General features: G+C 40.8%; 103 protein-coding genes, 5 tRNA genes and 1 riboswitch (2 of these 109 cut by a window edge). Of the genes, 73 read left to right on the top strand and 35 right to left on the bottom strand.

Annotated elements, in window-relative coordinates:
- The 3 genes from DS737_RS14945 to DS737_RS14935 form a co-directional block, all read left to right on the top strand.
- Window positions 1-817, top strand: partial view of a GIY-YIG nuclease family protein gene (locus DS737_RS14945; protein WP_008942405.1) — the 3' portion only. The gene continues 17 nt to the left of window position 1, outside the view; only the last 817 of its 834 coding nucleotides appear in the window; its start codon lies beyond the left edge, outside the window; it ends in the stop codon at window positions 815-817.
- 177 nt (window positions 818-994) lie between these two features.
- Entirely contained in the window at window positions 995-3,214 is a 2,220-nt protein-coding gene (gene parC / locus DS737_RS14940; RefSeq protein WP_005087876.1) for a DNA topoisomerase IV subunit A, read from the top strand.
- A 157-nt stretch (window positions 3,215-3,371) separates the two neighbouring features.
- Entirely contained in the window at window positions 3,372-5,051 is a 1,680-nt protein-coding gene (locus DS737_RS14935) for an AMP-binding protein (RefSeq protein WP_004637539.1), read from the top strand.
- Window positions 5,052-5,118: 67 nt separating this feature from the next.
- Here DS737_RS14935 and DS737_RS14930 read toward each other — a convergent pair whose 3' ends face one another.
- Window positions 5,119-5,505 carry a hypothetical protein gene (locus DS737_RS14930; RefSeq protein ID WP_005087879.1) on the bottom strand — a complete coding sequence of 129 codons (387 nt, stop codon included), beginning with the start codon at window positions 5,503-5,505 and terminating at the stop codon, window positions 5,119-5,121.
- Window positions 5,506-5,654: 149 nt separating this feature from the next.
- Here DS737_RS14930 and DS737_RS14925 point away from each other — a divergent pair, with 149 nt between their 5' ends.
- The gene (locus DS737_RS14925; RefSeq protein WP_005087881.1) at window positions 5,655-6,053 is read left to right on the top strand and encodes an MAPEG family protein; all 399 of its coding nucleotides are present in this window, start codon (window positions 5,655-5,657) and stop codon (window positions 6,051-6,053) included.
- A gap of 118 nt (window positions 6,054-6,171) precedes the next feature.
- A complete protein-coding gene (ppa, locus tag DS737_RS14920; RefSeq protein WP_004637542.1) occupies window positions 6,172-6,699 on the top strand; it encodes an inorganic diphosphatase in 528 nt (175 codons plus the stop codon).
- Between the two features lie 97 nt (window positions 6,700-6,796).
- On the opposite strand, the gene DS737_RS14915 is transcribed toward ppa, so the two are convergent.
- Window positions 6,797-8,143: an OprD family outer membrane porin gene (locus tag DS737_RS14915; protein WP_017396613.1), complete on the bottom strand. Its 1,347-nt coding sequence runs from the start codon at window positions 8,141-8,143 to the stop codon at window positions 6,797-6,799.
- 740 nt (window positions 8,144-8,883) lie between these two features.
- Between DS737_RS14915 and DS737_RS14910 the strand changes: the two genes are divergently transcribed.
- Window positions 8,884-9,696 carry a TorF family putative porin gene (locus DS737_RS14910; RefSeq protein WP_017396796.1) on the top strand — a complete coding sequence of 271 codons (813 nt, stop codon included), beginning with the start codon at window positions 8,884-8,886 and terminating at the stop codon, window positions 9,694-9,696.
- Window positions 9,697-9,993: 297 nt separating this feature from the next.
- Complete coding sequence (locus tag DS737_RS14905) at window positions 9,994-10,782, top strand: TorF family putative porin (protein ID WP_026056365.1); 789 nt, start codon at window positions 9,994-9,996, stop codon at window positions 10,780-10,782.
- Between the two features lie 46 nt (window positions 10,783-10,828).
- Here the strand turns inward: DS737_RS14905 and DS737_RS14900 are convergent, their stop codons facing one another.
- Window positions 10,829-12,316 (bottom strand): YifB family Mg chelatase-like AAA ATPase, encoded by a 1,488-nt coding sequence (locus tag DS737_RS14900; RefSeq protein ID WP_113998006.1) that lies wholly within the window; start codon window positions 12,314-12,316, stop codon window positions 10,829-10,831.
- Between the two features lie 69 nt (window positions 12,317-12,385).
- Window positions 12,386-12,613 carry an accessory factor UbiK family protein gene (locus tag DS737_RS14895; RefSeq protein ID WP_004637578.1) on the bottom strand — a complete coding sequence of 76 codons (228 nt, stop codon included), beginning with the start codon at window positions 12,611-12,613 and terminating at the stop codon, window positions 12,386-12,388.
- Window positions 12,614-12,885: 272 nt separating this feature from the next.
- On the opposite strand from DS737_RS14895, the gene glnK reads away from it, so the two are divergent.
- The 7 genes from glnK to DS737_RS14855 all read left to right on the top strand — a co-directional run bounded on the left by glnK (window position 12,886) and on the right by DS737_RS14855 (window position 19,746).
- On the top strand, window positions 12,886-13,224 hold the full coding sequence (gene glnK, locus DS737_RS14890; protein WP_000780326.1) for a P-II family nitrogen regulator: 339 nt from the start codon (window positions 12,886-12,888) through the stop codon (window positions 13,222-13,224).
- Window positions 13,225-13,292: 68 nt separating this feature from the next.
- A complete protein-coding gene (gene amt, locus DS737_RS14885; RefSeq protein WP_005087891.1) occupies window positions 13,293-14,684 on the top strand; it encodes an ammonium transporter in 1,392 nt (463 codons plus the stop codon).
- Between the two features lie 135 nt (window positions 14,685-14,819).
- Window positions 14,820-15,284 carry a transcriptional regulator NrdR gene (nrdR, locus tag DS737_RS14880; protein ID WP_004637581.1) on the top strand — a complete coding sequence of 155 codons (465 nt, stop codon included), beginning with the start codon at window positions 14,820-14,822 and terminating at the stop codon, window positions 15,282-15,284.
- 12 nt (window positions 15,285-15,296) lie between these two features.
- Entirely contained in the window at window positions 15,297-16,397 is a 1,101-nt protein-coding gene (ribD, locus tag DS737_RS14875) for a bifunctional diaminohydroxyphosphoribosylaminopyrimidine deaminase/5-amino-6-(5-phosphoribosylamino)uracil reductase RibD (protein ID WP_113997847.1), read from the top strand.
- Window positions 16,394-17,686, top strand: a complete 1,293-nt coding sequence (locus DS737_RS14870) for a DNA adenine methylase (RefSeq protein WP_017395278.1) — start codon at window positions 16,394-16,396, stop codon at window positions 17,684-17,686. Before ribD ends, DS737_RS14870 begins: the two co-directional genes overlap by 4 nt.
- A gap of 398 nt (window positions 17,687-18,084) precedes the next feature.
- Window positions 18,085-18,924, top strand: coding sequence for an MIP/aquaporin family protein (locus tag DS737_RS14865; RefSeq protein ID WP_005087895.1), 840 nt, complete (start codon window positions 18,085-18,087; stop codon window positions 18,922-18,924).
- Window positions 18,925-19,086: 162 nt separating this feature from the next.
- Window positions 19,087-19,746, top strand: a complete 660-nt coding sequence (locus DS737_RS14855; RefSeq protein WP_005083982.1) for a riboflavin synthase — start codon at window positions 19,087-19,089, stop codon at window positions 19,744-19,746.
- A gap of 47 nt (window positions 19,747-19,793) precedes the next feature.
- Here DS737_RS14855 and blhA read toward each other — a convergent pair whose 3' ends face one another.
- From blhA to DS737_RS14840, 3 genes are read right to left on the bottom strand one after another with little or no spacing between them, the layout of a single operon-like run.
- Window positions 19,794-20,420 (bottom strand): cell division protein BlhA, encoded by a 627-nt coding sequence (gene blhA / locus DS737_RS14850; protein WP_017395276.1) that lies wholly within the window; start codon window positions 20,418-20,420, stop codon window positions 19,794-19,796.
- 35 nt (window positions 20,421-20,455) lie between these two features.
- Window positions 20,456-20,863 carry a DNA polymerase III subunit chi gene (locus DS737_RS14845; protein WP_113997845.1) on the bottom strand — a complete coding sequence of 136 codons (408 nt, stop codon included), beginning with the start codon at window positions 20,861-20,863 and terminating at the stop codon, window positions 20,456-20,458.
- A 3-nt stretch (window positions 20,864-20,866) separates the two neighbouring features.
- Window positions 20,867-22,315, bottom strand: coding sequence for a leucyl aminopeptidase (locus DS737_RS14840; RefSeq protein WP_113998005.1), 1,449 nt, complete (start codon window positions 22,313-22,315; stop codon window positions 20,867-20,869).
- 155 nt (window positions 22,316-22,470) lie between these two features.
- Between DS737_RS14840 and lptF the strand changes: the two genes are divergently transcribed.
- The 4 genes from lptF (at window position 22,471) to DS737_RS14820 (ending at window position 27,486) form a co-directional block, all read left to right on the top strand.
- Window positions 22,471-23,571: an LPS export ABC transporter permease LptF gene (gene lptF / locus DS737_RS14835; RefSeq protein WP_004637590.1), complete on the top strand. Its 1,101-nt coding sequence runs from the start codon at window positions 22,471-22,473 to the stop codon at window positions 23,569-23,571.
- Window positions 23,571-24,641 (top strand): LPS export ABC transporter permease LptG, encoded by a 1,071-nt coding sequence (gene lptG / locus DS737_RS14830; protein WP_113997844.1) that lies wholly within the window; start codon window positions 23,571-23,573, stop codon window positions 24,639-24,641. Before lptF ends, lptG begins: the two co-directional genes overlap by 1 nt.
- Window positions 24,642-24,765: 124 nt before the next feature.
- Window positions 24,766-26,310 carry a 2,3-bisphosphoglycerate-independent phosphoglycerate mutase gene (gene gpmI, locus DS737_RS14825; RefSeq protein WP_008942248.1) on the top strand — a complete coding sequence of 515 codons (1,545 nt, stop codon included), beginning with the start codon at window positions 24,766-24,768 and terminating at the stop codon, window positions 26,308-26,310.
- A gap of 9 nt (window positions 26,311-26,319) precedes the next feature.
- A complete protein-coding gene (locus tag DS737_RS14820; protein WP_113997843.1) occupies window positions 26,320-27,486 on the top strand; it encodes a S41 family peptidase in 1,167 nt (388 codons plus the stop codon).
- A 40-nt stretch (window positions 27,487-27,526) separates the two neighbouring features.
- Here the strand turns inward: DS737_RS14820 and DS737_RS14815 are convergent, their stop codons facing one another.
- From DS737_RS14815 to gacA, 3 genes are read right to left on the bottom strand one after another with little or no spacing between them, the layout of a single operon-like run.
- On the bottom strand, window positions 27,527-28,957 hold the full coding sequence (locus DS737_RS14815) for a sigma-54-dependent transcriptional regulator (RefSeq protein WP_113997842.1): 1,431 nt from the start codon (window positions 28,955-28,957) through the stop codon (window positions 27,527-27,529).
- A 22-nt stretch (window positions 28,958-28,979) separates the two neighbouring features.
- The gene (locus DS737_RS14810; protein WP_113997841.1) at window positions 28,980-30,545 is read right to left on the bottom strand and encodes a sensor histidine kinase; all 1,566 of its coding nucleotides are present in this window, start codon (window positions 30,543-30,545) and stop codon (window positions 28,980-28,982) included.
- Window positions 30,546-30,563: 18 nt separating this feature from the next.
- On the bottom strand, window positions 30,564-31,199 hold the full coding sequence (gacA, locus tag DS737_RS14805; RefSeq protein ID WP_005083960.1) for a response regulator transcription factor GacA: 636 nt from the start codon (window positions 31,197-31,199) through the stop codon (window positions 30,564-30,566).
- Between the two features lie 210 nt (window positions 31,200-31,409).
- Between gacA and pbpG the strand changes: the two genes are divergently transcribed.
- The gene (gene pbpG, locus DS737_RS14800; protein WP_004637598.1) at window positions 31,410-32,474 is read left to right on the top strand and encodes a D-alanyl-D-alanine endopeptidase PBP7/8; all 1,065 of its coding nucleotides are present in this window, start codon (window positions 31,410-31,412) and stop codon (window positions 32,472-32,474) included.
- Between the two features lie 59 nt (window positions 32,475-32,533).
- Here the strand turns inward: pbpG and thrC are convergent, their stop codons facing one another.
- The 4 genes from thrC to xerD all read right to left on the bottom strand — a co-directional run bounded on the left by thrC (window position 32,534) and on the right by xerD (window position 37,033).
- The gene (gene thrC, locus DS737_RS14795) at window positions 32,534-33,673 is read right to left on the bottom strand and encodes a threonine synthase (protein WP_004637599.1); all 1,140 of its coding nucleotides are present in this window, start codon (window positions 33,671-33,673) and stop codon (window positions 32,534-32,536) included.
- Between the two features lie 58 nt (window positions 33,674-33,731).
- The gene (locus DS737_RS14790) at window positions 33,732-35,033 is read right to left on the bottom strand and encodes a homoserine dehydrogenase (RefSeq protein WP_026056262.1); all 1,302 of its coding nucleotides are present in this window, start codon (window positions 35,031-35,033) and stop codon (window positions 33,732-33,734) included.
- A 131-nt stretch (window positions 35,034-35,164) separates the two neighbouring features.
- Entirely contained in the window at window positions 35,165-35,980 is an 816-nt protein-coding gene (locus DS737_RS14785) for a DsbC family protein (RefSeq protein ID WP_026057273.1), read from the bottom strand.
- Window positions 35,981-36,112: 132 nt separating this feature from the next.
- Window positions 36,113-37,033, bottom strand: coding sequence for a site-specific tyrosine recombinase XerD (gene xerD, locus DS737_RS14780; RefSeq protein WP_008942252.1), 921 nt, complete (start codon window positions 37,031-37,033; stop codon window positions 36,113-36,115).
- 150 nt (window positions 37,034-37,183) lie between these two features.
- Between xerD and DS737_RS14775 the strand changes: the two genes are divergently transcribed.
- From DS737_RS14775 to ftsW, 5 genes are all read left to right on the top strand, one after another.
- On the top strand, window positions 37,184-37,444 hold the full coding sequence (locus tag DS737_RS14775; protein WP_017394530.1) for a FeoA family protein: 261 nt from the start codon (window positions 37,184-37,186) through the stop codon (window positions 37,442-37,444).
- On the top strand, window positions 37,441-39,294 hold the full coding sequence (gene feoB, locus DS737_RS14770) for a ferrous iron transporter B (RefSeq protein ID WP_004637604.1): 1,854 nt from the start codon (window positions 37,441-37,443) through the stop codon (window positions 39,292-39,294). The genes DS737_RS14775 and feoB overlap by 4 nt, the downstream gene beginning before the upstream one ends.
- Before the next feature lie 12 nt (window positions 39,295-39,306).
- A complete protein-coding gene (locus DS737_RS14765; RefSeq protein ID WP_004637605.1) occupies window positions 39,307-39,558 on the top strand; it encodes a DUF6587 family protein in 252 nt (83 codons plus the stop codon).
- A 174-nt stretch (window positions 39,559-39,732) separates the two neighbouring features.
- Window positions 39,733-41,091 carry a UDP-N-acetylmuramoyl-L-alanine--D-glutamate ligase gene (gene murD / locus DS737_RS14760; RefSeq protein ID WP_113997840.1) on the top strand — a complete coding sequence of 453 codons (1,359 nt, stop codon included), beginning with the start codon at window positions 39,733-39,735 and terminating at the stop codon, window positions 41,089-41,091.
- Window positions 41,092-41,101: 10 nt separating this feature from the next.
- Window positions 41,102-42,295, top strand: a complete 1,194-nt coding sequence (ftsW, locus tag DS737_RS14755; protein ID WP_005087921.1) for a putative lipid II flippase FtsW — start codon at window positions 41,102-41,104, stop codon at window positions 42,293-42,295.
- Window positions 42,296-42,356: 61 nt separating this feature from the next.
- On the opposite strand, the gene gluQRS is transcribed toward ftsW, so the two are convergent.
- The 5 genes from gluQRS to thiC form a co-directional block, all read right to left on the bottom strand.
- Window positions 42,357-43,289 carry a tRNA glutamyl-Q(34) synthetase GluQRS gene (gluQRS, locus tag DS737_RS14750; protein WP_113997839.1) on the bottom strand — a complete coding sequence of 311 codons (933 nt, stop codon included), beginning with the start codon at window positions 43,287-43,289 and terminating at the stop codon, window positions 42,357-42,359.
- A gap of 2 nt (window positions 43,290-43,291) precedes the next feature.
- Window positions 43,292-43,825: an RNA polymerase-binding protein DksA gene (gene dksA / locus DS737_RS14745; RefSeq protein ID WP_005083939.1), complete on the bottom strand. Its 534-nt coding sequence runs from the start codon at window positions 43,823-43,825 to the stop codon at window positions 43,292-43,294.
- Between the two features lie 203 nt (window positions 43,826-44,028).
- Window positions 44,029-44,844, bottom strand: a complete 816-nt coding sequence (gene cpdA / locus DS737_RS14740; RefSeq protein WP_005083937.1) for a 3',5'-cyclic-AMP phosphodiesterase — start codon at window positions 44,842-44,844, stop codon at window positions 44,029-44,031.
- Between the two features lie 22 nt (window positions 44,845-44,866).
- Window positions 44,867-45,478, bottom strand: a complete 612-nt coding sequence (locus tag DS737_RS14735) for an NUDIX domain-containing protein (RefSeq protein WP_113997838.1) — start codon at window positions 45,476-45,478, stop codon at window positions 44,867-44,869.
- Between the two features lie 75 nt (window positions 45,479-45,553).
- Window positions 45,554-47,449: a phosphomethylpyrimidine synthase ThiC gene (thiC, locus tag DS737_RS14730; RefSeq protein WP_005087925.1), complete on the bottom strand. Its 1,896-nt coding sequence runs from the start codon at window positions 47,447-47,449 to the stop codon at window positions 45,554-45,556.
- Between the two features lie 92 nt (window positions 47,450-47,541).
- Window positions 47,542-47,662, bottom strand: a riboswitch (TPP riboswitch).
- A 189-nt stretch (window positions 47,663-47,851) separates the two neighbouring features.
- Here thiC and phoU point away from each other — a divergent pair.
- Both phoU and DS737_RS16305 read left to right on the top strand, forming a co-directional pair.
- Window positions 47,852-48,574: a phosphate signaling complex protein PhoU gene (gene phoU / locus DS737_RS14725; protein ID WP_004637615.1), complete on the top strand. Its 723-nt coding sequence runs from the start codon at window positions 47,852-47,854 to the stop codon at window positions 48,572-48,574.
- Window positions 48,575-48,737: 163 nt separating this feature from the next.
- Window positions 48,738-48,854: a hypothetical protein gene (locus DS737_RS16305; protein WP_100222740.1), complete on the top strand. Its 117-nt coding sequence runs from the start codon at window positions 48,738-48,740 to the stop codon at window positions 48,852-48,854.
- A 367-nt stretch (window positions 48,855-49,221) separates the two neighbouring features.
- On the opposite strand, the gene DS737_RS14720 is transcribed toward DS737_RS16305, so the two are convergent.
- Window positions 49,222-49,497 (bottom strand): oxidative damage protection protein, encoded by a 276-nt coding sequence (locus DS737_RS14720; protein WP_005083932.1) that lies wholly within the window; start codon window positions 49,495-49,497, stop codon window positions 49,222-49,224.
- 10 nt (window positions 49,498-49,507) lie between these two features.
- Entirely contained in the window at window positions 49,508-50,941 is a 1,434-nt protein-coding gene (gene argH, locus DS737_RS14715; RefSeq protein ID WP_004637617.1) for an argininosuccinate lyase, read from the bottom strand.
- Here argH and DS737_RS14710 point away from each other — a divergent pair.
- From DS737_RS14710 to DS737_RS14565, 30 genes are all read left to right on the top strand, one after another.
- Window positions 50,932-52,074 (top strand): sensor histidine kinase, encoded by a 1,143-nt coding sequence (locus DS737_RS14710; RefSeq protein ID WP_005083929.1) that lies wholly within the window; start codon window positions 50,932-50,934, stop codon window positions 52,072-52,074. The two genes, argH and DS737_RS14710, sit on opposite strands and share 10 nt — an antisense overlap.
- A gap of 57 nt (window positions 52,075-52,131) precedes the next feature.
- A complete protein-coding gene (locus DS737_RS14705; RefSeq protein ID WP_017395052.1) occupies window positions 52,132-52,869 on the top strand; it encodes a LytR/AlgR family response regulator transcription factor in 738 nt (245 codons plus the stop codon).
- Between the two features lie 108 nt (window positions 52,870-52,977).
- Window positions 52,978-53,895 carry a hydroxymethylbilane synthase gene (gene hemC / locus DS737_RS14700; RefSeq protein WP_004637620.1) on the top strand — a complete coding sequence of 306 codons (918 nt, stop codon included), beginning with the start codon at window positions 52,978-52,980 and terminating at the stop codon, window positions 53,893-53,895.
- Window positions 53,895-54,671 (top strand): uroporphyrinogen-III synthase, encoded by a 777-nt coding sequence (locus tag DS737_RS14695; protein ID WP_004637621.1) that lies wholly within the window; start codon window positions 53,895-53,897, stop codon window positions 54,669-54,671. Before hemC ends, DS737_RS14695 begins: the two co-directional genes overlap by 1 nt.
- Entirely contained in the window at window positions 54,668-55,495 is an 828-nt protein-coding gene (locus tag DS737_RS14690; RefSeq protein WP_017395054.1) for a hypothetical protein, read from the top strand. The genes DS737_RS14695 and DS737_RS14690 overlap by 4 nt, the downstream gene beginning before the upstream one ends.
- A gap of 5 nt (window positions 55,496-55,500) precedes the next feature.
- A complete protein-coding gene (locus DS737_RS14685; protein ID WP_113997837.1) occupies window positions 55,501-56,694 on the top strand; it encodes a heme biosynthesis protein HemY in 1,194 nt (397 codons plus the stop codon).
- An 8-nt stretch (window positions 56,695-56,702) separates the two neighbouring features.
- Window positions 56,703-57,134 (top strand): acyl-CoA thioesterase, encoded by a 432-nt coding sequence (locus DS737_RS14680; RefSeq protein WP_005083921.1) that lies wholly within the window; start codon window positions 56,703-56,705, stop codon window positions 57,132-57,134.
- Between the two features lie 431 nt (window positions 57,135-57,565).
- Window positions 57,566-57,892: an H-NS histone family protein gene (locus DS737_RS14675; protein ID WP_113997836.1), complete on the top strand. Its 327-nt coding sequence runs from the start codon at window positions 57,566-57,568 to the stop codon at window positions 57,890-57,892.
- A gap of 174 nt (window positions 57,893-58,066) precedes the next feature.
- Window positions 58,067-58,810 carry a type II secretion system protein N gene (gene gspN / locus DS737_RS14670; protein WP_026056326.1) on the top strand — a complete coding sequence of 248 codons (744 nt, stop codon included), beginning with the start codon at window positions 58,067-58,069 and terminating at the stop codon, window positions 58,808-58,810.
- Entirely contained in the window at window positions 58,810-59,646 is an 837-nt protein-coding gene (locus DS737_RS14665) for a type II secretion system protein N (RefSeq protein ID WP_113997835.1), read from the top strand. The genes gspN and DS737_RS14665 overlap by 1 nt, the downstream gene beginning before the upstream one ends.
- 41 nt (window positions 59,647-59,687) lie before the next feature.
- Window positions 59,688-61,898 carry a type II secretion system secretin GspD gene (gspD, locus tag DS737_RS14660; protein WP_113997834.1) on the top strand — a complete coding sequence of 737 codons (2,211 nt, stop codon included), beginning with the start codon at window positions 59,688-59,690 and terminating at the stop codon, window positions 61,896-61,898.
- Window positions 61,899-61,976: 78 nt separating this feature from the next.
- Window positions 61,977-62,585 carry an FHA domain-containing protein gene (locus DS737_RS14655; protein WP_026070334.1) on the top strand — a complete coding sequence of 203 codons (609 nt, stop codon included), beginning with the start codon at window positions 61,977-61,979 and terminating at the stop codon, window positions 62,583-62,585.
- A gap of 112 nt (window positions 62,586-62,697) precedes the next feature.
- Window positions 62,698-63,390 (top strand): phosphoglycolate phosphatase, encoded by a 693-nt coding sequence (locus DS737_RS14650; RefSeq protein ID WP_017395056.1) that lies wholly within the window; start codon window positions 62,698-62,700, stop codon window positions 63,388-63,390.
- Between the two features lie 82 nt (window positions 63,391-63,472).
- Window positions 63,473-64,966, top strand: coding sequence for an anthranilate synthase component I (gene trpE, locus DS737_RS14645; RefSeq protein ID WP_113997833.1), 1,494 nt, complete (start codon window positions 63,473-63,475; stop codon window positions 64,964-64,966).
- Between the two features lie 98 nt (window positions 64,967-65,064).
- Window positions 65,065-65,140, top strand: a tRNA-Thr gene (locus DS737_RS14640).
- Between the two features lie 52 nt (window positions 65,141-65,192).
- Window positions 65,193-65,276, top strand: a tRNA-Tyr gene (locus DS737_RS14635).
- A gap of 34 nt (window positions 65,277-65,310) precedes the next feature.
- Window positions 65,311-65,386 (top strand) — tRNA-Gly (locus DS737_RS14630).
- A gap of 11 nt (window positions 65,387-65,397) precedes the next feature.
- Window positions 65,398-65,472 (top strand) — tRNA-Thr (locus DS737_RS14625).
- A gap of 164 nt (window positions 65,473-65,636) precedes the next feature.
- On the top strand, window positions 65,637-66,827 hold the full coding sequence (gene tuf / locus DS737_RS14620; protein WP_005081540.1) for an elongation factor Tu: 1,191 nt from the start codon (window positions 65,637-65,639) through the stop codon (window positions 66,825-66,827).
- 48 nt (window positions 66,828-66,875) lie between these two features.
- Window positions 66,876-66,951, top strand: a tRNA-Trp gene (locus DS737_RS14615).
- A 76-nt stretch (window positions 66,952-67,027) separates the two neighbouring features.
- Window positions 67,028-67,468, top strand: coding sequence for a preprotein translocase subunit SecE (gene secE / locus DS737_RS14610; RefSeq protein ID WP_004637637.1), 441 nt, complete (start codon window positions 67,028-67,030; stop codon window positions 67,466-67,468).
- A gap of 6 nt (window positions 67,469-67,474) precedes the next feature.
- Window positions 67,475-68,008 carry a transcription termination/antitermination protein NusG gene (gene nusG, locus DS737_RS14605; RefSeq protein WP_004637638.1) on the top strand — a complete coding sequence of 178 codons (534 nt, stop codon included), beginning with the start codon at window positions 67,475-67,477 and terminating at the stop codon, window positions 68,006-68,008.
- A gap of 111 nt (window positions 68,009-68,119) precedes the next feature.
- Complete coding sequence (gene rplK, locus DS737_RS14600; RefSeq protein WP_004637639.1) at window positions 68,120-68,548, top strand: 50S ribosomal protein L11; 429 nt, start codon at window positions 68,120-68,122, stop codon at window positions 68,546-68,548.
- A gap of 3 nt (window positions 68,549-68,551) precedes the next feature.
- Complete coding sequence (gene rplA, locus DS737_RS14595; protein WP_004637640.1) at window positions 68,552-69,247, top strand: 50S ribosomal protein L1; 696 nt, start codon at window positions 68,552-68,554, stop codon at window positions 69,245-69,247.
- A 249-nt stretch (window positions 69,248-69,496) separates the two neighbouring features.
- Window positions 69,497-70,003, top strand: a complete 507-nt coding sequence (gene rplJ, locus DS737_RS14590) for a 50S ribosomal protein L10 (RefSeq protein ID WP_004876417.1) — start codon at window positions 69,497-69,499, stop codon at window positions 70,001-70,003.
- 42 nt (window positions 70,004-70,045) lie between these two features.
- Entirely contained in the window at window positions 70,046-70,417 is a 372-nt protein-coding gene (gene rplL, locus DS737_RS14585; RefSeq protein ID WP_004637642.1) for a 50S ribosomal protein L7/L12, read from the top strand.
- Between the two features lie 308 nt (window positions 70,418-70,725).
- The gene (gene rpoB / locus DS737_RS14580; protein ID WP_113997832.1) at window positions 70,726-74,814 is read left to right on the top strand and encodes a DNA-directed RNA polymerase subunit beta; all 4,089 of its coding nucleotides are present in this window, start codon (window positions 70,726-70,728) and stop codon (window positions 74,812-74,814) included.
- Between the two features lie 172 nt (window positions 74,815-74,986).
- Complete coding sequence (gene rpoC, locus DS737_RS14575) at window positions 74,987-79,180, top strand: DNA-directed RNA polymerase subunit beta' (protein WP_004637644.1); 4,194 nt, start codon at window positions 74,987-74,989, stop codon at window positions 79,178-79,180.
- Between the two features lie 166 nt (window positions 79,181-79,346).
- Complete coding sequence (locus DS737_RS14570) at window positions 79,347-79,712, top strand: hypothetical protein (RefSeq protein WP_004637645.1); 366 nt, start codon at window positions 79,347-79,349, stop codon at window positions 79,710-79,712.
- Window positions 79,713-79,916: 204 nt separating this feature from the next.
- Entirely contained in the window at window positions 79,917-80,273 is a 357-nt protein-coding gene (locus DS737_RS14565; RefSeq protein WP_004637646.1) for a YMGG-like glycine zipper-containing protein, read from the top strand.
- Window positions 80,274-80,349: 76 nt separating this feature from the next.
- Here DS737_RS14565 and DS737_RS14560 read toward each other — a convergent pair whose 3' ends face one another.
- On the bottom strand, window positions 80,350-80,865 hold the full coding sequence (locus DS737_RS14560; RefSeq protein ID WP_171265869.1) for a DUF4442 domain-containing protein: 516 nt from the start codon (window positions 80,863-80,865) through the stop codon (window positions 80,350-80,352).
- Window positions 80,866-80,959: 94 nt separating this feature from the next.
- Between DS737_RS14560 and DS737_RS14555 the strand changes: the two genes are divergently transcribed.
- From DS737_RS14555 to htpG, 4 genes are all read left to right on the top strand, one after another.
- Entirely contained in the window at window positions 80,960-81,832 is an 873-nt protein-coding gene (locus tag DS737_RS14555; RefSeq protein ID WP_005087961.1) for an alpha/beta fold hydrolase, read from the top strand.
- Between the two features lie 76 nt (window positions 81,833-81,908).
- Entirely contained in the window at window positions 81,909-83,273 is a 1,365-nt protein-coding gene (locus DS737_RS14550) for a Na+/H+ antiporter family protein (protein WP_004637649.1), read from the top strand.
- A 482-nt stretch (window positions 83,274-83,755) separates the two neighbouring features.
- A complete protein-coding gene (locus DS737_RS14545; RefSeq protein ID WP_004637650.1) occupies window positions 83,756-84,358 on the top strand; it encodes an OmpW/AlkL family protein in 603 nt (200 codons plus the stop codon).
- Between the two features lie 169 nt (window positions 84,359-84,527).
- On the top strand, window positions 84,528-86,447 hold the full coding sequence (gene htpG, locus DS737_RS14540; RefSeq protein ID WP_113997831.1) for a molecular chaperone HtpG: 1,920 nt from the start codon (window positions 84,528-84,530) through the stop codon (window positions 86,445-86,447).
- A gap of 99 nt (window positions 86,448-86,546) precedes the next feature.
- On the opposite strand, the gene DS737_RS14535 is transcribed toward htpG, so the two are convergent.
- The 3 genes from DS737_RS14535 to DS737_RS14525 form a co-directional block, all read right to left on the bottom strand.
- Window positions 86,547-87,683 (bottom strand): hypothetical protein, encoded by a 1,137-nt coding sequence (locus DS737_RS14535; RefSeq protein ID WP_113997830.1) that lies wholly within the window; start codon window positions 87,681-87,683, stop codon window positions 86,547-86,549.
- A gap of 211 nt (window positions 87,684-87,894) precedes the next feature.
- Window positions 87,895-89,307 (bottom strand): hypothetical protein, encoded by a 1,413-nt coding sequence (locus tag DS737_RS14530; protein WP_005083897.1) that lies wholly within the window; start codon window positions 89,305-89,307, stop codon window positions 87,895-87,897.
- 556 nt (window positions 89,308-89,863) lie between these two features.
- Window positions 89,864-90,559 carry a DsbA family oxidoreductase gene (locus tag DS737_RS14525; protein ID WP_113997829.1) on the bottom strand — a complete coding sequence of 232 codons (696 nt, stop codon included), beginning with the start codon at window positions 90,557-90,559 and terminating at the stop codon, window positions 89,864-89,866.
- 176 nt (window positions 90,560-90,735) lie between these two features.
- On the opposite strand from DS737_RS14525, the gene DS737_RS14520 reads away from it, so the two are divergent.
- Both DS737_RS14520 and DS737_RS14515 read left to right on the top strand, forming a co-directional pair.
- Window positions 90,736-91,485: a hypothetical protein gene (locus tag DS737_RS14520; protein WP_113997828.1), complete on the top strand. Its 750-nt coding sequence runs from the start codon at window positions 90,736-90,738 to the stop codon at window positions 91,483-91,485.
- 115 nt (window positions 91,486-91,600) lie between these two features.
- Entirely contained in the window at window positions 91,601-93,406 is a 1,806-nt protein-coding gene (locus tag DS737_RS14515) for an ABC transporter ATP-binding protein (RefSeq protein WP_113997827.1), read from the top strand.
- 78 nt (window positions 93,407-93,484) lie between these two features.
- Here the strand turns inward: DS737_RS14515 and DS737_RS14510 are convergent, their stop codons facing one another.
- A complete protein-coding gene (locus tag DS737_RS14510) occupies window positions 93,485-94,186 on the bottom strand; it encodes a YidX family protein (protein ID WP_113997826.1) in 702 nt (233 codons plus the stop codon).
- 301 nt (window positions 94,187-94,487) lie between these two features.
- Here DS737_RS14510 and DS737_RS14505 point away from each other — a divergent pair, with 301 nt between their 5' ends.
- Window positions 94,488-95,000, top strand: a complete 513-nt coding sequence (locus DS737_RS14505; RefSeq protein ID WP_113997825.1) for a hypothetical protein — start codon at window positions 94,488-94,490, stop codon at window positions 94,998-95,000.
- 69 nt (window positions 95,001-95,069) lie between these two features.
- Here DS737_RS14505 and fadA read toward each other — a convergent pair whose 3' ends face one another.
- Window positions 95,070-96,242, bottom strand: a complete 1,173-nt coding sequence (gene fadA, locus DS737_RS14500) for an acetyl-CoA C-acyltransferase FadA (RefSeq protein WP_004876444.1) — start codon at window positions 96,240-96,242, stop codon at window positions 95,070-95,072.
- 12 nt (window positions 96,243-96,254) lie between these two features.
- A complete protein-coding gene (gene fadB / locus DS737_RS14495; RefSeq protein ID WP_017395829.1) occupies window positions 96,255-98,408 on the bottom strand; it encodes a fatty acid oxidation complex subunit alpha FadB in 2,154 nt (717 codons plus the stop codon).
- A 395-nt stretch (window positions 98,409-98,803) separates the two neighbouring features.
- On the opposite strand from fadB, the gene lpxO reads away from it, so the two are divergent.
- From lpxO to pgsA, 4 genes are all read left to right on the top strand, one after another.
- The gene (gene lpxO / locus DS737_RS14490) at window positions 98,804-99,718 is read left to right on the top strand and encodes a lipid A hydroxylase LpxO (protein WP_004637663.1); all 915 of its coding nucleotides are present in this window, start codon (window positions 98,804-98,806) and stop codon (window positions 99,716-99,718) included.
- Between the two features lie 160 nt (window positions 99,719-99,878).
- Window positions 99,879-101,678 carry an excinuclease ABC subunit UvrC gene (gene uvrC / locus DS737_RS14485; RefSeq protein ID WP_113997824.1) on the top strand — a complete coding sequence of 600 codons (1,800 nt, stop codon included), beginning with the start codon at window positions 99,879-99,881 and terminating at the stop codon, window positions 101,676-101,678.
- A 105-nt stretch (window positions 101,679-101,783) separates the two neighbouring features.
- Window positions 101,784-102,581, top strand: a complete 798-nt coding sequence (locus DS737_RS14480; RefSeq protein ID WP_005087992.1) for a thioesterase family protein — start codon at window positions 101,784-101,786, stop codon at window positions 102,579-102,581.
- A gap of 105 nt (window positions 102,582-102,686) precedes the next feature.
- Entirely contained in the window at window positions 102,687-103,271 is a 585-nt protein-coding gene (pgsA, locus tag DS737_RS14475; protein WP_005087994.1) for a CDP-diacylglycerol--glycerol-3-phosphate 3-phosphatidyltransferase, read from the top strand.
- Window positions 103,272-103,508: 237 nt separating this feature from the next.
- On the opposite strand, the gene DS737_RS14470 is transcribed toward pgsA, so the two are convergent.
- Window positions 103,509-104,276 carry an IclR family transcriptional regulator gene (locus tag DS737_RS14470; RefSeq protein ID WP_017395823.1) on the bottom strand — a complete coding sequence of 256 codons (768 nt, stop codon included), beginning with the start codon at window positions 104,274-104,276 and terminating at the stop codon, window positions 103,509-103,511.
- 434 nt (window positions 104,277-104,710) lie between these two features.
- On the opposite strand from DS737_RS14470, the gene DS737_RS14465 reads away from it, so the two are divergent.
- The 3 genes from DS737_RS14465 (at window position 104,711) to DS737_RS14455 (ending at window position 108,071) form a co-directional block, all read left to right on the top strand.
- Complete coding sequence (locus DS737_RS14465; protein ID WP_113997823.1) at window positions 104,711-106,804, top strand: FUSC family protein; 2,094 nt, start codon at window positions 104,711-104,713, stop codon at window positions 106,802-106,804.
- Window positions 106,797-107,003, top strand: a complete 207-nt coding sequence (locus DS737_RS14460) for a DUF1656 domain-containing protein (RefSeq protein ID WP_004637672.1) — start codon at window positions 106,797-106,799, stop codon at window positions 107,001-107,003. Before DS737_RS14465 ends, DS737_RS14460 begins: the two co-directional genes overlap by 8 nt.
- A gap of 66 nt (window positions 107,004-107,069) precedes the next feature.
- Window positions 107,070-108,071, top strand: a complete 1,002-nt coding sequence (locus DS737_RS14455) for an HlyD family secretion protein (RefSeq protein WP_113997822.1) — start codon at window positions 107,070-107,072, stop codon at window positions 108,069-108,071.
- A gap of 1 nt (window position 108,072) precedes the next feature.
- On the opposite strand, the gene ruvX is transcribed toward DS737_RS14455, so the two are convergent.
- The 3 genes from ruvX to recN form a co-directional block, all read right to left on the bottom strand.
- A complete protein-coding gene (gene ruvX, locus DS737_RS14450) occupies window positions 108,073-108,516 on the bottom strand; it encodes a Holliday junction resolvase RuvX (RefSeq protein WP_005083865.1) in 444 nt (147 codons plus the stop codon).
- Entirely contained in the window at window positions 108,509-109,063 is a 555-nt protein-coding gene (locus tag DS737_RS14445) for a YqgE/AlgH family protein (RefSeq protein WP_004637675.1), read from the bottom strand. The genes ruvX and DS737_RS14445 overlap by 8 nt, the downstream gene beginning before the upstream one ends.
- Before the next feature lie 114 nt (window positions 109,064-109,177).
- A complete protein-coding gene (gene recN, locus DS737_RS14440) occupies window positions 109,178-110,839 on the bottom strand; it encodes a DNA repair protein RecN (protein ID WP_113997821.1) in 1,662 nt (553 codons plus the stop codon).
- A 333-nt stretch (window positions 110,840-111,172) separates the two neighbouring features.
- Here recN and ppnP point away from each other — a divergent pair, with 333 nt between their 5' ends.
- The 3 genes from ppnP to DS737_RS14420 all read left to right on the top strand — a co-directional run bounded on the left by ppnP (window position 111,173) and on the right by DS737_RS14420 (window position 113,304).
- Window positions 111,173-111,499 (top strand): pyrimidine/purine nucleoside phosphorylase, encoded by a 327-nt coding sequence (ppnP, locus tag DS737_RS14435; protein ID WP_004637677.1) that lies wholly within the window; start codon window positions 111,173-111,175, stop codon window positions 111,497-111,499.
- A 107-nt stretch (window positions 111,500-111,606) separates the two neighbouring features.
- Window positions 111,607-112,353, top strand: a complete 747-nt coding sequence (rlmB, locus tag DS737_RS14430) for a 23S rRNA (guanosine(2251)-2'-O)-methyltransferase RlmB (protein WP_004637678.1) — start codon at window positions 111,607-111,609, stop codon at window positions 112,351-112,353.
- 39 nt (window positions 112,354-112,392) lie between these two features.
- A complete protein-coding gene (locus DS737_RS14420) occupies window positions 112,393-113,304 on the top strand; it encodes a DMT family transporter (protein ID WP_113997820.1) in 912 nt (303 codons plus the stop codon).
- Here DS737_RS14420 and coaE read toward each other — a convergent pair.
- The 3 genes in view from coaE to DS737_RS14405 are tightly spaced (at most 1 nt apart) and all read right to left on the bottom strand, a layout consistent with a single transcriptional unit that may run on beyond the window.
- Window positions 113,301-113,906, bottom strand: a complete 606-nt coding sequence (gene coaE, locus DS737_RS14415; protein ID WP_113997819.1) for a dephospho-CoA kinase — start codon at window positions 113,904-113,906, stop codon at window positions 113,301-113,303. The two genes, DS737_RS14420 and coaE, sit on opposite strands and share 4 nt — an antisense overlap.
- Window position 113,907: 1 nt before the next feature.
- On the bottom strand, window positions 113,908-114,768 hold the full coding sequence (locus DS737_RS16335; protein ID WP_113997818.1) for a prepilin peptidase: 861 nt from the start codon (window positions 114,766-114,768) through the stop codon (window positions 113,908-113,910).
- Window positions 114,768-115,343 carry the 3' end of a type II secretion system F family protein gene (locus tag DS737_RS14405; RefSeq protein WP_113997817.1) on the bottom strand. 651 nt of this gene lie beyond the right edge of the window, so only the last 576 of its 1,227 coding nucleotides appear in the window; its start codon lies off the right edge, out of view — the gene reads right to left on this strand; it ends in the stop codon at window positions 114,768-114,770. Before DS737_RS14405 ends, DS737_RS16335 begins: the two co-directional genes overlap by 1 nt.

Raw genomic sequence — 115,343 nt, 5'->3', positions numbered from 1 at the left:
AGTGAACCATTTGACTTTTAAAAATTTAATGAAATTAATTGAAAATAATCCTTTAGATGAGAATAGTAGAGTGAAGTATGTTCGCCATAGGGATAAGAAACGATTTTTAGGGCTTTCTGAACATCTCGTTCCTAATATTTCAGAGTTAGAGTATTATCAAAGTGAACAGAGTAAAGATGTATTTAAAAATTTAGATTACATTATTTCTTTTATTGGTTTTGATGGTCGAAAGTCCTTATTTTGGGGAGTGTTTAAGGTCCACAGTAAGAGATATAACTCAGAGAAAGATCAGTATGAGTATGATCTTGAAGAAATGCCTCAATTTAATGCGCTAAAATTTAGATTAGTTATTGATTGGGGCGATGCAGAAAGATCATGGCATCAACATTATCATTATACAGATAAAAAAGTAATAGAGTTATATTCTGATCAACCTATGGAAAAGTTTCCAGGATATGAACATATCCATTTGTCATGGAATCAGTTGAAATATGTCATTGATAAAGAATCATGGAAAGTCGCTTTACAAAATCAAAAAGCCGTTTATCTCATTACCGATACTTCTAATGGAAAAATGTATGTAGGGTCAGCATATGGTGAAAATATGCTTTTAAATAGATGGCAGAATTATATTAAAAGTGGACATGGTGGAAATATTCAGTTAGCAAAACTGGGTCAGGAATATATTGAAAAGCACTTTAAATTTTCTATTTTAGACATTTTTAAATCAACAACTGATGATCAAGTCATATTAAATAGAGAAAGTTGGTGGAAGAATACACTCCTTACGAGAACATTTGGTTATAACGCTAATTAATTATCAGAATGGTGAGTATCAAAGTGATACTTATTATAGAAAATGATGGATCAAGTTATCGTTTATAGAATGACACCATTTGACGTTTAAACAACAACAAGGGCTTGTCACAACGCCTTCATCCACATAGCATACAAAATATTGACGATAACAAATAATTTTGGATGAATCGCTGAAATGACCAGCCTTGCACATCATGCAACCGAAAACCGTTCCGTAGCTGAATTCACAGAACAAGCTTACCTTAACTATGCCATGTACGTGATTATGGATCGTGCATTGCCGCATATCAGTGATGGTCTAAAACCTGTACAGCGTCGTATCGTTTATGCGATGAGTGAGCTCGGTTTAAAATCGACAGGTAAACCGAAGAAATCGGCACGTACCGTCGGTGATGTACTCGGTAAATATCACCCACACGGTGACTCTGCTTGTTATGAAGCAATGGTGTTGATGGCACAGCCATTCAGCTATCGCTATCCATTGGTTGAGGGGCAAGGCAACTGGGGTTCACCTGATGATCCAAAATCATTTGCAGCAATGCGTTATACCGAAGCTAAACTCTCGGCTTATAGTGAATTATTACTGAGTGAACTGGGCCAAGGAACAAGTGAATGGCAAGATAACTTTGATGGTTCAATGAAAGAACCAATCACGCTGCCTGCTCGCATTCCGAATATTTTACTTAACGGCACAACGGGTATTGCGGTCGGGATGGCAACCGATATTCCACCCCATAATCTACGTGAAGTGGTGAAAGGAACGATTGCGCTGATTCGTAATCCTGAAACTACAGATGAGAAATTGGCTGAATATATTCCCGCACCGGATCTGCCAACCAAAGCAGAAATTATTACCCCACCTGAAGAATTGTTAAAAATTCAAACCACAGGTCGTGGTAGTTACCGTATGCGTTCGATTTATACGGTAGAGAAAAATGAGATTGTGATTACTGAACTGCCTTATCAAGTTTCAGGGTCAAAAGTGATTACTCAGATCGCAGATCAAATGATTGCGAAAAAGTTACCTTTGGTCGCAGATATTCGCGATGAGTCGGATCATAAAAATCCAACGCGCTTGGTCATCGTCCTCCGTTCTAATCGTGTCGATGCTGAAACGGTAATGAGTCATTTATTTGCAACCACGGATTTAGAATCAAGCTATCGTGTCAATCTCAACATGATCGGTGCTGATGGTCGCCCACAGGTAAAATCTATTCGCCGTATTTTGTTGGAATGGATTGAGATTCGTAAGCAAACCGTGACACGTCGCTTGCAATATCATTTAACCAAGATTGAAAAACGTTTACATATTTTGGCAGGACTTTTGATTGCTTATCTCGATATTGATACGGTCATCCGTATTATTCGTGAAGAAGATCAGCCAAAACCTGTGTTGATGCAGCATTTTGGGATTGATGAAATTCAGGCCGAAGCGATTTTAGAACTCAAACTACGCCATTTGGCTAAACTTGAGGAAATGGAAATTCGCCGTGAACAAGAAGAGTTAGAAGCAAAAGCGGCAGTAATTCGTGAGCAATTGGCAAATCCTGAATCATTGAAAAATTTAATTATTACTGAACTGAAAGAAGACGCGAAAAAGTTTGGTGATGATCGACGTTCGCCGATCGTTGCCCGTGCTGAAGCGGTACAAATTCGAGAACAAGATTTGATGCCAGCTGAAACGGTCACGGTTGTATTGTCAGAAGCAGGTTGGGTCCGCGCTGCGAAAGGTGCGGATGTCGATGCTGCCAATTTAAACTATCGTGCAGGTGATCAATATCTCAGTCATGCTGTGGGTAAAACCAATCAGCGAGTCTACTTTTTAGATCAAAAGGGTCGAAGCTATGCTTTGCCGATTAGTAGCTTACCTTCGGCGCGAGGTTTAGGAGAACCGTTGAGTTCAAAACTTTCACCTGCAAGTGGTGTGTCGTTTATTCAAGTCTTAGTCGAAGATGATGCGAATGAATTACTGGTCGCAAGTTCGAATGGCTATGGTTTCAAAACTCAAGCAACACAGTTAGATACCAATGCCAAAGCAGGTAAAGCTTTCCTAACTGTGATGGAGAAGGCAAAGGCATTACCATTGTTGCCAATTCAGCAAGCAACGCATGTTGCAATCCTGAGTTCATCGGGTCGTTTACTGATTATTGATTTAGCAGAACTTCCAGTTCTGAATAAAGGTAAAGGTAACAAGTTGATACAACTTGATGAAAAAGAGCAAATTTTATCCATGACAACGCTGGCATTAGATGAAATAATCCAAGTCGCTGCAGGACAACAGCACTTAAAACTGAAGGGAGATGATCTCCAAAAATATCTAGGAAAAAGAGCAACAAAGGGCCAACTTTTACCACGGGGATATCAAAAAGCAAATAGACTCTTCATTCAGAGATAGGGCTAGTATTCTGTGATATAAATACGTTATATATGACGATGTATTCATATTGTTTGGATAGATTGACAGGGCAATTCAAAAAGTTAAAAAGAATGTTTTGCCATGGAAAGTAACGTTGTTACATTTTTAAGGATTACCACTCGGAGATAATGGCATTATGGAAAAGATTTGGTTTGCAGAATACCAAAAGACAGGAATTCCAGAAACAGTTGAACTGCCTGCTGAAAACACCTCACTTGTTGATATTTTTGAACGCAATTTCCAAAAATTTGGGTCACGTGATGCCTTTATCTTTATGGATAAAGTTTTAACGTTTAATGAATTAGAAGTTGCTAGTCGCAAATTTGCAACGTATTTACAAAGCTTGGGGTTAGCAAAAGGAACACGTGTTGCGGTGATGATGCCGAACGTTTTCCAATATCCAGTAGTTGCATTGGGCGTATTCCGTGCGGGTCTGGTACTTGTAAACGTAAACCCACTTTATACAGCGCGTGAATTAGAGCATCAATTGAATGACTCTGGTTCAGAAGTGTTGGTGATCATTGAAAACTTCGCAAGTGTCTACCAAAGCATTATTGGTAAAACACCAGTGAAACATGTTGTTGTTGCAACTGTTGGTGACATGCTTGGGACTTTAAAAGGGACGATCGTTAACTTTGTTCTACGTAAAGTACGTAAGCAAATCCCTGCATGGAGTATTCCGGGTCATACCAAATTTAATACTGCATTAAACAAAGAAAACCCAAGTAACTATAAGCGTCCAAGCTTAACTTTGAGTGATACAGCAGTACTTCAGTACACAGGTGGTACTACTGGTGTATCTAAAGGTGCAGAACTTACTCATCGTAATTTAGTGGGTAACCTTTTACAGTGCGAAGCAATTTTCTCAAGCAAATTTGGTGCATCTGATAGTGAAAAAGGTGATCGTATTGTTTGTGCATTACCGCTTTATCACATCTTTGCATTCATGGTTTGTGCAATGTACGGTATGTACAAAGGTCAAGCAAACATTTTGATCCCGAACCCACGTGATTTACCTGCGGTTATTAATGAGCTACGTAAATATCGCCCTTCTTTCTTCCCAGCGGTAAACACTTTGTTTAATGCATTGGTAAATAACGAAGAATTTAAGCAACTTGACCATAGTAACCTTAAGATGGCGATGGGTGGTGGTATGGCAGTATTGCCATCAACTGCTGAAGCTTGGAAAAAAGTGACAGGTACAATCATTATCGAAGGTTATGGTTTATCTGAAACTTCTCCTGTTGCAACTGCAAATCCACCAGCAACAACTGAATTCAGCGGCACAATTGGTATTCCATTGCCATTGACTGATGTTGCGATCTTAGATGATGACGGAAATGAGCTTCCTCAGGGTGAACAAGGTGAGATCTCAATTCGTGGTCCTCAGGTCATGAAAGGTTACTGGAATCGTCCTGATGAAACTGCAAAAGTGATGACTGCTGACGGTTTCTTCCGCACAGGTGATATCGGTATCATGGATACACGTGGTTACTTCAAAATCGTGGATCGTAAAAAAGACATGATCTTGGTTTCTGGCTTTAACGTATATCCAAGTGAAATTGAAGAAGTCATTGCGCAACACGAAAAAGTATTGGAAGTTGCTGCGATTGGCGTTCCTGATGAAAAATCAGGTGAAGTTCCAAAATTATTTGTTGTGAAAAAAGATGATTCTTTAACAACAGAAGAAATTCTTGCTTTTGCGAAAAAGAACTTAACAGGCTATAAATGCCCACGTTATGTTGAATTTATTGATGAGTTACCAAAGTCAAATGTAGGTAAAATTTTGCGTAAAGATTTACGTAAACCTGCTTAATACTTTAATGGTCAACACCATCTAAAAAAATGCCGCAATTCAGATTGCGGCATTTTTTTTAGATATTTTAGTTTGATTTTTTCATAAGCCAGCGATCAATATAAGGGCGACCAATGCCGACGATACCCACAAAAATAAACATCGTAATTAACTGAAAGCGCAATCTAGTTATATCAAAGCCATTGAAACTAAAGTAATTATCCGCAAAAACATAGAGCACAATAATAGTTAACCAGTGCCAAAGCGTGAGGCGTTTAATTCCAACGGCATAAAAAGCGATGGTTAAAATCAAAAATGTACCTAATGTTGATTGCCAGTTAAGATTTGCGCAGATCACACTCAATAAAAATGCAACGATAGGCAACACAATTTTTAGAATACGATCAACTTTGAGTTGGTGTTGACGTTGTTGTGCGAGAACATCCAACATTTCTTTTTGATCTTGGTTTTGCATAAACGGATCCTAAAAATAAAACAACGAGACTTTATTCAGCTTAGACTGCAGTCCACACAGAACCGCAAAAATGCTTATCGAACAAGTACAAATGAAAGTTTAAGTTATGATAGCATGATGAGACGAACTTCAAAGATGGATGTCAACGCATGCAAGGTATTAACGGTATTATATTGATTATTATCATCGCATGTTTATTACCTTATGTTTTTACCTTGATTGCAAAATCAACGGGTGGTTTCCAAGCCAAAGACAATCAGAATCCTCGTGACTTTTTAGCAAAAACCACAGGTCTTTCCGCTCGGGCAAATGCAGTTCAACAAAATAGTTTTGAAAGCTTACCTTTGTTTATTGCTGCCATTTTGATGGCGGAATATATGGTGATTCCTGAACGCTTTATTTTGGCGTTGGGGTGGGCTTATATTGTTTTCCGAGTCATTTATGGAATTTGTTATCTCGCAAATTGGGCAACTTTGCGTTCAATCATTTGGCTCTTTTCTATACTTTGCCCAATTTTATTATTTGTGATTACCATAAAAATCACTTAAATCAAATGGAATGTAAAAATTCATTTGCTCTAATACCAATATACAGCATCATTTTGCTGGTATTCACGTTATAATCTGACCGATTTTTTATATTCAATCCACATACACGAGTGTTGATATGAGCTATAGCAATGTTCCTGCGGGTAAAGATGCCCCAAATGACATCAATGTTATCATTGAGATTCCTGCAAATGCAGCACCAGTCAAATATGAAATCGATAAAGATACGGATACATTATTTGTAGATCGTTTCATGGGTACAGCAATGTTCTACCCAGCAAACTATGGTTATGTACCAAATACACTATCTGAAGATGGCGATCCTTTAGATGTATTGGTGGTTACACCTCATCCTGTTGCGATCGGTTCAGTTATTCGCTGCCGCCCAGTGGGTAAACTCATTATGGAAGATGAAGCTGGTATCGATACTAAGCTTATCGCTGTTCCACATGAAAAATTATCTCCATTGTATAAAGATGTTCAGGAATATTCTGACCTTCCTCAATTACTGTTGAGCCAGATCGAACATTTCTTCAATCATTATAAAGATTTAGAGCCTGGTAAATGGGTAAAAACGAATGGTTGGGAAGGTTCTGCTGTAGCAAAAGAAGAAGTGCTAAAAGCAATTGAAGCAGCTAAAAAGTAATATTTTAGTGTTTAACTAGATTTTAGTTTTTAAATCTAGTTTATAAAAAAACCTCCATTCAAATTTGAATGGAGGTTTTTACTTGATCAACTATGAATTAGAAAAACTTCACAGGAATATCAAGCCAGAGACGCCATTCATTGGTATCACCGATATAACCAGCTTGGTATTCATCGCTAGCGCGGTAATATGAGTGACGTACACGCAAGCTTGCATCTTTCGCAAAACCTGATTGAACTGTGTATTTCACTTGGTTAAAGAATTCACGTTCTGTTGCATTGTCAGCTGTACGTAGACGAGCAATCACAACGTCATTCGCATCTTTTACTGCTGTGTTAGTGTTGATACCCCAACCATAAACAAATGCTGTAGTCCAAGTTAATCCTGGTACACCGAAGCTTCCAAAGTCAAGACTATATTGCAGTTGAGCAGATTTCTCATCATTACCGATGAAGTCAGAAAGATATGAGTTTGGCAAATGAATAGTTTGGTGACCATCTCCAACACCTTTACCTAGTCCATAGTCGTAACCTGCACTACCGCTGTTTTGTTGGTAAGCGAGCATTACTGTATGTGGGCCAGTGTTGTAAGTGGTTGAAATTGCCCAGATAGAGTTTTTGTAGCTATCATCTACTGAGCCGATATAAGAATATAAGCTGTTATTTGCTTGGCGATCCCAATCAGTATGATATCCACTGAAATCATAGGTTAATGAACTATTGTTCGCTAGAGGTTGCTTATAGTTCGCATTAATATAGTGACGTTCTAAACGATCTTGAATATCAGTACCGAAGTAGGCTGTATTCAATTGATCGTTGACCTTGTATTTTGCACCCCAAACTACAGCACGGTCTAATTCATTGCCATCAGATTTAATCTGATCAGAATATTGGTTTTTAGTAAATTTACCGACGGTAACTTCTAAACCATCAATCTCACGGCTGTTTGCTAAAACACCTTCAAAATATTCAGGTACTAAACGCGCTGTATTACTTGAAAGAACTGGAAGATCAAGAATCTGAGTACCATAAGTAACGGTTGTATTTGAGTAACGTGCTTTTACGTAACCGCCACCACGCGCCCAATGGTCATATGTGTCACCAGTACCGTCTATACCGTTTAGGCGTTCACGAGGAATCATGCCGTTACCAGCATTCTTATTCGGGCCTAATTTAAAAGATGCGTCACCAATAATTCCAGCACCGAAACCGACAACACCTTGAGTAAAGCCAGAGTCTAGCTTAACCATCGCAGTTTGCGCATATGAGCTTGTGTCTTTATTGCCGTGTTTTTTGTCACGATGTAAAAAACCAGTACGGAAAAGAACATTTCCGCTTGCATCTTCAACAAATCCTTTTGCTTCGCTTTGTTCGCTTGCATATGTTGAGGTGATTAACGCAGCATTAATTAATACTGCTAAAGTAAGTTTCTGTGCCTTTGGCATAGCTAGCCTCATAAAATAAATTAATTTTGGGAAGAAACCGAAATTTTGATCAATTGTATAAGTTATACATGAAAAAGATAGATTTTTATTAAAATATTTTAATTAATTTTAAATAAAAAACTTATAAAATATTATGATTTATTTACTGTATAAAATTAAATCAAAATAAAAATAACCTAATGATTTTTATTGATAAAATAATATATATAGCATGTATTTTGTAGTTGTTTTTTTGGAAATTAATTCTCATTTAATGTGTGATAAAGACATATATTTTCTTTTTAAATTTAATGGTTTATTTAGACTATGGTTAAAAAACTATCAAACTAATTTGCAAAATATGACAACCCGATGAATGGCATTTTTTTGCCTACAAAAAAGAACAGCTTTTTCATTTCTCTTTAATATTTGAGTGGTGCACTTTTAGAGGGCGATTATTTATTTAGTGATAAATTGCTTATATTTCAATCGGTCTGTTATCGGATATCCTATCTTATTGCATCTTTATTGTGCAATAAATGACCTAAAAGAGTTTGTTGCTCTCAAATTGCTCATAAAAAGCTCGTCTCTTTATTCTTTCGGCGCGACCATGAGGCGTTTGATCGGTATAAATAGCACTTTTATGGAACGAGGGCACTATTTCACAAGGAATCTGTAAAGTTGGCACAGCATTTGCTAGTTACATCCTGATGCAATTTAAAACATAAATCAGTCGAATATCCATCATGGGGGAGATCAATATGATGAAATTTGCATGTAAGGCTATTGCTTTAAGTATTTTAGCTGCCGCTTCAGCGACAACAATGGCGGATGATAAAACCTCAGTTTATGGTATTACCGCAGAGGGCGAAGTCACCGTTGTTACAGATTACCGTTTCCGTGGCGTTACTCAATCATCAAATAATCCAGCCATTCAAGGCGGTTTTACATTTTCTCATGAATCTGGGGCGTATTTAAGTCTTTGGGGTTCAAGTGTTGATTTTGGAATTTCAGGTGTTTCAACTGAAACGGATGCAACATTAGGTTATAGCAATAGTTTTGCATTAACGCCAAATATGCAAGCAACCTATGATGTTGGTGTGATCCATTATGGTTATATTGGCTCTAAGTCAAATTATACGAATGAAACAAATGGTAAAGACGGTTTAGCATTCACTGAAATTTTTGCTAGTTTAGCTTTCCCTAGCACAATCTTTGCTGAGGATGAGCTTAGTGTGGGGGTAAGTTATTCACCAGATTACTGGGGGAGAACAGATGACTTTTGGTATTTTAATGTTGGTTATTCAGCACCGATTGCAGATACAGGTTTAACAGGTGTTGCTTCCATTGGTTACAATAAATTGAAGAATAAAGATGCTTTAGCAATTGTAGCTGGTGGCCCAGGCAAAGATGATGATTATATTGACTATAAGGTTGGTGTTGGTTATAGCTTCTTAGGTCTAGATGCTGGTTTGGATGTTGTCGGTACAAACATTAGTAAATCTGGTATGACCAAGAACGATAAAAAGCCTTATGATACAGGTGTGATTTTTAGTTTATCTAAGTCTTTCTAAAAGCAGCTCTCAATTATAGAAGCCAGCAATTGCTGGCTTTTTAGTTAGATAGAGCTCTAAAACTATTCTTTTTGCAGAATTAAACGCCCCATTAAGTTCTAAACTGCTTCAGTTTGGATATCTCTTTCAAATCAAAATAAGATTTTTTAGATTAAAAAACTTTAAAATAGGTGTTTTTTCTATTTAAGTTGTTGTTTTTAATTTAATTAATTTGTTTGGCATAGCATTTGCAAATTACACCATGATGCACTTTTAAACTTAAATCATTTGAATGTCTAAATCATGGGGGAAATCAATATGATGAAATTTGCATGCACAGCTGTTGTTTTAGGGATATTTTCAACACTATCTACTTTAACGTTAGCGGAAGAGTTGAAGCTTCCATTTCCAGGTTCTATTTCAGGAAATATTAGTGTTGTATCAAGTTATAACTTACGTGGGATGACCAATTCACCTGAAAGTGATACACCTGCGATTCAAGGTGGGTTGGATTATACACACGACAGTGGGTTTTATTTGGGTTATTGGTTTTCGACTTTGACAGCGGCTTATGCTGATTTTAATACTTCTCCAACCTATGTACCTCAAGAAAAGAAATCTTTCGAAAATGATTTTTATGCAGGGTATAAAGGCAAAATTACTGAAGATCTCGGTTATCAAATTGGAGCAACTGTTTATTACTATTATCCAGGTTGGGAGTCTACAGGTTACGAAACAATTGTAGGATTGAGCTATAAAGATTTTAGTATTACTGCTCAAACCCTATTAAATAATGTGACCTTTGGTAATAAAGGTGATACGTATTTCTTAGCGAGTTATACACCACAGTTGCCAGGTGGGTTTACTGGTAAAGCGCAGGTTGCAGCGTATTACTATGGAGATGATGATGAATATTTAACCTATCAAGCGAAGGCAGGCGACGTCACCAAAACGGATTTTGCTTTCCGTCATGCGACATTAGGTCTGTCTCATCCCTTAGGTGCAACGGGTGCAACTTGGAGTTTGGATTATATTTTTGGTGGTTATACTCGGGATGAAGTCAAACATAAGAACAAAGTTGTTTTAGGTCTGGGTTACGCTTTTTAATAATAAGAAGAATTGAAGCGACCTGAGGGTCGCTTTTTTAGCGTATTTAATTTGAATTGCCTCGATAAGATAAGGCTTCTGTTAAGTGACTGCTTGAGATAGTTTCACTTTCTGCTAGATCTGCAATGGTTCGAGCAACGCGTAGTACTCGATGGTAGGCACGTGCAGAAAGATTCAAACGTTGTTGTGCCATTTCAATAATTTTGGCAGAGCTTTCATCTAAACGAGCGTATTGTTCTAATCGTTTTGGTGAAAGTGCTTGGTTTAAGCATTGCTGTCTATCGATTTGTTGGTGATAGGCTTGGATGACGCGTTTGCGAACGGTTGCAGAGTCCTCACTTGCTGTTTGATCTTGTAACTCCTGTGCTTGTAATGGAGGGACATCAATATGAAGATCAATACGATCTAATAATGGACCTGAAATGCGATTTTGATAGCGTTGAATGCTTTCTGGAGAACACTGACAGCGACTATCCTGATTGAACGCATAGCCACAAGGACATGGATTCATAGCTGCAATAAACTGGAAATTTGCTGGAAAAGTCATTTGTCGTGCAGCACGAGAAATCACAATTTCCTTAGATTCAAGAGGTTGGCGTAGAACCTCAAGCACTTTACGGTCAAACTCAGGGAGTTCATCTAGAAATAATACACCTAAGTGAGCAAGTGTAATTTCTCCAGGTTTAGGTTGTGAGCCACCTCCGACCAATGCAATTGCAGATGCAGTGTGGTGAGGAGCACGAAAAGGACGTTGCCCAAAATGGTGCGGGGCATTTGCCACAGAGTAAATACTCGCAACTTCCAAATTTTCTTGAGCATTGAGGGGTGGCAAAATAGAAGCTAAACGCGAGGCGAGCAAGGTTTTACCTGTACCTGGTGGACCTTTGAACAGTAATGAATGACCACCTGCGGCCGCAATTTCGAGTGCACGGCGAGGGCGAAGTTGCCCCTTCACATCTGCAAGATCAAATTGATATTGTGAGCTGTTGATATTTTCTCGTTGTGGTGCAGCACTGAGCTTGGTGTTGCCCAAAAAATGTGCACAAACTTCTTGAAGATGTTGAGCCGCATATACTTCGAAGTTTGGGAGTTGACTCGCTTCATCTAAGTTTGCAGTCGGGAGTAACATACGATGCTTGGCTTGCTGACAGGCCATTGCTATGGTCAATGCACCAGAAATTGGGCGTAAATGACCATCAAGTGCTAATTCACCAATAAATTCAAACCCATCCGTACATTGTTCTGGTAATTGTCCTGATGCAATCAAAATACCCAGTGCAATCGGCAAATCTAGGCGAGACCCGTCTTTGGGTAAATCTGCTGGCGCCAAATTAATAGTTAAACGTTTGGTTGGAAACAAGAATCCACTATTGATAATTGCTGAACGAACACGATCTTTGCTTTCTCGGACAGCAGCTTCGGGTAAACCAACGATGGTCAAAGAGGGTAGCCCTGAACTGATATGAACTTCGACCTCGATTTGAGGCGCATGTAGCCCCAATAATCCCCTCGTATAAATTTTTGCAAAAGACATTTTATTGTTGTTCCATTGTGGTGCTTTATTTTTAATCATTTTGAGGTGCTTTTTGCACCGAGTTGGTGCTTATTTTTTGTTCTGCACCATTTCCTCTAAAGTTTTCATTTGTTGCTGTAATTCGGTGAGGCGCTGATTTGCTAAATTCAAAGCTGTTCTTTGGCGATCAAGCTCTTGCTTGGAAACCAGATCTAATTTTTCGATACTTTCATTTAACAATGCTCGCAAGTTTTTTTCCAAGTCTTTTTTAGGTTGATCAACTTGCTGCAAAATCGCTTGTAAAAGAGTTTCAATCATAAAGTGCTCAATAAGTTATGTATATTTGCTGCTCAGTGTACCATTGCTTGTTGGAATCCTCTAGCACTGCTGAGCAGCTTGGGATGTGACTGAGAAATCTAGTTAAATCTTGGCAAATGATGCTTATTTTCTATTGATGATCTACTTCTATTCGCTTAAATAGGTTATAAAGAAGCCATATGTCCAATATTTAAAAACCCCAACCTTTGAATATTGGCATGAAAATTGAACATAAAACCTTACTGGTGAAAATAAGCCGAAGGAAAACACACATGAAGCTTGTAACTGCAATTGTTAAACCATTCAAGTTAGATGATGTGCGTGAAGCACTCTCTGATATTGGTGTTCAAGGGATTACCGTAACTGAAGTCAAAGGTTTCGGGCGTCAAAAAGGTCATACTGAATTGTACCGTGGTGCTGAGTATGTGGTTGATTTCTTACCGAAAGTAAAAATCGAAATCGCGATTAGCGATGAGATGGTTGATGCGGTTATTGAGTCAATCACTCGTGTCGCAAGCACTGGAAAAATTGGTGACGGGAAAATCTTTGTCACGAATTTAGAACAAGTTATCCGTATCCGTACGGGTGAGACTGGACCAGATGCTGTCTAAATTGGCACAAACTTTGCTGAGTTAGAAATTAAGAGAAATAGCTCACAAAATGAGGTTGGGGGACACGAATGAAAAAAATGCTTATGGCGCTTAGTTTATCTGGCGCACTCCTAGGTGGTTCGACTGTCGTATGGGCAGAAGAAGCTGCTTCAACTCCAGTTACAGAGCAAACTGTTGTTGTAACTGAGACAAATACAATACCGGCAGCTGTTGAAGCTGAAGCTCCTGTTGAAGTGGTTGCGGAGCCTGAAGCAGAAGCAACATTGGATACAGGTGATACAGCTTGGATTCTTGTTTCAACGGCATTGGTTCTGTTAATGACAATTCCAGGCTTAGCGTTATTCTACGGTGGTATGGTTCGTAAAAAGAACGTACTGAGCACGATGGCACATAGCTTTGTTGCGGCTGCGGTAGTGAGTATCGCTTGGATCGTCATAGGTTATACATTAGCTTTCGGTGAAGGAAATGCCTTTATTGGTGGACTTGATAAGCTGATGCTGTCAGGCATAGGAACTGATGCGCTCAGCGGTTCAATTCCTGAGATTCTATTTGTTGTATTCCAAATGACTTTTGCGATTATTACGGTTGCGATCATTAGTGGTTCGATCGCTGAGCGTATGAAATTTGGAGCATTTGTTGCTTTCATCGCGATTTGGGTTGTTGTGGTATATGCACCGATTACTCACTGGGTATGGGGTGGCGGTTGGTTAGGCAATGATGGTGCTTTAGACTTTGCGGGTGGTACTGTCGTTCATATCAACTCTGGTGTTGCTGGTCTAGTTGCGGCTTATATGCTTGGAAAACGTATGGGGCTTGGTCGTGAATCTATGGCGCCTCATAACCTTGCGTTAACTGTTGTTGGTGCGAGCTTACTTTGGGTAGGTTGGTTTGGTTTCAACGGTGGTTCTGCATTGGGTGCAAATGGTTCAGCCTCTTATGCAATTGTTGTAACTCAAGTTGCGGCAGCGGCAGCGGCATTGTCTTGGTTAGTGGCTGAGAAAGTTGTTCGTGGTAAAGCTTCAGTTTTAGGTGCAGCTTCTGGTGCGGTTGCTGGTCTAGTCGTGATTACTCCAGCTGCAGGTTTCGTAACTGTAGGTGGCGCATTAATCATGGGTCTGATCGGTGGTGTTGTTTGCTTCTGGGGTATTACCGCATTGAAACGTACACTGAAAGCGGATGACTCTTTAGATGCATTTGGGTTACATGGTGTTGGTGGTATCGTTGGTGCGATCTTAACTGCTGTATTTGCAAGTGAATTCATCATGGGTGATGATGCTCCAGCAAATATGTTGACTCAATTATGGGTGCAAGTTGAAGGTGTATTAGCAACTATCGCGTATAGTGCAGTGATGACCTTCATTATCTTAAAAGTGATTGATCTTGCAATTGGTATCCGTGTGAGCAATGACGATGAACGCATGGGTCTTGACTTAAGTCAACATGGCGAACGCGTTGAATAATTAAAATTATTGATCTAAAAGCAGCTCCATAAGGAGCTGCTTTTTTATGCATTATAAAACAGCTCGAAGCCCCTAGTTCTGCAATCCAAGAAACTTTGCTACACTTAAGCAAAATGAGGAAATAATCGCACCCATATGCATTGTCCATTTTGTAACGCCGCTGATAGTAAAGTCATTGACTCCCGTTTGGCTGCCGAAGGCTGTCAGATTAGACGTCGCCGTGAATGTGTGGTTTGTGGTGAGCGTTTTACAACATTTGAAAGCTATGATGTTGTGATGCCACGTGTGTTAAAGTCAGATGGTAAAAGTGAGCCGTTTGATGAAGCAAAATTACGCCGTTCATTAATGCATGCGCTGCAAAAACGTCCTGTGACCCAAGAACAGATTGAAACGGTTCTCAGTGATATCCAATCGCAAATCCGTCGTCTCGGTGAACGTGATGTGAAATCGAGAATGATTGGTGAAATTGTAATGCAAGCATTGTTTGCATTGGATCATGTTGCTTATGTTCGGTTTGCCTCTGTTTATCAAGATTTCCAAGATGTTGAAGCTTTTCGCCATCAGATTGAGCAGATGCAACAACGTGAAAATGAAGTCTAAGTTAGAGAGATTATGTCTGAGTTAACCCCAAATCATTTATCTCAAGCGCAGTATTGGATGCAACGGGCAATTGATTTGGCTCGACTTGGGCAATATTCAACTAAACCCAATCCCAATGTAGGTTGTGTCATTGTCAAAGATGGGCAAATCTTAGGTGAAGGCTTTCATCCAAAAGCAGGTCAGCCGCATGCAGAAGTTTTTGCATTGCGCCAAGCGGGCGAAAATGCAAAAGATGCAACGGTCTATGTGACTTTAGAGCCTTGCGCACATTATGGTCGCACACCACCTTGCGCTGAGGCTTTAGTAAAGGCGCAAGTGAAGAAGGTTGTGATTGCTTGTTCGGATCCGAATCCATTGGTTGCAGGCAAAGGTGCGAAGATCTTGCTAGATGCAGGGATAGAGGTTGAAACGAGTGTTTGCACCGATATTGCAAAAGGTTTAAATCTAGGCTTTTTAAAAGCAATGTCTACAGGTTTACCTTATGTCCGTTTAAAAATTGCATCAAGCCTAGATGGACGTACTGCGATGGCGTCAGGTGAGTCCAAGTGGATTACTGGAGCTATTGCACGTCAGGATGTACAACATTGGCGTGCCATCTCAGGTGCCGTGATTACTGGGATTCAAACGGTTTTAGCCGATGATTGTGAGCTGAATGTCCGCGCGTTGGAGGGTGTTGATCTTTCTACAGTGGTGCAGCCAAAGAGAATTATTTTAGATCGTCAGGGACAACTTCCGCTTACAGCCAAGATTTTGCAAAATCCTGAAACTGTGATGGTGATGACACCATTTCGTCAAGAACTTGCTGATTTAGGCGTGATACAATTGTCACTGCAACCTTTAAATCAATTATTGCAGACCCTTTCTCAACAATACCAAATATATGATGTATTGGTTGAGGCGGGCGCAACTTTATCGACTGCCTTTTTGCAACAAGGTTTGGTTGATGAAATGATTAGTTATGTTGCACCAACTTTACTTGGTCAATCTGCTCGCGCGATGTTCAATGCTGAATTTAGCAAAATGGCAGAGCAACGACGATTTGAGTTGGTCGATGTAACCCAACTTGGGCAAGATATTCGCCTGAGATTGCTCCCTATCCAAGAGATGATATGAATCCAGAACCATCGGTTTATCACAAACGTCGCCATGCTGCCCGTACGACTGATGAATATCTTTTTCATCAGCTTGTTCCATATCTTGGGAATAAACGTCGTCTTTTGCACCTTATTTTAGAAGCGCTTGAGATTACTGGGACGTTGAATAGTAAGAAAAAGAATCCACCGATTTTTGCGGATTTCTTTGCCGGCAGTGGGGTGGTTTCTCGTTTGGCCCGTCAAAATGGTTATCGTGTGATTGCCAATGACTGGGAGCCGTATAGCCATGCGCTGAATCATGCGATTTTAGCTTGTGTTGATGCGCCAGCATTTAAAGAATTGGGTGGCTATCAAAAAGCCATTGATTATCTGAACCGTTTGCCTGAAGTGAAAGGCTGGGTTACACATAATTTGTGCCCACGAAATGATGATGTCTATGATCCTGCTCGTGATCGCTTGTTCTTTAAGCGTCGTAATGGGATGCGAATTGATGCGATTCGTCAGCAGATTGCAACTTGGCAAGCACAAGGTGCGATTAATGATGTTGAAATGAGTGCTTTACTCGCACCGTTACTTTACTCAGCAAGTTTTGTGAGCAACACCAGTGGGGTGTTTAAAAGCTTCCACCAAGGTTGGGGTGGACGTACTCAAACTGCTTTGGAACGAATCGAATCATTACTTTGGTTAACACCAAGCCGCTTTTGTGAAGTGGGTGATGCAAAACGTCCTGCCGCAGAAGTGTGGTGTGTTGATTCACAACATTTGGCTAATCAAATGAGTGGCTTTGAAGTTGATGTTGCTTATCTCGATCCGCCTTATAATCAACATGCTTATAGCAGTAACTATCATGTCCTGAATGCGCTGACTTTATGGGATCAGGTTGATTTGCCTTCACCTGATACCAAAGGTTTCAAGAGCGGGATTGATCGTGCGTGGCGCAAAGAACGTCCAAGTCCTTATAATTCTTCCAAGCATGCCAAAGATGCCTATGAAAAGTTATTGGAAACGATTAATGCCCGTTATATCTTGACCAGTTATTCGACGGATGGGAATATCGAGCCAAAAGATTTACTGACCGCCAATTTAAAACGTGGCAAGGTCACTTTGTTAACGCAAGATGTTCCTCGTTACCGTGTTAGTAAGCAGCGTCAGTCAGAGCGCGCACGCGTACTTGAATTTATTGTGATTACAGATACTCACGCAAAGTCTGGTCCGCCATTGCGGCAGTTACTTGGTCAGTTGTATCACTTTGCCGAATTGGGCGGTGTTGATACCACAGGAAATAGTACTCAACTTGCACTTTGGTAAGATAACAAAAACACCACTTTGCCATACAAAGTGGTGTTTTTTTATTTCATTCTCTTATTTAATCGGTTAATACAATAAATAGAATCGTTTTGTTAGATAACCCACTGTTTTTATGATAAATATCTTGTAATTTTTATTGTATTTCTAGATGGTGAAGCTTAATGTTTTTGAATTTATTTACTATGGTGTTTTATATTAATTTATAGATAAAACAAATAATTATGCATACTCTTTATGTGGTGGTTATTCGTTCTTTAAGTTTGATTTGGGTAGGGAGTAGTTTTATCAATCGTTCAAAAAACTATCAAAGATGATTGACCGAGTTTGAAAATAAATATAGTTTTCCGAGCTGAATTTAGGGTCTTGCCTATGAGTAGCGATGACCAAGAGAGGTTGTTATGAGTCGCTCGGAACCCACATTATTGGGGCAATGTGTAGCTGAATTTTTTGCTACCGCAATTTTTTTATCATTTGGTATCGGTGTGGTGGCTGCACTTAAACTTGCTGGAGCAGATTTAGGTCTGTGGGAAATCAGTATTGTTTGGGGCTTAGCAGTTGCCTTAGCGGTTTATTTATCGGCGGGTATTTCAGGTGCACATCTTAATCCAGCGGTGACCATCGCTTTGGCTTTATTTGCAGGCTTTGATAAACGCAAAGTTCCTTTTTATATCATTGCTCAAGTGGCGGGTGCTGCAACGGGTGCATTGATGGTATATGGACTGTATAGCAGTTTATTTTTAGACTTTGAACAGACGCATCACATGGTGCGTGGTAGTGTTGAAAGTCTAGAGTTAGCAGGAATCTTTTCGACTTATCCTCATCATTTACTGTCGCTTGGTCAGGCGTTTATGGTGGAAATGTTTATCACCATGCTATTACTTTGGTTAATCATGGCGATTGGTGATGATAGCAATGGTTTACCGCGTGGGCCTTTAGCACCAATTTTAGTTGGTCTATTGGTTGCCGTAATTGGAGCATCTTTTGGACCGCTGACAGGCTTTGCGATGAATCCTGCACGTGATTTTGGCCCGAAAATCGTTGCCTATTTTTCAGGATGGGGACCCGTTGCGTTTACGGGTGGACGAGATATTCCATATTTTATTGTTCCTATTCTTGCGCCAATTGTTGGGGCTTGCTTAGGAGTATTGGGCTATAAACTGTTTTTTAGCCATTTTTTGTTGAGCAATAAAGTTGAAGAAACGCATCCTGTCGAAAAACAAGTATCAGAAATGCAATAGTTGATCACTTCATCTATATCTATAGCAACATGGGCGGTCAGAGGATCGCCCTTTTTATTCATGTGAATTTGAACTAAGCGTGCCTTGTTATCTGGGTTTCTTTGCTTTAAGGTATTTGCTTTACTGTGATGCGTACTGCAATAAAGGTAGGTTAAAAGTCCCATGTTTACAGGCATTATTGAAAGTTTAGGTAAGGTAGAAAGCTTACAAAGTGTAGGTGGTGATGTTCGTCTGCGTATTCAGACTGATTTAGACATGTCTGATGTGCATTTGGGCGATTCAATTGCCACCAATGGGATTTGTCTCACTGTGATTGAGTGGGGAGATCACTGGTATGCAGCTGATGTTTCTCGTGAGAGTTTAAACCGTACCACACTGGGTCAATGGAAAGTTGGTCAAGCAGTCAACGTGGAAAAAGCCATGTTGCCGACGACACGTTTTGGTGGGCATATTGTGAGTGGTCACGTTGACGGTTTAGGCGAGATTACGCTGGTTCGTGAAGATGCGCGTTCCCTCTATTTTGAAGTTACAGCACCTGTTGAACTTGCAAAATATTTGGCAGAAAAAGGGTCTGTGACGGTAGATGGAATTAGCCTGACCATTAATCACCTACGTGGCAATATTTTGAGTTTAAACTTGATTCCGCATACTGCAGAACGGACTAACATTGGAACATGGCAAGTGGGCACTAAAGTGAATTTGGAAGTTGATGTACTTGCGCGTTACATTGAGCGTTTGTTGTTAGGTGATAAGGCCGCTGAGCAAAAAGCTGAATCGAATATTAGTATGGCTTTTTTAGCTGAAAATGGATTTTTAAAATAAAAATCCTAGCTAATTAAAAAGCCCAGTCTAGCTGGGCTTTTTAATATTTACTGATCGTTAGAAAATTCACTATTTTTCAAGATGTATTCGATTTCGTCTTGCGCCAGTGCATGTAGTTTAGCCCGGAATACAGTCACGGCTTGTTCAATTAGACTTTCAGCTTCTAATTCGAGTCGAACACGAACACTTTCTAGTTCTGAAAGAATTTGCTGATCATCAATCATGAGTCGTTGTCCTTGAGCATAATCCACACTTGGTTGTTCAGGATTACTTTGATAACGTTCCGTTTGTGCAACGATTTCTTGATCAATATGTTCACGTAACGCCAAGAGATTTTCAGTTTGTTGTTGAAACTGTCGTGCTTCATCTGCTTGAAGTTGGGCTGCGTAGGCTGCTTCAGCAGCACGTTTCTCAGCTAAGGCTTTTTCTAAAGCAAGTTGTTTACGGATACGGGCTTGTTCAATCAACTCTGCTTTAAGATCAGCATAGGCTTGATCAATGCGTTGCTGTGAACGCATTTCAGCTTGTTCTTCTTGCTGACGCCAAGTTTGAATGGCGGTTTGTGGTAATAGCAGATCACAAATGCGTGCTAAATCATCCTGATAGGTTTGACGTACAGCCTCAGGGGTCTTTAACCAGCGTTTTTTAAAATCTTGACCTACATTTAATGCCACACCACACTCCTCAAATGATACGCTTGTTTGTCGATTTATAATTTAAAAGTTCGAGGCTCGATACCTAAACGACGATACGTTTTAAATTTTTCTCGTCCAAGTTGCTTCGCAGTTTCATTATTCTCGATAATTTCGATAATGTGGCGAAAATCTTGAATTTGTTCAAGTGCATGATTGTTAAAATTAAACACGATCCAATCATTGGATGGCGGTAATTGTTCTGAAATACAGACGGGACTATGGTTTTGGTCGATGCCATGTGGAATAAAGCTGTTGGGATCAAAACTCCATAATTTGTCATCAAGCTCATTTTGCATATCTGAATCAGTACAATACCACCAAATTTGTGGGTGCTGATTCAGAATCTTTCGGCATAAACGGCAAGCACTTTCGACTTGCCGTTCGGTACTCTTTTCAAAGAGATAAAAGCTGACTTGTGTCATGTGTTAGTTTTTCGCTTCAACACGATTTGCTAAGAACTGCATCAGTAAAGGGACTGGACGTCCTGTCGCACCTTTGGCTGCACCTGATAACCATGCAGTACCAGCCACGTCCAAATGTGCCCAACGATAGTCACGGGTAAAACGCTCAAGGAAACATGCGGCTGTGATTGCACCACCATGAGGGCCACCAATGTTGGCAATATCGGCAAACGGAGAGTCGAGTAATTCTTGATAGTCTTCCATGACTGGCATACGCCATACACGATCGTGTGACTGTTCACCAGCTTGTTGTAAAGCTTGGGCAAGCTCATCATCTGGTGTAAATAAGCCACTCACCACTTTACCTAATGCAACAACACATGCACCTGTGAGTGTCGCAATATCAATCACCAACGCAGGATTAAAACGTTTTACATAAGTTAAGGTGTCACATAGAACTAAACGACCTTCTGCATCGGTATTGAGGATTTCAACCGTTTGACCACTCATCGTCGTGACAATGTCTCCGGGACGAGTGGCGCCACCTGAAGGCATATTCTCTGCTGCTGCAATTGCCCCCACCACATGAATTGGCAACTGCGCTTCACAAAGTGCTTGCATGGTGCCAAGTACGGATGCTGCACCGCACATATCGAATTTCATTTCGTCCATGCCTAAGCCGGGTTTCAGTGAAATACCGCCAGTGTCAAACGTTACACCTTTACCAACAAGAACGACAGGTGCTTGTTCAATTTTGGCATTATATTCTAGCGTGATGATACGCCCTGGACGGTCTGAACCTTTGCTAACGGCAAGAAATGCATGCATGCCCAAGTCAGCCATCTGTTGTTCATCCAGTACCGTTACTTTTAAACGGTCTGGATATTGTGCTGCAAGAGAAAGTGCTTGATCTGCTAGATATTCAGGAAAACAAATATTCCCAGGGCGATTGCCTAAGTCTCGAGCATAGCTTTGGCCAGATTGAACTGCATGAATCAGATTGAGTTGGGCATCATCTAAAGTTGTCTGGCTCGCAATCAGGTGGATAGTTTCGAGTACAAACGCATTCTTTTTTGATTTGAACTCGTCATAGCCATAAGCAGCCTGAGTCAAGCTTAAAGCAAATAGTGAATGAAGTTCTGCTGGTAGTGCGGATAAATCAACACTAATTTGTTTAAATTTATTTTGTGATGATTTGATAATCGTTTGTGCAAGTTTTGCTAATTTGGTTGCTTTGAGCTCAGTGGCATTTCCAAGTCCGAGTAGTTGGGTGTTACTGTGCTCCGCAACTTTTGCAATTAAAGTTAAGCTTTCATTAAAACTTGCTTTAAAGTGAGTTGCGGTTAAGGCTTCTTCTAATTGACTGATTTGGTAGGAGTTTAGATTGGTTTGTAGTTGTTCTGAATCCACCAAAATCCATAAAGATTCACTTGCTGTTTGTGTTGGAAAGGCATGATCAAGAGTAAATTTCATTGTTTGTTTAGAACCTAATCGGTAAAAAATAAAGATAATCTCATTAAACACTTTCAGATATGAGGTTGCAATCCGCAACATGCGATAGGTTTTATATTTTTAACATTCGGGTAAACTAGCGATACCCCTCGATTGGTTTTTTTGGAAGCATTACTTTGATTATTCGACGTTACCTCGTCAAACAAGTGGTGTCCACCTCTTTGGTTGTGACGGCCTTGCTCACTTTGATTATTATGGGTGGGCAGCTCATCAAAATTTTTGGGCGCGCTGCACAAGGTCGTCTCGATGGTGGCGTGCTACTCAGTATTATTGCTTATCGTCTACCTGAGTTTTTAACGCTGATTTTACCTTTGGGCTTTTTCATTGGTTTAATGTTGGTGTTTGGTCGTTTGTATGTCGATCATGAAATGGCGGTATTAAATGGCAGTGGGGTGAGCCGTAATCAGTTAACACGTTTGTTATTACCGATGACTGCTGTATTTTTGATTGTACAGGCGGTACTCATGTGCTGGGGGGCTTCAGCGGGCATAAGAGGTTATCAGAGCTTGATGCAAACTCAAGCGGTACGAGCTGGCTTTGATTTGGTGCGACCCAAAGAGTTTATTTCTTCTGGTTCCTATACTATTTATGCTGGCTCTCTTTCAGAAGACCGAAAAAACTTAAAAGATATCTTTTACTATTATAAATCAGATCGTGAAGACAAGCCTGATCAAATGATTCTGGCGAAAGAGGCTACACGAGTTGAAATTGAAAATGATACTGCGAGTGTTGTCGACTTAGTGCAAGGTCGCCGTTACGAGATTTATCCCAATCAGCCAAGATATACGCAAGCCGAGTTTCAATCTTATCGTTTACGTTTAGAAAATGACAAAGATGTCAACTTTGAAAGCGAAGATGTTGAAGCTTTATCGATGTCGAAGTTGTGGCAAAAGCGTGATGATTTCGTGGTAAGAGGAGAGTTAGGATGGCGTATCTTTGGTCCTTTCGTAATGGTCGTGGCGTTATTCCTTGCGGTCGCGCTCTCTGAAGTGAGTCCACGTCAAGGGCGATATTATCGTCTGATTCCCGCTATCTTTATTTTTGCCAGTTTAATCGTACTAATGATTGCGATTAAAACGCGTATTAGTAAAGAAGAGCTAGATATTTGGGCTTATCCTGCAGTGTTGTTGATTTATGGTATTGCGGCTGCCCTGTTTACGCGTAAACAAAAATTAGCACCTAAAATTAAGAAAAGTATGCAACGAGTGGGGTTGTGATGTTAGCACGTCGAATAGTCGCCAAACATGTAACAAAAACCACGGTACTGGCAATGCTCGGTACGACGTTGGTGCTGTCTTTTTTACAAGTCCTATTTACCTATCTGGGGGAGTTGGGCTCATTAAAGTCAAATTATAATGCGTGGCAAGCATTCCTGTATGTGTTATGGGGTGCACCTCGCTATTTATATGAAATTTTACCTGTCGCTGCTTTGATTGGCTCTGTTTTAGGATTAGGTGCACTGGCTTCTAATAGTGAGTTGATCGTCATGCGTTCGGTTGGGATTAGTCTCTGGCGAATCGTGGGCTGGGTGATGCGGTCGGCTTTATTGCTGATTGTCATATCCTTTACATTGAGTGAGTGGGTGATCCCCTATACCAATGAAAAAGCACAAAGTATTAAAAAGCAACGTAGCGCAGCAGCATTGGGTGAAGTTAAAGGTTACTGGTCGAGAGAAGGGCAGCGTTTTACCTATATTGATTATGCTAACTCGCAAGGTCAGTTGCGTAATATCCAATCCATTGATTTTGACGAAAACTACCGTTTACAGTCTTTTGTTACAGCTGAACAAGGGAATTTTGTTAAAGATGGACAGTGGACGCTTGAGCAATCTCATCAGATTGATTTATTGCCTGAAGGGAATGTGATTAAAACAGATCATGCCAACCAAGCACTGGCATTGGCTTTGCAACCAAAATATGTCCATATGGTAACGATAGATCCTGAAGATTTATCTCCTACTCAGTTGATCAGTTTTATGCGTTATATGGAGGAGTATAGCCAAGTGCCTAAAACCTATGAATTGGCATTTTGGCAGAAAGTGACCTCACCATTTGCCTTGATTGCTTTGGTATTGATCGCATGTTCGTTTATTTTTGGTCCCTTACGTCAACAATCTATGGGATTTAGATTGGTGATTGCGCTCTTTACGGGACTCGGTTTTTTCTATCTACAAGATTTTATGGGATACGCGAGTTTGGTTTATGCACCGTCACCTGCATGGTTTGTACTACTGCCAGTGGTGCTGATGTTTATGATCGGAAGCTATTTATTGTACCGAGCAAGATAGCGAGTTGATCGATATGCTTGCTCTATCGCGAACATTGCTGAAAGCCATCGTTAAGATCATAGAGAATTGATGTAAATTTCGGTAAACTATGCCGATCAAATGATAGACAAACAGAGAGTCCATTATGACGGATGCAAATGCTGGCAAAATTCCTCACGTTCTTGTAATTATGGATGGTGTAGGACATCGTGAAGCAGTTGAAGATAATGCGTATTTAGCTGCGCAAACCCCAAATTTGACTGCGATGAAAGCCAAGCATCCGAATAGTTTAATTTCTGGCTCTGGAGAAGATGTTGGTCTTCCTGATGGGCAAATGGGTAACTCTGAAGTGGGGCATATGAATCTTGGTGCTGGTCGCGTGCTATATCAAGATTTTACTCGTATTACAAAAGATATCCGTACAGGGGATTTCTTTGAGCATGAAGTATTGGTCGATGCGGTTGAGAAAGCCAAGGCCGCCAATGGTGCAGTTCATGTGATGGGCCTACTTTCAGAGGGTGGTGTACATTCACATGAAGATCATATCGTTGCGATGTGTGAGCTTGCACTAAAACGTGGGGCAACAGTGTATTTACATGCATTCCTTGATGGGCGTGATACACCGCCACGTAGTGCTCAACCCTCATTAGAAAAATTAGATGCTTTATTTGCTCAATACCCAAATCAAGGACGTATTGTGTCAATGATTGGTCGCTATTTTGCTATGGATCGTGACAATCGTTGGAATCGTGTCGAAGAAGCTTACCGTTTGATGACCGAAGGTGAGGCTGTTCGTGTGGCAAACTCAGCAGTTGAAGGGCTAGAACAGGCCTATGCTGCTGAAGAAAATGACGAATTTGTCAAAGCAACACGTATCGGCGAGATTGTTAAAGTACAAGATGGCGATAGCCTCGTATTTATGAACTTCCGTGCCGATCGGGCACGGGAAATTACGCGTGCCTTTGTGGAAAAAGATTTTGCGGGTTTCGAACGTAAGGTTGTGCCGAATTTATCAAAATTCGTCATGTTGACACGTTATCAAGCCAGTATTGATGCACCAATTGCGTATATGCCAGAAGAATTAAAAAATTCGATTGGTGAATATTTATCGAGCTTAGGTAAGACCCAATTGCGTATTGCTGAAACTGAAAAATATGCACATGTGACTTTCTTCTTTAGCGGTGGACGTGAAGATGAGTATGTGGGCGAGAAGCGGATTTTGATTCCGTCTCCGAATGTTGCGACCTACGATTTAAAACCTGAAATGAGTGCGATTGAAGTGACGGATGAATTGGTCAATGCAATTAACTCAGGCGAATTTGATCTATTGGTGGTGAATTATGCCAATGGAGATATGGTTGGGCATACAGGTGTGTTTGATGCCGCGGTAAAAGCAGTAGAAACAGTCGATACCTGCCTCGGACGTGTTTATGATGCGGTGATGGCAAACAAAGGGCATATGTTAATTACGGCGGATCATGGTAATGTAGAGCAAATGCAAGACTATGACAGCGGTCAAGTACATACTCAGCATACAACTGAACTTGTTCCATTTATTTATGTTGGCCCTACTCAAGCAACCATTGCTGAAGGTGGTGTATTGGCAGATGTTGCACCAACATTATTACATTTGATGAATATCCCTGTACCGCAAGAGATGCAAGGAAAAAATCTAATTACTTTACAATAAGGTGAAAGAATGACCCCACGCAACAACATTTATCGCGCTGTATTTGCCAGTTTGTTGTTGTGTTGGGGGCATACGCTTGTTGCTGCACCATTATCGGGATGGGGGGAGAATCCACCATCCCGAAGTGCTGAAGTACCAATAGAATCAATTCAACAGTTTGTGCAGATCTATGGCATTGTCCGAGACAATTATGTTGAAAAAAAATCAGATGATGCATTATTTCAGCAATCGATCAAAGGTCTAGTCAGTGGCTTAGATCCCTATTCACGCTATCTGTCAGCTGAAGAATATCGTCAATTGATCCAATATACGGAAGGCGACTTAGCTTCAGTTGATTTCAATCTAGGTTTTGATCAGCATAGCAAATTATGGAAAGTTCAAGATCTCAAAACAGGGTCGGATTCAAATAAGTTAGGTCTAAAAAATGGACAGGCGCTTCTTAAAATTGATAATCAAGAATTAAAAAGTTTAAATCAAGATCAAGTACAAGGTTTGCTGTATGGTTCGATTGGTAGCACAGTACAGATATTACCAGAGAACACCACAAGTACTGTGATTTTGGTGAGAAATAAAAAAGTAGAAACAGATATCGAGCCAGTATTGCTATCTAATCAAGTGCTAGTGCTTAAAGTTAAAGTTTTTCAACAAGATACAGCTAATGAGATTAAGCGACTAATTGAAGAATTTGGTTCACCAAGATTAAAAGCAGTGGTCTTGGACTTAAGAAATAATCCAGGTGGTCTCCTTTCTGCTGCGGTTGAATCTGCGGACTTATTTTTAAATCAGGGCTTGATTGTTACCACAAAGAGTCGTTCTGAAGGTGATCAACAATTTCAAGCTTTGCCATCGAAGGAGTTTCAAAATCTGAAACTAGGCGTGTTGATTAATCGGCGTTCAGCTTCGGCAGCGGAAGTTTTTGCAGCCGCCTTAAAAGAGCATAAACGTGCATGGGTTGTTGGGGAAACCAGTTATGGCAAGGGCGTGGTGCAAAAGCTATTTCCGCTACCCAATGGCGCTGCTTTGCAAATGACGGTTTCACATTATTACACCCCCAATGGTTTAATGATTGAGGGGCAAGGAATTCAGCCGAATCAGAGCTATGCTTTGCAGCCAGAAATGAAAGAGGAATATTACTTAGATCATATTTCAGATTTAGTGCTAAAAAGCAGACTTTAGAACTAAAAAAACCTCGATCCATAGATCGAGGTTTTTTTAGTTAGGTGTCATCTTCTTCAGTATCTAATCCGAATTTTTTCAAACGATAACGCAAAGAACGGAAGGTCATCCCGAGTTTCTTCGCGGCGAGCGTTCGATTCCAATGGGTTAGATTTAATGCATTAAGTAGCACTTCTTTTTCAATATTTTCTAAATAACGCTCTAAACCTTCAGGTGGAAGTTTTTTCGAACTTGTGCTTGGGCTGGTGTATTGTGGCTGCTCAACTTCTTCTTGGCTATAAGATGGCGCTGATGGCATTGAAATTGGACTGCGTAATGGCGCTGTTTGTAAGTGCGCTAGATCAATCGCTTCATCATCGCTGAGCGTGATTGCACGTTCAATAATATTGCGTAGTTCGCGCACATTACCAGGAAAATATTGTTGTAATAAAAATTGCTCTGCACGAGACGATAACGTCTTGGCAGGCAGTTCCCATTCTTGGCAAATTCTTTGGATAAAATGATTCGCTAATAACAGGATGTCCTGTCCACGTTCACGTAATGGTGGGAGTACAATATCCATAACGTGGATACGGAAAAATAAATCCTGTCGGAATCGTCCTTGCTGAACCAGTAGCTCAAGATCTTGGTGACTGGCACTAATCACACGGAAATCGACATCAATTTCTTGGTCTGAGCCTACAGGGCGGATTTTCTTTTCTTGCACTGCACGCAATAATTTTACTTGCATGTTGAGTGGCAGTTCAGCGATTTCATCGAGAAATAAACTACCGCCATGTGCTGATAAAATTAAACCTTGTTTATCTTGGGTCGCCCCAGTGAAACTGCCTTTTTTGTGCCCGAAAAGCTCGCTTTCCATCAGTTCTGTTGGAATTGCACCGCAGTTTATGGCAATAAAAGGCCCTTCACTACGATTACTTAAGCGGTGAACCAAGTTGGCAACAACTTCTTTTCCAGTTCCCGACTCCCCGGTGATAAAGACAGGCGCTTGTGATCGCGCGATTTTCTTTAATGCAATGCGCAGTTGTTGAATCGGCGCAGAACGTCCAATCAGGAGTTTATTTTCTAAGGCTGTTTCAGCCGCTTCTTGCTCAGGTCGTGGTCGATTCAATGCTTTTTGAATCAATTGATCCAAATGCACTTGGTTGACTGGTTTGCTAACGAAGTCAAATGCCCCAGCTTTTAATGCTGCAATCGCAATGTCCATATTGCCATAGGCTGTCAGCACAGCGATCGGAGTATTTGGGTAATTTTGGGTGACATGTTGGACGAGATCTAAACCGTTGCCGTCTGGAAGATTTAAATCAGTTAAACATGCATCATATTGAAATTCAGTAAAGAATTTTTTTGCTTGCTCTACACGATAAGCCAAATGTGTCTTAATTCCCATACGCGCAAGTGTCATTTGCATGAGAAGACACAAGTCCTCTTCGTCGTCTACGAGCAAGACGAGTGGTTGTTTAGTTGCCATTTCCCCGAAAAACCTAATCTAATCAATTAATTATTGAGCATTCAATCCTGAAGCATGCTCCTTGTTGTCGCTCTACATAAGTGAGCTTTGCATGATTCGCCTCACAGAAACTATGAGACAAATACAATCCTAAACCAGTTCCTTTGATTTCGGTACTAAAAAATGGTTTAAACAGTTGAGAAAGGTCTCTTTTTGCTACCCCTAAACCAAAATCGATAACATCAATTCGAACTTTAGTCTCTTCAGCGTGTACTTTAATTTCGATATAAGGTATATCCGATGCGTTGTGTCTTAATGCATTTCTCACCAAATTAATCAGCACTTGGCGCAACTGTTTGTCATCAAATAAGATTTGAATATTTTCTGAAAGCTCTAATTGGATCATGTGTTTGACATCGACTAGATCCTCTTCAAATAAACTTTCAAAGAACTCCATAAGATGAATATTTTGTGGTTCGGTCGGTTTATTGCGTGCCATTGCCAAAGTATCTTCTACAATCCGATCGATACGTTTTGCTTGTTTACGAATCATACGAGAGAGCATTTGTTGTTGATGCGCATCGCTTTCATTAAAAAGCTCATTGGCTTGCACAATCGCGGCTAAAGGATTGCGAATTTCATGTGCAATACTGGCAGAAAGTTGACCAAGTGCCGCTAGTTTGAGTTGTTGTACACGCTGAGTTAATTTCTGAGCATCTTTGAGAATTAATAAAACTAATGCTTGTTCAGGTACGACCAAATGTTTGACACGTACATGGACGGTATACAAACTTTGTTGTGACTCAAAAGTGAACTCTTCACCATCTTCTAGGTCGCTGAATTTGATCAGTTCAAATAGATCGGGTTGCCATTTGATTAAGGGCGTTTTTTCATGGGAAACAGGTAAATGAATACCTAATAATGTATTGGCAGCAGGATTGGTTAAAACAATATGATTACTTTCATCTAAAACCAGATATCCATCCTCAATTTGCTCCAAGATATAACGGTTAATGTTTTGGAGTTGATGAATTTCAATGGATTGATGAAAAGTAAGCGCTTCTAAAATTTTAAAACGCTGTACTGCAATACGCCCTATGGCATATACCACCAAGAATAAAAATACCAACAGCAGGCTATTACTGAGATGGTTTAAATTGTTGTAGTCAAATAAATTTCCCAGAAAACGCTGATACACAATCATGATAACAGCGAGCAGCGTTACCACTAGAGAAAGCTGAGCATTCAATAAAATTGCCGAGGCAAAAATAATAATGACATAAAGCAAACTGAGCTGTAAGTTTGGCCCGCCTGTTGCAAAGGTAATGGTACTTAAACAGATGACATCGACAAGAAAGATCGCAATCAGCTGTTTATTCACGTGGGTCGGAAATAATTTAAGAAATAAAAGCTGACTGACATTTAATGCAATATAGACAATCAGCGTATATGAATACAATGTTGGGTAAAGATAATTGGTGGTCAGTTGCTCAGCAGTTAACAAGAAAATGAGCAATAGGCATACGGAAATAATGAGGCGATATCCGCTATACCACATCCCAAGCTGGTAAATGGTTTGTGACACCGAAGATGCAACTTTTCCCAACATAGGCAATTCACAACGGTTTTAAGGTTTGATCAGTCCATAACGAATCGCAAGATGGGTCAGTTTGACATCACTGTCAATTGCCAATTTCTCAAAAATACGATAACGGTAGGTATTTACAGTTTTTACACTAACAAAAAGTTTATCAGCAATCTCTTGAGCACTTATACAGTTTACAACCATCATTGCCACTTGCATCTCACGTTCAGACAATGCATCAAAAGGAGATTGTTGTGTATCAGATAAATATGAGCTGGCAAGCTGTTCAGCAATATCAGCACTGAAATATTTACCACCGAGCATGACTTTATTAATGGCTCGAACCATTTCAGCAATCGGTGCGCCTTTGGTGATATAGCCTTTTGCACCTGCTTTTAAAAGTAATGATGGGTAGGGTTCTTCAGCCAAACCGCTCACCGCAATGACTTTGGTATCAGGTGCGGTTTGTAACAAACGTCTTGTGGTTTCAACACCACCAATACCCGGCATGTTGACATCGAGCAGAACAACTTGAGGATGTTTCTGACGGACTAAAGCAATTGCTTCTTCGCCAGACTCAGCTTGTCCTACAACCTCAACATCGGGGTGGTCTTCTAACATACGACAAATACCAGTGCGTACGAGTTCATGATCATCAACAACGAGAACAGTGATCAAGAAGACCTCCTTTTTATCAAAAAATTGGTTTTTTGTTACATAAAGCAAAATTAGCTTGCAATGAAATGACAAAATTAGCAATGCTATTCTTCATTTTTAGAGAATAGTTGTACACAATTGTGTCTATAAAAGCTTTACCCAATATGCTCAAATGTAAGGCATAATGATAGTAAGCGCAAATGTGCAGCACCTTGAGTTGAGTATTGTGTCGTGAAAAATGCTAAAAAATCTGTCATGCATGTATTAGGCATGTCAATCTTGTTGGCGTGGAGTTCAACAAGTTTTGCTGAGTTAGTGGTCAATAATAATTCAGCAATTTCGGGTAATAATGGTTCAGCCTCAATGAGCTGGTCGGCGAATGACGCCAGTCAATTGATGAATGATGATGAGCCATTAGATTTGAGCCCAGTAGGTTCGACTTCGGTGACCACAACGTTACGTAGTGGTGGTTCAGCGACGATTACCTCTTCGACCTCACCTCAACAAAGCGTGCAGATCCGTGACACGGTGGGCTATAGTAGTCAACCTTCAGTCAATGCACGTGCGGCATTGGTGATGGATGCTCAAACAGGTGAAGTATTATTTAGTAAAAATACCAACACAGCGCTACCTATTGCTTCGATTACTAAAGTGATGACTGCTGTTGTCACCGCAGATGCTCGTTTGAATATGTCTGAAGAAGTGACTTTGCAACAGATCGATTTTGCAGGAGCAGGTGGCAAGAACTCTAGTTCTACACTACGCGCTGGCGATAGTATGAATCGCGCTGAACTTTTGTTATTTGCTTTGATGAAATCTGAAAATCCAGCAGCAGCTGCATTGGCTCGTACATACCCAGGTGGGCGTACGGCTTTCTATGCAGCAATGAACAGTAAAGCTAAACAACTGGGTATGACTGCGACACATTTTATTGAGTCTACGGGTTTGCATCCAGGCAATGTTTCTTCGGCACGTGACTTGGGCATTTTAGTCAGTGCAGCTTCACAGTATGGTTTGATTCGTCAATTCTCAACCACACCGACCTATGATTTCAATTTAGGTTATCGTGTATTGAAATCAAATAACACCAATGCTTTGGTTCGCAACGGTGGATGGAATATTAACCTTTCTAAAACAGGTTATATCAACGAAGCTGGACGTTGTGTCGTGATGCATACTACAGTCAATTCGCGCCCTGCAGTTGTGGTGCTATTGGGTGCACCAAGTACTCAAGCACGTAATAGCGATGCAACTAACTTATTGACCTGGTTAAATACTCTACCAAAACGCGTTTAAGCTTTTTCAACGCATAAAAAAACCAGTTGCAGGCAACTGGTTTTTTTATCAACTCTATTTTACATATTTGAAAGGATAGAGTCTTTAACTTGATCCATTGTTGCATCGATTGACAACATAACGGCATCAGCACACTGCTTGATTGCTGTGTCAGGATCTTTTAGACCATTACCTGTCACTGTGCATACGATCACAGAACCTTCAGCAATTTTACCTGCTTTGATATCGCGAATCGCACCACCAATAGAAGCTGCTGAAGCTGGCTCAACAAATACACCTTCATACATAGAAAGCAAGCGCTGAGCTTCTAAGATCTCGCTGTCTTGAAGTTCATCAAACCAGCCTTTAGAGTCACGTACGACGGCTTTTGCATGGTTCCAGCTTTGTGGGTTACCAATACGGATTGCTGTTGCAACTGTTTCAGGGCTTTCAACTGGCGCACCACGAAGGAATGGTGCAGCACCTGATGCTTGATAACCGACCATCGTTGGTAAGCCTTCTGGTTTTGGACCAGTAAATTGATCTGTTGCAGCATCATAGATCACTTGTTCAAACTGATCAGCCGGTTGGTTTGCGACAGCTTCTGTATAACCCATCCAGTGTGCAGTGATATTACCTGCGTTACCTACTGGCAAGCAGTGGTAATCAGGTGCGCGACCTAAAGCTTCAACGATTTCATAAGCAATGGTTTTTTGACCTTGTAAGCGGTATGGATTGATTGAATTCACAATCGTTACAGGTGCTTGATCTGCTACTTCTTTTACAAGACGCATACCATCATCGAAATTACCACGAATTTGCATAGTAATCGCGCCGTACATCATGGCCTGTGCCATTTTCCCCATTGCAATCTTGCCTTCAGGGATTAAAACAAAAGCCTTGATTCCTGCACGTGCTGCATAGGCAGCAGCTGCGGCTGAAGTATTTCCGGTAGAAGCACAGATAATTGCCTTTGAACCTTCTTCGACTGCTTTGGTCACCGCCATCGTCATACCACGATCTTTAAATGAACCCGTTGGGTTAAGCCCTTCGTACTTCACATAAATTTCTACGTTTTTGCCAATCAGACGTGGAATATTCTCTAATTTAATTAGAGGTGTGTTTCCTTCACCTAGAGAAATAGCACGTGTAGTTGCAGACACAGGTAAACGGTCACGATAACGATCAACAAGACCAGTATAACGATTGGCATTCGACATGATGGTGTTCCAATATGAGGTAGAGCGGGGTGAGGGAAGGCATTTTCCCTCAACCTGATTAACTATCGAGCGATTCTAAACGAATTCTCACAATTTCGCCATGAATTGCAGGCAAAGCTTGAATTTGTGCAAGTGCTTCATCCATTTTTGATTCAACAATTGGATCGGTTAAAATCACAATTGGGATGAGATCTTTAAGACGAGACTGTTGCATGATGGCATCAATACTAATCCCTGCACGACTTAAGATCGCCGTAACATCAGCCAAGACACCTGTTTGATCTTCGGCATTCAAACGAATGTAATATCCAGTCGTCATTTCTTCACGACTGAGAATCGGCATATCGGTGAGTGCTTCAAATGCAAGTTGTGGAATTGTTCCAGCGCCATCTTCTGTGTAAGAAATATCACGTACAATATCAATGACATCTGCAACTACAGCAGAAGCTGTAGGCCCTGCGCCCGCACCCGCACCATAATACAAGGTTGGACCGACAGCATTGGCTTGAACCAAAACAGCATTTTTAACGCCATTGACGTTAGCAATCAGTTCTTCTGCAGGAATTAGAGTTGGGTGTACGCGTAACTCAATACCTTTTTCAGCGCGACGTGCAATTCCCAAATGTTTGATACGGAAACCAAGCTCTTCGGCATACTTGACATCTTGTGCCGTAATTTTGCTGATACCTTCGGTATACACCTTGTCAAACTGAAGTGGGATACCAAATGCACAAGACGCTAAGATAGTAAGCTTATGTGCTGCATCGATGCCCTCGACATCAAAGGTTGGATCTGCTTCTGCATAACCAAGTTGTTGGGCTTCAGCAAGGACATCCGCAAAGGCACGACCTTTCTCACGCATTTCTGTGAGAATAAAGTTACCTGTGCCGTTAATAATTCCTGCCAGCCATTCGATATGGTTTGCTGCTAGGCCTTCACGAATCACTTTAATAATTGGGATACCACCAGCTACAGCAGCTTCATAAGCGATTTGTACGGCGTTATCTTCAGCAGCTTTAAAAAGTTCATTACCATGTTCTGCAAGTAATGCTTTATTCGCTGTTACCACCTGTTTACCATGTTTGATGGCTTCCATGATGATTTCATAAGCAGGGTGAATTCCACCCATCACTTCAACAACGACATCCACATCAGGTTGGCGTACGATTGCCATCAGGTCATCGCTTTGCTGAATTCCTTCTAGTTGTAGATCTGGACGTGGACGGCGAGTGCCTACGTGTGTAATTTGAATTTCTCGACCGGTACGGCGTTTAATTTCAGCAGCATTTTCTTGTAGTAGTTTAAGGGCTCCACCACCAACAGTACCAAGACCGAGTATCGCCAGACGAACTGGTTTCACGTCACACTCCATTTTATTCAATCATTTTAATGAAGCTTGATCATAGCTAAAAAAATGCGCAGACACTAGGGCTAAGATCATCTTTAATCTGTCGCCCAAGTCGTTCAATTTTTGAATGCTAGAAGCATTGGTTATTTGTTTAAACGTTGAACGATTTCATCAGCCGTCATATAACCACCTAAGTACTCACCTTCAACGTTATAAATCGCTGGTGTGCCATTTACGCCCATACTAAGTCCCAACTGATATTGATCTCGGACAGGGTTTTTACACTCGGCTGAGGCAACAGGTTGATCTTGGATTGCTTGCTCAAACGCTGCTTTGCGATCAGTGCTACACCAAATGGCTTGCATGGTCGGCATGAATTGTTCACCACGTGGCCATGCGATATAGCGGACTTCGATGCCTTTGGCTGTGATTTCCGGAATTTGTTCATGTAAGCGATGGCAGTAAGGGCAGCTTGAATCGGTGAAAACGTAGACGATATGTTTGGCTTTTCCGCTTTTGGCTGGATAGACAATCAAATCTTCGGTTTTTAAGGTTGCGAGATGCTTTTTATTTTCTACAGCTTGCAATGCATCGCCGACATTGTGCAATTGTTTATCACCTAAGCGAATAACATCACCTTGGATAATGTATTGACCATCACTCGTTGCATAGACAGAGCCCATGCCATCAAGATTGACCCAAAACAAATTAGGGACTTCGGTTTTTTGTACGGCGATGATTTTAGCGTTAATTTTGGCAGCTTTGAAATGTTTGTCTAAAGTCGAGATTAGTCGTTGTTGTGCATTACGTTCATTTAATGTTGAAGCCTCGCCCGTTGCTGGCGTACTTGCTGTCAGCGTATCTTGTTTTGGGGTCGCGTTATCTTTTGAGCAAGCACCTAATATTAATGTTGATGCCAATGTACAAGCCAGTACTAATCTAGACCGAGTAAACACCATAAAGAACCTTTTTTTCATACTGTATTTATAAACTCGCTCAAGCATATCAAAAAAATGCAATAACATCGTTAAATCTTGCATCGTGTCTGTGAATATGTTGCAGTTTATTTTTAGTGTTAAGCAACAGACATATTAACCTCTCGGATGATATTGATGATGCAAGGCTTGCATTCGATGCTGAGCAACATGGGTATAAATCTGAGTGGTAGAAAGATCACTGTGTCCGAGTAGCATTTGAACGACACGTAAGTCCGCCCCATGATTGAGTAAATGTGTCGCAAATGCATGTCGTAAGGTATGGGGGGAGAGCTCTGCTTGAATATTGGCTTGCAGCGCATAACGTTTAATTGCATACCAAAAATTTTGGCGGCTCATAATTCCGCCATGCTGAGTTAAAAACAAATAATCCGTATTGCTCTTATATAACTGAGGGCGAGATTCTGCTAAATATTTTTCGATCCAATCACAGGCATATTGCCCTAGTGGAACGAGACGTTCTTTATTGCCTTTGCCTGTAATACGCACAAACCCTTGTTTTAAGTTGATCAACTCTAAACGTAGATTGAGTAATTCTGATACACGTAATCCACAAGCATAGAGAACTTCAAACATTGCACGATCACGTAAGCCTAGCGTTGTGCTGATATCTGGTGCATTGATTAAGGCCTCAACATCTTGTTCAGATAGATCTTTGGGTAATGCACGACCAATTTTAGGTGAGTGGTGTGAGGCAACAGGGTTATCTTCTCTTAATTTTTGCTCGCGTAAGAATTTATAAAATTGGCGTAGGGCAGATAGGCAGCGTGCGATTGAACGAGGACTTTTCCCTGCTTTGGTTAACTCAATTAAAACATCACCGATATCCTCACTAGACCACTGCGGTAGTGAAGCTGTTCGATGTAACTCGCTGCATTGAATCAAATCAGATAAATAAGCATTACGTGTATGAGGGCTTACAGTTTGTGCAACTAAATAATCACGAAAACCCTGCAAAAAACTTAAATTTTCTGGGATAGAAACGGCAGTAGGAATACGTGGTTTTTTATTTAACATAATTGAATAAATTGAGGTTCTCTGTTGGCACTGTAAAAGAAAAAAAACATATTGTCGATCTGTGAATTGGGTAAATGCCATTGAGATTGCTTTTGGTAATTATTCTCATTTGTCTGTATACTTGGTGAAAACGGTTTATGGTGAAATGTGGTGCGTTTATCAGCATTAAAAGTCAAGCAAACAGCGATGATTACCAAAGTTAATCGCTTAGTCGATGATACGGAACAGACAGACCTTGTAGCTGTTCGTTTAGAGAGTCTAGGCTTTGTGCCAGGTACACAAGTACAGGTGATTACCAAAGGTATTTTTGGTGGTGACCCGATCCTGATCCAGATAGGTTTTACGCGATTTGCATTGCGTAAAGCTGAAGCCGATAAAATAGAAATTCAACTTGAAGGAGCACCTGCATGAGTGATGCGTTACGTGTTGCCCTTGTGGGAAATCCGAACTGTGGTAAAACTTCATTATTCAACCATTTAACAGGAACACGCCAAAAAGTTGCCAACTACGCGGGAGTGACAGTTGAGCGTAAGGTTGGGCATTTTCAACTTCCTTCTGGGAAGAATGTTCGAGTGCTAGATTTGCCGGGCACTTATAGCTTAAAAGCAACTAGCCCAGATGAAGAAATTACCCGTGATGTTTGCCAAGGTAAAATTGCAGAAGAAGGTCATCAAGATGCTTTCTTATGTGTTGTAGATGCGACTAACTTGAAATTGCATCTGGGTTTGGTCTTAGAAGTGATCGAGCTTGGACGTCCTGTTTTAGTGATATTGAATATGATGGATGAAGCGCGACGTCGTGGCATTCAAATCAATACACAAAAACTGTCGGAACGTTTGGGTGTTCCTGTAGTGGAAACTGTTGCTGTTCGCCGTGCAGGTGTCGAAAATCTATTGCATGCCCTTGATCAAGGTAACTACAGCATTCCAAAAACTGAATTGAGCGGTTTGACGGGTGATCATCATCAAAAAATCGAAGTGATTTTTAACGATGTGGTTAAATTTGTTGATCAGGAAGATCAGCGCACCAATTTCCTCGACAAAATTTTTCTACATCCAGTGCTTGGTTTGTTGAGCTTAGCAGTCATGATGTTTGTGGTTTTCCAAGCTGTTTTTGCTTGGGCCGCACCATTTATGGATGGGATTGAAGAATTTTTTGCTTGGGCCGGAGAGATTCTAGGCGATCATATTAGTCAACCTTTGCTCAATAGTTTAGTGGTTGATGGGATTATTGCTGGAGCAGGGAGTGTTCTAGTTTTCTTGCCACAAATTCTGATTCTGTTTTTCTTTATTTTAGTATTGGAAGAATCGGGTTATTTACCTCGCGCAGCCTTCTTGTTAGATAAACTGATGTTTAAAGCAGGGCTGAGTGGGCGTGCATTTATTCCTTTGCTTTCAAGTTTTGCTTGTGCAGTGCCAGGCATTATGGCGACCCGAAGTATTAGTGATCCACGTGATCGTTTTACCACGATTATGGTTGCGCCATTGATGACTTGTTCGGCGCGTTTACCTGTGTATGCGTTATTGATTGCTGCTTTTATCCCAAGTCAAACCGTATGGGGGATTTTTAATCTGCAAGGTTTGGTATTATTTGGTTTGTATATGGCAGGGATCATCAGTGCTTTATGTGTTGCCTTTGTGACGAAATTTTTGCAGAAAGATAAGTCACAGCATGCATTATTGTTGGAGTTGCCAAGTTATCGTATTCCTAACTTCAAAAGTGTAGCGATCGGCCTATTAGATCGCGCCAAAATTTTCTTAAAGCGTGTGGGTGGAATTATTTTCGCTCTTTCGATTCTATTGTGGTTCTTATGTACTTTCCCTCAAGCACCTGAGGACGCAACGCGTGCTGCAATTGATTATAGCTTTGCGGGAATGATTGGGCATTTGTTACAACCAATTTTTGCTCCACTTGGCTTTAATTGGCAAATCGTCGTTGCATTGATTCCTGCAATGGCGGCACGTGAAGTTGTGGTGGCTGCGTTGGGAACCGTATATGCATTGTCTGGTGTGGATGATGATGCGATTGCCGATGGTCTGGCGAATTTAATTAGTGCCGATGGATCAGGTTGGTCACTTGCAACAGGATTATCGTTATTGGTTTGGTTTATCTATGCTCCACATTGCTTAGCCACTCTAGCGACTGTACGCCGTGAAACAGGTTCTTGGCAGCATGTGGGTGTGATGACCGCTTATCTGTTTGGGTTGGCTTATTTGATGTCTTTCTTTACCTATCAAATTGCATCTCGCATTTGGGGTTGATTGGAGTGCCTTATGTTTGAATACCTGATTGTCGCTGTATTGGTACTGTGGAGCACTATCGTTGTATTTAAGAAAGTGTTTCCTCAAACAGCAAATTCAGCGTTTAATGCTTTATCAAACTTGTGCCAACGTTTGGGTTGGCAGCGTTTAGCAACATGGTTAAAGCCTAAAATGGCTGTAGGCTGTGGTGGAGGTTGTGGTTGTTCAACTGATGAAGCAGACAGTAAAAAGGCAGCGCCAATACAAACTGTCAAATGGCGTTAAAAAATAAGAATTGCCCATATTAAGATATGGGCAATTTTTTTTGCAACTTTAATGTGTTGAGCTTTTACGCACTGACACAAAAAAGAGTGAATAAAACTAAAACTGAAAAAGCATTTAAAACAGTAAAGTGCTAACATTTTTGCCATTCCGTGATCCGTAACAAATGGGGCAAAAATGTTAATACAACGTGGTGGATTAAAAGTTGTGGCTGGCTTGGGTATTTCAGGCGTATCAGCAGTAAACTTTCTGCATGAACAAGGCTACCAAGTTGCAGTCACGGACTCCAGAGAAACACCGCCAGGATGTGATCAAATTCCTGAAAACATTAAAAAAAGCTTTGGAAAGCTAGATCTAGATCTATTGCTACAAGCTGAAGAAATTATTTTAAGTCCGGGATTGGCACCCCAACTGCCAGAGATCCAACAAGCACTTGAAAAAGGCATTCCAGTTGTTAGCGATATCCAATTATTACGTCGTGCAACAGATGTCCCAATTGTTGCAATTACTGGATCTAATGCCAAAAGTACAGTTACAACTTTATTTGGCTTGATGGCAAAGGATGCAGGAAAAAAAGTGGCTGTAGGTGGTAATTTAGGTCGCCCAGCACTAGATTTACTCAAAGATCAGCCTGAACTCATTGTGTTGGAGTTATCTAGCTTTCAGTTAGAAACGACCTCACATTTGAATGCGGAAGTGGCCGTGTTGTTGAATATGAGTGAGGATCATCTAGATCGTCATGGCGATATGCTCGGCTACCATAAAGCAAAACATCGTATCTTCCAAGGTGTGAAAAAGGTGGTATATAACCGTGATGACAGTTTAAGTCGTCCCCTCGTTCCTGATGTCACACCGATGCAGAGTTTTGGTTTAAATGCACCTGACATGAATCAATATGGTGTACTTCGTGAAGCTGATGGGAGCATGTGGCTAGCCCGTGGTCGTGAACGTTTAATCAAAACCTCAGATTTGTATATTCAAGGAATGCACAATGTTGCAAATGCCTTGGCATGTTTAGCGTTAGGTGAGGCGATTGGTTTACCAACGCAATCGATGTTGGAAACATTACAACAATTTAAAGGATTAGAGCATCGCTGTGAATATGTACAGACGGTTGATCAGGTGCGTTACTACAATGATTCTAAAGGCACCAATGTTGGCGCAACACTCGCGGCAATAGAGGGACTGGGTGCTGCAATCGAAGCAAAACATGGCAAATTGGCACTGATTTTAGGTGGTCAGGGTAAAGGGCAGGATTTTAAGCCTTTGCGTAATGCGATACAGAAATACGTTAAAACTGTTATTTTGATCGGTGAGGATGCTGCCATGATTGAGCAAGCCCTACACAATACAACCCTGATTCAGCATGCGAGTAGCTTGAAGCAGGCGGTCGATATTGCCCATCAGGCAACACAAGCTGAAGATGTGGTTTTGCTTTCACCTGCATGTGCAAGTTTTGATATGTTTAAAAGTTATAATGACCGTGGTCATCAATTCGTGGCATGTGTGCATGCCTTGAATGGTAATAAAAATTAGGAATAGAATTATGGCGGATTTAGCCCAAAACACGGCGCAAAAAATTTCGCAATTATTGAGTCGTTTACCAAAACTTCCAGCAGAAATGACGGCGCGAAATATTCTTATTTTTTGCGTGATTTGTTTATTGTGCTTTGGTTCAGTGATGGTGGCATCTGCTTCGATGCCTTATGCAGAGTATATTCATGAAAATCCATTTTACTTTCTAATCCGTCACGGCATTTCTATTTGTGTGGCTGGTATCGTGGCTTTTCTAACGTATCGAATATCGCTCAATCTATGGTTTAAGAATGCCTTTTTATTGTGGTTGATCACGATTTTATTATTGCTAGCGGTTTTGGTGATTGGTACAGAGGTCAATGGTGCGCATCGCTGGATCAAGGTCGGCGGTTTTACTATACAACCAACGGAGATTGCCAAAATTGTTATGGCAATTTTTACGGCAGATTATGTGGTTCGCCGTGCTAAAGAAGTACGTACACATTGGAAAGGACTGCTACGTCTAAGTGGTGTGATGGCGTTAACGGTAGGATTCATCGTTGCTGAACCTGATTTGGGGGCAACGGTGGTGATTGTCTTGATGATGGTGGGTGTCTTCTTTTTGGCAGGCGCACCAGCGACCCAGTTTTTAATCATGTTGGGTGCGATTCTCGCTGGCATCAGTGCGTTGATTATCTTCGAACCGTTCCGTTTTCAGCGATTGATTTCATTTACTAACCCTTGGGCTGATCCTTTGGGTGTTGGATATCAGTTGTCTAATGCTTTGATGGCTTTTGGGCGTGGGGAATGGTTTGGAACGGGTTTAGGACATAGTGTGCAAAAACTGTCTTATTTACCTGAAGCACATACGGATTTTATGTTGGCGGTATTGGGTGAGGAGTTTGGTTTTGTTGGTGTAACCTCAGTGATGATTTTGTCATTCACCATGCTTGCATGCTGTATCAAAATTGGACACCGTGCATTACAGCATAACTACCTACGTGCGGGTTATTTGGCTTATGGAATTAGCATTATTTTCTTACTGCAAATTTTGGTTAATGCAGGTATGAATATGGGCCTTATGCCAACCAAAGGTTTGACATTGCCGTTCATTAGTTATGGTGGGACATCTTTAATGATGTGTGCAGCGATGATTAGTTTGATTCTAAAAATTGATGCCTCGACTCAAGAGCATAATCCTGTCAAAGAAGAGTCGAACTTCTAGTTGTTCTGAGCTAGGATTGAAACTAGAAAGCCCTTAATGCGAATAAGGGCTTTTTTATTATTTATTGATATACACCAGAAAGATAAATGCCTTGTGGGATGAGACTCACATCCCATTGTTGTATCGCTTGCTTAAGCATAACGTTAGGTTGGTCGAGATCGACATGGGGCTGACCGAGTGCCAAAATGGCATGCTGTAATAGTTCAGGCGCTTTTGAAAGTTCAAGCGGTTGAGCCATATTCTGCTTTGATAGTTTTTGGCCTTGATCATTCATTGCTAATGGCAGATGCATATACTGCAAAACAGGATAATTCAGCACCGAAGCTAACCAGATTTGTCGTGCTGTGTTATCCAGTAAATCTGCGCCTCGAACAACATGGGTAATCCCTTGTAAAAAATCATCAACGACAACAGCGAGTTGATAACTAATAATGCCATCACGGCGTTTTAATATGAAATCGCCTAAATCATGTTGAAGGTTGGAGCATTGTTGGCCTTGTAGGCGGTCTTCAAAACAGATGCGTTGATCAGAGACTTTTAGGCGAATAGCTTGTTGGGGAAAATCTAAGTTAAGCTCTCGACATGTACCTGCATAAATATGGTTCGAGCCGAGAATTTTCCGTGTGCACTGACATGCATAAATCGCGTGAGTTGTTTTGAGTTGTTCCAAAACCTGTTCATAGTACGCTAAACGATCTTTTTGAAATATTATCTCGGCGTCAGGTTGGAACTGGAAGGCATCGATACAAGCAAGAATATGCGCTTCGCTATTTGGATAGATGCGAGGAATGTCAGTATCTTCAATCCGAACCAACCATGTCCCGTGATTGGCTTTAGCATCACAGTAACTCGCGACTGCGGTGAGCAAAGATCCAAAATGTAAAGGACCAGTAGGGGATGGGGCAAATCGACCTGAGTAGCGAATCAGCGAAACATCGTTTCGCTGATTCGCAAGAGCCGAGCTGTGCTCGGCTAGAGCATTCTCAACAGTCACAATTATCCGTTGTTTTGCTTTTCTTTGATTTCAGCCAAAGTTTTGCAGTCAATACATTGGGTCGCAGTTGGACGCGCTTCTAAGCGGCGTAAACCAATTTCGATACCACAAGTTTCACAGAATCCATAATCACCTGCTTGAATTGCTTCAAGTGATTGTTCGATCTTGCGAATCAGTTTACGTTCACGATCACGTGTACGCAATTCGATGGCAAACTCTTCTTCTTGTGTTGCTCGGTCATTGACATCAGGTAATGCTGTTGATTCATCTTGCATGGTATTCAAGGTACGATCAACTTCAGACATTAGCTCAGCTTTCCACGCATCTAAAATTTGGCGGAAATGCTCAAGTTGCCCATCAGACATGTATTCTTCATTTTTCTTTGGCTGATAAGGTGCGATACCAAATAAACTTGCAGTGGTTCCACCTTCCGCAGCCTTGGCTTTGGTTTTACGCACACGTTTTACAGGCGCTTTTTGCTCATCAATCACTTCGGTTTGTTCATCCAAGACTTGATTTTGGTTGTCATTCGCCATAAAGGGCATTCCTCATCTTACACGTACTATCTATACGCAAAAAATATGGTGCTATGCAAGTGTTTTTATAGAAACCTGCGATGGTTTTTTCCATCAGGGGTCGTCATCATATAGAGTTTTTTCGCAAGATGGTAGTCATTCATGTCTAGATTTGGTGAGAAATCATCGATGTGATTTGTAATCAAAAGTTTAACAAACCACAGTTAATCATAACCCAATACCTCAGAGCTGCTCATGCGTTCAGAGGTTTTTAAGCGGTATACTTGTGTTTCCAACTCACCATTGGCTTTAAGGCAAATATAACGATAACCTGGATGTTCTTCATCCAATGCAAATTTTTCACTTTTGGGTTTAAATTGAATGCATGTTGATGGCGTTGATAAAAATTCAATCCCTTGCCACTGATGAATCGCATCTTGATGAACATGTCCACAAACGATGGCTTTGATATTGGAAAAGGGTTTAACGGTTTCCAATAAATCAGAGGCATTTTTTAGTTTATGTTGATCGATCCATGCAGATTGCATAGCAAATGGATGATGATGACAAGCAAGAATCACATAACGATCATGTAGTTTTGATAATAATGTGTGAAGTTGCTTTAGCTGTGATTCGGTTATTCTTCCATCAATACGCTGGGGTTGTGCGCTATTTAATAAAATAATGACCCATTTCCCAAGTTCGATCACGGTAAGTTGTGTTTGATCCACTTCGTGAAAAGGAAAATGTGCGACGTCATCATGATTGCCTGGTGTGTGGAAAAAAGGAATTTCCAAACTTTGCATATGCTGGATATAGCGATTGTATGTTACAGGTGTTGGTGTTTGTGCCAAATCACCTGTATGCACGATCAGATCGATTTGAGGATGTTGTTGACGCATCAAGTCAATTACTGCATGAAAGCTTTGTTCGGGTTGCATACCAACGAACTCTAAATGCGGATACTCCAATAAATGTGTATCAGTAATCTGTATCATCACAAAATCTTGTTGTGATGAGGTTGAGACTTGGTAGGTCACCGTGTTTAGCCCCTCAGACTTGTTATCGTTGTTGTATATGTCGAGCAAGCCATTGTAATGCCATGATTACAGGTGCATTTCTCAACCGCCCGTTATTTAATAGTATGTTTAATTGGGAGTAATCAAATAAATGAAGTTGAATGTTCTCACCTTCATCCGCTACCCCAAAAACACCCCCATCCTTAGGTAATTCAACTTCTGCTACATATAAATGAAAAAGTTCAGAGCAAGCTCCCGCAGACGGGTAGAAGCTAAATAAATGTTTTAATGTTGTGATGTCACATCCAGATTCTTCTAATGCTTCTCGACGAATACAGCGCTCCGGAGATTCATCGCCATCAAGTACGCCTGCTATGACTTCAAGTTGCCATGCAGATACCGTATCGTTGATCGCACCAATTCGAAATTGCTCGATCAGAGCGAAGCGTTGTTGTGCGTCATTGTATAGTAAAACGCCAGCAGCTTCAGGTCGATGAATTAATTCTCGTTGAATGACAGGTGAATACTCTAATCGATGAAATAATCGATGTTTGAGGCTCACTTTCTCTACTTGAATGAATCCTCGATATAAAAACGTTCGAGATTCTATCGTAACGTCGGAGGCTGAATAGCTGGCGTGGTCAAGAATATTCATCTTCAATCAGGATGAGATTGTACATATCTCATCCTAACCGAGAATGTTTCGCAGGCAAATCTTTTTTTAGTTGATTTACACTTTGTGGTACAATTTTTGACCATGTTCCTGATAAGCGGTTTTCATCGCATTGAGACCTGCTTCAACTTCTGTGTCGGCATCATTTGATTGTTTGGCATTGCGTTGATTTTGCGCATAATCTCGCACATTTTGCGTGATTTTCATCGAGCAGAACTTAGGGCCACACATTGAACAGAAGTGTGCTGATTTGTGTGCCTCTTTTGGTAGTGTTTCATCATGCATACTGCGTGCGGTATCAGGATCTAGGCTAAGATTGAACTGATCATCCCAACGGAATTCAAAACGTGCTTTAGAGAGGGCATTATCACGGACTTGCGCACCTGGATGACCTTTGGCTAAGTCTGCTGCATGTGCTGCAATTTTATAGGTAATAATTCCATCTTTAACATCTTTTTTATTCGGTAAGCCCAAGTGCTCTTTCGGTGTCACATAGCACAACATCGCTGTACCATACCAGCCAATCATTGCTGCACCAATTGCAGACGTAATGTGATCATAACCTGGAGCAATATCTGTGGTCAGCGGTCCAAGCGTATAGAACGGCGCTTCTTTGCAGACTTCAAGTTGTAGATCCATATTTTCTTTGATCATGTGCATTGGCACATGCCCTGGCCCTTCGATCATCACTTGTACGTCATGTTCCCAAGCGCGGTGGGTGAGCTCTCCTAAGGTTTTCAGTTCACTAAATTGTGCTTCGTCATTGGCATCCTGAATACAGCCTGGACGTAAACCGTCACCTAAGCTGAATGACACATCATATGCTTTCATGATTTCACAAATTTCATCAAAATGCGTGTATAAGAAGTTTTCTTCATGGTGAGCTAAACACCATTGTGCCATAATTGAGCCGCCACGAGAGACGATTCCTGTTAAGCGATTCGCCGTCATTGGAACATAACGAAGTAATACACCTGCATGGATAGTGAAATAATCGACGCCTTGCTCGGCTTGTTCAATCAAAGTGTCTTTAAAGATTTCCCACGTCAAATCTTCGGCAACGCCATCGACCTTTTCTAGGGCTTGATAAATTGGAACAGTACCAATTGGAACAGGGGAGTTGCGGATAATCCACTCACGCGTTTCATGGATATTTTTGCCTGTTGATAAGTCCATAATGGTGTCGGCACCCCAACGAGTTGCCCATGTCATTTTTGCAACTTCTTCATCAATTGATGAACCGAGTGCTGAATTGCCAATATTGGCATTAATCTTCACCAAAAAATTGCGACCAATAATCATGGGTTCACATTCGGGATGGTTAATGTTGGCCGGAATAATGGCGCGTCCTGCTGCAACTTCTTGGCGTACAAATTCAGGGGTAATTTCTCTTAAATTTTGTGCCCCAAAGTTTTGGCCTGGATGTTGACGCATATCAACATCTTCGCGTTGGCGTTGGTTTTCACGAATTGCAATATATTCCATTTCAGGCGTAATAATGCCTTGTTTGGCATAATGCATTTGCGTGACATTTTTACCTGCTTGTGCACGACGTGGATTTTGGATGTGAGCGAAACGAATTTCAGCAGTACGAATATCTTTTAAACGTGCTTGACCAAACTCAGAGCTCAGACCCGTTAAAACATCAGTATCGTTACGTTCTTCAATCCATTTTTGGCGAATCGAAGGTAAACCTTTGTTTAAATCAATTTGTACATTTGGATCAGTATAGACCCCAGATGTGTCATATACCATGATTGGGGGATTGTATTCACCGCCTAAGCCAGTGGGTGTTTCTGTTAAGCTGATTTCACGAAATGGAACTTGAATGTCTGGGCGAGAACCTTGGACATAAACTTTTTTGGATGCAGGTAAAATACGAGTTAAATCTTTAGCATCTTGCTCATGTTGAGCAGAGATATCAGCTGGAGAAAGATTCGTTAATTGGTTCATGGCATGATCCTTATGTTATGGCATTAACGAATCAAGCACGACCAAAAACAATGGCGGATTTATCCTTCAAAACTTGGATAAAACTGAGCTAGGTTTTTGCTGGGCTTGATTCCTACGCAGGTGTTAACCTGATCAGGTTCAACGGTACTCATATTTAAATCATGTGATTATTATGATCTCAGCAGTTAATTAACTGCGCTCCGTCAAGCAGCATTTAGCTTAGCATGATTCTGATCGTGTCTGTTGGCTGGAACGATCAGAATTGCACAATTTTTCTAACTTCTATGTTATGTTTGAAATATCCGAGTTGGTTAATCGGAAATAAGATGACTGTCATAAAAACTTCATCATTGTTATGTTTTAATCATGCATCATTTTCCATGTGTCTAATGGAGGCATTCTGTGAGTCCAAGTAATCCTGTGTTAAGTCATCATATTTCTTCACAATTTAATGAAGACTTACAAGATGTACATACCAAATTTATGAGCATGGGGGGCTTGGTAGAGCAACAGGTAGCCAATGCCATCCATTCTTTATTAGATACAGATGCCAATCTCGCGATTGACGTTCAGTTTAAAGACAATACTGTCAATCAGCTTGAGCGTGATATTGATGAAGGTCTAACCTTGATTTTGGCACGTCGTCACCCAGCTGCGATTGATTTGCGTATGGTCATTGCAATGAGTAAGGCCAATACTGACTTGGAGCGTATTGGGGATGAGGCTGCAAAAATCGCACGTATTGCTCAAAACCTATGTGAAGAGGGTGAGTCTCCACGTGGTTATATGGAAACACGTCATATTGGAAATCAAGTACGTGTCATGATCCATGATGCCTTGGATGCCTTTGCGCGTTTGGATGTAGATCAAGCTTTGAAAGTTGTGATGGCAGATGTTGATATTGATCGTGAATATCAGTCAGCAACACGGACATTGATGACTTATATGATTGAAGATCCACGTCATATTTCACGTGTGATGAATGTAATGTGGGTATTACGTTCTTTGGAGCGTATTGGTGATCATGCACGTAATATTTCTGAACAAGTGATTTATATGGCAAAAGGGACCGATGTTCGTCATACCAGTATCGAAGAAATAGAACAAAAAGTTAATCAAAAATAATTTTATTTGATCTGCCTGAACTCTATTGTTTACCAGTTTTGTAGGATGCCTCTACCTGACCTTAGAGGCATTTCTGTTATAGTTTTTTGAAAAATTCTGTGTCTATATTTTAACTGATGGGTCATTCAAAATGGGATTAATCTCATTTGAAGGTGTGACCGCGATGCGCTTTTTAAAAAAGAATAACTCAGCAAGTTTTGTTTTTTTAATTATTACGCTCTATGCTTTTCTTGGCTTTGCGATTGGATTCGTAATCTGGGAATATTTCTTAGTGAGCTAAATGATACATAAAAAAATCCCAGACTTCGGGGGAAAGTCTGGGAGAGAAATATCATACTTCGGTGAGATCTCTAAGGGTCTCTTTATCCTTCTGAATTAACTATAAGGGTGATCCGGAGTTGTGTCATGTAGGCAAGTGTGTATGCTCTGTAAGACTTTATTGCTAATGTAAATATCACGTAAAAAAGAGAGCGAATTTGCTCTCTTTTTCAGTTGCTTACAGGTGTCTTCTTCGTGTCTTGCAGAAAACCAAAGCGTTGCTTTCCTGTTTAACTCGAAGCATAGCTTCTCGTCTTGCGCAATAGATCCTTTTCGATTGTGGCCTACGCGGACTTCGTCCTTGTCTTGCAGAAAACCAAAGCGTTGCTTTAGTTTTCTTCAGGCTTCCAGCCTTCAGCTTTTTCTACGCTTTCATCATTGTTAAAGAATTTCTCACGTTGTTCTTCAAGAAACTTTTTAGCTTCAGGTTCAAACACATTTAAGCGCTTTTCATTAATCAATGTAGTTTGGTGCTGTAACCATTCTTGCCAAGCTTGTTTGGAAACATTTTCAAAGAACTCTTGCCCTTTCGCACCAGGAAATGGTGCGAAATCTAGACCTTCAAGCTCTTTTTGATATTTACGGCAAAATACTTGTCGAGTCATTATGATGTCCTTATGCGTAAAGCTGTTCTAAGCGAGTATGGGCACGAGTAATTGCTGCTTCAACCTGTCTTGGTGAGGTACCACCAATATGATCACGTGCATTGACAGAGGCTTCTAGGGTCAATGCTTGATCGAATACATCAGCACCAATTAAATCCGAGAATTGTTGAAGTTGCTCTAAGGTCAATTCCGATAAGTCTTTTTCCTCTGCAACGCCTAAAGCGACTGCTTTACCTACAATTTCATGTGCGTCACGGAAAGCAACACCTTTTTTAACTAAGTAATCGGCAAGATCTGTTGCTGTTGAAAAACCACGTAGTGCTGCTTCACGCATAATCTCGATATTTGGAACAAGTGCAGGAATCATATCTGCAAATGCCATCAATGAACCGCGAACTGTATCAATCGCATCAAACAAAGGTTCTTTGTCTTCTTGGTTGTCTTTGTTATACGCCAAAGGTTGACCCTTCATCAGCGTCAATAGGCTAATAAGATCGCCAAACACACGACCTGACTTGCCACGAATCAGTTCAGGAACATCTGGATTTTTCTTCTGTGGCATGATGGATGAGCCTGTACAGAAGCGATCAGGAATGTTAACGAATTTAAATTGTGCTGAAGTCCATAAAATCAGTTCTTCTGACATGCGAGATAAATGCATCATGATCAAAGAGGCAGCGGCATTAAATTCAATCGCAAAATCACGATCCGAAACGGCATCTAATGAGTTTTCTGAAACGGATTCGAATCCAAGTAATTCTGCTGTATAAGCACGATCAATTGGGTAAGTTGTCCCTGCTAAAGCTGCTGACCCCAGCGGCATGCGATTGACACGCTTGCGGCAGTCTTGTAGGCGCTCTGTGTCGCGGATTAGCATTTCAAACCAAGCCAGCAAATGATGACCAAAAGTCACGGGTTGAGCCGTCTGAAGATGGGTAAAACCAGGCATGATCGTGTTGGTATTCTTGCTTGCAAGTTGCAAAATGCCTTGTTGTAGACGCTGTAAAATTGTCAAAATATCATCAATTTCATCACGCAAATATAAGCGAATATCAGTTGCAACTTGGTCATTACGGCTGCGGCCAGTATGTAGTTTTTTTCCTGTAATGCCGATACGTTGAGTCAAGCGAGACTCAATGTTCATATGCACATCTTCTAAATCAATACGCCATTCAAACTCACCAGCTTCAATTTCTGCTTGAATTGTGGTTAAACCTTGAATAATGTCATCACGTTCAGCTTCAGTGAGAACACCCACTTTAGCAAGCATGGTTGCATGTGCGATTGAACCTGCAATATCTTGCTTATAAAAACGTTGGTCAAATTGCACAGATGCGGTAAATTCTGCAACAAAAGCATCTGTTGCTTCTGAGAAGCGACCGCCCCACATGCCAGAGGTTTGATGAGGGCTTGCTGAAGATGAGGATTGAGAAGATGTGGTCATGGCGGCTCAGTAAAATAAAAAAGAGTATAGCAAATCCAAACGCAGTTGCCGAAACTCGTGCGAAGAAGTTATCGCAATCACGTTCATTGAATCCATCAGGCTCCTATTTTTTTACGAAAATTGGGCAATGGCAATACCTATTAGAATTAATTGTTGCAAGTAATGTTCTGGCGATGGTGTTGGCTTTGGCCGAAGCGCAGTCGTGGCAGGCATTGCAGGGTATTCGTGTCTTGCAATATATGTTTTTTATTAATTGGGTGATTTTGTCTTTTGCTGCATTGGTGGATTACTTCCAAGCTTTTTTTTCTAAATTTAGTCAGAAAACCGCTTTAACTTTGGGTTTTATTCTGTTGCAGCTGATTGTTTTTTCAACCACCTGTGCAGTAAATGTGATTCAGTATTGGACAGTACGCTCAGGTAGCTTTAATGAACAGATCTTATTCCATGGTGTGGGATTGCATTTGAGTTATGGTGTCTTGCTTGGTGCATTTTGTTTACGTTATTTATATATGCGTGAACAATGGTTGAATCAGCAATATAGTGAATTGAATGCTCGAATTCAGGCGATGCAAGCACGTATTCACCCCCATTTTTTATTTAATAGTTTAAATAGCGTGGTGAGTCTAATTAGTATTGATCCTGACAAGGCTGAAAATATGCTGATCAGTTTGTCGCGGTTGTTTCGAGCAAGTTTCCAAGAGCTTAAATTGGTCAGTTTGGCCGAAGAAATAGATTTATGTCAGCAATATCTCAGCATTGAAAAAATACGTTTGGGTGATCGTTTAAAAGTCGAATGGAATATTCAAGCCACACCGATTGAGCTAAAACGCGTTACGATTCCCTTATTAACATTGCAACCCCTGCTGGAGAATAGTATTTTTCATGGGGTAGAAAGGGTATTGCAGCAGTCAACCATTACGGTATTGGTTGAAATATTGCAAAATCAAGTCAGTATAGTCATTACTAACCCTTATTCTCGCGATACAATAAAACCGCGGAAAGGAAATGGTATTGCGATCGAAAATGTTGAACAACGTTTGAAAGCGTATTACGGTCAAACTGTAAAATTTCAAGTGTATGGCGGCACATCGTTATATACCACTGTGGTGAATTACCACTACCGAGTAAAATAATAAGTCGAGTTAACCATAAAAAATATGGATGAAGTTAACAGTGACAAGGAGAAATGGATGAAAGTCCTCATTGCTGATGATGAACCACTTGCAGTAGAGCGCTTATCACGTTTGGTAACTCAAATGGGACACGACGTTGTGGCAACCGCACATCATGGACAAGATGTGTTAAGCCAGATTGAACAAACTTCACCTGATGTGGTTTTGTTAGATATTCAAATGCCAGGCATGAATGGTTTAGAGTGTGCAGAACAATTGCGCCATTTAGATCCACGACCTGCTGTTATTTTCTGCACGGCTTACGATCAGCATGCATTGGAAGCATTTAAATTTCAAGCACAGGGCTATTTACTAAAACCTGTCGCACAAGAAGATTTACAACAAGTATTTCAACATTTAACTCAACTAACCCAAGCACAAATGACGGGTTTACAATTAGAAGATATGGACGATTCCAAAACCCAGCGTCACCAAATTGCTGCTAAAACGTATCGCGGCGTCGAGTTAATTCCATTAGAGAATGTATATTATTTTCTAGCGGATCAGAAATATGTGACCGTTCGCCACAAGAATGGCAGTGTGTTGATTGATGAAACATTAAAAGATCTGGAAAATGAGTTTTCAGATCGTTTTATTCGTATTCATCGTAATGCGTTAGTCTCTCTAGATTATTTAGAAGGTTTAGAGTTGGTGGCTGCGGGGCAATATCAAGTCCGTCTACGTGAGTTGGATGAGCGTTTGTCGGTGAGTCGTCGACATCTACCGAGTTTAAGAGAATGTATGCACCAGCTATAGAGGTTGTTTTACCTGAGCTGAAAGATTGTTTGTGATTTTTTACTTGCAATTTTAGATGATCAAGTTAAGTTGGGAGCAATTGCTTTAATCAATACTTGACGTAGATTTATGAAAACTCTAAAAATTGCGACTCGACAAAGTCCTCTTGCACTTTGGCAAGCGGAGCATATTCGTTCTCGTTTAAACGCACTTTATCCAGATTTAACTGTTGAGTTGGTTAAGTTTGTCACGCAAGGTGACAAAATCCTCGATACGCCATTAGCCAAAATTGGTGGTAAAGGCTTATTTGTGAAAGAACTGGAAGCCGCGTTATTAGATGGTCGTGCTGATCTGGCTGTGCATTCTATGAAAGATGTGCCGATGCATTTACCTGATGGTTTAACTTTAGCCGTTATTTGTGAGCGTGAAGATCCTTTAGATGCCTTTGTGTCGAATCAGTATGCGCGATTTGAGGATTTGCCGCAGGGTGCAAAAGTTGGAACTTCGAGTTTACGTCGAAAATGCCAGATTTTGCAGCAACGTCCAGATTTAGAAATTGTTGATTTACGTGGCAATGTGGGCACACGATTGTCAAAGTTAGACGATGGTTTATATGATGCGATTATCCTCGCCAGCGCAGGTTTAAAGCGTTTAGGTTTGGCTGATCGGATTCGTCATTGTTTGGCTCCAGTCCTTAGCTTGCCTGCGGTGGGGCAAGGGGCATTAGGTTTGGAATGTCGTGCAGATGATGAAAAGCTTTTGGCATTGATTCAGCCCTTACAACATGAAGAAACCTCGATTTGTGTGCGTGCGGAACGTGCCCTAAATGCTTATTTGGAAGGGGGGTGCCAAGTGCCAATCGCAGGTTATGCCACTATAGTCAATCATCAATTACAGATTGAAGGCCGTGTTGGGAGCGTTGATGGAAAGACGTTGCTTAAAAAACAATTGATTGGTTCAACGGATCAAGCTGAACAGTTGGGTGAGCAACTTGCACAAGATTTATTGGATCAAGGTGCAGGTGAATTATTGAAAGCCCTCTATTAATGCGATTTATTAATACTCGCCCGCAAGATCGTGCAGATCGCTTGACTCAAGCGATGCAGGATGCGGGTTATCAAGTAGAACACTTACCCTTATTAGAGCTAATTGCTGTGCCTCTTTCTGAGGAATTACAGCAACTATATCAGCAATTAGATCAGGTGCAGGTGATTGTTGTTGTCAGCCCAACAGCGGTTGATATCGGAATGAAGTATTTGGTCAAGTCTGGGTTGAACTTGCATCAGCTCGCACATATTCGCTGGATTGCGGTAGGTCAGGCAACAGCCAAAGCGTTGGCCCAGTTTGGTATTCAAAGTGATGTGCCTGAGGTGGAAAGCTCAGAAGGCATGTTGGATCTTCCTCTTTTAAAGCAACAGAGCGATTTGCAGAAAATTGCTTTTTGGCGAGGATTAGGTGGGCGTCAATTTATGATGCAGCAATTACAACAGCAAGGCGTCAAAATTGCGAACTTTGTGCTTTACCATCGGCAATGCCCTCAACAAAGTGTGTTTGAATTCCCTCGTTTATTAGAAAAAATGGAACTTGATCAACCAGTCGCGGTGCTGATAAGTAGTGAGGCGAGCTGGAAAAATTGGCTTCAACTTTGTGCACAAAATCCTTGTAAGCAGAAATGGGTGTATTTGGTGTTAGGTGAGCGTTTAACTGCTATTTTAAATCAAGCGCAACATAGTTTAGGCAATACAATTAACATTATTCAGCTTGAAAATTTATCTGCATCGGAGATTATTCAACGCATGAGCGATTGGCGGGGGGCGGTATGAGAAAAATTGTCTATTTAATATTATTACTTGGCTTAGTGTGGTTGGTTAAGCTCAGTTATGATATGGCTCAAAATGCTCAGACGATTCCTCAACTGCAACAGCAACTTTCGCAAACTGAACAACGTTATGCTTTATTGAATGATCAGTTAGTCGCATTACAGCGTCAGTTGCAAAGTAGTAGCCCAGAAACACCTTCTGGTTTAAATATGTCTCCAATGGTCATTACTGGTGTAGCACCCGTGATTTTGATCCAACAACAACTGCAACTGGTTCAGTTCGCGCTAGATCAACAACAATTTATTTATGCTTTAGAGCATTTGACTCAAGTTCAACAGCAAGTGCTTCAATCGAGTCTGGCGCCTGCACTACAACACAGTTTGCTCAAAGCGATTGAACAAGATAAGCAGTCAATTCAACAATTCGTTTTGACTCAAACACAGCAACAACAACAACTTGAAGGTTTATTGCAAGAGTTGGATCAGCGGATTCAAAAAGAAATACAAAATCCTCAGTTGAAAGCTACAAAAGGCGAATCTTCAATATGGCGGCATTGGTTTAATTTGGAAAAAGTGCAGCGCAATCCACCTGACTTAGTGCATCGTAATCTTACTTTGAAAGAGGCGCAATTACGGATGTTACTTGCGTCAGATGCGTTACATCGTGGTCAGCAGACTGAATACAGAAAATCAATTCAAGAAGTGATGCAATTGCTGGCTGAACTACCAGATCAGAATAGCCAACAAATGAATCAACGTCTTGATAAGATTTTGCATTTACCAACAGTAGCAACGCCGAAACTGATTACACTCGGGTTAGTGGGGTAAGCACAATGAAACATTTGTTGCTTCGTTATGTGTTGATTAGCTTATTCTTATTCGCAATTTTTGCGGTTTTGAGTTATGGCTATGGGCATGGTTATGCTTATCTCTATTGGCGTGATTGGCAATTACAAAGCAGTGTTTGGGGCTTAATTGCATTATTTATTATTATCAGTTTGTTGGTACAATCATTTTGGTTATTGGGTAAACGCTATTTTGTACGTGAACAACGTAAAAAAGAAATAGCCCTCCATTTTAAGGATTTGCATCCTTATGAGCAATTAGGTGTTGTTTGGTTGTTGGATGCGGCTAAAGATCAACAGGTTTTTATTGAACGAGTGTATACCCAATCAGGCTTGTTAAACCACATTGTTGCCGCCCAATTTGATTATAAAAATGGGAATTATGACGCAGCTTTGCAGCACTTGGAGCAATCGGCGCCGGTCGCGTTTGAATTGGCTGAATTGCAACGTATAGATATTTTTTTAGCGCAACAACAAGAAGAAAAAGCACTCACGCATTTAGAGTTTTTGACTCAACATCAATTATCTCCTTGGTTACTTCAAATCGAAACGGCTTATCAACAGCGTATCACTGCTTTATGGGGGAAATTGGCATTACAACGTCCGTGGTTGTTCCTGCAAGCAACGCAATATGGTTTGCTTGATGCTGAACATCGAGATCTATGGTTGCAGCAATTGCTGATTAAGTTTGATCAGGCATCCGTGGATGATTTAGCGGCATTGCAGCAGCGTTATTTAGCCTTGCAGAATGAAATACAGACTCGCCCATATACGAGTAAGGTGTTGTGGCTTAAATTATTGGCTCGAATGCCTGAGATGAGCGTACAACATGAGCAATTGGCTTTGCATTTATTACAAGAGCATTTTGATCCGGAAGTATTTTATCTCTGGTTTCAACAGCAACTCCTGAAGCAAATTCCAGATTATGCTGATGTAGAGCAACGTATTTTGCTGTTCGAGCAACGTTATGCGGGTGTGCCGATGTTAAGTTTTGCTAAATGGCATATTTATGTGGCGACAGACCGTCAACAGGAAGCTGAGCAGTTATTAACTTTATATCCTGATAATATATTAATGAGTTATTTAAGGATTAAGTCAGTCCTAGGGGATAATTTGGATTTAATCAAACAGTTGAATTTAATATTTGAAAATGATGTTAATTTTCTGAACTTTAAGCTGTGAGTGAGAATATGAATGAGTTGTCTGTCTACCCTGTTATACATAAGCAAAGTGTTGCTTGGGGAGATATGGATGCATTTGGTCATGTAAATAATGTGCAATATTATCGCTATATAGAAAGTGCTCGTATTGCCTATTTGATGGCATTAAATATATTTGAGCAAGATATATTGACCGTAGTTGCATCGAGTCAATGTAAGTATTTAAGCCCTGTATTTTATCCAGATGTGTTGCATGTTGGTGCGCGTATTGAGGAGATCCGAAACAGTGCATTTAGAATGCAATATGTATTGTGGAGTGAGCAACAACAACAAATTGTTGCAACAGGCGATGCTGTAATGGTGTGTGTTGATAAAGTGAATGCAAAAAAAATAAATATCCCAGACCATATTAAGCAAAGGATCATTCAGTTAGAAAAGACTGTAGAGCATGATTTAATTTGAAACTAATCATCGTAAAGACAATTATGTCTGATATTGTGATTTTATAGAAAAACTTCATTTACTATTTTTCTGTAACACATCTTGCGTAAGTGTGATGGATTAAGGTTTGTAAATGAAGTTATTTTCAATAATAAGTAAATCAAAGTGAGCCATAAAATTATCGAGTGTGATTTTTTTGTGAAGTCGAAATATCAGTGCTATGCACTGTTTTGAACTGAGCTAAATTAAAAATAGATTAATATATATTTTATTTTGAGTTTTCATTTTAAGTTTTCTTGTAAATAAAAAGCATTTTTTTTGTTATAGTGTGATTAATTCAGCTATTCTTATATTGATTAATTAAATGCATATAAATTAATATTGAGCTGAATTTAGAATTCATTTTTTTATTTTTGCGTGAAATATTTTCTTATTGAGTTGGAGTGGTTCGGATGAAACCAGATATTAGTGATTTATCAGTTGAAGATTTAAAGCGTTTGCAAGCAGAAGCTGAAGCTTTAATTGAAAGTAAAAAAGACCAAGCAATTGAAGATGCATATAATCAAATCATAGCAATTGCTGATGGTATTGGTTTAACTGTTGAAGAGTTATTGGCTGTAGGTGAGCAAAAGCGTAAAAAGACTACGCGTAAAGCTGTAGAACCACGCTACCGCAATAAAAATAATACTGAAGAAACTTGGACTGGTCGTGGTAAACAACCGCGTTGGTTGGTTGCTGAATTAGAAAAAGGCGCAAAACTTGAAGATTTCTTAATCTAAGTGAGTTTTAAAGTCATCGTTTTGTCATACCATGACTTTATCCTTTGTAAAAAACCAAGCTTAAAAGCTTGGTTTTTTTATATGAGAGAATTGGCGATGTTGAAAAATTATGCATAATGTCATTCAGAGCAAGTATTTTAAATGGATGATGTTAGCGATGTTGGTAAGGGTGGGATGAAGAAAAATACCAAACAATGGAGATGGTGGCTATTCGCCATTTTTGCATTTTTAATTTTTATTATTTTACAGATTCCAGCAACATGGCTTATTGCGAAATTTTCTAAAGATAATCAATTACTACATAATGTTAGTGGCAACATCTGGCAGGGACAAGCGGACTGGCAACGTGGGCAGTTACGAGGCTCTGTGCATTGGAAGACACGACCTTTAGATTTGTTGCTATTACGTTTTGGGGCTGATCTCGATATCCATAGTGGCAACACACAATTTAATGGTGTCTTTGCTTATGGCTTGGGGAAAAAAATTATTGTTAAGGGGTTACAAGGTCAAGTGGCACCTGAAACTTTGCGTTATTTTGCCAATTGGCAATGGCCTGAGAATGCAATTCAACTCAAGGATGTACAACTTCATTATCACAATGAAAAAGGTTTTAGTGCCACTGAAGGGCAACTGAACTGGGGTGGTGGCGAATTGACTTATACTTTTGGTCAGCGTCAAGAGCGTATGACTATGCCATCTTTAATTGCCGAGTTAAAAGATGCCAATGGACAATTGCAACTGGATGTACGCGATCAACGCAGTCAAAAAATGGCAAACATAAGTTTAGATGCCAATCTTATGCTTGATGTACAACTGACACAGCGAATGCTGTTAAACGTTCCTTCTTATCAGGGTAAAGCAGGACTAGACACTTATGTGATTAGCTCACGCCAGCCATTGTTACAAGGTGGAATGTGATGGACGCATTAATACAAAAAATACAACAGTTAGATTGGCAAAAGCTCGATAAGCTCAGTCCGTTGATTTTGGCAATCTTGTTATTATGGCTGTGTTGGAAACTCGCTTCGTTTTTTTGGTTGGTAGTTGCTCCTCCTCAAGCGATGCAATTTGATCGGGTTGAGTTGGGTTCACAACAAGCACAAGTTCCGAATATCAGTTCATTCGCTTTATTTAATGAGCCCGCTGCGAGTACAGTGCAGGATAATGTTAATTTGGAATTACAGGGGGTACTGCTCGGTTCTTCCAACTCGTTGTCCTCTGCAGTGATCAAATTAAATGATAGTGCTGAGCGTTATCGTGTAGGTGAAACCTTAGGTTCAACGTCATATCAACTGGTTGAAGTGTATTGGGATCGTGTGGTGTTGAAACAAGGCAATGGCGCAACACGAGAAGTGACCTTTAAAGGGTTGGAGAAAGGTTTATATCAACCAATAGAGCCGGTTAGTCGCAATAACCAGCCACCGCCTGCACATATGCCAGAGCCTGTTCAAAACTCTCCTCAGTCTGCATTGGGGCAGGCAATTCAACAAATGCAGGATAACCGTGAGCAATATCTGAAGAATATGGGAGTGAGTGGTGGTGCAGATGGCTATGAAATCACAGATCAAACACCCGTTGGTCTTAAAAATACATTGGGTTTGCGTGCGGGGGATCGAGTTCTATCGATCAATGGTCAAACCGTTGGGCAGGGACTAAGCGAAGTACAATTACTAGAGCAAGTGCGTCGTCAAGGGCATGCCAAAATAGAAATAAAACGTGGTGATCAAGTGATGACCATTCAACAGAGTTTTTAGTGATCACACATCATCACAATAGTTAGGAATAAGTGCAGGTTATGGCTTTTTTGAATCATCAGCGTCCACTTTGGGCATTACTTGCCGCAGCACCGTTAGTTGCGACAATCAGTACCCATGTACAAGCACAGACATGGAAGATCAATCTACGTGATGCAGATTTAGCAGCTTTTATTAATGAGGTTGCTGATATTACGGGTAAGAACTTTGCAGTTGATCCGCGAGTGCGCGGTAATGTGACAGTCATTTCCAACAAACCACTCAACAAAGATGAGGTTTACGATCTCTTCTTAGGTGTATTAAGTGTGAATGGTGTGGTGGCATTACCTTCAGGAAATACGATTCGCTTGGTGCCTGATAGTAATGTGAAAAATGCAGGTATTCCTTATGATGGGCGAAATCGTGCGGGTGGGGATCAAATCGTAACGCGTGTTATTTGGCTACAAAATACCAATCCAAATGATCTCGTACCTGCTTTGCGCCCATTGATGCCACAGTTTGCGCATCTGGCGGCAGTAGCGGGAACCAATGCACTTATTGTTTCTGATCGAGCAGCAAATATCTATCAGCTTGAGAATATTGTCCGAAACTTGGATGGAACAGGGCAGAATGATATTGAGGCGATTACGTTGCAGTCGAGTCAGGCAGAGGAAGTGATTGCTTTGCTTGAGACAATGAGTGGAACGGGATCATCTAAAGATTTGATGGGGTCTCGAGTACGTATTGTTGCGGATAATCGCACCAATCGTATTTTGATTAAAGGTGATCCAGATTCACGCAAGCGGTTGCGTCAAATTATCGAAATGGTCGATGTGCCGTCAGCAGATCGTTTGGGCGGATTAAAAGTATTTCGTTTGAAATATGCAAGTGCAAAAAATTTAGCTGAAATTTTACAAGGTTTGGTGACAGGTCAGTCAGTTTCATCCTCATCGACATCTAATAATAGTAGTTCAAATGCTGTTAGTAATCTGATTTCGAATAATCAAAATAGCAGTTCATCCAATAACGCATCGGGAAATTCAGCGATTAGCCTAAATAGTGGTTTTAATAATCGTCAAAATAATGATGTGACCAGCTTTAATGGTGGTGGCGTGAGTATCATTGCTGATGGTACGCAGAATGCATTGGTTGTGAAAGCTGATCCACAATTAATGCGCGAGATTGAATCGGCAATACAACAGCTGGATACACGTCGTCAGCAAGTTTTGATAGAAGCGGCGATTATCGAAGTGGTAGGTGATGATTCCGATCAACTCGGTGTGCAATGGGCACTTGGAGATCTAAATAGTGGTGTTGGGCTGATTAATTTTTCAAATCTCGGTTCTGGATTGTCCAGAATTGCTGCTGGTTATCTAACTGGTGGTGCGGCAGGTGCGGCAGGGGCTTTAGGAGATGGCGCTACAATCGGTGTGGGGAATTTTGAAAACTCACGCAAAGCGTATGGTGCGTTGATACAAGCTTTAAAAGCGAATACCAAATCAAACTTACTTTCAACCCCGTCGATTGTCACAATGGACAATGAAGAAGCTTATATTGTGGTGGGGCAAAATGTCCCGTTTGTTACAGGATCTGTTGCAACACAGGGGAATAGTACTGTAAACCCATATACGACAGTAGAGCGTAAAGATGTGGGTGTAACCCTAAAAGTTGTCCCGCATATTGGTGAGGGAGGGTCGGTTCGTCTTGAAGTTGAACAAGAGGTTTCTGCTGTTCAAGAGAGTAGGGGGCAAGCAACAGATTTGGTAACCAGTAAACGGGCGATCAAGACCTCTGTATTGGCTGATCATGGGCAGACCGTGGTTCTGGGGGGGTTGATTGCTGATGATACTATTCTGTCCCGTCAAAGTATCCCGGTATTGGGGGATATTCCGTATGTAGGTAGGTTATTCCGCGCTGATAGACGTAGAAATGAAAAGCGTAATCTTTTGGTGTTTATTCATCCAACCATTGTTGGGGATTCAGATGATATCCGTCGTATTTCACAGCAACGCTATAATCAATTATATAGCTTGCAACTTTCGATGGATAAAAACGGAAATTTTGCCAAGCTGCCTCAAAATGTCTCGGATATTTACACTCAACAGGGGATAAATAATTCACCATATCAAAAAGTGCCAACAGCGACGCAGCAAAAGACCTCTGCGGTGACTACGCCAGTGGCGACAGCACAGCCACCTTTGCAAAAGAAAGCGGTTGAAAGAAGTAAGAATACGGTGACCACGACGACGTTGCATCCTGCATCTTCACAGTAGAAGCACACAAGCACTTCTGTCACAATGTTATGATTGCAAGAGCCGATAATCAATAAATCAGGATAAGGGTTGATGTTTATGACTTGGAAACTACAAGCCATTACAGGTGAATTTACGGGGAAAGAACTCACGATTGAACGTGATATGTTGGTAGGGCGTCATCAAGAGGCTGATATTTTATTGCAATCTGCCGATATTTCACGTCGCCATGCTGCTTTGTTGCTTAAGGAACAACAATTGTGGGTGCAAGATCTGAACTCATCAAATGGTACCTTTGTGAATGATGTGCGTATCATTCAAGATACTGAATTGCATGATGGTGATATTTTGCAATTTGCAAGTTTTGTATTTAGCGTTCTTGCCCCAGAAACTGAATTACCAGAAATCGAAGTGGAACCAGTAAACACCGTCACGCAAGATCAAGGTATGCCAAGTATTGCAGAAAGAGCTGTTGAAACGCCAATTAGTCGCGATGGTATGCCTCAGCAAGTGGGTATTCCTAAGCCTGCACCGATCCCTGAAGGGGTGAAAGTTGAGGTTTCTGCTGAACCAAAATCAGTGCCTATGCCAGAGCCTGTGTCGCGAGTTGCGCAGGAAAAAGAGCAACAAAAAAATGCTTCAGTGGGTATGATTTCTCTGATTGTGTTGATCATTTTGGCGGTGATCGCTTGGTTGTTCTTTAAATAATTAGTCTAAACTTTTACAATCAAGGCATGCTTCGAGTTGCTCTAACATTTAAGTAAAGTGGTGTTAGGGTTTAGTTGAGGGATGCCTTTTTCATTTTATAGGTGGAAATTTAATGTCCATTGCACAGTTACAACGTCGTGATCTTATCTTATTTGATTTGGATGGAACACTTGTAGATTCTGCTGCTGACTTATATCGTGCAATGAATATTAGTTTGGAAAAATTGCACTTTCCTGTAGTTACTGAAGATCAGATACGAGCATGGGTTGGAAAGGGCGCCGCAAAACTTTGTGAAACAGTCCTTGAATATTTATTTGAGGATGCAAGCCCTCAGCAACATACGCTCTTGTTAAACACATTCGTTGATGTCTATGCACAAGAGTTATGTGTCAATACTCAGGTATATGAAGGTGTTTTACCTTTCTTGGATTATTGTCAAGCGCATGGGATTATCATGGCATGTGTGACCAATAAACCAGAGCAGTTGGCGAGAGGTATTTTGGATATTTTATCACTTTCATCTTATTTTAAGATGGTGGTTGGTGGTGATACCTTGCCTGAGCGTAAACCTCATCCCTTGCCATTATTGCACTGTATGCAGAGCCAAAATGTTGCTGCCGCACAAACACTAATGATTGGTGATTCAAGTAATGATGTTGAAGCTGCACGACGTGCAGGTATAGATTGTATTGTGGTCAGCTATGGCTATAATCATGGGGAGAATATTTACGATTGCCAACCGCAACAGGTGGTGGATCGTTTGGTGGAACTCGTTGAAGAAGATCAGATCAGGAGACAGGCATGAAAGTAGTTATGGTTTTTCGATGGCGGGCTTGAAAGAGCACTAAAGAAAAAACGCACAGAAATTAAAACCATAGAGAATATCCATGACTACCTTAGTACAATTTAAACAGTTAAAATCAGCCGGCTATAACACCATTCCTGTTTACCGCCAACGTTTAGCCGATACTGAAACCCCACTTTCCGTTTTTGCTCGATTTAAAACACATAAACATGCCTATCTTTTCGAGTCTGTTGAAGGTGGTGAAAATTGGGCGAGATACTCAATGATCGGTTTGGGTGAATCTACGGTTTTCTCATGTAATGCAGGTGTGCTTACCGTTCAGCAAACTGATGGTACCGTTACCCAACAAAATTGTACCGACCCATTTCAATATATTCGCGACTTTCAGCATCAATTTAAAGTACCAAGTAAAAAAGAATTGCCTGAACTACCGAGCTTTACAGGTGGTTTAGTGGGTTATCTGGGTTACGACGCTGTACGCTATATCGAGCCAAAATTAAAAAATGTTCCAGCAAACGATCCTGTGACATTGCCAGACTTATGGTTAATGCTGTCAAAAACAGTGATCGTATTTGATAATTTAAAAGATACTTTATTTTTAATCCATCATGCTGATGCAAATCAAGATGATGCTTATGCGCAAGCACAACAAAAATTGGATCAATTAGAGCAACTGCTTGCAACACCTGTGAGTTTGCAGGCAAAACCGCATACAGCTCCGCACTTTGAGTCGATCACGGGGAAAGAAAAGTTTCTTGAAACGGTGGAAACGGTGAAAGAGTACATTCGTGCTGGTGATGTCATGCAGGTGGTGCCAGGGCAGCGAATGGTGTCTGATTTTGATGGTGAGGCATTACAGGTTTATCGTGCTTTGCGTCATCTCAATCCATCACCATATCTGTTTTTAGTGCAAGGACGAACGCTTGTTGATGACAAGCCTTTTCATATTGTGGGTTCATCACCTGAAATCCTATCTCGTTTAGAGGATGGGATCGCAACGGTGCGTCCTTTGGCTGGTACACGACCACGTGGTAAGACTAAAGAAGAAGATTTGGCACTCGAGCAAGATTTATTAGCAGACGAAAAAGAGATTGCTGAACATTTGATGTTGATTGATCTGGGTCGTAATGATGTTGGGCGTGTTTCAAAGATTGGAAAAGTCCAAGTCACTGATCGCATGGTAATCGAGCGTTATTCACATGTGATGCATATTGTGTCAAATGTGCAGGGTGAAGTCCGTGATGATATTGATGCCTTGGATGTATTTAAGGCGACTTTCCCGGCTGGAACACTTTCAGGCGCACCCAAAATACGTGCCATGGAAATCATTGATGAGGTTGAGCCTGTAAAACGTGGCGTATTTGGTGGTGCTGTTGGTTATTTAGGTTGGCATGGGGAAATGGACATGTCGATTGCGATTCGTACTTGTGTGATTCGTGATAAAAAGGTTTACGTGCAAGCGGGAGCAGGGTTGGTTGCAGACTCAAATCCTGAATCAGAATGGAATGAAACCCAAATAAAAGCTCGCGCAGTGATCAAAGCGGTTGAATTATCGTCAAACGGATTGATTTTATGAGTTTTTAGCGGTTTTTTTAAAAAAACCACTTGCATCGATTCAGAGTTTTGCTAAACTGCACACCGTTCCGATACGAAACGTACGAAACACTAAGAAGCGCCGGCATAGCTCAGTTGGTAGAGCAACTGACTTGTAATCAGTAGGTCCACAGTTCGAATCCGTGTGCCGGCACCATCTTAAGGTTTTGAGTTTAAAGTAAACGAGCTGCACTGTGCAAGTGTGATTTGGTGGGATTCCCGAGCGGTCAAAGGGGGCAGACTGTAACTCTGCTACGAAAGTTTCGAAGGTTCGAATCCTTCTCCCACCACCATATAACTTCGATTGAAGTGGTAAAGTACCAACGCGCGGGAGTAACTCAGTTGGTAGAGTGGCAGCCTTCCAAGCTGCATGTCGCGAGTTCGATCCTCGTCTCCCGCTCCATCGAAGAGATCGCTCTTATAGCTCAGTGGTAGAGCACTCCCTTGGTAAGGGAGAGGTCTCGAGTTCAAATCTCGATAAGAGCTCCAGATATACAGCTTAGTAGAATTTCTACAAGATTTTAAAGAAGCAGGCTATTATAGTCTGCTTTTCAAGTATTAGGTGTCTAGTTTTTTAGGCGAATGTCGATAAAGAAAGTTTTTCAGGGTTGTTTTTCTCTAAACTGGTGTCGACGTAAACGAGGAAAATCAAAATGGCTAAGGCTAAGTTTGAACGTAACAAACCACACGTAAACGTGGGTACAATTGGTCACGTTGACCATGGTAAAACAACTTTAACTGCTGCGATTGCAACAATCTGTGCAAAAACTTACGGCGGTGAAGCGAAAGATTACTCGCAAATCGACTCTGCTCCTGAAGAAAAAGCACGTGGTATTACAATTAATACTTCACACGTAGAATACGATTCTCCAATCCGTCACTACGCTCACGTAGACTGCCCGGGCCACGCCGATTATGTTAAAAACATGATTACTGGTGCTGCTCAGATGGACGGCGCGATCCTTGTATGTGCTGCGACTGATGGTCCAATGCCACAAACTCGTGAACACATCCTTCTTTCACGTCAGGTTGGTGTACCTTACATCATCGTATTCTTGAACAAGTGTGACCTTGTTGATGATGAAGAATTACTTGAATTAGTAGAAATGGAAGTTCGTGAACTTCTTTCTACTTATGACTTCCCAGGTGATGACACTCCAGTAATCCGTGGTTCTGCGCTTAAAGCGTTAGAAGGTGATGCTGGTCAATACGGTGAGTCTTCAGTTCTTGCACTTGTTGAAGCGCTTGACTCTTACATTCCTGAGCCAGAGCGTGCGATCGACAAAGCATTCTTGATGCCAATCGAAGACGTATTCTCAATCTCTGGTCGTGGTACTGTAGTAACAGGCCGTGTTGAGTCTGGTATCGTTAAAGTAGGCGAAGAAGTTGAAATCGTTGGTATTAAAGATACAGTTAAAACAACTGTAACTGGCGTAGAAATGTTCCGTAAACTTCTTGACGAAGGTCGTGCGGGCGAGAACTGTGGTGTTCTTTTACGTGGTACCAAGCGTGAAGACGTACAACGTGGTCAAGTACTTGCTAAACCAGGTTCAATCAAGCCACACACTAAATTCGATGCAGAAGTATACGTACTTTCTAAAGAAGAAGGTGGTCGTCACACTCCATTCCTTAACGGTTACCGTCCACAGTTCTACTTCCGTACAACTGACGTAACTGGCGCGATCAAATTACAAGATGGCGTAGAAATGGTAATGCCTGGTGACAACGTAGAAATGTCAGTAGAGTTAATCCACCCGATCGCAATGGACCCAGGTCTACGTTTTGCGATCCGTGAAGGTGGTCGTACTGTAGGTGCTGGTGTTGTTGCGAAAGTAACTGCATAATAGATTATGAAACTCAAATCGGAAGCTTCGGCTTTCGATTTGCATCATAGGTCAGTAGTTCAATTGGTAGAGCGTCGGTCTCCAAAACCGAATGTTGGGGGTTCGAGTCCCTCCTGACCTGCCACTTTTTTTAAATAAAAACGCTTGATTCTGGCTAAGTTGTCATATAATAAGTCGCGAATTCTACGACGAGTAAAAAAATGTCGAATGATAAATCGCGTGACGCATCGAGCGACGCGCCAATCCCTCAAAGAAATAACGCTGCAGAAATTGTAAGCTCAGGTTCTCCATTAGATGTTGTCTTATGGTTGATTGCATTGACTTTGCTGATTGGTTCAGCAATGGTAAATCAGCATTTACCTGCCTATTGGGCACCAGCAAATGATATTTGGGTGCGCATTGGGGTAATTTTGGCTTGTATCGCGGTCGCTTTAGGTTTATTATACGCCACCCATCAAGGTAAAGGCTTTGTGCGTTTATTGCTAGATGCGCGGATAGAACTACGTCGAGTGGCTTGGCCGACAAAACAAGAGACGATGACCACCTCGTGGCAAGTTCTTGTGGTTGTAATTGTAACAGCAATCGTATTGTGGTGTTTTGATTACGGGTTGGGCTGGTTTATTAAGTTAATTATCGGGTAAGGTGCGATGAAGCGTTGGTATATTATTCATGCCTATTCAGGTTTTGAAAAGCAAGTGATGCGTTCGCTTAATGAACGTATTCAACGTAGCACGGTAGCTGATAGCTTTGGTGAAGTTCTTGTTCCTACTGAAGAAGTAGTTGAAATGAAGGACGGTAAAAAGCGCAAGTCTGAGCGTAAATTCTTTCCTGGCTATGTGCTAGTCGAAATGGAAATGAATGATGATACTTGGCACATCGTGAAAGAGTGTCCGAAAGTTCTTGGTTTTATTGGTGGAACACCAGAAAAACCTGCGCCAATCACTCAGCGTGAAGCTGATGCGATTCTTGCTCGTGTACGTAATCTTGGTGAAGCACCTCGTCCTAAGACGATGTTTGAACCAGGTGAAGAATTGCTCGTTATTGATGGTCCGTTCACTGACTTTAAAGGGGTCGTGGAGGAAGTTCAATACGATAAGTCACGTTTAACGTTGACAATTAATGTATTTAATCGACCTACTCAGGTTGAGCTGGAATTTCGCCAAGTCGAAAAAACAGTTTAATTTGAACTGGTTGAGAAGCGCCCGATTTGATCGGGCATTGTTGTTCTAACACTTCGGTGTTGTTTAATTTTTGGGGAGCCTAGCGGCGCTTGTACCCAGAGGTAATTTTCAATGGCTAAGAAGATTGACGGCTATATCAAGCTGCAAGTTCCAGCTGGTAAAGCAAATCCATCTCCACCAATTGGTCCTGCTTTAGGTCAACGTGGTGTAAACATCATGGCATTCTGTAAAGAATTCAATGCTGCTACACAAAAACTTGAAGTTGGTTTGCCAATTCCTGTCGTGATCACTGTGTACAACGATAAGTCGTTCACATTCATCATGAAAACTCCACCTGCATCTATTCTTCTTAAGAAAGCTGCTGGTATTCAAAAGGGTTCTTCTGTACCAAACAAAACTAAAGTTGGTAAGTTGACTCGTGCTCAATTAGAAGAAATCGCGACTACTAAAGAACCAGACTTAACTGGTGCTGATTTAGACGCTCGTGTGCGTACCATCGCTGGTTCTGCACGTTCTATGGGCTTGGAAGTGGAGCTATAAGACATGGCAAAGTTAACTAAACGTCAAAAAGCCATTGCTGCAGCTGTAGAAGCAAACAAAGTTTACACTTTGGAAGAAGCAGTACAAGTTCTTAACAGCTTACCAGCTGCGAAGTTCAAAGAATCTTTAGATATCGCTGTAAACCTTGGCGTAGACCCACGTAAATCTGATCAGGTTGTTCGTGGTGCGACAACTTTACCAGCAGGTACAGGTAAAACTGTACGTGTTGCAGTTTTTGCTCAAGGCGCTGCTGCTGAAGCTGCGAAAGAAGCAGGTGCTGACGTTGTTGGTTTTGATGACCTTGCTGAAAGCATTCAAGGTGGAAATCTTGACTTTGATGTCGTAATTGCTGCTCCAGATGCAATGCGCGTTGTTGGTAAGTTAGGTACTATTCTTGGTCCACGTGGCTTAATGCCAAACCCTAAAGTGGGTACAGTAACGCCTGACGTTGCTAACGCGGTTAAGAATGCGAAGTCTGGTCAAGCACGTTACCGTGTAGACAAAGCAGGTATCATCCACGCTGCAATCGGTCAGCTTGGTTTTAGCGAAGAAGCAGTACGTCAAAACGTTGAAACTTTAATTGCAGATTTAAAACGCTTAAAGCCTGCAACGTCTAAAGGTGTATACGTTAAAAAGATCACTTTGAGCTCAACTATGGGTCCTGGTTTGATCGTTGACGTAAGCAACGTTTCTAAGTAATTAGACAGAATTTTAAAGCCTTAGACTTTTTCTTTGAAAAAGTCTAAGCAAACTTTGAATTGATAAATGAATATTTATCAGCGTCAAAGACCTCAGGCGAGAAATATTTTCGAATGTTTTTCTTAATCTTCCAGTCTGAGTAGACGCGGTGGTGTGATTTATTCCTCCTCCGCGTGTAAGTCTTAGTCAGACTTACGAATTGGGAGTGCATCTTTTGGGATGCATAAATCACCGTTAGGAGGTTTTACGATGGCTCTTCTTATCGAAGACAAAAAACAGATCGTTGCAGAAGTAAACGAAGTTGCTTCTAAAGCGTTCTCTGCCGTTGTTGCTGACTATCAAGGCTTAACTGTAGAGCAATTAACAACACTTCGTGTTGAAGCTCGTAAGTTAGGTGTTACTACACGTATCGTGCGTAACACTTTGGCTAAGCGTTCATTTGAAGGTACTCAATTTGATATCTTGAATGACGACCTTGTTGGTCCAACAATTCTCGGTTTCTCTACTTCTGAAGACGACATGGGTGCTGCTGCACGCTTGTTCGAAGAATTTGCGAAAACTAATAAAGCATTTGAACTTAAAGCAGCTGCATTTGATGGCAAGCTTTATAAAGGTGCTGAAGTTAGCGTAATTGCAAACCTTCCGAACCAAGAGAAAGCGCTTACTATGCTTGCCTCTGTTCTTCAAGCTCCTATTTCGAAATTGGGTCGCCTCATTACAGCGCTCAAAGAGAAAAACGAGTCAGAAGCGGCTTAATCCTATTTTCACACCATTCAATATCCATTTGGAGTTATTCTCATGGCTTTAACAAACGAAGAAATCTTAAACGCAGTTGCTGAAAAAACAGTTCTTGAACTTGTTGAATTAATTTCTGCTTTCGAAGAAAAATTTAACGTATCTGCTGCTGCTGTAGCTGTAGCTGCTGCTCCAGGTGCTGGCGCTGCTGCTGCTGAAGAACAAACTGAATTCAACGTTGAGTTGACTTCTTTCGGTGCTAACAAAGTTGCTGTAATTAAAGCAGTTCGTGAAGCTACTGGCCTTGGTCTTAAAGAAGCTAAAGATCTTGTTGAAGGCGCTCCTGCTGTTCTTAAAGAAGGCGTTTCTAAAGAAGAAGGCGAAGAACTTAAGAAGAAGCTTGAAGAAGCTGGTGCTACAGTTACACTTAAGTAATGCTGTAGGGAGTCGATTTTTTGAAAATCGGCTCCAAAAAATGGCTGATGGCTCTTGGGTCATCAGCCTTTTTGCGTTACAATAATCGGCTCGTTTTTTGTTAGTTTTGCGTTTTTGACGCATATAATTAGAACAAACGGCTAAATATCAAACGCTTACCAATATTTTTTTGCTTATAAAAATATTGTTAAGCGTTTTAATACCACTAAAAATTGCAGCATTTGTAAACAGTGGTGGCCATATCGGCTTGCGTAATTCCTTCTAAGCCCGTTCTGCAGGCGGCTTAGTTTACTTTCCGAGGACTCCAGATGGCATACTCATATACCGAAAAGAAACGGATTCGTAAGAATTTTGGTAAATTGCCCCACGTAATGGAAGCACCGTACTTACTTTCGATTCAAGTCGATTCGTACCGTACTTTCTTACAAGGTGGCAAAACTCCAAAAAATCGCGAAGATATCGGTCTCCAAGCCGCATTTCGTTCAGTTTTTCCTATTGAAAGTTATTCTGGCAATGCTGCTTTAGAATTTGTTGAGTATAGTCTTGGTAAACCAGAGTTTGACGTACGTGAATGTATTTTACGTGGTTCAACTTATGCGGCACCAATGCGCGTAAAAATTCGTTTGATCATTAAAGATCGCGAAACCAAATCAATTAAAGACGTTCGTGAACAAGAAGTTTACATGGGTGAAATGCCACTCATGACCGATAACGGTACATTCGTTATTAACGGTACTGAGCGTGTAATCGTATCTCAATTACACCGTTCGCCAGGCGTATTCTTTGATCATGACAAGGGTAAGACCCACTCAAGCGGTAAAGTGTTGTATTCAGCACGTATTATCCCTTACCGTGGTTCATGGTTAGATTTCGAATTTGATGCTAAAGATTTAGTATTCGTACGTATTGACCGTCGTCGTAAATTATTGGCGACTGTGATTTTACGTGCTTTAAATTATACCAATGAGCAAATCCTGAATTTGTTCTATGAAAAAGTACCTGTCTATTTAGATATGGGCAGCTATCAAATTGATCTCGTTCCAGATCGCCTACGTGGTGAGATGGCGCAATTTGATATCTTAGATAACGATGGCAAAGCGATTGTTGAACAAGGCAAACGTATTAATGCACGTCACGTACGTCAAATGGAAGCAGCGAACTTAGCGAAGCTTTCAGTACCTGATGAATACTTGTATGAGCGTATTACAGCTGAAGATATCACATTGAAAGATGGTGATGTGATTCCTGCAAATACGGTGCTTAGCCATGAAGTGATGGTGAAAATCGCTGAAGGCGGCGTGAAACAGTTTAATATTCTGTTCACCAACGATATCGATCGTGGTCCTTTCGTTGCGGATACTTTACGTGCAGATACAACAACAGGTCGTGAAGAAGCACTTGTTGAAATCTATAAAGTCATGCGTCCAGGTGAGCCGCCAACGAAAGAAGCTGCTGAAAACTTATTTAATAACTTGTTCTTCTCTTCTGAGCGTTATGACCTGTCTCCAGTGGGTCGTATGAAGTTCAACCGTCGTTTGGGTCGTCCTTACGAAGTGGGTACTGATCAGAAGTCTCGTGAAATTGAAGGTATTTTATCACACGACGATATCATTGATGTACTTCGTACATTGGTGGAAATCCGTAACGGTAAAGGTGAAGTCGATGATATCGATCACTTAGGTAACCGTCGTGTACGTTCTGTTGGCGAAATGACAGAAAACCAATTCCGTGTTGGTTTAGTGCGTGTTGAACGTGCTGTTAAAGAGCGCTTAAGCCAAGCAGAAACAGATAACTTGTCTCCGCAAGATTTAATCAACGCAAAACCAGTTGCTGCTGCGATCAAAGAATTCTTTGGTTCAAGCCAGTTATCTCAGTTCATGGACCAAAACAACCCATTATCTGAGATTACACACAAACGTCGTGTGTCTGCGCTTGGTCCTGGTGGTTTGACGCGTGAGCGTGCGGGCTTCGAAGTACGTGACGTACACCAAACTCACTATGGTCGTGTTTGTCCGATTGAAACGCCTGAAGGTCCAAACATTGGTTTGATCAACTCGCTTTCTGTGTATGCAAAAGCGAACGACTTCGGTTTCTTGGAAACACCGTATCGTAAAGTTGTAGATGGCCGTGTAACAGATGACGTTGAATACTTATCTGCAATTGAAGAAGTAGGGACTGTCATTGCACAAGCCGACTCTGCAGTTGATAAAGATGGTAATTTAACTGAAGAAATGGTTTCTGTGCGACATCAAGGTGAATTCGTACGTATGTCGCCTGAACGCGTAACGCATATGGATGTTTCTGCACAGCAGGTAGTATCAGTTGCGGCATCATTGATTCCATTCCTTGAACACGATGATGCGAACCGTGCATTGATGGGTTCGAACATGCAACGTCAGGCTGTTCCTACATTACGTGCTGACAAGCCGCTTGTTGGTACAGGTATGGAAGCGAACGTAGCGCGCGACTCGGGTGTGTGTGTGATCGCAAACCGTGGTGGTGCGATTGAGTATGTAGATGCATCTCGTATCGTTATTCGTGTCAACGAAGATGAAATGATTGCGGGTGAAGCAGGTGTAGATATCTATAACCTGATCAAATATACACGTTCAAACCAGAACACATGTATTAACCAGAATGTCATCGTGAACTTGGGCGACAAAGTTGCTCGTGGTGATATCTTGGCTGACGGTCCTTCGACTGACATGGGTGAACTTGCGCTGGGTCAAAACATGCGCGTCGCGTTCATGACATGGAACGGTTATAACTATGAAGACTCGATTTTACTTTCTGAGCGTGTTCTTCAAGAGGATCGTTTAACGTCGATTCACATTCAAGAATTGTCATGTGTAGCACGTGATACTAAGTTAGGTGCAGAAGAAATTACTGCCGATATTCCTAACGTTGGTGAAGCTGCACTGTCTAAATTGGATGAGTCAGGTATTGTTTATATTGGTGCTGAAGTAACCGCAGGTGACATCCTTGTTGGTAAGGTAACACCTAAAGGTGAAACTCAGTTAACTCCTGAAGAAAAACTGCTTCGCGCAATCTTTGGCGAAAAAGCGGCAGACGTAAAAGATTCATCTTTACGTGTTCCGTCTGGTACCAAAGGTACAGTGATTGACGTTCAAGTCTTCACACGTGATGGTTTAGAAAAGGACGAGCGTGCTCAAGCAATTGAAAAAGCTCAACTTGATGCATACCGTAAAGACTTGAAAGAAGAATACAAAATCTTCGAAGAAGCAGCACGTGAACGTATTGTTCGCTTGTTGAAAGGTCAAGAGTCAAATGGTGGCGGTACAACTAAGCGCGGCGATAAACTCTCAGAAGATGTATTGTCTGGTTTAGAGCTTGTTGATTTACTTGAAATCCAACCAGCTGATGAAGCGATTGCTGAACGTTTAACGCAAATTCAAGTGTTCTTGAAAGAGAAGAGCATCGAAATCGATGAGAAATTTGCAGAGAAGAAGCGTAAGCTTTCTACAGGTGATGAATTAACAACGGGTGTATTAAAAGTTGTTAAGGTTTACCTTGCGGTTAAGCGTCGTATTCAGCCTGGTGATAAGATGGCGGGTCGTCACGGTAACAAGGGTGTGGTATCAAACATCTTACCTGTAGAAGACATGCCGCATGATATTCACGGTGTACCAGTTGATATCGTATTGAACCCATTGGGTGTACCATCACGTATGAACGTGGGTCAGATTCTTGAAACTCACTTGGGTATGGCGGCGAAAGGTCTGGGTGAGCAAATTGATAAGATGCTCCAACAGCAACGTACGATTGCTGAATTGCGTGCGTTCCTCGACAAGATTTACAACAAAGTTGGTGGCGAACAAGAAGATCTTGATAGCTTAACCGACGAAGAAGTTTTAAAACTTGCAGGTAACCTGCGTGCAGGTGTGCCTTTGGCGACACCAGTATTTGATGGTGCTGAAGAAAGTCAAATTAAAGAGTTACTTGAGCTTGCTGAATTGCCACGTACTGGTCAAACCGTATTGTTTGATGGTCGTACTGGTGAACAGTTTGATCGTCCTGTAACTGTCGGTTATATGTACATGCTCAAATTGAACCACTTGGTTGATGACAAGATGCATGCGCGTTCAACTGGTTCTTACTCACTAGTGACACAACAGCCGCTTGGTGGTAAAGCACAATTCGGTGGTCAGCGTTTCGGTGAGATGGAAGTATGGGCACTTGAAGCATACGGTGCAGCATATACGCTTCAAGAAATGCTTACTGTGAAGTCGGATGACGTTGAAGGTCGTACACGCATCTATAAGAATATTGTAGATGGTAACCATTATATGGATCCGGGTATGCCTGAATCGTTCAACGTATTGACCAAAGAGATCCGTTCTTTAGGTATCAACATTGAACTGAAAAATGGTGACTAATTAGCCATTAATCCCCCCTAAGCCCCCTTTATGAAAGGGGGAGTTCCCACTCGAAAGAGTAGGGGCTTCCCTCCTTAGAAAAAGGAGGGACTGAGGGAGGATTATTCAGTTAAAAAACAATATTTGTGACCCAGTTGAGTGAGTGTAGCTCCTCGACACACGGAGAAAAAAATTGAAAGACTTGCTCGATATCATGCGTAAGAAAACGGATTCAGAAGGTCATGCACCCGTTGAATTTGACCGTATCCGTATTGGTCTTGCGTCGCCAGAGATGATTAAGTCATGGTCTCACGGTGAAGTTAAAAAGCCTGAAACCATTAACTACCGTACTTTTAAACCTGAACGTGACGGTTTGTTCTGTGCCAAAATTTTTGGTCCAGTAAAAGATTACGAATGCTTGTGTGGTAAATACAAGCGTATGAAATACAAAGGCGTCATTTGTGAAAAATGTGGCGTTGAAGTTACAACAGCAAAAGTTCGTCGTGAGCGTATGGGTCATATTGACCTTGCATCACCAGTTGCACATATTTGGTTCTTGAAATCATTACCGAGCCGTATCGGTTTACTGCTTGATATGACATTACGTGATATCGAGCGTGTATTGTATTTCGAATCTTATGTTGTTACTGATCCTGGTATGACTCCGTTTGAAAAGTATCAACTTTTAACAGACGAAGAATACTACAATGCACTTGAAGAACACGGTGATGAATTCACTGCGAAAATGGGTGCAGAAGCAGTTCAGGATTTATTAAAAGATATCGATCTTGAAGCTGAGATTGCGCGTTTACGTGAAGAAATTCCGCAAACAACGTCTGAGACGAAACTTAAAAAAGCGTCTAAGCGTTTGAAGTTGATGGAAGCATTCAAAGATTCGAACAATAAGCCTGAATGGATGGTGATGAACGTACTTCCTGTACTTCCACCAGACTTACGTCCGCTTGTACCACTTGAAGGTGGTCGTTTCGCGACTTCAGACTTGAACGATTTATATCGTCGTGTGATCAACCGTAACAACCGTTTGAAGCGCCTTCTTGACCTTGCTGCGCCAGACATCATCGTACGTAACGAAAAACGTATGTTACAAGAGTCTGTTGATGCGTTGCTTGATAATGGCCGTCGTGGTCGTGCGATTACAGGTTCGAACAAACGTCCATTGAAATCTTTGGCAGATATGATCAAAGGTAAACAAGGTCGTTTCCGTCAAAACTTGTTAGGTAAGCGTGTTGACTATTCTGGTCGTTCGGTAATTACTGTAGGTCCTACTTTACGTCTGCATCAATGTGGTCTTCCGAAGAAGATGGCACTTGAATTATTCAAGCCATTTATTTTCGCGAAATTACAAGCCTCTGGCCAAGCAACAACCATTAAAGCTGCGAAGAAAATGGTTGAGCGTGAGACGCCAGAAGTTTGGGACGTTCTTGCTTCCGTGATTCGTCAACATCCAGTGATGTTGAACCGTGCGCCAACACTTCACCGTTTGGGTCTTCAAGCGTTTGAACCTATTCTGATCGAAGGTAAGGCGATCCGTCTTCACCCACTCGTATGTGCTGCGTTTAACGCTGACTTCGATGGTGACCAAATGGCGGTACACGTTCCATTGACACTTGAAGCACAGCTAGAAGCGCGTGCGTTGATGATGTCAACAAACAACATCTTGTCACCAGCCAACGGTGAGCCAATCATCGTTCCTTCTCAGGACGTGGTCTTGGGTCTTTACTACATCACGCGTGATGCGGTAAATGCCAAAGGTGAAGGCATGGTGTTTGCTGATACTCACGAAGTGAACCGTGCGTTGGCGACTGGCAAGGTTGCGATCCATGCACGTGTTAAAGTACGTGTACACCAAACTGTAATTGATGAAAATGGTGAGCGTGAACAACAAACGATTATTGTTGATACGACACCTGGTCGTTGCTTGTTGTGGGAAGTTGTTCCACAAGGTTTAAGCTTCGATATGATCAACCTTGAGATGACTAAGAAAAACATCTCGAAGTTAATCAACTCTTGCTACCGTAAGCTTGGTTTGAAAGACACTGTTATCTTCGCTGACCAATTGATGTATTTGGGCTTCCGTCAAGCGACGCGCTCAGGTGTATCTGTTGGTATGGAAGACATGTTAATTCCACCAACTAAACAAGTTATTATTGACAAGGCAGAAACAGAAGTTCGTGAAATCGAACAACAGTTTGAGCAAGGTTTCGTAACTGCTGGTGAGCGTTATAACAAAGTGGTCGATATTTGGGCGCGTACCAATGACCAAGTTGCTAAAGCGATGATGGATAACTTGTCTTATACACTTGTGAAAAACAAACAAGGTGAAGATGAGAAGCAGAAATCATTCAACAGTATCTACATGATGTCTGACTCAGGTGCCCGTGGTTCGGCAGCTCAGATTCGTCAGCTTGCAGGTATGCGTGGTTTGATGGCGAAACCAGACGGTTCGATTATTGAAACCCCAATTAAAGCAAACTTCCGTGAAGGTTTGACAGTACTTCAGTACTTCATCTCGACACACGGTGCACGTAAAGGTTTGGCCGATACGGCATTGAAAACAGCAAACTCTGGTTACTTGACTCGTCGTCTTGTAGACGTAGCGCAAGACTTGGTAATTACTGAACCTGACTGTGGTACAGCAGGTGGTTTAGTGATGACTCCGTTCATTCAGGGTGGTGATGTCATCGAGCCATTACGTGACCGTGTATTAGGTCGTGTAACAGCTGAAGATGTACGTCGTGCTTCTGATGATGAAGTAGTATTACCTCGTGGTACGCTCATTGACGAGAAAATCGCTGCTCAGCTTGAAGAAGCGGGTGTCGATGAAGTTAAAGTACGTTCTGTAATCGCTTGTGAATCTACATTCGGTGTGTGTGCACGTTGTTATGGTCGTGACCTTGCACGTGGTCACTTGGTAAATCCAGGTGAATCTGTGGGTGTTATGGCTGCGCAGTCAATTGGTGAGCCAGGTACACAGTTAACGATGCGTACCTTCCACGTCGGTGGTGCTGCGAGCCGAACTTCTGCTGCGAACAGTGTTCAAGTTCGTAACAAAGGTACTGTACGTTTCCACAACGTGAAAACTGTACAGCATGCCAAAGGTCACTTAGTGTCAGTTTCGCGTTCAGGCGAAATTGGTATTGCGGATGACTTAGGTCGTGAGCGTGAGCGTTATAAGCTTCCTTATGGTGCAAGCATCTTAATCAAAGATGGTGAGTCTGTAGAAGCTGGTGGTATCGTAGCGACTTGGGATCCACATACCCATCCACTTGTTACTGAGGTTGCAGGTAAAGCACGTTTCAGCCAGATCGCTGATGGCGTAACTGCGACATCGAAAACTGATGATGCAACAGGTATGACCACTGTTGAAATCTTGCCTGTAACAGCGCGTCCTGCTTCTGGTAAAGATTTACGTCCTGCAATCGTGTTGGATACAACTGATGGCGGTGAACAGTTCTACTTCTTGCCACAGAACACAATCGTAACAGTCCGTGATGGCGAAACGATTGGTGTGGGTGACGTTATTGGTCGTGTACCACAAGAAACTTCACGTACGCGTGATATTACCGGTGGTCTTCCACGTGTAGCTGACTTGTTCGAAGCACGTAAGCCGAAAGAACATGCGATCCTTGCAGAAGTATCAGGTGTTGTAAGCTTCGGTAAAGAAACCAAAGGTAAGAACCGTTTAGTGATTACACCGGATGACGGTTCAGAGATCTACGAAGAATTGATTCCTAAATGGCGTCAAATCAACGTGTTCGAAGGTGAGCATGTAAACCGTGGTGAAACCATTTCTGATGGTCCACAAAACCCACATGACATTTTACGTTTGAAAGGTGAAGTGGCATTAACTAACTACATCGTGAACGAAGTTCAAGACGTTTACCGTCTCCAAGGTGTAAAAATCAACGATAAGCATATTGAAGTTGTTGTACGTCAAATGTTGCGTAAAGTTGATATTACTGATGGCGGTGATACAAGCTTCATCAAAGGTGAGCAAGTGGATTACATCCGCGTTGTTCAAGAGAACCAAGCTGTGTTGGCTCAGAACAAGTTCCCAGCGAAGTTTGAACGTCAGTTAATGGGTATTACTAAAGCATCGCTGTCTACTGACTCGTTCATCTCTGCTGCATCGTTCCAGGAAACCACACGTGTGTTAACTGAAGCGGCTGTAACAGGTAAAGAAGATGACTTACGTGGCTTGAAAGAAAACGTTGTTGTGGGTCGCTTGATCCCAGCTGGTACAGGTCTTGCGTATCACTTAGAGCGTCGTCGTCAAGAAGCAGAAGCTGCTGAATTTGAACTTCACAATGATTTTAGTGAAGTTGACCAAGCATTTAGTCAAGCGTTGAACTCAGACCAGTTCTAAGTCTTAACGAATTAGAAAGGCACCTTCGGGTGCCTTTTTTAATGGAGAAAATACGAGCAAAATATTACAAAAAAAGGGTATAGCACTCGCATTTGGTTACTTGATCTGAGTAAAAGCTTCATCAAAGCATATTATTCTAGCGGCATATAAAAGCGGAGTATTTCAAATGAAAAAAATGATGATTCTAATGGGTGCGGTATTGATGTCATCGACAATCTTAGCGGGTTGTCAACATGCAAGTCCAGAAAGTAAACGTATTGGTGCTGCTGCAATTGGCGGTGGTGCAGGTGGTGCTGTAGGTAAAAATCTAGGTGGTAATTTAGGTGCAGGTCTTGGTGCTGCTGTAGGAGCTGGTGTTGCTGCGAATACGAAAGGTGCGAACAGTAAGAATACGCGTAATAGTGCAATAGGTGCTGGCGTAGGTGCATGGTTGGGTGGCGCAGTATTAGGTGGTGAAGCTGGTGCTGCAACAGGTGGTGCGCTAGGTGGTAGTGCTGGTGCAGCTTATGGTGAGAAAAAAGGTAAGTACTAATATCGGCTCAGTACTGCTTAAATAATTCAAAAGCTCTTATGATGATAAGGGCTTTTTCAGTTTTGCTTTTAGTGATGTGGTCATCAAGGCAACGACTTTACAAAATATCAATCGATTGGGACAGACTGGTAACACAATGTGATCAAATTCCCCATAAAAGAAGATTATGCTTTTCAGTAGAGCATAAAAGGAGTGAGTACGATCATGAAAAAAACAATCGGTTTAGTATCTACTTTAATGTTATCGGCGGTGATGTTTACAGGCTGTCAAAATATGAGTGCATCTGATCAGCGTATTGGTGCAGCAGCGTTAGGCGGAGCAGTTGGTGGCGGTGTAGGTAACCATGTTGGTGGCGGTTTGGGTGCAGGTGTTGGTGCCGCAGCAGGTGCAGGTGTTGGTGCAAATGCTAAAGGTGGTAGTAGCAGTACAACCACGAGCAGTGCAGTCGGTGCTGGTATTGGCTCCGTGGTTGGAAAAGCAATTTTTGGTGGTGACTCAGGTGCTGCGATTGGTGGTGCAATCGGTGGTGGTGCTGGTGCTGCTATCCAAGAAAAGAAATAGTGTTGAGCATATATCTACACTTTACGAGAGCTAAGAAAATGCCTGAAAAAATAAATTTCAGGCATTTTGTTTTGAATCAGTGTTGGTTTGAACTGGCTTTGGGTTTTTTACGTCGAATATAAAGTACTTTTTCGACTTCTGCGATTCGTGTACCCGCCTCATCAATGATATTCAAAGTGTAATGTCTATAGACTGGTTCATAATTTGCGGTCAAGCATTTAATTTCCGCAATTTCATCGGCACTCAATTCTATGTCTGCATACACCGTATTTCGACCTGGAGAGAGGAAATTAATCGAGGCACTTTTATCCCAAACAATATATTTGTGACCTAGATGATGCATCAGAAGAAGCATATAAAATGGGTCAACCATTGAATAAAGACTGCCTCCGAAGTGTGTACCTACGATATTACGATTTTTTCGTGTCAGTGGCATTTTGACGCGAATAAAATAGTTCTCTAGGTCGATGGTGTCTATCGCGATACCTGCACCACGATAAGGTGAATAATGGTTGATGATAAATTTAGACACAACTGGAATGGTGCGAATTTTTTTGAAAAAGGCTTTCATGGTCAATTTTTTTTCTTGCAACTCTATTCATACTCCATAAGTATCATTTTTATTGCATCGCTGGCAATGGCTGTTTTATGACCAAGCCACTTAAAAAACAAAATGGGAAAAAGTTATGCAAGTACAAGTAAAAACAGTGACCACATCTGACCAACAAACCTTATGTGTTAAAACATGGGGAGATCAGCAAAAGACACCATTGGTTTTGGTGCATGGATATCCAGATAACCAAGAAGTTTGGGAACCGATCATCGAGAAATTAGTAAATGATTACTTTGTTGTAACTTATGACGTACGTGGTGCGGGCTTATCGTCAATTCCAAAACGTATTAAAGATTATCGTTTGCCGCGCTTATCTTTAGATCTACAAGAAGTGGTTGATCAAGTTTTACCAAACCGCAATTTCCACATGGCAGCACATGATTGGGGATCTTTACAGTCATGGGAATCAGCAACGGAGCCGAAACTCAAAGGGCGTTTGTTGTCTTATACAACGATTTCAGGGCCTTGTTTAGATCATGCATCTTTATATTTACGTGAAAAATTCAAATCCGCACCAAGCAATGTTTTGAAAATGTTAACGAAATCTTGGTATATCGGCGCATTCCATTTACCTTTGCTTGCCCCGACCGTATGGACATTTTTTAGCCCAGAAAGATGGGGGAAAATCTTGAGTGGTCTTGAGAAGAAGCAAGGTTTACCATTGAATGCAAATATTGTTGCGGATGGTAAATATGGAATTAATTTGTATCGTGCTAACTTTATTCCATCCTTAACTCAGCCACGTCAGCGCTATGCACAATGTCCTGTTCAGGCAATTGTATTACGTCGTGATGCCTTTGTAAGTCCAGAATACATTACTGAATCAATGCCAAAATGGGTTGAAAATTTTGAGTATGTAGAGTTGGATGCAAATCACTGGGCGGTACTGAGTCAACCTGAAAAAATTGCGGATTATATTCGCCAATTTATCGTGAAAAATGCATAAATAAAAAACATCAGATAGCAATCGCTCAATTTAAACTCTGCTAAAATGGCGCCCTCGTTTCATTTAGTTCAGAGTTATGTTTGCAATTATTGCAGCGGTTGCTGTCATGTTCGGCCTCTCCTTGGGGCGTGTTCCAGTGGTATTTGCATTGGTCATTGGTGCTTTGACTGGCGGATTATTGGCTGGTTTAGGGCTACAAGGCACTTTAGATGCATTCAACAATGGTTTGGGTGGTGGTGCGAAAATCGCACTCGCTTATGGTGTTTTAGGTGCGTTTGCCTTAGCTTTGGCTCGTTCGGGATTGCCTGATCTTCTGGCCTACAAACTGGTTAAAAGTCTTAAAAATGATGCAGATATTCGTGCGCAAAAGCAGGTGAAATTTCTCATTTTTAGTACCATCGGACTCGCTGCTATTGCATCGCAGAATGTTATTCCTGTACATATCGCTTTTATTCCTGTACTCATTCCACCGTTACTCATTGTGTTTAATCATTTACGGTTAGACCGTAGAGCGGTAGCTTGCGTGCTTACATTTGGCTTAGTCGCAACTTATATGTTCTTGCCGATGGGATTTGGCGCAATATTTTTGAATGATATTCTCGCACATAACATCAATCATTTTGGTCAGAGTTATGGTTTGCAAATCAGCAATGATCAAATTCCTCGCGCTATGATTATCCCTGTGGGGGGGATGTTTCTTGGCATGTTGACTGCTTTATTTGTGAGCTACCGTAAGCCACGAGTATATGAAGATAAGCCCTTGCATAATGTGACACGAAGCATCGTGGGCGAAATGGCACAGGAGCAACAAGCACCACAAATTGCACGATTTACCTTATTTATGGCAGCTTTTGCCGTGATTGCAACCATTATTGTTCAGCTTTACTCGGATTCTATGATTGTTGCTGGATTAGTGGGCGTTGCAATTCTGAGTTGTGCTGGGATTTTTAAATGGAAAGAAGCTGACGATGTTATCGTGAGTGGAATGAGAATGATGGCATTGGTCGGCTTTACCATGATTGCAGCTCAAGGTTTTGCTGCGGTGATTGAGGCAACACATCAAGTTCCTGAGTTGGTAAAAGCGACTGCAGGATGGATTGGGGATAGTAAGGCACTTGCTGCTTTTGTGATGTTGTTGGTTGGATTATTGATTACTTTAGGGATTGGTTCTTCATTTTCCACGGTGCCAATTTTGGCAATCATGTATGTACCTTTGTGTTTGCAATTCGGTTTTAGTCCTATGGCAACAATTGCGCTTATAGGAACGGCTGCTGCTTTGGGAGATGCAGGCTCACCAGCATCCGATTCGACGCTTGGACCAACTTCAGGTTTAAATATCGACGGGCAACATGATCATATGCGAGATACGGTTGTCCCGACATTTTTACATTTTAATCTGCCATTATTGGTTTTTGGGTGGATTGCAGCGATGGTTCTATAGGAAAGAATAAAGAAGGCTCTTTTAGGGCCTTCTTATATTAAGAAATAATAAAGTATAAAACTCAGATTAAAAGATATTTTCTATTCGCTAATTAATAATCGAAACGATTTTAAAAAGATGGAGGATAAAAATAGATAGAAACTTAATGATTAGGTATTAAAGTGACATTTTTTGACTTTGTTGTGATTTGTTTTCCATTTTTTTTATAAATTTAAACTAAAATATATAAAATAAACTCCATTTAAAACGATGTGTTTTTAATGCTTAAAGTTGATAAAAAAGCTTGGTTTTCATAAGTTTAAACCAAACTAAAATGCTAGGTTTTAGTTTTTGTTACATATATTTACAAATATATATCCTTTTGAATCATATGCTTGAAAATATGATTAAAATAGTCAGAATTAATATGTATTGCATAATTTTAAAACTCATGATTATTATAAATATGTAAGTTTTTATTTTTTATTAAAGAGGTTATTTAAATGTTAAAAAAATTATTAGTTGTTAGTTTATTGGGGATGTCTTCAACTGTTTTTGCTGGAGGTTTCCAGGTTAAAGTCGGAGCAAGTGTTATTGCACCAACAGATAAAACAACCATAGCTGATGTGGGAACTTTAAAAGCAGATTATGAATTTGCTTTTACACCGTCAGTCGAGTACTTTTTCGGGGATACACCATTCTCAGCTGAATTATTACTAGCAACACCAATATCACATGATGTTTCTTTAGACGGAACGAAAGTGGTGAAGCTTAAACATTTACCACCTACCATTACTGCCAAATATAATTTTAAGAACTCAACTGCTTTTACGCCTTATATCGGTGTGGGTGGAACCGCATTTCTTGCATGGGATGAAAAAACAGTCGGTCCGTTATCAGGTGAGAAAATTAAAGTGAAAGATGACTTCGGTTTTGCGGGGCAACTCGGTTTTACTTTCCAGCCTGCTGATGCGAAAAATTGGGGGGTATTCTTTGATGCACGTTATGCTCAATTAAAGCCTGAAGTAAGATTAAATGGTACAAAACTGACTGACTTAGATATCAATCCAATGGTATATACACTTGGTTATAGCTATAAATTCTAAGCTTCATTCGTTCTTTAAAACCTCACAAATGTGAGGTTTTTTTGTGGTTATGATCTTAATTTTGGATTGATTCGATGTAAAAATTCAAAAACAAGCATTGAAAAATTGGAGTTATCCACCATTCATAAATCATTCCAAATAGATAAGCCTCACAAATAAGGAGTGATGTATGAGTGAACAAGCCTCACAGAATTATAGTTTCCAAGCTGAAGTTGCTCAGTTATTGCATTTAGTGACGCATTCTCTTTATTCCAACCCAGAAATTTTCTTGCGTGAACTCATTTCGAATGCGTCAGATGCTTGCGATAAATTACGCTTTGAGGGGATTAATCACCCTGAATATTATGAAAATGATCCAAACTTACGTGTGCGTGTAACACTTGATAAAGACAGTAAGACACTGACAATTTCTGATAATGGTATTGGTTTAAGTCAGCAGGAAGCGATCGATAACCTCGGAACGATTGCAAAATCTGGTACCAAGGATTTCATGTCTAAACTCACAGGTGATCAAAAAGCAGATGCGCAGTTGATTGGTCAGTTTGGTGTAGGCTTTTACTCAGGTTTTATTGTTGCTGATAAAATTACCGTTGAATCTCGTCGTGCGGGTTTAGATGTAGCAGAAGGTGTACGCTGGATCAGTGGTGGAACAGGTGAGTTTGAAGTTCAAAGCATCGATAAAGAAACTCGTGGTACCGACATTATTTTACATTTACGTGATGATGCACTTGAATACTTAGAATCTTGGAAAGTTAAACAAATCGTTAATAAATATTCAGACCACATCAGTTTGCCGATTGAAATGCAAAAAGAAGTCTGGCAAGAAGAAGAGGTCGCTGAGGGTGAAGAGCCAAAAGGCGGTCAAATGGTCAAAACTGATGAATGGGAAGCGATTAACTCTGCAAGTGCATTATGGACACGTAGCAAGAGTGAAATCACTGAAGAACAGTATATCGAGTTTTATAAGAATTTAAGTCATGATTTTACTGAACCTCTCGCTTGGACACACAATCGAGTAGAGGGAAGTACTGAATATACGCAATTGCTGTACATCCCAAGTCAGGCAAAACAGGATTTATTTACTCGTGAAGCCAAAGCCGGCATTAAGTTGTATGTAAAACGTGTATTCATCATGGATGAAGCAGACAACTTGATTCCAAACTATTTACGTTTTGTCCAAGGTATAGTGGATAGTGCCGATTTACCATTGAATGTCAGTCGTGAATTACTACAAGAAAGTCGTGATGTGAAAACCATTCGTGAAGGGAATGCGCGCCGTGTATTAACCTTATTAGATGGTTTGGCAAAATCAGAAGATGAAAAAGACCAAGAGAAATTTAAAAAATTCTATTCAGAATTTGGTTCTGTACTTAAAGAAGGTTTAGGTGAAGATTTTGGCAATCGTGAACGTATTTTGAAACTATTACGTTATGCGACGTCAAATAATGATGAGATTTCAACTTCTTTTGCGGACTACAAAGCACGTATGAAAGAAGGGCAGAAAGCAATTTATTACGTGACTGCCGATAGCTTAACGGCTGCAAAAAATTCACCGCAGCTTGAGTTGTTTAAGAAAAAAGGCATTGAAGTATTGTTAATGGCAGATCGCGTTGACGACTGGGCAATGAATTTTGTGCATGAGTTCGATGGTACACCATTACAGAATGTCTCTAAAGGCGCCGTGGACTTAGGTGATTTACAAGATGCTGAAGAGAAAAAAGCACTTGAAGAAGCCGCAGAGCAATTTAAACCAGTCGTTGAGCGTTTAAGTAACTCATTAAAAGACAAAACTAAAGAGGTTCGTGTCACTACACGTTTAGTTGACTCTCCTGCGTGTTTAGTCACCAGTGAGGGTGAACTTTCCCCTCAATTGATTCGTATGCTGAAGCAAGCAGGGCAAGCAGTTCCAGAGGTTAAGCCGACTTTGGAAATTAATCCAGAGCATCCATTGGTGAAAAAACTTGAGAGCTCAGCGCAATTTGATGATCTTGCGAATGTAATCTTTGACCAAGCGGTGATTGCAGAAGGTGGTTTACCTGAAGATCCTGCTGCTTATGTGAAGCGTATTAATGAGTTGTTGTTGAAGTAAAATAAATTATTCGGAAAACCTCTGCTTTGTTGGCAGAGGTTTTTATATTTATGGATAAGTCTAAAGTTATCCACAGTAATGTCTAAAAAATCATCTTCGTTAGAATAAGGTCTCAAGACGGAGGAAGGTACTCACATAATGATTACGATCTTCACGATGATCATTTAAATAGCTCATATCACCTTGTACATAGAACCATTCACGCCATAGCGGTTGCCGCCATGATACAAATGGGCCCCAGCTATTTAAACGTAGATCATTATCGTTATAGTAGCCCCCTGTATAGATGCCATAATTAAATCGATTATGTGCAAAGAATTGATGTTCTCGAAAGGTACGGTTATCCCATCTGAGGTCATCATCTTGTTTATCTGCATAAGTAAGGCTGAATTGATTAGACAAAAAGGGTTGATTCGGACGAGCATGAGTCAATTCTAAATTTGTGCGTAAATAATTTTCACTTCTACTGCCATAACGATAGATTTGTTCAGCATTAAAATAAAAATCATGCTCCAATTCCCAGCGCTTTTCAGCTTTCAAACGTAAATAAAGGTCGTCTCGTGAACGTAAGCCGATGTCTGCATCTGTTTCAAAGGGAAGTTTTTTAGAAAAGTTAGACCAACGTAATGCGATTGAGCTATTGCTGTCTCGGCTTTGTTTAGAATCAAATCTTTTGTCCGAGTCTTGATTACTCTGTTGGTTAGTATTACCAAGATGATTATTAAATTCATCATCCAAGGAGTCATCACCAAAAACCAAACTTAGTCGTTTTTCCAGAGTCGGTAATTTGATTTTACCGCGAATACGAGGTTTGACCTCGTAGCTATCGTATTCATTCCAGTAATTATCAAGCATGACGCGAATTGTTGCTGAAGCTGGTTTATCTGGATCAATTTCACCAAACCAATCATCAATTTTCACTGACGTGCGATCTGCCCATTCACGAATATAGCGTTGTTTTTTATCCACCCAAGTCTTATCTTCTGTTTCCTTAATGGGTGGTACGATAGGTTGGTTCGATTGCTCAGGGAATACCGTCGGTGTTGCATCCACCCATTTGGGAATATAGCCTAACCAGCTTTCTGTTGGTACTGTCTTAGGAGCAGATGTTGGATTTTGTTGCTGCACAATCGTATCCAAATCTGTTTCTGCATAGCAGATATTGATCGCAGCCAAAGATAATGTTGCGAAGCAATAAAATAAAGGTGTTGATACCGTTCTGATAGAAATTGCCATAATGTATGCTTTATATATTGTTCTTGGTTTCACTTTTGATGATTCATCTGTCAAAAGCAAGTTACAGAAACAAAAAACAGCAATTTAATTATATAAAACAAGGAAAAGGGCGGAGTAAATATATTTCTCGGCCCTTATTATCATCCTTGGTTAGAAGGTGTAAATGATCACGGTGTCAATACAATAAAACCATAAAAATAGGTACTGTTCTTTAAGAAGACTCAGAGATCGCACTATTTTCTAAAGCTTGATATAAATCGTGTACTGAGATGGGTTGCGGTAAACGACTAATCGCTTGGCGAATCAATTGCCAGGTATAACCATCTGCTCGATCTAATAACAAATAAGGATAAGCCTGATCTTCACTGGACAGTTTGACGCGTTCAGCGCCATGAATCACACGGATTTTATGACGTTCTCTTAATAAGATAACTGGTGTGAAAAAGGTGGCGGCAGTTTCTTCAAATGGAATGAATTTTTGTGTATTGATAAATGATGCCGGAATATAAGGATAAGCACGTTGATCACGTTGCCATATCAAGCTGCCATTCATAATACATTCATTAAATAAGCTTTCATGTTGATGATAATGCTGTTTGAAATTTCTCCAGCTGGTTTGGTGGATAGAGCTGGTTTGAGTATGTTGTTGGTTGGTATAGGACTGCAAGATAGACGTTGCATATTCAGTATTATGTGTTCCTACCAAAACCACATAATGTGAAAATTGTCCTTGAGCATACAGTTGCTCAGCAATAAAAATCTGTGTGGACTCCCAAACAGGTTGGGCTTCATTTTCCGCTTTGAGATATAACCAATCAATTTTGATGTTCTGATCCATCTCGTTGTGCATATCAACACGATATAAGGATGGAAAATGGCGAGCATTGACGCGTTCTAGGCGACAGAGAAAGCCATCTAAATTGAAATCATTTAGAGTTACAGGTTTCGCTTTGTTGAGATTGCTAGGACTACGATAAGATGATTTGATAGTCGATGGTGTACCAGCGTGACTCTTGGTGGTGATTGGCTGAATTTTTTCTTGAATGATTGCGTCAAGCTGAGATTTGAATTGCTCTGTTTCTTCTCGGATTACCGATAAGATATCAGTTTGAGCTTGGTGATTTGTATTTGAAGATGCTTGTATAGGTTCTAAAACAGGAATCAGCGTTTCAAGTTCATGATCTGTTTTTATATATTCACTGGCATGGTTTTTTAACCATTGTAATGCATCATGGGATGATGGCATCCATGGGCTTTTCAGAAAAGATAATGCTGGACGAATCACCCAAACTTGCCAAAGTTGAGCTTGTCGTAATGCAGCCCACCCCATATCTCCAGAGGCGAATAATGCATTTTCAACACGACCCATAAAGTTATAGGTGCCTCGATATGTCATGGCAAAACCATGGTGACTCAACTCTTCGTTGGAAAACTCTTCATTTTGAATAAATGCCTTGAACGGTGTAATTTGATCTTGAAAAGTAGGATCGTCGCAAGATGCGCAAATATCTTTAATTCGTTGTTTTGCTTTCGCAATTTCAAACAGTGATGCTTTATCATCACTGAGCCCCTCAATCAGACTTTTGAGCTCATCAACCAAAAGTGCTTTCTCTAATACGTCCATCTATTGTTTCCTTAGAGATAGGCTTGAGCCTGTTCAAATAATAAATTAACCGTATAAATCGCAATGGATATACATTTTTTAAGTCAAATTGGTTCTGTTTTTCCATGTAAAAAGTGATTCACAATAGTGATCAATCGTCTGGTTTTAGAACAACCATAAAAGCTGTAAAAACTTGTATTTTCATCACAAAAGATGTCACTTTATGACAATTATAGAAGAAAAAAAGTCAAAATCTATAGTCTGATAGTTAGCAAATACTCTCATTTGGCTAGGTGAAATAGAGATGCTGTTCATGCTTTATCCTTGAAAACAAAAACATTTTAAAAGAATAAATCGGATAAACAGATGATCAAATAGAAATGTATCTGTAAATTTATGACTAAGTTGTGAACAGTCTCACATATCAAAGATAAAAAAATTAAACAAATAAAAAATAAATTTACGCTAATAGTGATTGTTATAGTTAAAATACTGAAATAAAAAGAAAATATACTGATCTGTATAGAAGCAAGCAACGGTGTTACTTGTTGCTTGCTTATGGTTTAAACCACAATAATTATGGTTTTATTTCACATTGATCATCCTGACATTGGGCTGTCTCGGTTGATTCCACTTGCTGTGGAGCTGTAGATTGAGCTTGTTGTAACGCCTGTAAGAAAATTTCACGTGGTTGAGCACCTGAAAGCGCAAGTTTTTGATCAAATACAAAGAAAGGTACGCCTGTGACATTTAATTGTTCACGTGCAATTTTTTCATCATGACGAACAAAATCAGCCAGTTCATCTGAGTCAAGGACGTATTCCACTTCAGCATTATCCAAACCAATGCGTGACGCAATTTCTTCGACCACTTCACGTTCACCAATTGCCAAGCCTTCAGTCATATAAGCATAGAAAAAAGCTTCTTTTGCTTCGTTACCTAAACCTTTGCTTTGCGCCAAGTGAATGATTCGATGGGCATTGAAACTATTACCAGAATTGGCTTTCTGCCATTGGAAATCAATACCTTCGGCAGCTGCCATGGTTGCAATATTACGTTCCATTTCTTCCATTTCGGCAAAAGTACGACCATATTTCTGAGCTAAACGTTCGGTATTTGATGTGTCATGCTTTGCTGGGGCATTTGGATCAAGCTCAAAGCTATGCCAATGAATATCGAGTTCAATTCCAGCTTCTTCTGCAACATGTTCAAGACGTTTTTTACCAATATAACAAAAGGGACAAACGACGTCCGACCAGATATCTACGCGCATGGTGTTATCTCAATAATGATCATTACATCTGATAATAAGGGTGATCATGTTGAATTTAAAGCGAACATTATGTAATGCTGCATTACAAGGACTGAAATAAAAACATCTAAAGGTAGGTTGTTAAACGGATTAACATCAACTTTAGAACTAAAAATATAATTAAATTTGGAGATGATATGCGTCGTTTGTTGATATTTTTATTCATTATTATTGTCTGTATTGGTTCATTTTTTTTCTATCAGGATTATATAAAACAGCACCGACTGAATAATCAAAAAATGTTTGATGTGGTGATGGCTGAGAAAATGCGTGAACTCTATGATCAGGCTCAAGATTGGTCAACGCCTGTAGAGTTTGATGTGCATGATGATCGCTTATCTGGTGATTACCAAAAAATGTCTGCGTTTTTACTAGGATACTGGATGCAAAATGTCGAAGCTCGAAATCATTATTTGCGTGAGTTAAAAGCAGCGAAATGGGATACTTTTCTAGACGTTGAACGATTAGATCGAGATCGTACAGGGAATTATAAAGAAACAACCCAGATGTTCGTTGAGGTACGAAATGCTTCAGTACAATATGAGCAACAGCGCCAGAAAATTTATTTGGATTCACTAGAACAAGTCAAAAAAATGTCGATTCAGCAAGATTTACGTCAAACTCTACTCACCAAGTTAGAAAGTAATCTGGAAATTGATTCAAATGAGGATATCTTCTCAATTGAACAGCAAATTATAGAAAAGGCCCAAGCGATGTTTGATTTATTGAAGGCACATCCATGGCAAATAAAAAATAAAATGATTCTGTTTCATGAAAATGCACCTGTGAAAAAATTTAATACGCTCTATCAGGAGGTACTTAAACTAAACAGTCAGATGAATAAAATTAAGAAAAATAATACAGAAATTTTGGAAGAAGCACTTTAGTTTTATCTGGATGTTTCGTGTCGTTGCGTAGGTCTGTTTCAATGGATGGAAAATGATAACAATCTAATTGCTAATCAGATTTATAGAGGTATTGAGGAGAATAGACGTTAAAAATATGAATTTATGGCAACTTTTTACTAAAGTTAGACCCTTTGTTGCGCCGTATAAGTTATTGGTCATTGTGACTTTAATATTCACTTTGGTTGGGGCAATTACGGCGCAAGTAAATGCTTTAACTTTACAATACGCAGTTGATCAAATTAATCGTTTAGTTGAAGCCGGAGAGGGACTTGCTGAAGGTTGGTATATTTTAGTAACTATTAGCGTTATTTTGCTCACAAAAGAAATACTTAGTACATTGATTCAGTTTGGCCAAAAATTATTTGGTGAACGTCTAAGAATTATGGTGTCCCAAGATGTAGCACAAGCAATCATCGAAAAATTTCTAACTTATCGGCTTTCATTTTTTACTCAAGATGATAATCAAGCAGGAAAATTACAAACCCGTATTGACCGAGGTATTGGTTCGATTACACGTTTGATTCAAATCTTCTTCATTGACATTCTTCCATTGTTTAGCAGTGCAATTTTGGCATTGGCATTAATGTTCTATGCCAATTTCTGGATCGGGTTAGTTGCGCTGTGTATCGTACCGATTTACTTCTGGTTGACTTTTAAGCAGGCGCAAAAGTTAGGAGGTGTAAGGCGAAGTTTGCGTGATGGCCGAGAACGTAAAAGTCAGGGAATTCTGAGTATTATCAATTCGATTACGGTGATTAAATCTTTTAACCGTGAAAAAGTAGAGGCTGAAAAGCAACTGATTTTACAAAAGCAACTGACTGATAATCAGATGCATACCCGTCAAATTAGCTTTATTTTTGATGGAGTTAAAACCTTTACCGAACAAATTGGCATAGTTTTTATTATTATCCTGACCGCATATTTTGTTTTGATTGGAGACATGAGCATTGGAATGATCATGTTTCATATTTTGTTATTTAACAATGTTTCGGCTCCGATTCGTTCCTTGCACCGCATTTACGATGAGGTCAACGATGCTATGATTTATGCGGAAAGTTTTTTCCAAATTCTTCAAGCTGATGATGAAATCGAAAAGTCAGGGCAGCAAAAACCATCACTCTTGCGTGGAAAGTTTGAATTAAAGCAGGTTGATTTTTATTATCCCAATGGTTATCAAGCACTCAAGAATATTAATATGGTTATTCAACCCAATAAAATTACAGCTCTAGTTGGACTATCGGGTGCAGGAAAATCAACGTTAATTAGTTTATTAGACAAATTCTACGTACCACAATCCGGACAAATTTTGATGGATGGTATTGATCTGAAAGATATGAATACTCAATATTTACGAGATCATATTGGTTTGGTATTGCAAAAAAATCATATTTTTCAGGGCACCATACAAGATAATATTTGCTATGGGAAAATGGATGCTAGCGAAGAGGAAATTATTCAAGCTGCAAAAAAAGCCTCGATTCACGAGCAAATTCTAAAATTACCAAAGGGTTATCAATCCGATGCATTGCTGTTGTCGGGTGGTCAACAACAACGTATTGCAATCGCACGTATGTTTTTAAAAAACCCTCCGATTATCTTCTTAGACGAACCTACCGCCAGTTTAGATGCGATTGCTACTGAACAGATTAAACAGAGTTTGGATGAAATCAAACAAGGGCGAACCGTGATCATTATTTCGCATAGTCTTTCTCAGATTATTGATGCCGACTATACCTACGTAATGCAGGATGGTGCGATTGTTGAACATGGTGAACATCATCAACTTTATCATCAGCAAGGGGTCTATAAAGATATTTTTGATGCGATGGCGAAAAGTTTAAATATCGAAAAAATTGCCAAAACTTTTGACAATGAAGGTGAAGAAGAGACGCATAGTTGATGAAATAAGATGTTCATTTTTTAAGGTTGGGTCTTTAAGTTGATTGATCACACAGACTTAAAGACCATTTGTTCAATCTTAATCAAAAATCTTTTCGGCAGCTTGGAACGGCAGGCTGACCACATCAATTGCAACAGCAAAAGGCAATAACACTAATTTCTCTAATGGATTCAGACTAGATCGAGATTTATAACTTTCTTGTTTTTGCGTATAAATGGTGACTTGATAAGGCTTGCTTAATGCTTTTAATGAACTGAGGTTATTTGCGGTAGGATAGACGACACCAGCAAGTTTTATATCAAAACAAAAACGTTGTGCTTGCATACGTGTATCACTTGAAGATGAACACTCTTTTGCACCATTTTCAATAAAAAACTCTAAGTCTTTTTTACTTAAATCCTCTTTGAGTTTGACATAAGAAATGGGCAATGTTCCTGAAAAATGACCGTCATTTTTTTCAGAAAAGAAATTTAGATCACGAGTGATTTGAATGTTCTTGGGATCTAGCTTATTGATAATGGTCGCAAACTGACTGCCACCTTGGGTCAAAATATAACTATTTTTTTGACCTGCAATCACAATACTATCTCTTGGTAAATTGGCAGTTGCTTGTGCTGGTCGTCCAAACGCCACAACATTGTCTTCAACCAAAGTAACTTTTGCTGTCCGTGTATACGTTTTACTGTCTTTGGTGATTAGGGTTTTGGTGGCGCAGCCTGCTGATAAAAAACTTCCTGTTATTGCCAATGCAATCGTTGTTTTCGCCCATGTAGATAGCATTTATTTCTCCTAATCCTGTGAAATCGAAATTTTAAAAAAATTAATGTTTATAGTCGCAACAAAATGATAATAATAAAAATATTGACCAAATAAGATCTCTTATAACAAATGTATTTGTTTTTATAAAGATTAAATTAATTTGATAATTACATTCAATTTTGATCTTTCGGTCAAAGTTTTATTGATATTTACCGTTTATCTGAGCCTTACTGAATCAAGTCGAACTTTGTTGTAGCCTATTATTAGATGCTTTCATTTAACTCATTATATTTCTATTGAGTGACTGATTTTGGAGCGAGCCATGAATTTTCTAAAACGATCAGCTTGTATCGCCGTATTGATTGCTATGGGGCTACCAACGGTTCAAGCAAATGACGTTGTGACATTGCCAACCATTAAAATCATGGCCGAATCTGAGCTGCGTGAAGAGGTTGGCTTTATTCCGTTTCAAGAAGATGAAAAAGTACGTGAAGCATTGCAACACCATATTTATAAAGTACATAGCGATATGCAGAATGCTGGTGTAAATGAGGGGATGACTACAGTCAATTATCAGCCTAAAACGGCTGAACCAGATTTATCTCAGCTTTCACCAATATTGCAGCAATATATTTTAGCTGTGGCAAGAGGATTTCAATCGTCTGATCCAACCACAGGTGTATTCAAAATGTTAGAACCTTTGAATATTGATCGAAATAATATCATGGGCATCCGAGATGGAACGATTAAGATCAATATGGATGATATTTTGAAATTGCAAAAGCAAATTGAAGATGGGTTGAGAGGGCAACAAAACCAGTTTTTCATACCCTAAGATTTGAAATTAGCTTTAAAAAAGAAACCCCGCATTAAGCGGGGTTTCTTGTTCTCACGTGTTTAATTCTTAAACACGTTCGATAATAGTCGCGATACCTTGACCAAGACCGATACACATGGTCGCAAGACCGATTTGTGTATCTTGTTGTTCCATCACGTTCAACAATGTTGTTGTGATACGTGCACCAGAACAGCCCAATGGGTGACCCAATGCAATCGCACCACCATTCAAGTTGATGATGTCTTGTTTGTCATAAACACCTAGACCTTTCATGACTGATAAGCCTTGAGCAGCAAACGCTTCGTTTAACTCGATCGTTTGGATGTCAGCCATCGTCAAACCAGCACGTTTAAGCGCTTTTTGAGTTGCTGGAACTGGACCGTAACCCATGATCGCAGCATCACAACCTGCAATCGCCATAGAGCGAATCACAGCACGTGGTTTCAAACCAAGCGCTTGAGCACGTTCAGCAGACATCAACAACATTGCAGATGCGCCGTCAGAAAGAGCAGATGAAGTTGCAGCTGTTACTGAACCACCTTTAGGATCGAAAACTGGTTTCAATGCTTGGAACGCTTCAAGGTTTGCATCTGGACGAATTACTTCATCGATGTCGCAAAGGATTTTGAAACCATTTGCATCATGACCTTCAACACCAACGATTTCGTTTTTGAAACGACCTTCTTGTGTTGCAGCCCATGCACGACGGTGAGATTCAACACCGAAAGCATCTTGCTCTTCACGAGAGATACCGTTCATACGACCTAACATTTCAGCAGTTAAGCCCATCATGTTAGATGCTTTTGCATAGTGTTTAGATGCTTCAGGGTTAAGGTCGATGCCGTGCATCATACCTACATGGCCCATGTGCTCAACACCACCGATGATGAATACATCACCTTGGTTCGTTGCAATCTGAGCTGCCGCAGTGTGGATTGCTTGCATAGAAGAACCGCAAAGACGGTTAACAGTTTGACCGCCAGCAGTTTTAGGGATGTCAGCCAATAAACCAATATTACGAGCAATGTTCATACCTTGCTCTAAAGTTTGGTTTACGCAACCCCAAATTACATCTTCAACTTCGTTGGTATCAAACTGGTTACGAGCAACAAGTGCACGTACTAATTCAGCAGATAAACTGTCGGCACGTACATTGCGGAACATACCGTTACGTGATTTGCCCATGGCAGAACGAACGCCATCAACAATCACAACGTCACGTGGATTTAAAGTAGCCATTCACGTCGCTCCTTAACCGTAGAATTTTGTGTTGTTAGCAGCCATGTCACGCAACATCTGTGGCGCTTCATAAGCTTTACCTAAGTGTGCATATTTGTCGCAAAGCGCAACGTATTCAGCAACACCTGTTTGGTCGATGTAACGGCATGGGCCACCACGGAATGGAGGGAAACCTACACCCATGATCATCGCCATATCTGCTTCAGAAGCAGTTGCAACGATGTTGTCTTCTAAGCAACGAACTGTTTCGTTACAGAAAGCAAGCATCATACGGTCAATGATTTCTTGTGGATCAAATTCACGTTTTTCGCCAGTCACGAAAGGCGCAATGATTTCGTAAGCTGTTGGATCAACAGTTTTCGCTTTCTTACCTTTCTTGTCTAACACATATTTGTAGAAACCAACATCGTTCTTTTGACCAAGACGTTTTGCTTCGTACATCGCTTGGATAGAACCTTTGTAATCCGGCTTCATACGGTCAGGGAAACCTTCAGCCATCACTTCTGCACCATGTACACCTGTATCGATACCAACAACATCGATCAAGTATGCAGGACCCATAGGCCAACCGAATTTCGCCATCACATTATCAACTTGCTGGAAGTCAGCACCATCTTTAACGAGTAGGTCGAATGCACCGAAGTAAGGGAACAATACGCGGTTAACCAAGAAGCCAGGGCAGTCGTTTACAACGATTGGTGTTTTACCCATTTTCTGAGCTAGAACAACTGTGGTTGCGATTGCTTCATCAGAAGTCTTTTCACCACGAATAACTTCAACCAATGGCATCATGTGTACTGGGTTGAAGAAGTGCATACCCACGAAGTTTTCAGGACGTTGTAATGCTTTCGCAAGGCGTGTAATCGAGATTGTAGATGTGTTAGATGCAATGATCGTGTTTTCACGAACATGCTTTTCTGTATCTGCAAGTACGATTTCTTTAACTTTAGGGTTTTCAGTTACCGCTTCGATCACGATATCCACTTCTTTAAACTCATCGTAGCTTAAAGTAGGACGGATGCGAGCAAGGGTTTCACCCATTTGCGCAGGTTTCATTTTCTTGCGTTCAACTTGCTTTGTTAGCAAGCCATTCGCTTCTTTCATACCTAATGCAAGTTGTGGGTTACCAATATCTTTCATGATGATTGGAGTGCCTTTGCTTGCCGCTTGGTAAGCAATACCACCACCCATAATACCAGCACCTAATACAGCTGCTTGGTTTACAGGATGAGCACCTTTTTCATATTTTTTCGCAGTTTTCTTCACAACTTGATCGTTGATGAATAAACCGATAAGTGCGCCAGCTTGTGGTGTGATCGCAGCTTTAGCGAAACCTTGAGCTTCTGCTTTTAATGCGTCATCACGAGTTGAGCTTGCACCTGCTTGTAATGAATCAAGCAATAATTTTGGCGCAGGGTATTGAGCAGGGTTTGCTTTCGCAAGAACTGCACCTTTCGCCGTATTGAACGCCATCATTTGTTCAAGTGGGTTCAATTTGATTGCGTCTAATTTTTCTTGACGCTTTGCTTTCCAGTTTAAACGACCAGCAATGGCTTGTTTAACTAAATCAACAGCAGCTTCTTGTAGTTTGTCAGCAGCAACAACCGCATCTACCGCACCATCTTTAAGTGCAGCAGCTGGCTTCTTCGGATTCGCCATTGCCATCCATTCAACGGCATTGTCGATACCGATCAAACGGCTTAAACGAACGCTACCACCAAAACCAGGATAGATACCGAGTTTGATTTCTGGTAAGCCGACTTGTGCTTGCTCAGACATGACGCGGTAGTCACACACTAAGCACATTTCAAAACCGCCACCAAGCGCCATGCCATTGATAGCAGCAACTTTAGGGATGTCTAAATCTTCAAAGCTATTGAAGATCTCATGTACAGGCATAAGCCAGTCAACAATTGCTTGTTCACCAGCAGCGAAGTTTTCGCCAAATTCAGTAATATCTGCACCAACGATAAATGTTGATTTCCCAGAAGTAACAACTAAGCCTTTAATATCGTTATTGGCTTTAACCGCAGCAATTGCTGCTTGGAAGTCTTCAATGGTCGCACGGTTAAATTTATTAACCGACTCACCTTGTAAGTCAAAGCGGAATTCTGCAATTCCGTCCGCAAGCATTTGGACGGTAATGGCATTGCCAGCGTGGATCATGCCTGATCTCCTTGTTGTGGAGGATTCTAAGTTGATGTCATAAAGCTTATGCGCCGGTTAGGTCGCAAAAACGCTTCGGTAATCTTACGATAACTATATCTAAAAAGGGCATAACAAAGTTGTATCAAGCCGTGACGCAGTGGTCATCAATTTATTCTAATTTTCAGAACATATTGGAAATTCAAAAACAAAAATGTTTTTATAGGGGAGAATATAAAGCTTAGTTTTTGATTGTTATACATAATTATAAAATACAATTGTTTTATCTAATTAAAGTAAATTGGTATTGCATAATATAAATTTGCTAGAATAATAGGCTTGTTTTTTGAGTGCGATTTTGAAATTTGGTTATCAAACTAGCATTTGATTTTCCTTTAATAAAGATAGAGTAATCTATGATTAAGTGGATCATATTAGCGATTTTTATCATTTCTGCGCTGTATATTCAGCGCCGTGGTAAAGTAAAGCATTCGTTTTATCGTCAGTTTTTTGACCATTCTACGATTCTCGCGCCAATCAATTTTTTAATGTACATGTTTTCCAAAGTGCCGAATCAGCCGTATATCGACACGCAGCATTTCAAAGACTTAAAAGTTCTAGATGAAAACTGGGAAATGATTCGTGATGAAGCAAAAGCGTTGTATGACAAAGGCGGTATTAAAGCGTCCAGTACCTATGATGACTTGGGCTTTAACTCCTTCTTTAAAACAGGTTGGAAACGTTTCTACTTGAAATGGTATGACTCGGCGCATCCATCGGCAGCAGAACTTTGTCCGAAAACAACTGCATTATTAAAGACTTTACCAACCATCAAAGCCGCAATGTTTACTGAGCTTGCGCCTGATAGCCGTTTGGTACGACATCGTGATCCTTATGCAGGTTCGTTGCGTTATCATTTAGGCTTAATCACACCAAATGATGATCGTTGCTTTATTGATGTGGATGGTGAGCGTTACTCATGGCGCGATGGTGAAAGTGTAGTATTTGATGAAACTTATATTCACTACGCTGAAAATACCACAGACCAAAACCGTATTATCTTTTTCGCAGATGTTGAACGTCCGCTTAAAACACGTTTTATGGAAAAGTTTAATCATTGGTTTGGCAAAAAAGTCATGACTGCGGCAAGTTCTCCAAATGAAGCTGGAGATCAAACAGGTGGTTTAAATAAAGCTTTTGGTTATGTTTACCAAATTCGTATTAAAGCCAAAGCTTTGAAGAAGTCAAATCGTCAGTTGTACTACTTTTTGAAGTGGTTCATCATGTTGGGCTTGTTCTTCCTTATCTTTATTCGCCCCTATGTGTTTTAAGACATAGTTGAATCATTCATCGCTAATTTTTTCATATTTAGCTCTGAGATCTTATCGGTTTTCAGGGCTTTTTTATTGTTTAAGTTACAGTTCATCGGGACTTGAAATTCATCGATACAAACGACATCATCAAAAGCATTACTGATCATGAAAGTCTGCCGTGAATCCAAACGCACGTGAACACATTGAAAAAATACTTGCTCATATGACCCAATTGCCGGGCGTTTATAAAATGCTGGGCAAAGATGGAGAGTTGCTTTACGTCGGTAAAGCGAAGAATCTTAAAAATCGTGTATCGAGTTATTTTGTTAAAACCATTGAGCATCCAAAAACTCAAGCATTGGTTGCGCGTATATATGACATCGAAACTTTAGTGGTTCGCTCCGAAACCGAAGCACTATTACTCGAACAGAACCTGATTAAATTGCATCGACCACCGTATAACATCATGCTGCGGGATGATAAGTCGTATGTATATATCTTTGTTTCAGCAGATAAACCTTATCCACGGATTGCAAGTGGACGGGGAAAAGGCAAACATCAAATTGGTAAGTTTTTTGGGCCCTATCCAAGTGCTTATAGTGCCCGCGATACCTTATTAACACTACAAAAATTGTTTAATGTCCGTCAGTGTGAAAATAGCTATTTTTCCCAACGTAAGCGCCCTTGTTTGCAATATCAAATCAAGCGTTGTACCGCACCCTGTGTCGGTCTGATTAGCCCAGAAGACTATAAGGAAGATGTAAATAATTCGATTCGTTTTCTACAAGGCGATACCAAAGAGCTGAATCAGGAACTGATTGGCAAAATGGAGCAAGCAGCTGAAGCCTTAGAGTTTGAGAAAGCAGTTTTTTATCGAGATCGTTTGTCCTTATTGCGCGAAGTTCAAGCACAGCAAGCCGTTTTTAAAATTAAAGGTGAAGCCGATATTTTAGCGATTGCACACCAAGCGGGTGTTACCTGTGTTCAGATCATGTATGTGCGTAATGGTCAGATGTTGGGTGGAAAAAGTTATTTTCCAGATATGCTCGGGGATGATCTGGGGCAAATGTTGAGTGATTTTATCGCGAATTTTTACTTTCAAGTCGCGGATGAGATTCCGGTTGAGCTGATCGTAAATTTAGAGGTTCCTGATAAAAAGCAATTGGAAGAAGCCTTGCAACAGACCTTTAATAAAAAAATCCAGATCAAAGATAAGGTACGTGAAACACGGGCTGAATGGCAGGAGCTTGCACAAATGAATGTGCAACATGCCATAAAAGGGAAACTTAGCAATCATCTCGAATTAAATGAGCGTTTTCATCAATTAGAGCAGGTGGTTGGTCGCCCAATTGATCGTATTGAATGTTTTGATATTAGCCATACCATGGGGGAGGCACCGATTGCTTCATGTGTGGTCTTTGATCAGGGTGGCGCAAGAAAACGCGATTATCGACAATTTGCAATTCAGGATATTACGGGCGGAGATGACTATGCGGCGATGCGGCAAGCCCTGATTCGACGGTATAAGAAGAATATGTTGCCTGATTTACTCCTGATTGATGGGGGCAAAGGGCAGCTACATATGGCAATGGAGGTCATGCAAGAGCTTGAGTTGGATGCTTTTATGATTGGTGTATCTAAAGGTGAGGGACGTAAGCCTGGGCTAGAAACCTTGCATTTTACCGATGGAACCAAGATTCAACTTGCTGAAGACCATAAGGCTTTGCATTTAATCCAACAAGTACGGGATGAGGCGCATCGTTTTGCTATTACTCGACATCGTGCAAAGCGTGATAAACGCCGTAGTAGTTCAGTTTTAGAAGCCATTCCCGGATTGGGACCAAAACGCCGTCGAGATTTGTTAACCCATTTTGGCGGTATTCAAGGTGTGCTGAATGCCTCTGAAAAAGAGCTGACTTTAGTCCCGGGTTTGGGTGAGGTTATGGCAAGGACCATTTATAAAATTTTGCATGAGTGATTTGACCAATTGACCAAATCTTTCAATGATTGATTGATCAATGACCATTCACAAATGACTAAAAACATTCAAAGATAGAATCTATTGAAGATAAAAGGAAAAATGATGTCATTGCTTCCACTGTATCAACAAGTTAAGCAACAAGAAACGATTGATATTCCATCAGGATGGTTACAAGGTCGAACCGTATTTGGCGGACTCATTGCAGGACTAATGATCCAAAAAGCAATGGGGGTGGTCAACGATCCGGCAAAACAGCTTCTCAGTTGTAATGTGACCTTCATCGGTCCTGTACAACATGGTGCAGCAAAGCTCACGGCTGAAATACTCCGTGAAGGTAAGTCTGTAACGAGTTTGGAGGTTCGTTTGTGGCAGGATGATGCAGTGCAAAGCATTTTGGTTGCGAGCTTTGGTTCGCAACGTGAGTCCCGCATTCATGTCAATCATCTGCCACATGAGCCAGATTATCCATTGCCTGAAACCTTAGATAAAACGTTTTATATCGAAGGTTTAATGCCTGAATGTATGCAGCAATTTGAATTGTGTTGGGCTGAAGGTCATTATCCAATGGCAGGAAGTAAAGCGCCTGATTTTGGCGGTTGGTGTCGTTTTGCACCAAACCTGCATGCTGATCGGGAAATGCAGCTTGCGGACTTATTTGCATTAATGGATGTATGGCCACCAGGGGTGTTACCCATGTTTAAGACACCTGCACCAGCCAGTTCATTGACTTGGCAAATCACTTATATCCATCCGATTGCTCAAAATATTCAGGATTGGTTTAAATATAAGGTAACAACAGAGTATGCTGAACATGGTTACGCTACCGAATATGCTTATGTTTGGGATCGTGATCATCGGCTGATTGCGATCTTAAGGCAGACGGTTGCCGTGTTTGCCTAATCGACATTAGGCGGTATTTCGTATAAAGTTGCTTACAGATCGAAACAATCTCGGTACATCCTTTGCGCAATATGCAAATTTGATGCGAACAACATGGCGGTGTTTATGAGTACAGGGCGAATCCTGAACATTCCAAATATATTAACTTTGGCGCGTATTGCTCTCATACCTGTTTTTTTGGTAATCGCATATTGGCCACCAGCGATTGGCGCTGAACATCATGGTGGCATGCTACGTCATATCATATTGACAGCAATCTTCGTCCTTGCCGCACTGACCGATTGGTTTGATGGCTATTTGGCGCGAACATTGAACCAGACTTCTGCTTTTGGTCGTTTTCTCGATCCCGTCGCAGATAAGCTAATGGTGGCAGCAGCCTTAATTGTGCTTGTGCAATGGCAACCTACCATTTCAATGGCATTTGCAGCGATTGTGATTATTTCGCGTGAGATCACTGTTTCTGCTTTACGTGAATGGATGGCTGAGCTCGGGGCGCGAACCAATGTTGCAGTTTCTACAGTCGGAAAATACAAAACAGCATTCCAAATGATTGCGATCAGTGTGTTCTTGTTGAACTGGCAACCCTTAGAAATGTGGGCATACGCTTTGTTATATGCTGCGGTACTGTTAACGCTATGGTCAATGTTTATTTATCTGAAAGCCGCATGGCCGTATTTAAAGCAGCCTTAATCTTTCCTTTTTTGGTTGTTTCTTAAACCTTTCTTCGGGAAGGTTTTTTTATGCCTAGTTTGCGATTTTTTAGAATAAATATAAGAAAAAAGCCCATCAGTTGATGAGCTTAGTTCTCTGAGGAAAATCATGCTCTTTTGGGAGAGTATGCTGAAGAACAAAATCATAATATGAGAATTTTTGCATATTTTCAATCTTTAAAAATGTAAAAATTTTTAAATATTCTCATAATAAGTTTTATCCATTTTCAGAAAGTAAGGCAAACTTGTGTTCAATTTGTGCTGCATTATTTTGTAAAATCTCGATCAGTTTCTGAATGTTTAAAAAATCAAAGCGATTTTTTGAAGCGACTAAGGTGAGTGCAATGGGTGCTTCTTTGCTAGAAAAACGAATAGGTACTGATAGACCACAAACCATTGGGTCAATCTCACCTTGTGATAAATAGAAGCCCTGTTTTTTGATTTTTCGCATCTGTTGGGCAAACTCATCTAAGTCCTGGGCAAAACCCACCTGAGCTAGCTCTTGAGTGAACTGTTGATAATAGGCTTGGATGCGTTGTTTGCTCAAATGGGCAATCACGATTTTAGGAGAGGCGCCAATATAAACAGGACGAGGGCAACCTCGACCAAAAGACAGTAGCTCTGCTTCTTTAAAAGTTTCATGATGTAAATCAATACAATAATCATGATTTAAATAGGTCAGTAAGCAGCAGAGTTCAGTTTTATCCACGATATCGCGCATAAATGGAATACTGATCTGAACCAATGGGTCGGTGCTATGCGAAATATAATCTAAAACAGCGATTTTGGAGCCTAAAGTATAATCTCCTGAGGTTCCGCTAATGCGTTTAAGCATATCGGCAGAAACCAATTCTTTAAGATAACGGTAGGCAGTCGGCTTGGACAATCCAAGTTCATCACAAATGATATCGACATTGATGATTGGGCGTGTAACCGAAAATAAATCCAGCACAGTGAGAATCTTACCAAAACTCGAACTTGCCATGATGATGTGCCTACTCCTTAAAAAGAACGTGAAAATCAAACTTTTATTGTTTTATAACAGAAAAGCGTTGAGTCTGATATGGGCCTTAGAATTTGTTGGGCTCACCTGAATAAATCTAAAGCTGTCTGAGAAAGTTTAGTGAATTCAATAAAAATACGGCTATTAATCACATTAAATTATCAAATTATGATAATTGTGTTGACTAATTTATCATTTTTTGGAAAAATTATCCATGCAATGTCTTCATTGGATAATTATTGTGCTAAGCAGTGATTTCCATAACGCTGTCCACATTGTGCCTCATTTCAAATTAATCAGCTTAGTGTTCATCGGCTGTTTTGGGTTAATCCTAAAATAGGTTGGATGTGTTGTCTCTTGATTTATAAAGACCGCAATCTGATGAGCAAAAACTGACCTAGCATTGAGATATATACATGTTACTTAAACAGTTGTTGGCTTTTAGACCTAGCCGACTAGACATCATTTTTGCCTGCAAAACCTTTGTGGCAGGTATGTTGGCACTGTTTGTTTCATTTGAACTGGATTTGATTAATCCGATGTGGTCGATTGGAACCGTTTTGATTATTGCTAATCCATACTCAGGAATGGTGTCATCAAAATGTGTTTATCGACTGGTGGGTACTGTTGTCGGAGCAATTATTGCTTTGATCTTAACCCCTCATTTTATTAATACACCGTGGTTATTCACGATTATTTTGTCACTTTGGGTTGGCTTTGCTTTGTACGTTTCTTTATTGGATCGTACACCTCGTAGCTATGTCTTTATGTTGGCAGGGTATTCAACTGCGATGATTGTTTATAACGCTATTACTTATATTGATAGCTACAATATTTTTGATATTGCTTTAGCACGAGTATTAGAGATTTCGATCGGTGTCATTGCAACTGCTGTTGTCTCTGCAACGTTCTTTCCAGTACATGTTGGGGCGATGATTAAACAAAGAGTAAACAAGGCATTGCATGATCTAGAAAGCACGTTTGAGAATTTGGTGACCGTTCAGGAGACGCCTCAAGATTATACTCAGATTTTATCAGTGATTACCCGAGATGCCTCAGATATTCATGCGCTTGCTGTGCATTTAAATTATGAAAAAGGTGAGCTTAAAGGGATGACGAAACCGTTGCAAGAAATGTTGCATCAGGTTTCCCTCGTGGTGGCCAATCTAGTAGCACTTTCTCAACGTGTGAAACAGCTTGAACAGATGCAAATGGTTGAGCTTGCACCACATCTAGATCGAATTAGACAGCGTACTTTATTATTTTTAAAGCAAGAAAAAGCATTGCTCCCATCGGATTTACAAACGTTGCCGACAGGGTTTGAACAAGATTTTTCCGAATTAATTGCAATGGCAACATCCGAGCAGCAAGTTGTTTTGGGTGCTCTAAAAATGGATATCCGCCATTTTATTGCCAATATTTTGGCTGTGAAACTCATTTGGCAACACATTCAGCAAGGGAAAAAAGATATTCCAGCGGAAATTACCGCTATTAGTACCACCTATCCGAGTTTACATCGTGACCATGGTATTGCAGTTCGTGGTGGGATCAGTGCTGTATTAATTACTTTTATCGTCACTGGTGCGTGGATTATTTCAGGTTGGAAAGCTGGGTTTATGATGGCGCAGATGGGGGCAGTAACGGCATGTATTCTGACTGCCTTGGATAATCCAGTGCCTGTGTTGCGAATTTTTATTTGGGGCAGCTTGTTTTCAGCAGTCTTGGTCTTTTTGTATGCATTTGGAATTTTTCCACATGTGACACATTTTTGGCAATTGGCTTTGGTTCTTTTTCCTGTGTTTTTGGTTGCTGTGAGTATGATGGCAAATCAAATGTTGATGCCCGTTGGAATGGTGCTCGGTATCAACACAATGATGGGTTTGAATCTACATAATCAATACACCATGGATGCTGTGTCTTATTTAGACAGCTCCTTTGCGATGGTATTGGGTGTTTTGGTTTCATTGATTGTCATCGATCTGGTGAGAGCTGTTTCTCCAGATACCAGTGCAACACGTATTTTGGCTTTACATTATCAAGCCATGCGTCAAGCAATTCATATGGCTTACGGAAGTGACTTCAAGATCCACCTGCGCAGTATGCTAGATCGAGTGGGCGTATTGAATACCAAGATGGTACAAGATCTTGAGATAAAAACTTCGATTCAACATGCTTTGGTTGAGAGTAGTTCAATTGTTGATTTGGTTCGTTTGCAAGAAATTAGTCAGAAACTCCCTCAGTTTGAAACTTTGCAGAACCAAGTGAAGAGATTACAGCAACAATTGACTGATTATTTCAAAACCCAAGAAAAACGGTTGTCAGTGAATCACTTTCCAACAGAAATTGTTCAGCAAATAGAGCAATTGCAATTCATTTCCTCCGAAATTGAGGACGAGCAATTACGTCAACGTATGCGGATTTCATTGAACAATATTCGTGTCAGCATTGGACATATGCCTGCTGAAGAGATGTTCTCAACAATAAATGCTGTAGGTGTATCTCATGGGTGAAATAAATCTATATGGAATTTATATTCCGATTTTGTTGGTACAAGCCATTATTGCCTATGTGTTATTTAAGTTCTCTAGTCCGCTCACAGATCGTTTAATTGCAAAAGGTTGGATTGCCTTACCTAGCATTTTTAATCTGTGTTTTTACTTGGGACTATTGTTATTCGTACATGGATTGTTTGTTTGGTTGTGGGTTTAGTGGCTTTCACAAGTGCTCATTTTTGAAAATTGAATCAGTTAAGAATACGTACGAAAGGTGAAGAACATGAATGCATTTGATGTGCGAAAAGTTATACGTCCTGTGGTTTTGCTTCTCGCGATTTTGATCGCTGTCTATACAGTTGTGCATTTATGGAATTATTACAATGCATCGCCATGGACACGTGATGGACGTGTCCGTGGTGATGTGATTCAGGTCGCTTCGGATGTGAATGGTTTGGTTATTGAGGTTTTAGTTCAAGATAACCAGACGGTGAAGAAGGGACAGGTGCTTTTCACCATCGATGTGGCACGCCAAGCTTTGGATGTTGAGCAAGCAAAATCTGATTTGGCCAAAGCCAATGCAGGATTGGCACAAGCGCAGGCGAATCTGGCTGGTGCAAAGGCAAGCTTGGTTAAGACTGAGGCCAATATGAAATTGGCTGAAAAGAATGCGGCACGTTATGCGAGTTTGATGGATGGTGCGATCTCAAAGCAAGAGCAAGATCAAGTTTTTGCCGCGCGTGATCAGGCACTTGCAGAACGTGAGCAATTGACGGCAACGATCGAGCAGGCCAATGCTGCGATTCAACAACAACATGCGTTGATCGAAGTTGCTCAGAGTAATTTACATTTAGCACAATTGAATTTGCAGCGCTCAGAAGTGGTCGCACCTGCGGATGGGACTTTGTCAAACTTTGACTTGAGAGTTGGTAATTACGTGAAGGTTGGGCAGCCTGTGGCAGCACTGTTAGACCGTCATCAACTGTACGTGGTCGGATATTTTGAAGAAACCAAACTTAATCGGATTCATGTTGGAGACCAAGCGACTGTACAGTTAATGGGGGATAAACAGAAGATCCAAGGGCATGTACAGGGGATCGCTACAGGGATTGAAGATCGCGAACGTTCAGGAAGCTCTAATTTATTAGCAAACGTAAATCCAACTTTTAGTTGGGTGCGTTTAGCGCAACGTGTGCCTGTGAAAATTGTTTTGGATGAGCAACCGCATAATCCATTGGCTTTTGTCTCAGGACGTACTGCGACGGTCAGAATTATTGAGAAATAAGCTAAGGTGTAATTCCAACAGGATTGCGATACCAACTTTGAATAAGCAGTGCAGCGGCAAAGCTGTCTGCGGATAACCGCTTAGCTTGTCCTTTGCTTTGATAAAATTCGAGTTCTTCTCGTGCTTCTCGTGTAGTTAGGCGTTCATCTACCATCCAAGTGGTAATATTGGTTTGATGGCGTAGGCGTCTTGCAAACTTTCGAGCTCGGGCTGACAGTTCAGACTCACTGTCATCCATATTTAGGGGTAAGCCAACAATAAATAGATTGGGCTGCCATTCTTTGACGATTTTTAACAGTTGGTTCCAGTCGGGAATACCATCTTTCATGCTGAACAGTGGGAGTGGATTGGCACTTTCAATACTTGATTGGCCAATTGCCATTCCCATTTTTTGTGTTCCAAAATCAAAAGCCATAATAGATTGAGGGGGATTTAACTCAGGCATGACCAATCTCTGAGGCAAGCCAAGTACGATCTACGCCGATTTTTTTGTATGCCGCATCCCAACGATCACCATAGGGTAGATTGAAAATCAAATCCATATCAGAATCACAAATCAACCAGTCGCCACGTGCCATTTCTTCTTCAAGTTGATTTTTTGCCCAACTCGCATAACCTAGCGCGATCTGATAACGGCCAACACCTTCATTGTGTGCAATCGCATCTAAAATATCTTTGCTGGTGGTAATACATACATTTTCACCAACGGCTATCGATGAATGCCAAGTCGGTTGTCCAGTATGTAATACAAAGCCAGCTTCTGGACGCAATGGTCCACCCTGCAAAACTGCATGGGGTTGTACATTATCCGCATCAATTTCTAAATCATTCAGTAGCTCTTTGATCTGTAATTCAGATGGGCGATTGATAATGATGCCTTGTGCACCGTCTTCATCATGGCGTGCAACATAGATGACCGTATTTGCAAAGAATTCATCAGCCATGTCTGGTGGAGCAATGAGACAACGATGTGTTAAATATTGTTTCGTCACCTAGGCGGTTCTCCATCAAAAGATTGAGTTAATCTATGTATATAGGTTCTTTTTATCAACATACAAGAGTTAATCGGATTTCGCCAATCATTTTCTGATAATTTGTTGCAAAGTTCAGGTTGATTGGAATTTAAGTTGACGTAATTGCTTGGCGTGTTGCAGGGTTGTTTCGCTAATTTCTACCCCACCAGACATACGCGCGAGCTCTAAAATACGATGCCCTTCATCCAACTCAATGATGGTGCTACTCGCAGGATCTGTTTGTTGTTTTTTCACCAATAAATGCTGATCAGATTGTGCTGCCACTTGGGCTTGATGCGTAATACAAAGTAATTGGACGTGTTGAGCCAAATCAGCCAATAACCGGCCAACAACTTCAGCTGTTCCACCACTAATCCCCACATCGATTTCATCAAAAACTAACACCTCGGCTTCGGTTTTCTCTGCATTCATCACTTGCATGACTAAGGCGATACGGGATAATTCTCCACCCGATGCAACGCGTGCCAGCGGTTGCGGTGGAATCCCTTTATTCGCAGTAAAGAGCAGTTGAATTGTGCTCAGCCCCTCGGCATTGGCTTGTTCCATCGGTTCAAATTTGAACTCAAAATGTGCTTCTGGTAGCGCAAGAGGTTTCACTTGTTCAGTCAGTTGTTTAGCTAAAGGAATGGCAGCTTCACGACGAATTTGATCTAGATATTCGGCTTTTTGCACAAATGCTTGATGAGATAATTCAACCTGTTCTGCCAAAGTTTCAGGATCTTCAAGTTGATGTAGTTGTTCTAGCTCTTGTTGCCAGGTTTCATATTCTTGTTTTAATAATTCAGGTTGGGTGCGGTATTTTCGTGCCAAACGATGAAAGACTTCTAAGGTGGTATTTAGTTGTTCCATACGTTCAGGATCAAAACTTTGGCGGTCAATGAACTGACGTAGACTTGCAGTTGCATCGTCAATTTCACTTTGAGCATTTAATAATGAATTATAAATATTAGAAAGATGCTCACTACGTCCAGCATGAGATTCTAAACGGCGGATAATCGATGCAATTTCTTGGGTAATATTTTGCTCGGCTTCATCTAAGACATTTAAGCTATAGCCACAGTCCTGCATGATATGTTCGTGATGGCTTAGGCGATCAAACTCTTGTTCTGTTTCTCGATAATCCGTCTGAATGACTTCTTCGAGTTCTTCAATTTGTAACTCCAAACTTTGAATTTTTTGGATGCGCGTGGCTTGAGCATCTAAAGCTGCTTGATGTTGGCGAATATTATTTTGCCATGTTGCATAGGCATCACGCACTGCTTGAGCAGGTTCTGCAAAGTTATTGTAGCGATCTAACCAATGTTTAGGGTAGGGTGGTTCGAGTAATTGTTGCTGGCTGTGCTGACTATAAAGCTGAACCAGTAAACGTCCGATTTCTTTAAGTTCAGCTAAACTGCTCGGTCGACCATTGATCCACGCTTTACTTCGTCCTGTGGCAAAAACAACACGTCTTAAATGAATTTCCCCCGTGTCATCTTCAAGTTCATGCTCAGTCAACCAATGGGCTTCAGCACTGTCTGGTTGATAACTGAACACAGCGGTGACATCTGCCTTGTCAGCACCATAGCGAACATAGTTGGTATCGGTGCGTTCACCCAAACAGGCAGACAAAGCATCTAACAATAATGACTTGCCGGCACCTGTCTCACCTGTTAAGACATTGAAGCCTTGTTCAATGTCTAAAGCCAAATGGTCAGCCAGTGCAAAATTAATTAAAGTTAAATGGGTCAGCATGAATGCATCCAATGCATGAAATCTTTTGCTTAAAGATAGAGAAATTTTACCGAGGCGACAAGAGTATCTTGTTTGATCGAAACAAAAGAACGCTGAATTTATTTGAATTCTGGATTAGTGGAATATTGTTGTAAATAAATGACTTGATCATTTTAAAGCGCGCCCCTTGTTATATTCGTTGATTAAAGAGGTTGCGGGGTCAGTTTATTTTATCTCAGCGCTGAGAAAATTGCGGAGAAAGCATGATAAAAATGGATTGATTCGTGGCGCTGGCACAATTAAACTAGCTCCATCATAACCTAATATAAATGCTGCATTATTTGGAGAGTAGGCATGAGTTCAGTGCAGTTTGATCATGTTACGGTCATTAAAAAATCAAATGTGTATTTTGGCGGGGCATGTATCAGTCATACCGTACAGTTTGAAGATGGAACGAAAAAGACGTTAGGTGTGATTTTACCCACTGAACAACCTCTAACTTTCGAAACCCATGTCCCTGAGCGTATGGAAATTATTTCAGGGGAGTGTCGTGTGAAAATTGCCGATAGTGCTGAAAGTGAATTGTTCCGTGCGGGACAGTCTTTTTATGTACCAGGTAATAGTATGTTTCATATCGAAGCAGATGAAGTCCTTGATTATGTTTGCCATTTAGAAGGCTAACCTATTTGGACCTAAATCGAGTACACTATATCTAAAGAGAATCCTGTAAAGCCATTTACAGGATTTTTTATTTTTTAAATTTCCCCCTTAAGTTAAAGAGGTTGTTCATGGCAAAACCTGAATATTATTATGGCGTTCACTCTGTTGAGACGTTGTTAGAGTTAGAGCCTGAACGTGTTTTGACCTTATTTACCTTAAAAGGGCGTGATGATCAGCGTTTACAAAAGATTTTGCAGTTAGCAGAACCTTTTGGTATCAGTGTACAAAAGGCGAGTCGTGACAGTCTAGAAAAATTGGCAGGTCAGCCCTTCCATCAGGGCGTTGTTGCAGCTGTGCGTCCACACCCGACCTTGAACGAAAAAGATCTTGATCAACTGATGCAACAATCACCAAATGCTTTATTGTTAGCTCTAGATCAAGTGACAGATCCACATAATTTAGGTGCTTGTATTCGTACAGCGGCGGCAATGGGTGTACAGGCTGTAATCGTGCCGCGAGATCGTGCCGCTAGTTTGACACCGACCGCCCGAAAAGTTGCCGCAGGTGGTGCTGAAAAAGTTAAATTTATCCAAGTGACCAATTTAGCGCGTACTTTGGCACATTTGAAAGACACCACGCATACTCGTGTGATTGGTACCATGTTAGATGAAAAGGCTTTGCCGATTCAACAATGTGACTTTAGTGGACCTGTTGTGATTGTTATGGGGGCTGAAGACACAGGTTTAAGACCAATTACGCAGTCGCAATGTGATCAAACGGTTTATATTCCAATGTCAGGTGATTTACAGAGTTTAAATGTGAGTGTCGCGACTGGCATGGCGCTCTATGAGGCTTGTCGTCAGCGCAACCTGTAAACTTGATGCATTACTCAGCCATCGATTAAGTGATTGAACATGACCTCGCGAACTCAAGGCTACATATTTATCTTGATCACGATGTGCATTTGGGGCGGATTTACTATTTTTTCTCGTCTCAATGCCCATTGGCATATTAATGCCTGGGATTTAGTGGCCATGCGTTTTGCGATTGCATCGATGATCTTAATGCCAATCTTAATTTATAAAAAAGATTTGGCTTTTTTATGGCAACCTCGTGCCGTGATTTTGGCATTGATTGGTGGGTTGGCGTATTGTTTTACGGTCTATATTGCTTTTTTACATGCACCAGCAGCACATGCTGCCATTTTCCTTAATGGTTGTATTCCTCTTTGTACCGCCGTGGCGGCCTATCTCATCTTTAAGCAACCTTTTGATAAACATACTTGGATGAGTTTAGTCATCATGTTGAGTGCATTAGCGCTGATGAGTTATTTGATGTTGCATGAACAAACCACTGTATTTGGGGTGGGGGATGTACTTTTGTTCATGAGTGCAGTCTGGTGGGGTATTTTTACCGTACTTCTTAAACAATGGAAAATGTCGGCGTGGCATTCTACGGCGAGTGTAGTGATTTGGTCAGCATTGATTTATCTACCAATTTATTTTTTATTTATTCCAAAGCATTTCCATGAGGCAGAACGTTTACATTTAGTTATACAAGGACTGTTCCATGGCGTATTAGTCGTCATTATTGCAACCTTGACCTATGTTGCTGCAATTGAGCGTTTAGGCGCATTTAAAACAGGAAGTATTGTCACTTTGGCACCCTTTATTGCTGCTGTGGTTGCAGTGCCGTTGTTAAATGAGCCTTTAAGTCTTGCTGTTGCGTGTGGTCTAGTCGGGATGGCAATTGGTGCATTACAGCCTTGGAGATGGCGGAGACAAGACAGTTTAAGTCAGCAACTTTCCCAGCAAAATAAAAATTAGCTGTGTTTTTCAGCACGTTGCAAATAAGTAAGATGCAAGGGTCTCAGTTGTTCATGTAAATGTTCTAATAAACCATCATTCAACACAATATCATTGGCCAGTTGCTGTTTTTGATTTCTTGGCATTTGTGCTGCGATAATTTTTCTAATTTGTTCTTGGTTTTGTCCATCTCGTTGGCTAGCGCGTTGCAATTGCGTTTGCTCATCTGCATCAACCAGTAGCGTATGATGGACCAATTCATGTTGATTTGTTTCAAATAAGAGTGGTGAAACCAAAATGACATAAGGGCTTTCAGCATGCTGTAGTTGTTGGATAATAGACTGACGAATCGCTGGATGGGTAATCTGTTCTAAGGTTTGACGGGCTGCAGGAGATTTGAAAATATGCTCTCTAAGCGCACGTCGATTCAGATGACCATCTTCAAGTAAGACCCAGTCACCGAAAGCTTGATGGATATCTTGCAGCGCCTTTTGACCTGGTTCGACGACCTCTCTCGCCACAACATCTGCATCAACGACTGTAATACCTTGGGACTCAAACCATTGAGTCGCAGCTGATTTACCGCTGCCAATACCACCTGTAATCCCCAAGATAAATTGCATATTAGCCACCTAAATAAACTTTCATAATTTGATCACCCCATAAAAATGCGATCCAGCCTGCAATTGCAATATAGGGGCCAAAAGCAAAGGGCTGATTTTCACCGCGCATTTTCAATAAGATGATACCAATAATTGCACCGACAACAGAAGAAAGTAACACAATTAAAGGCAAGAGCATTGGACCCATCCAAGCCCCTAATGCAGCCAGTAATTTAAAATCGCCATAGCCCATACCCTCTTTGCCAGTAAATATTTTAAAAAGATAATAAACAATCCAAAGGCAAAGGAAGCCAATCACATAACCCCAAATTGCTGAGTTTGCTGTGGTGTAGATCGCAAAACTATTAATGGCTAAACCGAGTGCTGCCAATGGGAGTGTAAAGCGGTCTGGAAGCAATTGTGTATCAAAATCAATAAAAGTAAGGGTAATTAACACCCAAGTCAGAACTAAACCGAATAGCATTTGGAGGGTAGGACCAAAAACAGCAACGACCACTAGAGAGCATCCCATGGTCAATAACTCGATCAATGGGTAACGAATACTAATCGGGTTTTGACAGGCAGCGCATTTACCACGGAGTACTAACCAGCTGATCACTGGGATATTTTGATACCAGCGGATAGGGGTGTGGCACTTTGGGCAAGTTGATGCCGGTTGACTTAAAGTCAGCTTTTCTTCTTCAATGATAGGTTGTTCTGGATGGAGTAGTATTTGGCATTCTTGTTGCCATTCCTGCTCCATCATTCTTGGCGTTCGGAAAATAACAACATTCAGAAAGCTACCAATACATAAACTAAAAAGCCCAACTGCTAGATAAAGTGCAGTTGGGTTTTCGATAAAATAATTTAAGAATTGCTGCATTAGACCACAGAACCCATTTGGAAAATTGGAAGGTACATCGCGATAACAAGACCACCCACAAGTACTCCTAGAATCGCCATAATTAACGGTTCCATCATTGAGGTTAAGCCATCAACGGCATTATCGACTTCATTTTCAAAGTGAGTGGCAACTTTATCTAGCATGCTATCTAAAGCACCGGACTCTTCACCAATCGCAACCATTTGAATCGCCATTGATGGAAAACGGTTAGAAGCGCGCATAGCAAATTGTAACTGTTGTCCTGTAGCAACATCTTCACGAATTTTCATCACGGCTTCTTCATAAACAACGTTATTGGTTGCACCAGCCGTTGATTCGAGCGCATCAATCAATGGAACCCCTGCTGCAAATGTTGTTGCAAGTGTACGACTATAACGCGCAATAATGGCTTTATAAACCAAATCACCAAAAATCGGTAAGCGTAATGCAAGTTTATCAAGAGTGTCACGGAACTTTTTACTACGTTTTTTTGCCTCAAGAAAACTGGCAATAATTGCACCGACAACAATAATTAAAATGAACCAATACTCTTGCATCCACATCGACATATTCAC

The organism is Acinetobacter haemolyticus (genome assembly GCF_003323815.1).
Classification (GTDB): domain Bacteria; phylum Pseudomonadota; class Gammaproteobacteria; order Pseudomonadales; family Moraxellaceae; genus Acinetobacter; species Acinetobacter haemolyticus.
This window is presented reverse-complemented; position numbering and strand designations above follow the sequence as displayed.

What these genes read in the sequence shown, in the direction of transcription:
- parC (WP_005087876.1), top strand. Translation starts at nt 995, where the DNA reads ATGACCAGCCTTGCACATCATGCAACCGAAAACCGTTCCGTAGCTGAA.
- DS737_RS14935 (WP_004637539.1), top strand. Translation starts at nt 3,372, where the DNA reads ATGGAAAAGATTTGGTTTGCAGAATACCAAAAGACAGGAATTCCAGAA.
- DS737_RS14930 (WP_005087879.1), bottom strand. Translation starts at nt 5,505, where the DNA reads ATGCAAAACCAAGATCAAAAAGAAATGTTGGATGTTCTCGCACAACAA.
- DS737_RS14925 (WP_005087881.1), top strand. Translation starts at nt 5,655, where the DNA reads ATGCAAGGTATTAACGGTATTATATTGATTATTATCATCGCATGTTTA.
- ppa (WP_004637542.1), top strand. Translation starts at nt 6,172, where the DNA reads ATGAGCTATAGCAATGTTCCTGCGGGTAAAGATGCCCCAAATGACATC.
- DS737_RS14915 (WP_017396613.1), bottom strand. Translation starts at nt 8,143, where the DNA reads ATGCCAAAGGCACAGAAACTTACTTTAGCAGTATTAATTAATGCTGCG.
- DS737_RS14910 (WP_017396796.1), top strand. Translation starts at nt 8,884, where the DNA reads ATGATGAAATTTGCATGTAAGGCTATTGCTTTAAGTATTTTAGCTGCC.
- DS737_RS14905 (WP_026056365.1), top strand. Translation starts at nt 9,994, where the DNA reads ATGATGAAATTTGCATGCACAGCTGTTGTTTTAGGGATATTTTCAACA.
- DS737_RS14900 (WP_113998006.1), bottom strand. Translation starts at nt 12,316, where the DNA reads ATGTCTTTTGCAAAAATTTATACGAGGGGATTATTGGGGCTACATGCG.
- DS737_RS14895 (WP_004637578.1), bottom strand. Translation starts at nt 12,613, where the DNA reads ATGATTGAAACTCTTTTACAAGCGATTTTGCAGCAAGTTGATCAACCT.
- glnK (WP_000780326.1), top strand. Translation starts at nt 12,886, where the DNA reads ATGAAGCTTGTAACTGCAATTGTTAAACCATTCAAGTTAGATGATGTG.
- amt (WP_005087891.1), top strand. Translation starts at nt 13,293, where the DNA reads ATGAAAAAAATGCTTATGGCGCTTAGTTTATCTGGCGCACTCCTAGGT.
- nrdR (WP_004637581.1), top strand. Translation starts at nt 14,820, where the DNA reads ATGCATTGTCCATTTTGTAACGCCGCTGATAGTAAAGTCATTGACTCC.
- ribD (WP_113997847.1), top strand. Translation starts at nt 15,297, where the DNA reads ATGTCTGAGTTAACCCCAAATCATTTATCTCAAGCGCAGTATTGGATG.
- DS737_RS14870 (WP_017395278.1), top strand. Translation starts at nt 16,394, where the DNA reads ATGAATCCAGAACCATCGGTTTATCACAAACGTCGCCATGCTGCCCGT.
- DS737_RS14865 (WP_005087895.1), top strand. Translation starts at nt 18,085, where the DNA reads ATGAGTCGCTCGGAACCCACATTATTGGGGCAATGTGTAGCTGAATTT.
- DS737_RS14855 (WP_005083982.1), top strand. Translation starts at nt 19,087, where the DNA reads ATGTTTACAGGCATTATTGAAAGTTTAGGTAAGGTAGAAAGCTTACAA.
- DS737_RS14845 (WP_113997845.1), bottom strand. Translation starts at nt 20,863, where the DNA reads ATGACACAAGTCAGCTTTTATCTCTTTGAAAAGAGTACCGAACGGCAA.
- DS737_RS14840 (WP_113998005.1), bottom strand. Translation starts at nt 22,315, where the DNA reads ATGAAATTTACTCTTGATCATGCCTTTCCAACACAAACAGCAAGTGAA.
- lptG (WP_113997844.1), top strand. Translation starts at nt 23,571, where the DNA reads ATGTTAGCACGTCGAATAGTCGCCAAACATGTAACAAAAACCACGGTA.
- gpmI (WP_008942248.1), top strand. Translation starts at nt 24,766, where the DNA reads ATGACGGATGCAAATGCTGGCAAAATTCCTCACGTTCTTGTAATTATG.
- DS737_RS14820 (WP_113997843.1), top strand. Translation starts at nt 26,320, where the DNA reads ATGACCCCACGCAACAACATTTATCGCGCTGTATTTGCCAGTTTGTTG.
- DS737_RS14815 (WP_113997842.1), bottom strand. Translation starts at nt 28,957, where the DNA reads ATGGCAACTAAACAACCACTCGTCTTGCTCGTAGACGACGAAGAGGAC.
- DS737_RS14810 (WP_113997841.1), bottom strand. Translation starts at nt 30,545, where the DNA reads ATGTTGGGAAAAGTTGCATCTTCGGTGTCACAAACCATTTACCAGCTT.
- thrC (WP_004637599.1), bottom strand. Translation starts at nt 33,673, where the DNA reads ATGTCGAATGCCAATCGTTATACTGGTCTTGTTGATCGTTATCGTGAC.
- DS737_RS14785 (WP_026057273.1), bottom strand. Translation starts at nt 35,980, where the DNA reads ATGGTGTTTACTCGGTCTAGATTAGTACTGGCTTGTACATTGGCATCA.
- xerD (WP_008942252.1), bottom strand. Translation starts at nt 37,033, where the DNA reads ATGTTAAATAAAAAACCACGTATTCCTACTGCCGTTTCTATCCCAGAA.
- feoB (WP_004637604.1), top strand. Translation starts at nt 37,441, where the DNA reads ATGAGTGATGCGTTACGTGTTGCCCTTGTGGGAAATCCGAACTGTGGT.
- DS737_RS14765 (WP_004637605.1), top strand. Translation starts at nt 39,307, where the DNA reads ATGTTTGAATACCTGATTGTCGCTGTATTGGTACTGTGGAGCACTATC.
- murD (WP_113997840.1), top strand. Translation starts at nt 39,733, where the DNA reads ATGTTAATACAACGTGGTGGATTAAAAGTTGTGGCTGGCTTGGGTATT.
- ftsW (WP_005087921.1), top strand. Translation starts at nt 41,102, where the DNA reads ATGGCGGATTTAGCCCAAAACACGGCGCAAAAAATTTCGCAATTATTG.
- dksA (WP_005083939.1), bottom strand. Translation starts at nt 43,825, where the DNA reads ATGGCGAATGACAACCAAAATCAAGTCTTGGATGAACAAACCGAAGTG.
- DS737_RS14735 (WP_113997838.1), bottom strand. Translation starts at nt 45,478, where the DNA reads ATGAATATTCTTGACCACGCCAGCTATTCAGCCTCCGACGTTACGATA.
- thiC (WP_005087925.1), bottom strand. Translation starts at nt 47,449, where the DNA reads ATGAACCAATTAACGAATCTTTCTCCAGCTGATATCTCTGCTCAACAT.
- DS737_RS16305 (WP_100222740.1), top strand. Translation starts at nt 48,738, where the DNA reads ATGCGCTTTTTAAAAAAGAATAACTCAGCAAGTTTTGTTTTTTTAATT.
- DS737_RS14720 (WP_005083932.1), bottom strand. Translation starts at nt 49,497, where the DNA reads ATGACTCGACAAGTATTTTGCCGTAAATATCAAAAAGAGCTTGAAGGT.
- DS737_RS14710 (WP_005083929.1), top strand. Translation starts at nt 50,932, where the DNA reads ATGTGGTCATGGCGGCTCAGTAAAATAAAAAAGAGTATAGCAAATCCA.
- argH (WP_004637617.1), bottom strand. Translation starts at nt 50,941, where the DNA reads ATGACCACATCTTCTCAATCCTCATCTTCAGCAAGCCCTCATCAAACC.
- DS737_RS14705 (WP_017395052.1), top strand. Translation starts at nt 52,132, where the DNA reads ATGAAAGTCCTCATTGCTGATGATGAACCACTTGCAGTAGAGCGCTTA.
- hemC (WP_004637620.1), top strand. Translation starts at nt 52,978, where the DNA reads ATGAAAACTCTAAAAATTGCGACTCGACAAAGTCCTCTTGCACTTTGG.
- DS737_RS14695 (WP_004637621.1), top strand. Translation starts at nt 53,895, where the DNA reads ATGCGATTTATTAATACTCGCCCGCAAGATCGTGCAGATCGCTTGACT.
- DS737_RS14690 (WP_017395054.1), top strand. Translation starts at nt 54,668, where the DNA reads ATGAGAAAAATTGTCTATTTAATATTATTACTTGGCTTAGTGTGGTTG.
- DS737_RS14685 (WP_113997837.1), top strand. Translation starts at nt 55,501, where the DNA reads ATGAAACATTTGTTGCTTCGTTATGTGTTGATTAGCTTATTCTTATTC.
- DS737_RS14680 (WP_005083921.1), top strand. Translation starts at nt 56,703, where the DNA reads ATGAATGAGTTGTCTGTCTACCCTGTTATACATAAGCAAAGTGTTGCT.
- DS737_RS14675 (WP_113997836.1), top strand. Translation starts at nt 57,566, where the DNA reads ATGAAACCAGATATTAGTGATTTATCAGTTGAAGATTTAAAGCGTTTG.
- gspN (WP_026056326.1), top strand. Translation starts at nt 58,067, where the DNA reads ATGAAGAAAAATACCAAACAATGGAGATGGTGGCTATTCGCCATTTTT.
- DS737_RS14665 (WP_113997835.1), top strand. Translation starts at nt 58,810, where the DNA reads ATGGACGCATTAATACAAAAAATACAACAGTTAGATTGGCAAAAGCTC.
- gspD (WP_113997834.1), top strand. Translation starts at nt 59,688, where the DNA reads ATGGCTTTTTTGAATCATCAGCGTCCACTTTGGGCATTACTTGCCGCA.
- DS737_RS14655 (WP_026070334.1), top strand. Translation starts at nt 61,977, where the DNA reads ATGACTTGGAAACTACAAGCCATTACAGGTGAATTTACGGGGAAAGAA.
- DS737_RS14650 (WP_017395056.1), top strand. Translation starts at nt 62,698, where the DNA reads ATGTCCATTGCACAGTTACAACGTCGTGATCTTATCTTATTTGATTTG.
- trpE (WP_113997833.1), top strand. Translation starts at nt 63,473, where the DNA reads ATGACTACCTTAGTACAATTTAAACAGTTAAAATCAGCCGGCTATAAC.
- tuf (WP_005081540.1), top strand. Translation starts at nt 65,637, where the DNA reads ATGGCTAAGGCTAAGTTTGAACGTAACAAACCACACGTAAACGTGGGT.
- secE (WP_004637637.1), top strand. Translation starts at nt 67,028, where the DNA reads ATGTCGAATGATAAATCGCGTGACGCATCGAGCGACGCGCCAATCCCT.
- nusG (WP_004637638.1), top strand. Translation starts at nt 67,475, where the DNA reads ATGAAGCGTTGGTATATTATTCATGCCTATTCAGGTTTTGAAAAGCAA.
- rplK (WP_004637639.1), top strand. Translation starts at nt 68,120, where the DNA reads ATGGCTAAGAAGATTGACGGCTATATCAAGCTGCAAGTTCCAGCTGGT.
- rplA (WP_004637640.1), top strand. Translation starts at nt 68,552, where the DNA reads ATGGCAAAGTTAACTAAACGTCAAAAAGCCATTGCTGCAGCTGTAGAA.
- rplJ (WP_004876417.1), top strand. Translation starts at nt 69,497, where the DNA reads ATGGCTCTTCTTATCGAAGACAAAAAACAGATCGTTGCAGAAGTAAAC.
- rplL (WP_004637642.1), top strand. Translation starts at nt 70,046, where the DNA reads ATGGCTTTAACAAACGAAGAAATCTTAAACGCAGTTGCTGAAAAAACA.
- rpoB (WP_113997832.1), top strand. Translation starts at nt 70,726, where the DNA reads ATGGCATACTCATATACCGAAAAGAAACGGATTCGTAAGAATTTTGGT.
- DS737_RS14570 (WP_004637645.1), top strand. Translation starts at nt 79,347, where the DNA reads ATGAAAAAAATGATGATTCTAATGGGTGCGGTATTGATGTCATCGACA.
- DS737_RS14565 (WP_004637646.1), top strand. Translation starts at nt 79,917, where the DNA reads ATGAAAAAAACAATCGGTTTAGTATCTACTTTAATGTTATCGGCGGTG.
- DS737_RS14555 (WP_005087961.1), top strand. Translation starts at nt 80,960, where the DNA reads ATGCAAGTACAAGTAAAAACAGTGACCACATCTGACCAACAAACCTTA.
- DS737_RS14550 (WP_004637649.1), top strand. Translation starts at nt 81,909, where the DNA reads ATGTTTGCAATTATTGCAGCGGTTGCTGTCATGTTCGGCCTCTCCTTG.
- DS737_RS14545 (WP_004637650.1), top strand. Translation starts at nt 83,756, where the DNA reads ATGTTAAAAAAATTATTAGTTGTTAGTTTATTGGGGATGTCTTCAACT.
- htpG (WP_113997831.1), top strand. Translation starts at nt 84,528, where the DNA reads ATGAGTGAACAAGCCTCACAGAATTATAGTTTCCAAGCTGAAGTTGCT.
- DS737_RS14535 (WP_113997830.1), bottom strand. Translation starts at nt 87,683, where the DNA reads ATGGCAATTTCTATCAGAACGGTATCAACACCTTTATTTTATTGCTTC.
- DS737_RS14530 (WP_005083897.1), bottom strand. Translation starts at nt 89,307, where the DNA reads ATGGACGTATTAGAGAAAGCACTTTTGGTTGATGAGCTCAAAAGTCTG.
- DS737_RS14525 (WP_113997829.1), bottom strand. Translation starts at nt 90,559, where the DNA reads ATGCGCGTAGATATCTGGTCGGACGTCGTTTGTCCCTTTTGTTATATT.
- DS737_RS14520 (WP_113997828.1), top strand. Translation starts at nt 90,736, where the DNA reads ATGCGTCGTTTGTTGATATTTTTATTCATTATTATTGTCTGTATTGGT.
- DS737_RS14515 (WP_113997827.1), top strand. Translation starts at nt 91,601, where the DNA reads ATGAATTTATGGCAACTTTTTACTAAAGTTAGACCCTTTGTTGCGCCG.
- DS737_RS14510 (WP_113997826.1), bottom strand. Translation starts at nt 94,186, where the DNA reads ATGCTATCTACATGGGCGAAAACAACGATTGCATTGGCAATAACAGGA.
- DS737_RS14505 (WP_113997825.1), top strand. Translation starts at nt 94,488, where the DNA reads ATGAATTTTCTAAAACGATCAGCTTGTATCGCCGTATTGATTGCTATG.
- fadA (WP_004876444.1), bottom strand. Translation starts at nt 96,242, where the DNA reads ATGGCTACTTTAAATCCACGTGACGTTGTGATTGTTGATGGCGTTCGT.
- fadB (WP_017395829.1), bottom strand. Translation starts at nt 98,408, where the DNA reads ATGATCCACGCTGGCAATGCCATTACCGTCCAAATGCTTGCGGACGGA.
- lpxO (WP_004637663.1), top strand. Translation starts at nt 98,804, where the DNA reads ATGATTAAGTGGATCATATTAGCGATTTTTATCATTTCTGCGCTGTAT.
- DS737_RS14480 (WP_005087992.1), top strand. Translation starts at nt 101,784, where the DNA reads ATGTCATTGCTTCCACTGTATCAACAAGTTAAGCAACAAGAAACGATT.
- pgsA (WP_005087994.1), top strand. Translation starts at nt 102,687, where the DNA reads ATGAGTACAGGGCGAATCCTGAACATTCCAAATATATTAACTTTGGCG.
- DS737_RS14470 (WP_017395823.1), bottom strand. Translation starts at nt 104,276, where the DNA reads ATGGCAAGTTCGAGTTTTGGTAAGATTCTCACTGTGCTGGATTTATTT.
- DS737_RS14465 (WP_113997823.1), top strand. Translation starts at nt 104,711, where the DNA reads ATGTTACTTAAACAGTTGTTGGCTTTTAGACCTAGCCGACTAGACATC.
- DS737_RS14460 (WP_004637672.1), top strand. Translation starts at nt 106,797, where the DNA reads ATGGGTGAAATAAATCTATATGGAATTTATATTCCGATTTTGTTGGTA.
- DS737_RS14455 (WP_113997822.1), top strand. Translation starts at nt 107,070, where the DNA reads ATGAATGCATTTGATGTGCGAAAAGTTATACGTCCTGTGGTTTTGCTT.
- ruvX (WP_005083865.1), bottom strand. Translation starts at nt 108,516, where the DNA reads ATGCCTGAGTTAAATCCCCCTCAATCTATTATGGCTTTTGATTTTGGA.
- recN (WP_113997821.1), bottom strand. Translation starts at nt 110,839, where the DNA reads ATGCTGACCCATTTAACTTTAATTAATTTTGCACTGGCTGACCATTTG.
- ppnP (WP_004637677.1), top strand. Translation starts at nt 111,173, where the DNA reads ATGAGTTCAGTGCAGTTTGATCATGTTACGGTCATTAAAAAATCAAAT.
- rlmB (WP_004637678.1), top strand. Translation starts at nt 111,607, where the DNA reads ATGGCAAAACCTGAATATTATTATGGCGTTCACTCTGTTGAGACGTTG.
- DS737_RS14420 (WP_113997820.1), top strand. Translation starts at nt 112,393, where the DNA reads ATGACCTCGCGAACTCAAGGCTACATATTTATCTTGATCACGATGTGC.
- coaE (WP_113997819.1), bottom strand. Translation starts at nt 113,906, where the DNA reads ATGCAATTTATCTTGGGGATTACAGGTGGTATTGGCAGCGGTAAATCA.
- DS737_RS16335 (WP_113997818.1), bottom strand. Translation starts at nt 114,768, where the DNA reads ATGCAGCAATTCTTAAATTATTTTATCGAAAACCCAACTGCACTTTAT.